Origin of the sequence: Rhodobacter calidifons (genome assembly GCF_011174775.1) — a bacterium.
GTDB classification, from domain to species: Bacteria; Pseudomonadota; Alphaproteobacteria; order Rhodobacterales; family Rhodobacteraceae; genus Tabrizicola; species Tabrizicola calidifons.
Window position 1 is genome coordinate 1 of the sequence record NZ_JAANHS010000009.1, and the last position, 111,303, is coordinate 111,303.

Consider the following 111,303-nt stretch of genomic DNA (forward strand, 5'->3'; position numbering starts at 1 on the left):
GCGTCAGAGGCCGGGGCGCCGGCTTCCGCCGGGGGCGCCGAAACGGCAGCGGCCGCCCGGGCGGCGGCCGTTGCGACCTCGCTGCGCGACGGCGGCACTAGCGGCGGCTTGCCCGCGATCAGGAACACCCCGTCCGGGCTGAGAATCCCCTCTGGCGTCGGCTTCAGCAGGCCGGCGGCATCGAACTGATAGACCGTGCCCGGCGCCGGCGGTGGCATGATCGGGTCGGGCAGGCTGTCGCGCAGCTCGGCCAGGGGCGGCAGGGCCAGCGCGTCCAGCGCCGGGGGCGGTGCGTCCATGGCCGACAGGAAGATCTCGTCCTGATCCTCGACCGGGGCGGCGGCCGTGGCGACCTCGGTGGTCACGGCGGTCGCCGGAGCGGGTTCGGGTGCGGGTGCCGCAGCGGCGCGGGTCTCGGGGGCGGGTTCGGGGGCAGGTTCGGCGACATCGGCCGACAGGGTGGCCAGATCGACCGGATCACCGGCAGCATCACCGGCAGCATCACCGGCAGCCGCCGTTTCGACATCGGCGGCCAGATCGGCCGCGGCGTCGGAGCCGGCCGGCACGGTCTCGGTCGCCAGCGCGTCGAGGTCGGCGGACCGCGCCATGTCCCCGGCTTCTGGCAGCGGGTCGGTCAGCCCCTCGGGATCCTGCAAGTCGGCCAGCATCTCGTCGCTGGCATCGGGGATGGTCTCGATGGCGGTGGCGGATTGCAGAGCCGCCTCGCGCGAGCCCATGAAATACGAGGCCCAGGCGGCCACCAGCGCCAGGAACAGGAGCAGCAGCCCCACCATGACCATGAACACGGTGCCGCTGCGCCGTTTCGCCGGCTGCGCGCTGCCGAAGGTGCCGCCGGGGCGCGCGGGCGATTTCACCGTGGTCGGGCCGAGCGAGGGGCGCGGAACGTCGCCGCCCTTGACCTTGACCTTGGCGCGGGTGCCGGGGATCGAGGGGGCGGTCACGAGTCCGGAAAAGCCCTTCGCCGTTGCCGGACGGGCGACCGCAGGCTTGGCCGCGCCGGTGGCAGGCGCCGTGGGGCGGGTCACGCCGTTGACCGGGCGGGCCAGCGCATCGCCGCCAGCGGCGCGCCGGCTGGCGAAAGCCAGCAGGGCCGCCGAAGAGGGCGCGGGCGGAATCTCGTCGTCCGTCCGGTCGGCGGCGGCCAGCGTCGGCCGCGCCGTGTCGCGCCCGGATCCGGCGGGATCCTTGCGGAGCGGCGGCGGCTCGGCTTCGTCCTCGGGGAAGGCCGAGGTGTCGGTGACATGCGCGAAGGGGGCTTCCTCGGGCTCGGCCTCGGGCGCGGGCTTCCGGCCCGGGGCCTCGGCCAGGCTGGGGGCAGGGGCGGCAGCGTCGGCCGCGATCGGGGGGGCAGCCGGTGCGGCCTCATCCTCTGCCTCCGGGTCGAGCGCCTCTGCCAGATCTGCCGGCGGCGCGTCCGCCTTGGCGTCACCCAGCGATAGGTCGCCAGGCAGCGAAGGGTCGGCCGGCGGTGCGTCCGGCAGACCGGGCTCGGGCAGGTCGGCGTTCAGGGCCTCTTCCAGGCCGGGAAGCGGCTCGTCATCCTCGACCGGGGCCTCGGGGTCAGGCGTCGGTTCGCGGGCGGGGCTGGCCTCGGCCGCAGGGGCTGGCGCAGCGGCTTCGGGCTCGGCCCTGGGCAGTTCCCGATGCAGGATCGAGACCGGCTCGCGGTCGCGTTCGACCGTCTCGTCCTCGGCCAGGATGCTGGCGGCGGCGGCGGTCGGGCCGAACCAGGGCTCGCCGACGAAGGTGCCCTCTTCGGGGATGGCGACGAAGGAGACCGGGTTCAGCCGGTGCTCGACGGCGAAGGCCTCGGCCTCCTCCAGGGTTTCCCGGGCCACCACCGCCACCTTGACCTTGGCGCCCTTGCCCGACCAGTCGAAGACAAGGTCCTCGACCGCATAGGGCGTCCGGCCTTCCAGCGCGGCGGCGATCTGGCGGCGCTTCTCGTCGCGGCTGGGGCCCGGGGCGTGGATTTCGGTGTAGAGGATCTGGCTGTTCGGCAGGATCAGCTTGGTGGCCACCCCCAGCGGCGACAGGCCAAGCGCGGTCTTGCGCAGGTAATCCAGGGCCTCGGCCAGGTCGGGGGCGTCGAAGGCGACCTCGCCGATCGAGAGCCAGCCCTTGGGCGTCCGGTGCAGAAGACCGATGGTCTCGCGCGTCAGGTCAAGTGCAAATGTCGGTTTCATGTCGCGGGTCTAGCACGGATCTTGGAGGTGCTGGAACGTGCCCCAGCCGGTTGCAGCCTTAGTAAAGCAGCTTTTCGCCGAAGGGAAGGAAAACGGCCAAGGAAGCGGTTGCGCCGCGCGTCACAGTCCCGAATTGTCGCGCAAAACGAAGGAGACCCCGATGCGTGCCCTGAATGCCCTGTTCCTGTCCGCGGCCCTTGTCCTGCCGCTGGCCGACCCCGTCCTGGCCGACGACCGCCCGACGCGCACGATCAGCGTCACCGGCACCGGCACGGTCGAGGCCGCGCCCGACATGGCGACGCTGATGATCGGCGTCACCACCCAGGGCGACACGGCGGCTGCGGCGCTGGCCGCCAACACCGCCGCGACCGACGCGGTGATCGCGCGCCTGACCGCCTCGGGGATCGAGGCGCGGGACATGCAGACCTCGAACCTGTCGATCAACCCGAACTGGACCGGCTATGACAGCAGCGCGCCCCGGATTTCGGGCTATGTGGCGTCCAACATGCTGACCGTGCGGGTGCGCAAGCTGGACACGACCGGAGCGGTGCTGGATGCGGCGGTGGCGGACGGGGCCAACACGCTGAACGGGCTGACCTTCGGCCTGGCCGACCCCGAACCCGCCTATGCCGAAGCCCGCAAGGAGGCCGTGGCCGATGCCCGCGCCAAGGCGGAACTGCTGGCCGGGGCGGCGGGCGTCAGCCTGGGCGCGGTCCTGTCCATCGCCGATGGCGGCGCGATGACCGACCCGGCGCCGATGTACCGCGAGGCGGTCTCGGCCGCGCCGGTCCCGGTGGTCGGGGGCGAGCTGGGCCTTGTCGCCACGGTGACGCTGACCTTCGCCATCGCCGACTGACACTGCGCGCAAAGCCGGACAAGCGGCGGAATTCGCAGCGATTCCGGCGCTTTCCTTTTGCGCCGCGTCATCTTTTGGCCAAAGTCGCCGGGCAGAACCCCGCCAAGAGGACAGAGCAGGAGCAGCCCCGATGATCCGCGGACCGATCAGCCTTTTGATCGTCGGCTCGATCGCCTTGGTCATGTTCCTTCTGGTCGCGTTCGGCCCGCGCGCCTTCCGGGACTATCTGCCCGAATCCGCCCTTGCCCTTCTGGAAGGCCAGAGCCTGCAATCCGCCTTCGGTTCCGCAGGCGGCGGGGCGGGGGGGCGGACGGCCGCCGACCTGCTGGACGACGGCGCGGACGGGCTTGAGGCGAGGGGGCCGGTCGCGGCCCTGGCCGGCAACCGGCCGGTCTTCATCTCGCAGGTGCTGAAAGGCCACAGGACGCGCATCGCAAAGGACATCCCGGCCGAAATTACCACGATCCGGCCGATCTCCGGCTGCAAGCCGACCCCCCCGTCCGAAGCGGCGCTGGTGGGCCATGCGACCGCAGGGCACAGCGGGCTGGAGCTTGCGCTGATGACTTACGACGACAGGGTCCTGGCCGAGGCGGTGCAGGTCTTCGTGAACAGCTACCGCAAGACGGGCACCGGCCTTGCCTCGGCCGGGACCGAACTGGCCTATGAAGCCTACGATGTCGCGGTCACCGAAACCGCTCGCCCGGTCTATCTCGTGTTGCTGAACCTTCACGGCCACCGGATCTGGAACATCCACCTTGCCGAGGGCGCCCGGATCGAAAGGGTCGTGCTGCTGGGCGGCAGACAGGCCGGCGTGGCCAATCTGGACCCGGTGGTTCCCGTCGAGGTCATTTCGGGCGAGGGCCTTGCCGCCTGCGGCCTGGCCCCGGCCTATCCGCTGAACCCCGGGCACCGCTTCTTCCAGGTGCTGGCCTCGGGCTCCGGGACCTATCGTCAGGAGGCAGAGGTCAAGCTTGCCGCCATGGACGAGGCGATCCGGGCCTGGAACATCTGGTTCCGCGACACGTTCGGCGTCTCGGCCGAGGCGACCCGCGCCGGGTTCGACAGGGGGATGGTCTCGGTCGTTGGTCCCGAACCGGGCGAGGCCGGGCCGCTGGCCGTCTATGCGCCGATCCAGGGCGCGCGCATCCGGGCGACGCAGGACAGCTATTTCGAGATCCGCGGTCAGGGCGAGGCCGCCAGCAGCTTTGCCGGGCGGGTCAGGGCCATCGCGACCAGCTTTGCCTTCGGCGATCTGACCTATCTGCGCCAGGGGGTGTCCTTCTGATGCTGCGGCTTCTGATCGGAACCGGGGTGCTGCTGATGGCGATCGGCTTCGGCGCAGCGGGCTGGCAATACTGGCAGAGCCTGCCCGGGGCCGAAGTCGCCGTGACGGAAGGCCCGGCCCCTGCCACAGCGCCGCCCGCCCCTGCAAGTGGGACGGCCGCTTCTGCCGTGCCGGTGCAACGGCAGGGCTGGCTGATCTCGGCCTCTGGCGGGCTGGTGCCGCAAGAGGACGTGCGGGCCTATCTTGCGCAAGAGCGTTTTGCCGAAACCCGGATGGTCACGGTGACGCGTCAGGCGCGTCTGTCCGAGCTTCTGGTGGAGGGCGAGACGCTGCCGCAGCCGGAATACCTTCAGGTCCTGGCCGACATCCGGGCGCCTAAGGTGGCCGACGGGCTTTGCGCCGTTCTGGTCCAGTCCTTTGCCACCCATTGCGCGGTCAACAGGGCCCGGGTTGTCGAAGGCAGCGTGGACCCTGTCGCGGGGACGGCACGGTTCCGGCTGGAACTGGCCTATCGCCTGCCGGACAGGGCCGCGCTGCCCGACCTTGCGGCGCATGTGCTGCGCAGCGACACGGCCGCGCTGATGCTGGAGCCCGGCGCCGAAGGCACCGCCAGCGCCGAGGCGGCGCTGGCCGTCGCCCTGGATCTGGGGGCCGAGGCCTGCGCGGCGCGGGCCGAGGCGCTGCTTTGCCGCGTGGTGCAGGTCGCGCTGGACTGGGCGCCGGACCGCCCGGTGCAGGCCCGGGCGAGGATCGCCTGGCTGGCCCCCTTGCCGAAGGGCATGTTCACCGCCCCGCCGCTGACCCCGGCGACCGGAGGCTAGCCAGCGGGGCGTGCCGGGCCTTCGGTCAGGCCGTGGCCTTGGCCAGCGCCTGATCCAGATCGGCGATGATGTCGCGCACGTCCTCGATCCCGATCGAGACCCGCACCACGTCCGGCGCGGCGCCCGCCTTGATCTGGGCTTCCTCGGACAATTGCCGGTGGGTGGTCGAGGCCGAATGGATGATGAGAGACCGCGTGTCGCCGAGGTTGGCGACATGGGAAAAGAGCTTCACGTTGTCGATGAGCTTGACGCAGGCCTCATAGCCACCCTTGACGCTGAAGGTGAAGAGCGCCCCCGGCCCCTTCGGCGTGATCTTCTGCGCCAGGTGATGATAGGGCGAGGATTTCAGGCCCGGCCAGGTGACCTTGCCGATCCGGGGATCCTGCTCCAGCCATTCGGCCACGATCTTCGCGTTCTGGACATGACGCTCCATCCGCAGGGCGAGCGTCTCGATCCCCATCAGGGTGTAGTGCGCGCCTTGCGGGTTCATGGTCATGCCAAGGTCGCGCAGGCCGATGGCGATGGAGTGGAAGGTGAAGGCCATGTTGCCGAGCGTGGGGTGGAAGACGAGGCCGTGATAGGCGGGCTCGGGCTGGGAGAGGGAGGGGAACTTGTCGTCCCTGGACCAGTCGAATTTGCCGCTGTCCACTACTATCCCGCCGGTGACGGTGCCGTTGCCGGTGAGATATTTGGTGGCCGAATGGACGACGAGCGTCGCGCCGTGCTCGATCGGGCGGCAGAGGTAGGGGCTGGCCGTGGTGTTGTCCACGATCAGCGGGATATGGGCCTGTTCGGCCACGCGGGCGATGGCGGGGAGGTCGGAGAGGGCGCCGCCGGGGTTGCAGATCGTCTCGCAGAAGAGCGCGCGGGTGTCGGGGTCGATGGCCTTTTCGATCTCTTTGGGGTCGTCGAAATCGACGAACTTCGCCGACCAGCCGAACTTGCGGATGGTGTTCGAGAACTGCTGGATCGTGCCGCCGTAGAGTTTGGTGGAGGCCACGATGTTGCGCCCCGGCGCCATGAGCGGGAAAAGCGCCATGATCTGCGCCGCGTGGCCCGAGGAGCAGGCGATGGCCCCCGCCCCGCCCTCCAGCGCCGCAACCCGGTTGGCCAGCGCGGACACGGTGGGGTTCGTGAGGCGGGAGTAGATGTAGCCGACCTCTTGCAGGTTGAAGAGCTTGGCGGCGTGGTCGGCGTCGCGGAAGACGTAGGCGGTGGTCTGGTAGATCGGGACCTGCCGCGCGCCGGTCGCGGGGTCGGGGGCGGTGCCGGCGTGGATGGCAAGCGTCTCGAAGCCGAGGGGTCTGTCGGTCATGTTGTCCTCCCATGTCTGGAGGCGAGGGTAGGGGGGAACGGGGCGCGAGGCAACGGGGACCGCGCCGCGCGCGGCGCCTTTGGCCAAGATAGGGAAATCAATGGCTTGAGCGCGGGCGTTTACGGAATTTTCATCCTTGCCCGCAGGTTTCGGGAGAAGGATCGTTGCGGCTGCGGGGGGTCCGTGCTTGGATTGTCCCGTCCTGTCGCGGAGCCAAATGCCGATGCTGACCCCCTTCCATCTGGCCTATCACGTCACCAGCCTTGATGAGGCGCGCGCCTTCTATGGGGGCGTGCTGGGCTGCCGGGAGGGGACCTGGGTCGATTTCGACTTCTTCGGGCACCAGATCAGCCTGCATCTGGGCGAGCCGTTCAGGACGACGAACACCGGGAAGGTGGGGGACCACATGGTGCCGATGCCGCATCTGGGGCTGGTGCTGCATCTGCCGGAGTGGCGGGCTCTGGCCGACCGGCTGTCGGCGGCGGGGGTGGCGTTCGTCCTGCCGCCGCAGGTGCCGTTCCAGGGTCAGCCGGGCGAGCAGTGGACGATGTTCTTCCGCGATCCGTCGGGCAATCCGATCGAGGTGAAGGGGTTTGCGCGGATGGAGGGGGTGTTTCAGGGGTGAGTGGTGGTTAGGTCGTTGAAAAGACGCCCTGCATTTTCAGAAGCTCTTGCGCAATTTTGGCGGACTCATCTATCCGACGTGTCAACTCATCAAGGGAAATGATCTCGCCAGCTTTCGTATGGTCCTTGGGAGTGAAGCTGATGATCCCATGTATGTCGAACGTCCCATCTTCTCGCTTAGTCAAAACTAATGGGCAATGAGCGATGATATTTCGGAAGCCGCAGAGCTTGAGCGCAACTGCAAAGACCTTCGTTGCCTGCGCGTGGCGCTCTGCTGCGTTTCTCGGATAGCGCTTCCTCAAGTAGCCAATGCGGGCAGCAAGATCGTCAGAGAAGATTGCATCCTGATCTGATCCCGTGATTTCAACGATCAGGAGACGGGTGGCGCTCTCTACTACGCCCATGTTCATAATGAAGCGGCCAACCGCCCATACCCAAGGGTCGTCGTCAGGATTAAGGAGTGCCTGGATCATTGGTGCGGTCCGCCTTTCCATCCGCACATTGTTTAATCTGCTCATTTGGTCGACGCCAATCCTGAAACGTCCGGTGCGCTGTAGCGCACCCTACGATGCGTTTCCGGTTGCGCTTGGCGCCTGAGCGGCCAAAGCTGGCCCACCGGCAGAGGAGCATCGCATGGCAACGGAATCGGCGGGCGTTGATCTGGTCTCGGTCGTGACGCTGCTGGGTGCGGCGGTCGTTGCCGTGCCGGTGTTCAAGCGGATCGGGCTGGGGTCGGTGCTGGGATACCTTGCCGCAGGGCTGGCGATCGGGCCCTTCGGGCTGGGGGTCTTTTCGGACCCGATGGCGATCCTGCATGTGGCCGAGCTGGGCGTGGTGATGTTCCTGTTCATCATCGGGCTGGAGATGGAGCCGTCCAAGCTCTGGGCGATGCGGCGGGATATCTTCGGGCTGGGGCTGGCGCAGGTGCTGGTCTGCGTCGCGGTGCTGAGCCTGGTGGGCTTTGCGCTGGGCTATCCATACGCGGGCTCGCTGATCGCGGGGGCGGGGTTCACGCTGACCTCCACCGCCATCGTGATGCAGATGTTGCAGGAGAGGGGCGACATCGCCGCCCCCAAGGGGCAGCGGATCGTGTCGGTCCTGCTGCTGGAGGACCTCGCCATCGTGCCCCTGCTGGCTCTGGTCGCGTTTCTGGCCCCGGGGGGCGAGGAGGTGACGCTGGCGGACCGGCTGCTGGGCGTGGGGATCGGGCTGGGGGCCATTGCGGCGCTGGTCGTGGCGGGGATCTACCTGTTGAACCCGATGTTCCGGCTGCTGGCGGCGTCCCGGGCGCGCGAGGTGATGACGGCGGCGGCCTTGCTGGTGGTGCTGGGCTCGGCCCTGTGGTTGCAGCTGGGGGGCCTGTCGGCGGCGATGGGGGCGTTTCTCGCGGGGGTGCTGCTGTCGGAATCGACCTTCCGCCACCAGCTTGAGGCGGATGTGGAGCCGTTCCGGGGCATCCTGCTGGGCCTGTTCTTCCTGGCCGTGGGCATGGCGCTGGACCTGTCGGTGATCGCGGACAACTGGGGGTTGGTCGCGGTCAGCGTGGCGGCCTTCATGGTGCTGAAATCGGCGGTCATCTATGGCGTGGCGCGGTTGATGGGCGCGCCGCACCCCGAGGCGCTGGAGCGCATGGTGCTGATGGCGCAGGGCGGAGAGTTCGCCTTCGTGCTGTATTCGGCGGCGCTGGCGGTAGGGCTGTTGAGCCTGGACGAGAACGCGATCCTGAACGCGATCATCATCGTGTCGATGGCGCTGACACCGGTGATGGTGATGCTGCATGACCGGTTCAAACCGGCGGCTGTGGTGTCGCTGGACGGCATGGAGGCGCCGGACGGGCAGACGGCAAGCGTTCTGATCATCGGCTTCGGGCGGTTCGGGCAGATCGCCAGCCAGCCTCTGCTGGCGCGGAAATGTCCGATCACCATCATCGACGACGATCCCGAGATGATCCGCGCGGCCGAGACCTTCGGCTTCAAGGTCTGGTTCGGCGACGGCACGCGGCTGGACATATTGCAGGCCGCCGGGGCGGGGTCAGCGCGGGCGGTGGTGATTGCCACCGACAGGCGCGAGGTGACGACGCGGATCGCGAAACTGGTACGCGACGCGTTTCCGAACGCCGCGATCCTGGCGCGGGCCTTCGACCGGGAACATGCGCTGGAGCTGATCCGCGAGGGCGTGGATCACCAGATGCGCGAGGTGTTCCATTCGGCGCTGGCGCTGGGGTCCGAGGTGCTGGAGGTGCTGGGGGTCGATCCCGACGAGATCGCCGAGATCGCCGAGGGGGTGCGCAGGCGCGATGCGGAGCGGCTGGCCTTGCAGATGACGGGCGACATCTATTCGGGCACGAGCCTCCTGCTGGGCAATGCCGAACACACGGCGCGGCCGGCCTCCTAGCCCGGCGCCGCCACGGCGCGGCGGTCGGCGGGGTCGGGCGGGGTCATCAGGCTTTCGAGTTTTGCCTTTACCTCGGCCGGCCAGGGCATCGAGGTGTGGGTGTCGAGCCAGGAGGCGGCGAGGACCTGTTCCACCGACCAGCGGTGTTCGTCGCCGCAGTGGATGGTGTGGTGGAGCCGGACCGAGGACTTGCCGACCTTCAGGATCGAGAGGCGGAAGGTCAGCCTGTCGCCGAAGAACGAGGGTTTGGAGAAGTCGCAGGAGAGGTGGACGGTGGGCGTGCCCCAGCGTTCCTTCCAGATGATCTCGTGCCAGGGCCAGCCGATATGGGCCCAGAATTCCTCGACCACGCCGTTCAGGAGGTTGAGATAGGCCGGGTAATAGGCGGTGCCCGAGATGTCGCAATCGCCGAAATGCAGCATCCGGTCGGTGGTGTAGCAGACGGTCATTCCTGTCCCCCTTTGGGCCGAAGGTGGGGGCAGGCGGGGTGCCAGGTCAAGCGCGGTCGTCCTTGGGGCTGCCCATCACGACGAAGGTGGTGATCGCGCGGACCTGGGGCAGGGTGCCGAGGATCTCGGTATGCCAGTGCTTGTAGGCTGGAAGGTCGGCGCATTCGACGCGCAGGAGGTATTCGACGCTGCCGGTGATGTTGTGGCATTCGCGCACTTCCGGCGCGCGGGCGACGGCGCGTTCGAAGGCCTCTTGCGCGGCCTTGCTATGGGTGCCGAGGCCGACGGTGACATAGGCGACGAAGCCGATCCCGAGTTTCGCGGGGTCGAGCACGGCGCGGTAGGAGCGGATGACGCCGGCCCGTTCCAGCGCCTGCACGCGGCGGAGGCAGGCCGAGGGGGAAAGCCCCACGCGCTCGGCCAGCGCGAGGTTGGGCTGGCGGGCGTCGCGAGAAAGTTCGCGCAATATCCGGTGGTCGATGTCGTCAAGTTTGGTCATTTGTTGCAAGAATAGTGCCAAGGATGCCATCTTTGCAACCCTGTGGCAGTCAGGTCGATGCAGGATTGCGCGCATGACTTATGACCTGATGATCGCCCTGCTGGGCTTTGCCTTCGTCACCTCGGTCACGCCGGGGCCGAACAACATGATGCTGCTGGCGTCCGGGGTGAACTTCGGCTTCCGCCGGACGCTGCCGCATATGCTGGGGATCAGCCTGGGCCATGCGCTGATGGTGTTCCTGGTCGCGCTGGGGCTGGCGGGGGTGTTCACGGCCTGGCCTCCGGCGCTGGTGGGGCTGAAGGCCGCCTCGGTGGCATACATGCTTTGGCTGGCCTGGAAGATCGCCCATGCCGGCGCCCCGGGGGAGGGGCGGGCAAAGCCGCAACCGATGAGCTTCCTTCAGGCGGCGGCGTTCCAGTGGGTGAACCCCAAGGCCTGGGCGATGGCGCTGGGGGCGGTGTCGGCCTATGTGAGCGAACCCTCGGTCGCGGCCTGTGCCCTGGTTGCGGGGGCCTTTGCGCTGGTCAACCTGCCCTCGGTGACGCTATGGGCGGCAGCGGGGCAGGGGCTGCGGCGCTGGTTGCAGGCTCCGGCCCGGCTGGCGGCGTTCAACTGGACGATGGCGGGGCTGCTGGTGCTGTCGCTGTGGCCGGTGGTGACGCTTGCGCCGTGAGGCCGCATCGCCCGGCGCTCAGCCGCGTTGCAGCTTGACCGGCTCGGACCGCGCCAGGCGGAGGAAATGCGCCATGTAGGGCTTGGCGGCATCCTCTGCCCGCGTCGCCGCATACATGCGTTTGGTCACGGGCTGCGGGCCAAGCGGGCGGGTGATGTAATCGGCATTGGTCCGGACCTCGCGCATCACCCAGTCGGGCAGCACCGCCACGCCCCGATTGGACCCCACCAGCATCAGGATTACCGCGGTCAGCTCCGCCGTCCGCTGCGCGCGCGGTTCCACCTTGGCGGGCGTCAGGATCTCGGTGAACACATCCAGCTTGTCGCGGCTGACGGGGTAGGTGATGAGCACCTGATCCCGGAAATCCTCGGCGGTGATGTAGTCCCTTGCCGCAAGCGGGTTCTGCGCCGAGGCGACGAAGGTCGGGTGATAGTCGAACAGGGGATTGAACACGATCCCCGGCGGCGGCTCGCGGTCGGACGAGATCACCAGATCCACATCCTGGCGGTTCAGCGCGTGCAGCGCCTCGAAGGCGAGGCCGGCGCGGATGTCCACGTCGATCTCGGGCCAGGCGTGGCGGAACAGTTCCAGCACCGGAAACAGCCAGTCGAAACAGGCATGGCACTCGATCGCGATGTGCAGCCGCCCGGTGCGACCGGCGCGAAGCGCGCGGAATTCCTCTTCCATCGCGTCGATCTCGGGCAGGATCCGCTCGGCCGCGCGCAGCATCCGCATCCCCGCCGCCGAGAGCCGCATCGGTTTCGACCGGCGCACGAACAGCTCCATCCCGGCCTGATCCTCCAACCCCTTCACCTGATGCGACAGCGCCGATTGCGTCATGTTCAGCATGTCCGCCGCGCGGGCAAGGCCGCCCGCCTGCTGGATGGCACGGATGGTGCGCAGGTGGCGCAGCTCGATATACATGAGCAAACCTCATCATGATGGTGAGAATTATGAATTTGTCTCACAAGCACCGATCTGCGACAAGGGGTGCAATGAAGGAGACGACCATGCCGACGCCCCGCATCAGCTTTGAATTCTTCCCGCCGCAGTCGCTGGACGCCGCGTTCCGGCTGTGGGAGACGGTGCAGGCGCTGGCGCCGATGCAGCCCGCCTTCGTCTCGGTCACCTATGGCGCGGGCGGGACGACGCGGACGCTGACGCATGAGGCGGTCACGACCATCCGCCGCAACTACGGGCTGAAGGTCGCGGCGCATCTGACCTGCGTCGATGCCACGCAGACCGAGACCCTGGCCATCGCCGAGGCCTATGCGGCGGCGGGTGTGACCGAGATCGTCGCGCTGCGCGGCGATGCCCCGAAGGGCGCACAGCGGTTCGTGCCGCATCCCCTGGGCTTTGCGAATTCGGTGGAGCTGGTGGAAAACCTGGCCCGGACGGGCAAGTTCAACATCCGCGTCGGCGCCTATCCCGAGCCGCATCCGGACGCCGCCGACAGCGCCGCCGACGTGACCTGGCTGAAGCGCAAGATCGACGCGGGCGCCTCCAGCGCGATCACCCAGTTCTTCTTCGAGGCCGACACCTTCTTCCGCTTCCGCGATGCCTGCGTGAAGGCGGGGATCACCGCGCCGATCATTCCGGGCATCCTGCCGATCACGAGCTGGGAGGGGGCGAAGAAGTTCGCCCGTCGCTGCGGCGCCTCGGTGCCGCGCAGGCTGGACGAGGCCTTCGCCACCGCCGCCCGGGACGGGCGCGAGGAGCTTCTGGCGCTGACCCAGTGCACGCAGCTTTGCGACCGGCTGATCCGGGGCGGGGTCGAGGATCTGCATTTCTACACGCTGAACCGGCCGCATCTGACGCGCGAGGTTGTCCGGGCGCTGGGCATCAAGCCCGAGGTGGTGCTGGAGAAGGTGGCCTGACTTCGGCCCGTCCGGGGCCGACCGTCGTCTCCCTGGGCGGCTTTCCGACCTGTCCCCAGCAGGGCCCGGAAAGCCGCCATCTTTTTGCCCGTTGCCGCCCGGTTTGCCCGTTGCCCGCCGGGGCATATCGGCTAATCTCGCGCCGAGCGATCCGATGGAATGTCCATGCCCAAGCTTGTCACCCTTCTGAACGGCCCGAACCTCAACCTTCTGGGCCTGCGGCAGCCCGAGATCTACGGGCGCGAGACGCTGGCGGATGTGGCGGCGAAGGTTTCGGAACTGGCCGAGGACCTGGGCCTGCGGATCCGCGCGCTGCAATCGAACCACGAGGGGCAGCTGGTGGACTGGATCCACGAGGCGCGGGGCACCTCGGCCGGGATCATCATCAATCCGGGCGCCTATTCGCACACTTCGGTCGCGATCCTGGACGCGCTGCATGCCTATGAGGGGCCGGTGATCGAGGTGCATATCTCGAACATCCACAAGCGCGAGGCCTTCCGGCACCATTCCTATGTCTCGGCCCGGGCCGACGGGGTGATCGCGGGCTGCGGCACCGAGGGCTATCTGCTGGCCTTGCGGCGGATCGCCTCGCTCCTGCACGGATGAGCGCGACCTTCGGCTGGCATCCGGCGGCGCGACTGTTCGATGCAGCGGGGAACGAGGTCGCATCGCCGGGACGTGGCGCCGGGACGGCGGCACGCGCGGTCTTTCCCGACAGTGCGGCGGGGCTTGCCGCCGCCATCGGCCATCCGGCCTTCCGGATCGGCGCGCCGGATCAGCCGCCGCCTGCGCCACATGAGGAGCCGGTGCTGGAAACGCTCACCTCCGGTTCCATGGGCCGGCCCCGCCGCATCCGGCGCACGCAGAGGTCCTGGATCGCCAGCTTCGCCGTCACCGCGGGCCTTGGCATCGGACCCGGCGCGCGTGTCGCCACGCTGGGCCATCTGATCCATTCCCTGTCGCTGTATGGCGCGGTGGAGGGCCTGCACCTGGGCGCCGAGGTGCATCTTCTGGCGGAGCTGCGCCCCGACCGCCAGCGCCGTGCCTTGCGCGATCGCCGCATCACCCATCTTTACGCCACGCCCGCCCAGCTGCGCCTGATCCTCGGGCCCGGCCAGCTGCCCGACCTGCGCCTCGTCCTCGTCGGCGGCGCGAAACTCGACCCGGCCCTGCGCGCCGTGCTTGCCGCGCTTGCGCCCGAGGCCGCGATCCGCGAGTTCTACGGCGCCGCCGAGACCAGCTTCGTCACCCTCGCCGACGCGACCACGCCCGCAGGCTCGGTCGGCCGCCCCTATCCCGGCGTCGAGCTTCGGCTCGACCCCGGCGGCGAGATCTGGGTCCGCAGCCCCTATCTCTGCCTGGGCCCTGCCTTTCAGCCCTGCCCGGACGTCCCTGCCGGGCGCACGAGCGGGCCGGTTGCGCGCGCAGAGGCGAGACCGGAGGCCAGCGCGCCGGCGCTCCTTGCGAACCCCCACGGCACCCGCTGGCGCGACGGCTGGCTGTCGGTGGGCGAGATCGGCGAGATGCGGGCGGGCCATCTTTATCTGAAAGGCCGCGCCGGGCGCATGGTCACGGTGGCCGACCAGAACGTCTTTCCCGAAGAGATCGAGACCTTCCTCCTGGGCCTTGCCGGCATCGCCAGGGCCGCTGTCCTGCCGGTCCCGGACGCCCGGCGCGGCCAGAGCCTGGTCGCGGTGCTGCAAGGCGACCCGGGGCAGGAGGCCGCGATCCTGAGGGCGCTGCGGGCCGAGCTTGGGCCGCTGAAGGCGCCGAAGGCGGTGATCTGGCGGCAGGACTGGCCGGTGCTGGCTTCGGGCAAGACCGACCTCAACGCGCTGGAGGCGGACCTGTGGCCCGGCTGATCGCCGCCCGGCGCACGGCCGTGGTGCCGCGCGGCGGGGCCTTTGCGCGCCTGTCGCTGGAGGACCTGGCGGCTCCGGTCCTTGCCGCCTGCCTGGCCGATGCCGGGATCGCGGGCGGGCAGGTGGACGAGGTGATCCTGTCCAACGCGCTGGGCGCGGGCGGCAATCCGGCGCGGCGGGCGGCGCTGGCGGCGGGCCTGCCGGACCGGGTGGCGGGCTTGACCATCGACCGGCAATGCGCGGGCGGCCTCGATGCGCTGCTGCTGGCCCGGGCGCTGGTCGCCTCGGGCGCAGCCGAGGTCGTGCTGGCCGGCGGCGTCGAAAGCTATTCCCGCCGCCCGCTGCGCCTGGCGACCGACCCGGACGGCGGCCCGCCCGTGGCTTACGACCAGGCCCCCTTCACCCCCTGGCCCGACCGCGACCCCGACATGGCCGAGGCGGCCGAGGCTCTGGCGCAGACGCTGGGCATCGAGCGCGACCGGCAGGAGACCTGGGCGGCGGCAAGCCATGCGAAGGCTCTGCGGGCCGACCTGTCCGCCGAGATTGTGCCCCTGCACGACGTGACCCGCGACTCATTCACCCGCGAGCTGAGTCCCCGGCTGCTGGCGCGCGCGCCGGTGGTCTGCGGCAGCATCACCGCGGCCACGGCGGCGGTGGCGGCCGATGCGGCGGCGGTCTGCCTGGTGGTCTCGGACCGGATCGCGCAGGGCAGGGGGCTGGCCATTCTGGCCGGTGCGACGATCGGCGGCACGCCGGAAGAGCCGGGCCTGGCCCCGGTCGCCGCGATCCGGCGCATCTGGGACGGCCGGCCCCTGGCCCAGGCCGAGATCATGGAGGCCTATGCCGTGCAGGCCCTGGCGGTGATCGAGGCGGCGGGGCTGGACCCGCTGACGGTCAACCCCGGCGGGGGCGGGCTGGCGCGAGGCCATCCCATCGGCGCCTCGGGGGCGATCCTGGCGGTCCGGCTGTTCCACGGCTTGCATGGCGGCAAGCGCGGCGGGCAAAGCGGGGGACAGAGCGGCGGGCTGGGCCTTGCGGCCATCGCCGCCGCTGGCGGGATCGGCACGGCGCTTCTGGTGGAAGCACCGTGACCTGCACCTTCCCGGGCGCGCGGCAGATCAGGCGCGCGACAGGAGAGAGGCCGGCCGCATCCGCGACAGGCTTTGCGTCACCAGCCCCGCGATGACGGCCTTGACCGCATCGCCGGGCAGGAAGGCGGCCGACAGGAAGGCGGCCTCGCCCAGGGTCTTGTCCAGCATGACCGACATGCCGATGATGCCAAAGACATACAGCACGCCGATCCCGCCGATGACCGAAGCCGCAGTGGCCGCGACCATGGGCGACAGCGAGGTGCGCTCCATCAGCCAGCCGGTCACGAAGGCCGCGACCGGGAAGCCGATGAGGAAGCCGACCGAGGGTCCGGCAAAGACGCCGATGCCGCCGCGCCCGCCCGACAGAAGTGGCAGGCCCGCCGCGACCAGCGCCAGGAACAGAAGCACCGCCAGAGCCCCGCGTTTCGCCCCCAGCACCGTGCCGCAGAGCATGATGCCCAGCGACTGCGCGGTGATCGGCACGCCGGCCGCGAGGTCGATCTTCGGGATCAGGCCCAGCACGGCGATCAGGGCGGCGAAGAGGGCGATGTGGGTGAGGTTGCGTTCCATGATGTCCCCGTGGTTGTGACTGGCGACCGTTTAGCCCGCCCCGCCGCGCGCGCGCAAGGCCTCGGCCACCCGGTCCGCATCGTCCAGCGCGGCCAGAACGCCCGGGACCAGCACCCGCCAGCGCGGCGGGCGGGGCGACCGGGCGCGCCAGCTGGCCTCGATCTGGGCCATGCGCTGGAGCATCACCGGGATGAAGCGGATCACCAGCGCGAAGGCCAGCGCCAGCCGACGCGGCGGCAGAAGCGGCGAGAGCGGCCGCGCCAGCCCTTGAAAGACCGCCAGCATGTCGGACAGGCGGGTGGTCATGGTGACGAAGTTCGCCAGCGCCACCGCCGTCAGCATCCGCAACAGGATGGCCGCCCCGCCGGTCAGGTCGGCGGTCCAGAGGTGCCAGAGGCCGACCACCAGCACGAAGGGCCAGAGCGGCCAGAGCAGCCGCGCCCCGGTGCGAGCGAAGCCTCTGCCTGCGGTCATGTAGAGCCCGGCCGTGGCCAGCGCCGCCCCGGCCAGCAGGACCGGCGCGGACAGAAGCAGAAGCCCCGTCGTCGCCAGGGCCAGCAGGGCCAGCTTCGGCCCGGCAGGCCAGCGGTGCGCCCAGGTCTCAACCGGCGAGGTCAGCGTCAGCATCCTGGGCTCCGATCCGGGCCATTTCGGCGGTGAAGGCGGGGATGACCGTCTGCGGGGGGCCGTCGGCCACGATCTGCCCGGCCTCGAGCCAGAGGAGGCGGTCGCAGGTCTGAAGGCTGGCGGGGTCGTGGGTGATCGTCACCAGGCGCTGCGGCAGGGCGGCAAAGCGCCGCGCGAGCCGCGCCTGTGTCGGCAGGTCAAGCCCGGCAAGCGGCTCGTCCAGGAGGATCGTGCGCGGTTCCATCAGCAGGACCGACAGAAGGCAGAGATAGTGCCGCTGGCCCTGGCTGAGCGTCGAGACCGGCGCGCTGGCCCAATGGGTGCGCCCCTCGGCCTGAAGGATCTCGCGGGCGCGGGCCAGCGCCCTGGCCTGGGGCAGGCCCTGCTGGGCGAGGCCGAAGGCCAGTTCCTCTTCGACGGTGGGAAAGAGGATCTGGTGGTCGGGGTTCTGGAACAGGATGCCAAGCGCCGCCACCGCGGCGCGGCGGTCGGCAAAGGGGTCGAAGCCGTCCACCCGCACCGTGCCGCTGTCCGGCGCGATCAGCCCGGCGATCAGGCGCAGAAGCGTGGTCTTGCCCGAGCCGTTCCGGCCCAGAACGCCGATCCGCCGTTCCGTCAGGCGCAGGTTCAGCCCCCGCAGGACGGCGCGGTCGCCCAGGCGGACGCTGGCCGAGGCGATCTCGATCCCGGAAGAGGGGTCAGGCATGGGCGGCCCTGCGGTGAACTGGCGGCCCTTCTAGCCGCAGTTCCGCGCCTGCGGAAGGGGGCGCTGCGGGCGAAGGGGTCGCTGCGGGCCATGACAAACCCCAGGCCGTTGCCGACCCGGGGCCCGCCATGGCCCGACCCGGAGACCGGGGCGCCGGATGGCTTAACGGCAGTCGGCGATGAAGCGGTTGCCGTACTGGTCGCGGTAATAGCACTTGCCGCGCTGCGGCGCCGGGCCGATCAGCTGCGAGGCGGCGACGCCGACAATCGCGCCGACCACGGCGCCCTTCTCGCGGTCCTTGTCCGAAGAGACGGCGGCCCCGACCGCCGCCCCGCCAAGGGCGCCGATGGCGGCGTTCTGTTCGGCGGGGGTGCGCGGCCAGCCCGGCCAGGAACAGGGGAAGGATCAGGAAGGAACGGGTCATTCTGTGGCTCCGATAGGTGAGTCTGCGGCGGGATGATAACGCCTTGGCGGGCCGATGGTTCCACTTTTCGTGCATCGCCCGCCACCTGGGCGGATTCCGACCGACCGGCTGTTGCCTCGGTCGGCGCGGCTCAGCCCGCGCGCGCGGCGGCGACGGAGGCCTCGAGGATCTCCATCGCCTCGGCGAAATGGGCGTCGGGGATGGTGATCGGGGCGAGGAAGCGGATCACGTTGCCATAGACGCCGCAGGTCAAGAGGATCAGGCCACGCTTCTGCGCCTCTGCCCGCACGCGGCCGGTGAAGCCCGCATCGGGTTCCTTCGTGCCCGGCTTGCCGAATTCGACCGCGACCATGAAGCCGGGGCCGCGGATGTCGATGATCTCGGGCGTGGTGGCGCGCAGGGCCTCGAGCCGCTGTTTCAGCCGGCTGCCAAGTTCGTTGGCGCGGGCGCAGAGGTCTTCCTCCTCGATCACGTCCAGCACGGCATTGGCGGCAGCGATCCCCAGGGGGTTGCCGGCATAGGTGCCGCCCAGGCCGCCGGGGTTGGCGGCATCCATCAGCTCCGCCCGGCCGGTAACGGCGGCCAGAGGCAGCCCGCCCGCCAGCCCCTTGGCCATGGTGGTCAGATCGGCCGCCACCCCGTGCATCTCCATCGCGAAGAGGTGGCCGGTGCGGGCAAAGCCGGTCTGCACCTCGTCGGCGATCATCACGATTCCGTGCTGGTCGCACAAGCTCCGGATCGCCTTCACGAGGTCGGTCGGTGCGGGGTAGAACCCGCCTTCGCCCTGCACGGGTTCGAAGATGATCGCGGCCACCCGGGCCGGGTCGAGGTCGGCCTTGAACAGCTTTTCGATCCCTGCCATCGCGTCCTTCGTCGAAATCCCGTGCGGCTCCATCGGGAAGGGGACGTGGAAGACATCCGGCATCATCGCGCCGAAACCCTTCTTGTAGGGCTCCACCTTGCCGGTCAGCGACATGCCCATGAAGGTCCGGCCGTGGAAGCCGCCGCCGAAGGCGATGACGGCGTTGCGGCCCGTGGCGATGCGGGCGATCTTGATCGCGTTCTCGCAGGCCTCGGCGCCGGTGGTCACGAAGATCGTCTTCTTCTTGAAGGTCCCCGGCACCTTCTCGTTCAGACGCTCGGCCAGCCGGATGTAGTTCTCGTAGGGCATCACCTGATGGCAGGTGTGGGTGAAGCGGCTCATCTGGTCGGCCACGGCGGCCATCACCTTCGGGTGGCAATGCCCGGTGTTCACCACCGCGATCCCGGCGGCGAAGTCGATGTAGCGGTTGCCCTCGATGTCCCAGACCTCGGCGTTCAGCGCCCGATCCGCGTAGATCTGCGTCATCATCCCCACCCCGCGCGAGATGGCATCGTCGCGGCGCTTGGCAACTTCGGCGTTCAGCATGGTCATCGCTCTCCAGAAGGCATGTCACCCGCAAAGACCGGACTCGGACCTCGGGGCCTTGCCGCCATTTGATCAAATATCCGCGCCAACTGCAATGCTTGTGACCGGAGATCCGGATCACGTTCAGCATTCCTTAACCTTCCCCGGCGCAGACTGGCCAGAGCGGACATGACGGAGATGCCGATGGCGGATGGTCAGCTTGCGAACCACTCTTGCGCCCTGACGGTCGAGGATCGGCGCGACCGGCTGCGGCTGGCGCGGTCGCGGCGCGTGGGGGCGGTGACCTGGCACCGGCTGATGGCCGAACACGGCTCGGCCCGGGCGGCGCTGGCGGCCCTGCCCGGAATCGCCGCCGCGGCCGGGGTCGAGGATTACGAGGTCTGCCCGATGGGCGTGGTGCTGGCCGAGGAACGCCAGGGGCTTGCTGCGGGCGCCCGGCTGCTGGTTCATGGCGAGGCCGACTATCCCCGCGCCCTTTCCGACATCCCCGATGCGCCGCCGGTCCTGTGGGTGAGGGGCGACGTTTCCCTGCTTCATCGCCCGGCCATCGGCATGGTCGGCGCGCGCAACGCCTCGTCGCTGGGGATGCGCATGGCGCGCAGGCTGGGGCAGGGCCTGTCCGAGGCCGGGTTCACGGTGGTCTCGGGTCTCGCCCGCGGCATCGACACCGCCGCGCATGAGGCTGCGCTGGAGGGCGAAGGGCGAACGGTCGCGGTGATGGCCGGCGGGATCGACGTGATCTACCCGGCGGAAAACGACGGCCTTGCCCGCCTGATCGACGAAAGGGGCTGCCGGATCAGCGAACACCCGCCGGGGCTGGAGCCTCAGGCCCGCCACTTCCCCCTGCGCAACCGCATCGTCGCGGGCCTGTCGCGTGCCGTTGTCGTGGTCGAGGCGGCGTCGAAATCCGGCAGTCTCATCACCGCGAAGGCGGCGCTCGACTATGGGCGCGAGGTGATGGCGGTGCCCGGCCACCCGTTCGATGCCCGCGCCTCGGGCTGCAACGGGCTCATCCGCGACGGGGCGCTTCTGGTGCGCGGTCCGCAGGACGTGCTGGAGGCGCTGGGCGCCCCGACCGATGCGCGGCCCGAACCGGTCATGCAGCTTGCGCCCCTGCCCGGGCCGGAGGCGCCGCAGCGCCCGCTGAAGGATGTGGCGCTGCTGCATTCCATGATCCTGAACCGGCTTGGCCCCAGCCCGCTGGCCGAGGATCAGCTGCTGCGCGATCTGAAGGTCACCTCGGCCCAGCTTGCGCCCGAACTGCTGAGCCTGGAACTCGAAGGCCGCATTGCCCGTCAGCCGGGCGGGCTGCTGGCGCGGGTGGACTGACCGCACCGCCAGGCGCCGCTCACCCCTCCCCTGCGGTCGATCTTCGCTCTGGCATCCGCCGGCGAGGAGCGACCGAACGGAAGCGACGAGCGTCCGTTTGCCCCCCCCCGGTTGACAAGTCTGCCGCGACACCCACATGGTGCCGCGCCGTCCGTGGGGCCTTGGAGCGTTGGGAAACACATGCCAGTCGTCGTCGTCGAATCCCCAGCCAAGGCCAAGACAATCAACAAATATCTCGGCCCCGACTTCACGGTTCTCGCCTCTTACGGCCATGTCCGTGACCTGCCGGCGAAGGATGGCTCGGTCGATCCCGAACATGGCTTCGACATGCTGTGGGAAGTCGCCCCCGAATCGAAGAAACACGTCCGCGCCATCGCCGAGGCGCTGAAGTCCGACGACACGCTGATCCTTGCGACCGACCCCGACCGCGAGGGCGAGGCGATCAGCTGGCACCTGAAGGAGGCCCTGCAAGGCAGCCTGAAGAAAGGCAAGAAGGTCGCCCGCGTCACCTTCAACGCCATCACCAAGGACGCCGTGACCAAGGCGATGAAGGAACCGCGCGACATCGACACACCGCTGGTCGAGGCCTATCTCGCCCGTCGCGCGCTGGACTATCTGGTGGGCTTCACCCTGTCGCCGGTCCTGTGGCGCAAGCTGCCGGGCGCGAAATCGGCGGGCCGGGTGCAATCGGTCTGCCTGCGGCTGATCGTCGAGCGCGAGATGGAGATCGAGGCCTTCAAGGCCCAGGAATACTGGACGGTGAAGGCCGTGTTCCGCACCCCGCGCGGGCAGGAGTTCGAGGCCGGGATGGTCACTCTGGGCGGCAGGAAGCTGACCAAGTTCGACATCCCGACCGCCACCGCTGCCGAACTGGCCGTCCAGGCCGCGAAATCGCGCGACTTCAAGGTTCTGGCGGTGGAATCGAAACCTGCCACCCGCAATCCCTGGCCGCCCTTCATGACCTCGACCCTGCAACAGGAGGCCAGCCGCAAATACGGCATGGGCGCCAAGCAGTGCATGAACGCGGCACAGCGGCTGTATGAGGCGGGCTATATCACCTACATGCGGACCGACGGGATCGACATGGCGCCCGAGGCGGTGATGGCCGCCCGCGACGAGATCAGGCGGCGGTTCGGCGAGGCCTATGTTCCGGAATCTCCCAGGATGTACAAGAACAAGGCCAAGAATGCTCAGGAAGCACATGAATGCATCCGGCCGACGGACATGGCCCTCGGTCCCGAGAAGATCCGGGTCGAGGAGGATCAGCGCAAGCTCTACGACCTGATCTGGAAGCGGACGATTGCCAGCCAGATGGCCGCCGCGCGGCTGGAGCGGACGGCGGTGGACGTGGCCTCGCCCGATGGTCAGGTGGGGTTCCGGGCCAATGGTCAGGTGGTGCTGTTCGATGGCTATCTCAAGGTCTATGACCAGGGCCGCGACGACCGGCAGGAGGGTGAGGAGGACGAAGAGGGCCGCCTGCCGCAGGTGATGCAGGGCGAGGCGCTGGACAAGGGCGCGGTGACGCCGGAGCAGCATTTCACCCAGCCCCCGCCGCGCTATACCGAGGCGACGCTGGTCAAGCGGATGGAAGAGTTGGGGATCGGGCGGCCGTCCACCTATGCCTCGATCCTGACCACGATCGTTGACCGGGAATATGTGCGGAAGGAGAAGAACCGTCTGATCCCCGAGGACAAGGGGCGTCTGGTGACGGCCTTCCTGGCGAATTTCTTCAAGCGCTATGTCGAGTATGATTTCACCGCCGATCTTGAGGCGCAGCTGGACGATGTCTCGGCCGGAGAGCGCGACTACAAGGACGTGCTGGCCCGCTTCTGGCGCGACTTTTCGGCGGCGGTGGCCGAGACGGCGGACCTGCGCATCGGCGAGGTGCTGGAGAAGCTGGACGAGTTCCTGGCCCCGCATCTTTACCCGCCGCGGGCGGATGGCGGCGATCCCCGGATCTGCCCGACCTGCGGGACGGGGCGGCTGCATCTGAAGACGGCGCGGTCGGGCGGGGCCTTCATCGGCTGCGGCAACTATCCGGAATGCCGCTACACGCGGCCTTTGGCGGGGGATGCCGAGAGCGTGGCCTCGGACGGGCGGGTGCTGGGGCTGGACGAGGCGGGCAACGAGATCAGCCTGCGGGCGGGGCGGTTCGGGCCCTACGTCCAGCGGGGCGAGGCCAGCGAGACCAATCCGAAACCGGACCGGGCGAGCCTGCCGAAGGGGTGGACTCCCGATGGGCTGACTTTGGAGCGGGCGCTGGCGCTGCTGTCGCTGCCGCGCGAGGTTGGCAGGCATCCCGAGGATGGCGTGCCGGTCGAGGCGGGGATCGGGCGGTTCGGGCCCTATGTGAAGCATGGCTCGGTCTATGCGAACCTGCCGGAGGTCGAGGAGGTCTTCACCATCGGGATGAACCGGGCGGTGGAAGTGCTGGCCCAGAAGGCGAGCCGGGGCCGGGGCAGGGCCGCCCCTGCGGGGCCGCTGAAGGTGCTGGGGGCGCATCCGGACGGCGGCGAGGTCCAGGTGATGCCGGGTCGCTACGGGCCCTATGTGAAGTGGGAGAAGGTCAACGCGACGCTGCCGAAGGGGGTGGAGCCGGAGGCGGTCACGCTGGAGGAGGCGCTGGCCCTGATCGCCGAGAAGGCGGGGAAGGCGGGGGGGAAGAAGAAGGCGGTCCCGAAGAAGGCGGCGGCCAAGCCTGCGGCGAAGAAGGCCCCAGCGAAGGCGGGGGTGAAGAAGGCGGCTCCGAAGAAGCAGGCGGCCAAGGCAGAGTAAGCGCCGCGCGCGGCGCCATTTTCCAGCCCAATGAAATCAAGAGGTTGGTTGCGGGCCTTTACCCGGGCTTAACCTTTTGGCACGGCATTTCGGGGCGGCTCGTCGCGCAGTTCGCGCTCTCCTCTCTGGGGTGGCGTACCGATGAGGACGCAGGGGTCCCTCCCGTTCGGCGGGCCAAGACTTTTCGAAAAGTCTTGGCAAAAGTTTTCGAAAACTTTTGCCCCCGGTGTCCGTCAGCCGCGCGGGTTGATGAGCTTGGCGATCAGCCCCGCCGTCCGAACCATCCCGAGGTTGCGGCCGTTTTCCGTCACCACCAGTTCGGCCACGCCCTGCGCCATCAGGTCCATGATGTCCTTCACAGGCGTTTCGGCATCCAGCGCGCGGGCATGGGCCGAGGCTTCACCGGCCTCCATCACGTCGCGGGCGGTGAGCACCCCGAGCGGGTTCATGTGCGCGACGAAATCGGCCACATAGTCCGAAACCGGGTTCGCGATGATCTCGCGCGCGGTGCCGCACTGGACGATCCGCCCGCCCTCCATCAGCGCGATGCGGTTGCCGATCTTGAAGGCCTCGTCGAGGTCGTGGCTGACGAAGACGATGGTGCGCTTCAGCTTCTGTTGCAGGTCCAGAAGCTCGTCCTGCAACTTCGACCGGATCAGCGGGTCAAGCGCGCTGAACGGTTCGTCCATCAGCAGGATCGGCGCTTCGGTCACGAAGGCGCGGGCCAGGCCCACACGCTGCTGCATCCCGCCCGAGAGGTCGCCCACCTTGCGGTCGGCCCATTGCGACAGGTTCACCAGCTCCAGCTGGGCATCGACGCGGGGGCGGCGCTGGGCGGGGGGGATGCCGGCAAGCTCCAGCCCCAGGCCCACGTTTTCGCGCACCGTGCGCCAGGGCAGCAGGCCGAACTGCTGGAACACCATGGCGACGCGCGTCGCGCGCAGGCGGCGGAGCGTCGCCGGGTCGGCCTTCGTCACCGAGACCATGCGGTCGCCGTCCAGCACCCGCACCTCGCCCCTGACCACGGGGTTCAGCGCATTGACCCCGCGCAGAAGCGTGGACTTGCCGCTGCCCGACAGCCCCATCAGCACCAGGATCTCGCCCTCGGCCACCGAGAGCGTGCAGTCGTGCACCCCCAGCACCTGGCCGGTGGCCTGCTGCACCTCGGCCCGCGACTTGCCCTGATCCATCAGCGGCAGGGCGGTGTCGGGCCGGTCGCCGAAGACGATGGAAACGCGGTCGAACTCGACGGCATTGGTCATTTGCGCGCCACCCTCAGCATGCGGTCCAGCATGATCGCCACCACGACGATCACCATGCCCGATTCGAACCCGAGCGCGGAATTGTTCTGCCCCAGCGCCCGCACCACGGGGATGCCCAGGCCGTTGGCGCCCACCATGGCGGCGATGACCACCATCGACAGCGACAGCATGATGGTCTGCGTCAGCCCCGCCATGATCTGCGGCAGGGCATAGGGCAGTTCCACCTTCCACAGCTTCTGTCGGGGCGTGGCGCCAAAGGCGGTTGCGGCCTCGATCAGCGCCGTGGGCGTGGCCGAGATGCCAAGGTAGGTGAGCCGGATCGGCGCGGGGACGACGAAGATCACCGTGGCCAGCAGGCCCGGCACCATGCCAAGGCCGAAGAAGACCACGGCGGGGATCAGATAGACGAAGGTGGGCAGGGTCTGCATCAGGTCGAGGATCGGCGACATCGCGGCGTAAAGCCGGGGCCGGTGCGCGGCGGCGATGCCGATGGGCACCCCGATCGCCATGCAGATCAGGCAGGAATAGAACAGCAGGACGAGGCTTTCCGTGGTGGCCTTCCAGTAGCCCTGGTTCAGGATGTAGAGGAAACCCAGAAGCACCAGAAGGCAGGTTTTCCAGGACCTTTGCAGCACCCAGGTCAGCGCGACGAACAGCGCCACGACGATCAGCGGATGCGGCCACTGGATCAGCGACAGCGTGGCGTTGATGAGCCAGCCGAAGGCATCGCTGATCCCGTCGAACAGCGGGCGCGCATTGGCTTTCAGCCAGTCCACGGCCTGTTTGGCCGCCCAGCCCACCGGAATCTTCTGGAAAAGCCACGGAAAGGTGGTTTGCAGCCAGTCCACGTCGGTCCCCCCCGTTCAGCCGGGTCGAAAGCGGCGGCCGGGTTGAGCCCCGGCCTGCCGAAGCCTATTGCAGCGCCGCCGCGACGGCCGCCTTGGCGTCGCCGCCGTCCCTCGTGGTCACGCCGTCCAGCCAGGCCTCCCAGGTCGCCGGATTGGCCGCGAGCCAGGCCTTGGCGGCCTCGCGCGGGTCGGTGCCGTCGTTCAGGATCGCGCCCATGATCTCATTCTCCATCTGGAGCGAGAAGCTGAGGTTTTGCAGGAACTTGCCGGTATTGGGGCATTCGGCGACATAGCCCTTGCGGGTGTTCGTCGCCACGATGGCGCCGCCGAAGTCGGGGCCGAACACCTCGTCGCCGCCCGACAGGTAGGTCAGCTTGAAGTTCGCGTTCATCGGGTGCGGTTCCCAGCCGAGGAAGACGATGGGCTTGCCCGCGCTGGTCTTGCGCTCCACCTCGGCGAGCATGCCCTGTTCGCTGCTTTCGACCAGCTCGAAGCTGCCGAGGCCGAACTGGTCGGCGGCGATCATGTCAAGGATCAGCCGGTTGCCGTCATTGCCGGCCTCGATCCCGTAGATGCGGTTTTCCAGCGCCGCTGCATGGTCCTTGATGTTGGCGAAATCGCTGATCCCCAGCGCCGCGCCGTGTTCGTTGGTGGCCAGCGTGTATTTCGCGCCTTCCAGGTTGGTGCGGACGGTCTCGACCGTGCCGGCCTCGCGGTAGGAGGCGATGTCGCCCTCCATCGTCGGCATCCAGTTGCCGAGGAACACGTCGATGTCGCCCTCGGCCAGACCCGCGTAGGTCACGGGGACGGAGAGGATTTTGGTCTCGGTCTGGTAGCCGAGTGCCTCGAGCACCAGCGTCGTCGCGGCGGTGGTGGCGGTGATGTCGGTCCAGCCGACGTCCGAGAAGACGATCTTGTCGCAGCCCTCGGCGAAGGCGGACCCGGCCAGCGCAAAGGTCACGGCACCGGTCAGGAGGGTGGAACGGATGGACATGGGAGCTCCCTGACGTTTTTTGTTGATTGACGAGTCAATAAACTTCGCCCTTATTCGGTTTGGCAAGAGTTTTCTGGGGCCGCACCGACATGCCGAAGCTTGGAATGGAGCCTATCCGCAAGGAAGCCTTGGTGAAAGCCACCATTGTCGAGATCGGCAGGGTGGGATCGCTGGACGTGACGGTCAGCCAGATCGCCAAGCGGGCGGGGATGTCGAGCGCGCTGGCGCATCATTACTTCGGGTCGAAGGAAGAGATGTTCCTGGCCGCGATGCGCCATATCCTGACGCTGTATGGCGCGGAGGTGCGTGGTGCGCTGGCGGCGGCGCAGGGGCCGGAGGGGCGGATCCGGGCGATTCTGAGCGCCTCGTTCAGCCCCGGCAACTTCCGGCGCGAGGCGGTGAGCGCCTGGCTGAACTTCTGGGTCCTGGCGCAGTCCGTGCCCGATGCCAAGCGGCTCTTGGCGGTCTATCAGGGGCGGCTCAGGTCGAATCTGGTGGCGGCGCTGCGGCCGCTGGCAGGTGACCGGGCGCCGGCCATCGCCGAATCGCTGGGGGCGCTGATCGACGGGCTTTACCTGCGCGAGGTGCTGAAATCGGGGCCGCCGGACGGGGCGGCGGCGGTGGCGCTGGCCTTGCGTCACCTTGAGGCGGAACTGATGCGGGGTGCGGAATGATGCAGGCGGAATACGTGATCGTGGGGGCCGGGTCGGCGGGCTGTGCGATGGCCTATCGGCTGGCCGAGGCGGGCAAGCGGGTGACGGTGATCGAGCATGGCGGGTCGGACGCGGGGCCCTTCATCCAGATGCCGGGCGCGCTGAGCTATCCGATGAACATGGGCATCTACGACTGGGGATTCGCCACGGAGCCCGAGCCGCATCTGGGCGGGCGGGTGCTGGCGACGCCGCGGGGGAAGGTGATCGGGGGGTCGTCCTCGATCAACGGGATGGTCTATGTCCGGGGCCACGCGCGCGATTTCGACACCTGGGCCGAGATGGGGGCGGACGGCTGGTCCTATGCCGACGTGCTGCCCTATTTCAAACGGATGGAAACCGCGCACGGCGGGTCGGGGCCGGAGTTCCGGGGCACGGACGGGCCGCTGCATGTCACCCGCGGCAAGCGGGAAAACCCGCTGTTCGACGCCTTCATCGAGGCCGGGCGGCAGGCGGGATACCCCGTGACGGCGGATTACAACGGCCAGCAGCAGGAGGGCTTCGGCCCCTTCGAGGCGACGATCCACAAGGGGCGACGCTGGTCGGCGGCGAATGCCTATCTGAAGCCCGCACTGAAGACCGGCAAGGTGCAGGTCCTACGCGGCCTCGCGCGCCGCGTGGTGATGGAGGGCCGCCGCGCAGTGGGGGTCGAGGTCGATACCCGCGCCGGGCGTCAGGTGGTGCGGGCGGGGCGCGAGGTCATCCTGGCGGCCTCGTCGATCAACAGCCCGAAGCTTCTGATGCTGTCGGGGATCGGCCCGGCCGCGCATCTGAAGGAACACGGGATCGAGGTCGTCGCCGACCGCCCGGGCGTGGGGGCCAATCTTCAGGACCATCTGGAAATCTACATGCAGTTCTCGGCCAGCCAGCCGATAACCCTTTACAAATACTGGAATCTCTGGGGCAAGGCCTGGGTGGGCGCGCAATGGCTTCTCAGCCGGTCGGGGCCGGGTGCCTCGAACCAGTTCGAGGCCTGCGCCTTCATCCGGTCGAAGGCCGGGGTGGAATACCCCGACATCCAGTATCACTTCCTGCCCATCGCCGTGCGCTATGACGGCAAGGCGGTGGCCGAGGGCCACGGCTTTCAGGCCCATGTCGGGCCGATGCGGTCGAAGTCGCGCGGCTCGGTCACGCTGCGGTCGGGCAATCCCGCGGACGCGCCGGTGATCCGGTTCAACTACATGTCCCATCCCGACGACTGGGAGGACTTCCGCACCTGCATCCGCCTCACGCGCGAGATCTTCGGGCAGGAGGCGTTCAAGCCCTATCTGAAAGCCGAGTTGCAGCCCGGACCCAGGGTGCAGAACGACATCGAACTGGACGACTTCCTGCGCGAGCATGTCGAAAGCGCCTATCACCCCTGCGGCACCTGCCGGATGGGGCGGGCGTCCGACCCGATGGCGGTGGTCGATCCCGAATGCCGGGTCATCGGGGTCGAAGGGCTGCGGGTGGCCGATTCGTCGATCTTCCCGCAGATCACCAACGGCAACCTGAACGCGCCATCGATCATGACCGGCGAGAAGGCGGCAGATCATATCCTGGGGCGGACGCCCTTGCCGGCCTCGAACCTGGAGCCCTGGATCAACCCGAACTGGCGGGTGTCGCAGCGCTAGCTTGATCCCGGTCAAGGCGGCGGGGTGCGGGGTGTTCCAGACTGGCAGGGACAGTCAAGAAGGAGAAACCGATGTCGAACACCCCGCACAGGCTGCACGAGGAATTTCCGGGCGATGCGCAGAAGATCAGTGCGTTGAAAGCAACGGACGCGCATTTCGCCAATCTGTTGATCGAATATGACGTGGTCAACGACAAGGTGCACCGGGCGGAAACGCGGCTGGACCTGCTGACCGAGGAGGAGGAAGAGACGCTGCGCAAGGTGCGGTCGCGGCTGAAGGACCAGATCGCGGCGGCGTTGCGGAAGTAGCGCACCGTCGGATGGTGCGCTGTAGCGCACCCTACGCTGCGACGCGGGCAGCGCTCAGCCGATCTCGTAGGGCAACACGTCGCGGGCGTTGGGGTTGATCTTCAACCGGCCTTCCAGTGGCGGGACGCTGCGCTGGTGGCAGTTGATCCGCTCGCAGATGCGGCAGGAAATTCCGATGGGCTCGAACCGGCCTTTCAGGTCGAGCCCGTCGGAATAGACAAGCTGCGGCGCGTGCTGCACTTCGCAGCCGAGGCCGATGGCATAGCGGCGCACGGGGGCGAGGAAGGCGCCGGCGGGTTTCGACACATCGCGGGCAAGGCAGAGATAGCGCACGCCGTCCGGTGTTTCCGCCAGTTGCCGCAGGAATTGTCCCGGCGTTTCAAAGGCCTGGTGGACGTTCCACAGGGGGCAGGCGCCGCCGAAGCGGGCGAATTGCAGGCGGGTCGAGGAGTGGCGCTTGGTGATCGTGCCCGCCTGATCGACGCGGACGAAGAAGAAGGGGATGCCCTTGGCGCCGGGGCGCTGCATCGTGGAGAGGCGGTGGCCGACCTGTTCGATCGAGGCGCCGAAGATGTCGGCGAGCCGTTCGAGGTCGTGGCGCACCTCTTGCGCGGCGGTGAGGAAAGCCCGGTAGGGCAGGAGTGCCGCCCCGGCGAAGTAGTTGGCAAGGCCGATCTTGGCGATGTCGCGGGCCTCCGCCGTGGAAAACCTTGCGAGGTCGAGGGTTGCCTCCAGAAGCTCGTTCTGCGTCAGAAGCGCGACCTGATGCAGGAGCTGGAAGCGCTGCGAGGGGCCGGAGGCGCGGGCGGAGATGTCGAGGCGTTTCGCCTGCGGGTCGTAATGGCGCAGGGGCGCGGTGTTCGAATAGTGCAGGCTGATCCCGGCGCGCCTCAGCAGGTCCTGCGCCAGTGTTTCGATGGATTTTCCGTTGCTTGCCGAGGTCGCGAAATGCTCTGCCGCACGGTCGATGGCATCGAGGTAATTGTCGCAATAGTGAAAGAAATCGCGCACCTCTTCCCAGGCGGAGGGGCGGAGGTCGGCGTCCTCGCGGCCCAGGGCTTCGTCGAGGGAGGCGAGGCGTTCGTGGGTCTGGCGGTATGCGCGGTGCAGATCGAGGAAGGCGCGGGCCAGCGCCGGGGCGTTGGAGGCCGCGAGGCGGAGGTCGGCAAGCGGCGGGGTGGCGGTGGTGAAGACGGGATCGGCCAGCGCCTCGCGCATGTCGGTGACGAGACGTTCGGACTCGCCGACCGTCAGTTCGGTCACGTCAAGGCCGAATTCCTGCGCCAGCGCCAGCACCACGGCGGCCGAGACGGGCCGGTGGTTGTTCTCCATCTGGTTCAGATAGGGCAGCGAGACCTTCAGCTTGTCGGCGAAGGCCTTCTGGGTCAGGCCGAGACGGGCGCGGATCTCGCGCAGCTTGACGCCGGCATAGAGTTTCTGGGTGGCCATCGGAACCTCTTTGCAAAGCTATGCGGCGCTTTGCAAAGCTGCGTCAAGGGTCAGGCGAGGCCGATCTGCCGGGCGCGGCGGAGGACGAAGAGGATGGCCAGGACCGAGGCTGCGGAGGAAGCCAGCATCAGGAGGATGAGCGGCATTTCCGAAGAGCCGGGGCCGAGGAGGACGCCCGCAAAGGCGGCAAGGGCGGCGCCGCCGCCGATCAGGATGGCTCCACCGAGGCCCGAGGCAGTTCCGGCGAGGTCGGGACGGACCGACAGCATCCCGGCGTTGGCGTTGGGCAGGCAGATGCCGTTGCCGAGGCCCATCAAGACCGTGAGGCCGAAGAACATGGTGGGGCCGGAGTGGCCGAGGGCGGTGAGAAGGGCGAGGATCGCCATGCCGGCCGTGGTCACGAGGCAGCCGAGAAGGATCATCCGGTTCATGCCGATGCGGACGGAGTAGCGGCCCGCGAAGAAGTTGCCTGCGGCGTAACCGATGGCCGTCAGGGCGAAAAGCGCGCCGACATGGGTGGAGGAGAGGCCATAGACCTTGTCGCCGACATAGGGCGCCCCGCCGAGATAGGCGAAGAAGCAGCCCGAGGCGAAGGCGGCGGAAAGGGTGTAGCCCCAGAACCTTTGCGAAGCGAAAAGCGCGGGGTAGCTGCGGATCTGGTCCATCAGCGAGACGCGGCGCAGAGTGGCGGTCTCGCCCAGGTCGGCCCAGACGAGGGCGAGGGTGCCGAGGCCGAGGATCAGGAGAAGGGCGAAGTTCGCCTTCCAGCCGTAGAGGTCGTCGAGGGCGCCGCCGATCACCGGGCCGATCATGGGGACAAGGCTCATGCCCATGGTGACATAGCCGATCATGCTGGCGGCGCGTTCGTCGGCCACCATGTCGCGGACGACGGCGCGAGAGAGGACCATGCCCGAGGCGATGACGGCCTGGGCCATGCGGAAGATCAGGAACCAGGTGGCGGTGGGGGCAAGCAGCGTCCCGACGGTGGCAAGGAGGAACAGGACCAGCGACCAGATCAGAACGGCGCGGCGGCCATAGCGGTCGGAGATCGGGCCGATGACGATCTGGAGAAGGGCGGAGAGCAGGAGGTAGAGCGCCACGGACTGCTGCATCACGCCGTAGGGGACGCCGAACCAGGTCGCCATTCCGGGCAGCGAGGGCAGCATGATGTTCATCGTCAGGGCCGACAGCCCCGCCAGAAGGATCAGCGTGACGATCCTCGGCGGGGTCGTCCGGTCAAGGAATAGGGGCTCTTGCATGGGGGAACGGGCTACGCCTGCGGGTCCGGATTGTCCACAGGCGGCCGGGTGGGGAAACCCGGCGTCACGCCCATTTGTGGAAGATGAAGAACGCCCCTGCCGCGATGAACGCGAAACCGACGAGGTGGTTCCAGGACAGCGGCTCTTTCAGGTAGAGGACCGAGAAGACGGCGAAAACCGACAGGGTGATGACCTCCTGGATCGTCTTCAGCTCGGCGGCGGAGAAATGGCCGTGGCCGATGCGGTTGGCGGGGACCTGGAGGACATATTCGAAGAAGGCGATCCCCCAGGAGACCAGGATCACGGTGACAAGCGCGCTTTCCTTGAACTTCAGGTGGCCATACCAGGCGAAGGTCATGAAGATGTTCGAGGCGAGAAGCAGGCCGATGGTCACGACGGGGATGGGCAGGTTGGGCATGATGTCCTCGGGATGGCGATCCGGGAGGGCATAGCGCGGCTGCGGGCAAGGTCCAATGCTTTGCGATTTCGCAATTTGAAGCAGAGCATTTCAAACTGGTTTGCAAATTTTCTCATTGCCGCTTCTCGCACCCGCAGCGTTGCCGTAAGGTGCAGCGGACATCAGCCGGGGGAGGGCGCGATGAAGGATATTCTGGCAGAGCTTGAAGCCCGGCGTGAGGCCGCGCGGGCCGGAGGCGGGGAGCGTCGGGTCCAGGCGCAGCACGCCAAGGGAAAGCTGACGGCGCGGGAGCGGATCGAGCTGCTGCTCGACGAGGGCAGCTTCGAGGAATTCGACATGTTCGTCGCGCACCGCTGCACCGATTTCGGGATGGAGAAGGACCGCCCGGCAGGCGATGGCGTCGTCACCGGCTGGGGCACGATCAACGGGCGGCAGGTCTATGTGTTCAGCCAGGACTTCACGGTCATGGGCGGCTCGGTCAGCGAGACCCACGCCGGAAAGATCTGCAAGATCATGGACATGGCGATGCAGAACGGCGCGCCGGTGATCGGGATCAACGATTCTGGCGGGGCGCGGATTCAGGAGGGCGTCGCCAGCCTTGCGGCCTATGGCGAGGTGTTCCAGCGGAATATCGAGGCCAGCGGAGTGGTGCCGCAGATCAGCCTGATCATGGGGCCCTGCGCGGGGGGCGCCGTCTATTCACCGGCGATGACCGACTTCATCTTCATGGTGAAGGATTCCAGCTACATGTTCGTCACCGGCCCCGATGTGGTCAAGACCGTGACGAACGAGGTGGTGACGGCCGAGGAACTGGGCGGGGCATCCACCCATACCCGCAAGTCCAGCGTTGCCGACGGGGCGTTTGAAAACGATGTCGAGGCGCTGGCGGAGATCCGGCGGCTGTTCGACTTCCTGCCCTTGAACAACCGGCAGAAGGCGCCGGTGCGGCCGTTCTTCGATGCGCCGGACCGGATCGAGCCCAGCCTCGACACGCTGGTCCCCGACAACCCGAACCAGCCCTATGACATGAAGGAACTGATCCTGAAGGTCGCGGACGAGGGCGATTTCTTCGAGATCCAGAAGGACTTCGCCGCCAACATCATCATCGGCTTCATCCGGCTGGAGGGCCAGACCGTGGGCGTGGTGGCGAACCAGCCGATGGTGCTGGCGGGCTGTCTGGATATCGACGCATCCCGCAAGGCCGCGCGCTTCGTGCGGTTCTGCGATGCCTTCGAGATTCCGATCCTGACCTTCGTAGATGTGCCGGGCTTTCTGCCGGGGACGGGGCAGGAATACGGCGGTGTCATCAAGCACGGGGCGAAGCTCTTGTTCGCCTATGGCGAGGCGACGGTGCCCAAGGTCACGGTCCTGACCCGCAAGACCTATGGCGGGGCCTATGTGGTGATGGCCTCCAAGCACCTGAAAGCCGATTTCAACTATGCCTGGCCCACGGCGGAGGTCGCGGTGATGGGGGCGAAGGGCGCGGTCGAGATCCTGTATCGGTCCGAACTGGGCGAGCCGGAGAAGATCGCCGCGCGGGTGAAGGATTACGAGGACCGTTTTGCCAACCCCTTCGTGGCAGCCGAGAAGGGCTTTATCGACGAGGTCATCATGCCCCATTCCACGCGTCGCAGGGTGGCGCGGGCCTTTGCTGCGCTGCGCAGCAAGAAGGCGCTGATGCCCTGGAAGAAGCACGACAACATCCCGCTGTGACGATGCGTCGCACCTCCGCCCGCGCTGCCCCGAGCCTGCTTGCCCTGATGGCGCTGGCCGGCTGTCAGGAAGAGGCGCCGGCCGGCGAGGCCGTCAGCGTGCCCTCGGGGCGCAAGCTGTCGCTGATCGAGGTGATCACCGATGTCCGCGGTCCCGCCGGGGCGACGGTGCGGTTCCGCTTTCTGGCTCCGGGTCTGGTCCCGGCCGAGGCCGAGACCGCCGCCGAGGACATGCAGGCCCTGTGCGATGGCTTTGCAATCAAGAGGATCGACGGCATGGTGCCCGCCCCGCAGCAGATCGTGATCTCTTTCGCCAGCGAGGTCGTGCCCTTCGGTCAGGCGGCACCCGATGTGGTGCAGTTCTTTGAATCCTATCGCCTGGAAAACGGCCGCTGCGTCTGGGAGATTTTCTGATGCAGGGGCCAGATATCGTTTTTCCGGCTGGCCATGCACCATTGGCTGATGTAGGAACGCCACAGGTCGTCAACTTGGTCCTGTCGCCATACCAATCCGGAATCCTTTCGGATAAGGTAGCGGAAGGCCGGGCCAAATCGGCCGTCAACAGCGAACAGGTGCCGGATTCCCTGGCGGATTCCGAAGCGCCCCAAAAAGGATGGAGTAGAGGATGTCGAAGAGCGCACGTCTCGTTCTGGTTCTGGCCATGGTGTCGGCTTTCGCCGCTTGCGCCAAGCAAGAGCCGGTCCGGGTTGCCGAGCCGGTCTCGGTCGAGCCGACCTACACGGGCAAGTTCAAGTAATCTTGCGGAGCGGGCCTGCCGGCATGCGCCGGGCGGGCCCGCGCCAACCCACCGCCTCCCGCAGCAAGCTGCGGTCGAGGCGCCGAGCCTTCTGATCGCATTGTCTTTTTCCGCCCGCGCCCACTGGGCGAGCGCCGGCGTTTCGCCTATCCCTGCCGCCCGTTGCACGGACAGGGGGCAGGACCGATGCTGAAACACCGTGGCTTTCCGGGGCGGATGCCGGGGACCGATTTCCAGTTCACCATTCGGCGCGCCAATGTGAGAGACGGCGCGACGAAACTGATCCGGCGCGAGCGGTTCAAGGACCGCAAGCATCTGGACCGGCTGGCCGATCAGGCCTTCATGGCGGCGCTCTGGCAGTATTTCGGGGAAGAGCCGTTCGAACGCGGCAACCTGGATGCGGGGCGGCTGTCCTGGCTGTTCGGGCGCGAGGTGGTCCCGGCCGAAGACCCGTTCGATCCCTGTTCCTACGAGGCGCTGCTGCGGATCGACGTGAAGCGCGCGCAAGTGGCCTTTCCCGAGGTCTTCGCCCCCGACGCACCCGATGCGCTGCATCAGGATCGGGACTGGGAGGAGGACTAGGCATGTTTCCGCCGACCCGGGAAAGCTTTTGGCACGGTTTTGCTCAGGATCGGGCAGGCGTTTTCAACGGGTTTGCAATGGATGCCACTGGGCGGCATTGTTTCCGTGCGGGTCTGTGGCAGCCCAGCCCTGACGTGCGCAGTCTACGATGCGACCCTTCCCCTTCCTCTCGGTCCGGCCCGTTCCAGGCCGGACCGAGCCTTGCTGTGGGTCAAGGGCCTGCCGATTGCGCGCGGCGGGACAGAAACTGCTTTCAAATCCGTGACATTGCGGTAGAATCGGCTGCAATAACAACAAACGCACGAGGCAGTTTCCCATGCAGAAGTCGCTTATCGCCTTCGCTCTTCTTGTCCTTCCCCTTGCCGGCTGCATGCAGGATCCGGCATCGCGCGGCATGGCCGGTGCGGCTGCGGGCGCGCTGGTCGCCGATGCGCTGGACGAAAACATGCTGGCCGGAGCCGCGCTGGGCGGGCTTGCCGGTCTCGCGACCTGCGGTATCGAGCTGGGCCTGCCGCCCTGCCGCTCGCGCTACTGATCGACTGAACTTTCGGCCCGCCTTCGGGCGGGATCGCACGACCAAAGGGGACCATCCGGGCCGCGCGCCCGGGTGGTCCTTTGCATTTGCCTGATGGGGGGAGCCGATGTTTGACAAGATCCTGATCGCCAACCGGGGCGAGATCGCCTGCCGGGTCATCAAGACCGCGCGCAGGATGGGGATCAGGACGGTGGCGGTCTATTCCGACGCCGACCGCAATGCGCTGCATGTGCAGATGGCGGACGAGGCGGTGCATATCGGCCCGCCGCCGGCCGCGCAAAGCTATATCGTGATCGACAGGATCATGGAGGCCATTCGCAAGACCGGCGCGCAAGCCGTGCATCCCGGCTATGGCTTCCTGTCCGAGAACCGCAACTTCGCCGCGGCGCTGGAGGCGGAAGGGGTGGTGTTCATCGGGCCTCCGTCCGCAGCGATCGAGGCGATGGGGGACAAGATCACCTCGAAGAAGATCGCGCAGGAGGCGGGGGTTTCGACGGTTCCGGGCTACATGGGCCTGATCGCGGATGCGGACGAGGCGGTGAAGATCAGCCGCGAGATCGGCTATCCGGTGATGATCAAGGCCAGCGCGGGCGGGGGCGGCAAGGGGATGCGGATCGCCTGGACCGATGCCGAGGCGGCGGAGGGCTTCCAGTCGTCGAAGAACGAGGCGGCGGCCAGTTTCGGCGACGACCGCATCTTCATCGAGAAGTTCGTGACCCAACCGCGCCACATCGAGATCCAGGTGCTGGCCGACAAGCACGGGAACTGCGTCTATCTGCACGAGCGGGAGTGCAGCATCCAGCGGCGGAACCAGAAGGTGATCGAGGAGGCGCCTTCGCCGTTCCTGGACGAGGCGACGCGGAAGGCGATGGGCGAACAGGCCTGCGCCCTGGCGAAGGCGGTGGATTACACCAGCGCCGGGACGGTGGAGTTCATCGTCGATGGCAACCGCAACTTCTATTTCCTGGAAATGAATACGCGTTTGCAGGTCGAACATCCGGTGACGGAGCTGATCACCGGGGTCGATCTGGTCGAACAGATGATCCGCGTGGCGGATGGTCAGCCGCTGCCGTTCCGGCAGGAGGACCTGAAGATCCACGGCTGGGCGATGGAAAGCCGGCTTTATGCCGAGGACCCTTACCGGAACTTCCTGCCCTCCATCGGGCGGCTGACGCGCTATCGGCCGCCGGTCGAGGGCAAGACGGCCCGGGGCGGGATCGTGCGCAACGATACCGGCGTCTATGAGGGCGGCGAGATCAGCATGTTCTACGACCCGATGATCGCCAAGCTCTGCACCTGGGGCCCGACGCGGGCCGATGCGATCGAGGAGATGCGGCTGGCGCTGGATACCTTCGAGGTGGAGGGCATCGGGCACAACCTGCCCTTCTGTTCGGCCGTGATGGATCATCCCCGCTTCGTCCGCGGCGACATCACCACCGCCTTCATCGCCGAGGAATACGAGGGCGGGTTCACCGGGGCCACGCTGGATGCAGGCCTGTTGCGGCGCGTGGCGGCGGCGGCGGCGGCGATGAACCGGGTGGCCGAAATCCGGCGGACGCGGATTTCCGGGACGATGGACAACCATACGCGGCGGGTGGGCGATGACTGGGTTGTCACGCTGCAAGGCGAAAGCTGGCCGGTGACGGTGAAGGCCGACCACGAGGGCTCGACCGTGGTCTTCGAGGATGGGACCGACCTGCGGGTGGAAAGCGACTGGACGCCGGGCCAGCCTCTGGCGCGGCTGACGGTGGGCGGCGAGCCCCTGGTCATCAAGACGGCGAAGATCCCGATGGGCTTCCGGATGCGGCTGCGCGGCGCGGACCTGAAGGTCCATGTGCAATCGCCCCGCCAGAAGGCGCTGGCAGGGTTGATGCTGGAGAAGGCGCCGCCGGATACGTCGAAATACCTGCTTTGCCCGATGCCGGGGCTGGTGGTGAAGATCGCCGTGTCGGAGGGCGAGGAGGTGCAGGAGGGTCAGGCGCTGGCGACCGTCGAGGCGATGAAGATGGAGAACATCCTGAAGGCGGAACGCAAGGGCGTCGTGAAGAAGATCAGGGCCCATGCGGGGGCCAGCCTGAAGGTCGATGACGTGATCATGGAGTTCGAATGAGCGCGCACGGGTCGGGCCGGGGGCGATTTCCTCAAGGAAATCGCACCGGAGCCTTTCCAGGCTCCGGTCCGGAATTTTCAGAAATTCCGGGGATTTACCGACCGGCGGGGTTCTTCTCCAGTGCCTCGCTGCGGGCGATGGGCATCTTGTCGATGGAGTTGATGATCTCGCGTCCGTCCCAGGGCAGGGGCTTGCGGATCGAGGGTTTCCAGTCCTTGTCCATCAGCACCAGCGAAAAGCCCCGGGGCCGCAGTTTCCGGCGCAGTTCGGAGGGGTTCGCAGGGTCGGTGTCGATGATGAGGATGACGTCGCGGGCCTCGAACTGCGGGTAGTAGCGGGTCAGAAGCTCCATCTGCCGCAGGAAGGCGGGGTCGGCCGGGCTGTCGGCAAACACGATGACCGGGCGGCGGCGGAAGATGAGGTCGGCCTCGACCACTTCGGTGGCAGGGACCGGGGCGAAGGTCGGGGGCTCCTCGACCGGATCGGCAAGGGCCGGGGCCTCGTCGGCCCGGGCGGAAAGGGTAAGTGCCGGTATGGCAAGGGCCAGGACGGCAAGGAACGGACGACGGGCGACGGCTTTCATGGCCTTGATATAGGCGGCTTTCGGCAAAAGCCCAAGCGTCAGATCGGCACGGAACGGAGAGAGAGATGGCAGAGCTGAAGCAGTGGGAGGCGCTGGCCTCGAAGGAGCTGAAGGGCAGGGACCCTTCGAGCCTCAACTGGCAGACGCTGGAGGGGATCACGGTCAAGCCGCTGTACACGGCGGCCGATGTCGAAGGCCTGCCGCAGATGGACGAGTTGCCGGGCGTGGCGCCGTTCACACGGGGCGTGCGGGCGACGATGTATGCCGGGCGGCCCTGGACGATCCGGCAATATGCGGGGTTTTCCACCGCCGAGGCGTCGAATGCCTTCTACCGCAAGGCGCTGGCGGGCGGGCAGCAGGGGGTCTCGGTGGCCTTCGATCTGGCGACGCACCGGGGCTATGACAGCGATCACCCGCGTGTGGTGGGGGATGTGGGCAAGGCCGGGGTGGCGATCGACAGCGTCGAGGACATGAAGATCCTCTTCGACGGCATCCCGCTGGAGAAGATCAGCGTTTCCATGACGATGAACGGGGCGGTGATCCCGATCCTGGCGAATTTCATCGTGGCGGGGGAAGAGCAGGGGGTGGCCCGCAAGGATCTGTCGGGGACGATCCAGAACGACATCCTGAAGGAATTCATGGTGCGGAACACCTATATCTATCCGCCCGAGCCTTCGATGCGGATCATCGCGGACATCATCGAATACACCAGCCGCGAGATGCCGAAGTTCAACTCGATCTCGATTTCCGGCTACCACATGCAGGAGGCAGGCGCGAACCTGGTGCAGGAGCTGGCCTTCACGCTGGCGGACGGGAAGGAATATGTGCGCACCGCCGTCGCGCGGGGGATGGATGTGGACGATTTCGCCGGGCGGCTGTCGTTCTTCTTCGCCATCGGCATGAACTTCTTCATGGAGGTGGCCAAGCTGCGGGCCGCGCGGATGCTGTGGCACCGGATCATGTCCGGGTTCGGGGCGAAGAAGCCCTCCAGCCTGATGCTGCGGACGCATTGCCAGACCTCGGGCGTCAGCTTGCAGGAGCAGGACCCCTACAACAACGTGATCCGCACCGCCTATGAGGCGATGGCGGCGGTGCTGGGCGGCACGCAGTCGCTGCACACCAATGCGCTGGACGAGGCGATCGCCCTGCCGACCGAATTCAGCGCCCGGATCGCGCGCAACACGCAGCTGGTCTTGCAGGAGGAGACGGGGATCACCCATGTCGTCGATCCTCTGGCCGGGTCCTACTATGTGGAAAGCCTGACCGCGCAGCTGGCCGAGGAAGCCTGGAAGCTGATCGAGGAAGTCGAGGCGATGGGGGGCATGACCAGGGCGGTGGCCAGCGGCATGCCGAAGCTGCGGATCGAGGAGACGGCGGCGCGGCGGCAGGCGATGATCGACCGGGGCGAGGAGGTGATCGTCGGGGTCAACAAGTATCGCAAGGACAAGGAAGACCCGATCGACATCCTGGACATCGACAACATGGCGGTGCGCGAGGCTCAGGTCGCGCGGCTGAAGGCGGTGCGGGCAAGCCGCGACGAGGCGCGCTGTCAGGCGGCGCTGGCAGAACTGACGCGGCGGGCGGCCGAGGGGGGCAACCTTCTGGAGGCGGCGGTGGAGGCGGCCCGGGCACGGGCTTCGGTCGGGGAGATTTCGGACGCGATGGAAAAGGTGTTCGGGCGGCATCGGGCCGAGGTGAAGACGCTGGCGGGGGTTTATGGTGCGGCCTATGAGGGCGACGCGGGGTTCGAGGCGATCCAGCGGGATGTGGAGGCCTTTGCCGAAGCGGAAGGGCGACGGCCGCGGATGCTGGTCGTCAAGATGGGACAGGACGGGCACGACCGGGGGGCGAAGGTGATCGCCACGGCCTTTGCCGACATCGGGTTCGACGTGGATGTGGGCCCCCTGTTCCAGACGCCGGAAGAGGCGGCGCAGGATGCCATCGACAATGATGTGCATGTCATCGGGATTTCCAGCCAGGCGGCGGGGCACAAGACGCTGGCGCCGAAGCTGATCGAGGTGCTGAAGGCGCGGGGGGCAGAGGACATCCTTGTCATCTGCGGGGGGGTGATTCCGCAGCAGGACTACGACTTCCTGAAGGGGGCCGGGGTGAAGGCGATCTTCGGGCCGGGGACCAATATTCCGGCGGCGGCGAAGGAGATCCTGGACCTGATCCGCGCCGCGCGGGCCTGAGCGGGTGCGTTCTGCCGACCGGTCCGCGCGCCAGCCCTGCCTCCGGAAGCAGGGTTTCGGACAGGCGGGTCAGGTTGTGGGCACGGGGGGCGAGACCCGGTCCGCACAGGCGTCCGCAGAGGCGCCGCGGTCGCCGAAGCCGGGCACGCGCCGGCTGCGGCAGGTGGCGGTCCGGCCGGACCGGCATGCCGGGCAGTCGCCGCAGGCAAGGGTCTTGCGCCCCTGGCGTGAAGGGCGGCGGCGCATCAGGTTCCCTTGTAGTGGTTCAGGCAGAAGACCCGGATCGCCGAGGCGAGCCCTTCGTCCCCGCGCCGGGCGGCGTCGATTTCCGCGGCCAGCGCATTGAGGGGGGTGTTCCTTGCGGCGGCGATGGCGCGGAAGGCGTCCCAGAATTCGGGCTCCAGTGAGACCGACGTGCGGTGGCCGCGGAGGGTGAGGGAGTGCTTGGCGGGGCGCGTGGTCATGGGGCGACCGTAGCGCAACGGCTGGGCGGGGACAAAATCCTTCGAAGGATTTTGCAAAACTTTTCGAAAAGATTTGCGGCCCGGACGCGCCGTCAGTTCAGGACATAGACCGGCTCTCGGTTGCAGAAGATGATGAACTGGCCGGCGTTTTCGACCACGCGGAAGCCGCGGCGGCGGACTTCATGCAGGAAGCGGTCGCGACCGATCAGGCGTTCTACGTCGGCCACCTTGCGGCGGACGGTTCCGCCTTCTGCAACGCTTTTGGCGGAGAACAGGTGGACGATCCATTTCTCGGGGGAAATCACGTCAGGCAGTTGGGTCATCGGCGCACCTCCTGCCGCAACTCTGCCAAGGCAGGGTTAACGGCGGGTTACTCCGTCTCGCGCCTGTGGGCGTCGAGGTCGCGGGCGGCCTTTTCGGCGCGGGCCTTGTCGAGGTCGCGCTCGGCCCTTGTGCGGCCGTGCTTCGCGGCATTCGCATCTGCCTGTGAGCGGGCGGCCTTGCGGGCCGCCTGCTTTTTCACGGTGCGGAGGTTGACGATCTCGGCCATCAGCCTTTCGGGCCGATCATGTCCTCGGGACGCACGATGCGGTCGAAGGTCTCGCCATCGACAAAACCCAAAGCGATCGCCTCTTCGCGCAGCGTCGTGCCGTTCTTGTGCGCGGTCTTGGCGACCTTGGTCGCGTTGTCGTAGCCGATGGTCGGCGCAAGTGCCGTCACCAGCATCAGCGATTCCTTCATCAGCTTCTCGATGCGCGGAATGTTGGCCTGGGTGCCCACCACCATGTTGTCGGTGAAGCTGGAGGCCGCATCGCCCAGAAGCTGGATCGATTGCAGCACGTTGTAGGCCATCATCGGGTTGTAGACGTTCAGCTCGAAATGGCCCTGGCTGCCGGCAAAGCCCACGGCGGCGTCGTTGCCCATCACATGGGCGCAGACCATGGTCAGCGCCTCGGCCTGGGTCGGGTTGACCTTGCCCGGCATGATCGAGGAGCCGGGTTCGTTTTCCGGCAGGATCAGCTCGCCCAGACCCGAGCGGGGGCCGGAGCCCAGAAGCCGCAGGTCGTTGGCGATCTTGAACAGGCTGGCGGCCACCGTCTTCAGCGCGCCCGAGAACATCACCATCGCATCATGGGCGGCGAGCGCCTCGAACTTGTTCGGGGCGGTGACGAAGGGCAGGCCGGTGATCTTCGCGATCTCGGCCGCCACGCGCACATCGAAGCCCTTGCGGGTGTTCAGCCCCGTGCCAACGGCGGTGCCCCCCTGGGCCAGTTCGTAGATGTGCGGCAGGCACAGCTTCACCCGCTCGATCCCGCGATCGACCTGGGTCGCGTAGCCCGAGAACTCCTGGCCCAGCGTCAGGGGCGTGGCGTCCTGGGTATGGGTGCGGCCGATCTTGATGATGTCCTTGAACTCGTTGGACTTCGCCCAGAGCGCCCTGGACAGCTTCTCCAGCCCCGGCAAGAGCACATCGCGGCTGTGCATCCCGATGGCGACATGCATCGCGGTGGGGAACGTGTCGTTCGAGGACTGGCCCATGTTCACATGGTCGTTCGGGTGGACCGGCTTCTTGGACCCTTTCACCCCGCCCAGCATCTCGATGGCGCGGTTCGAGATCACCTCGTTCGCGTTCATGTTCGACTGGGTGCCGGACCCGGTCTGCCAGACGACCAGCGGGAAGTTGTCGTCGAACTTGCCTTCGATCACCTCTTGCGCGGCGGCGACGATGGCATTGCCAAGCTCGGCCGAAAGGTCACCCTGCGCCATGTTCACCACGGCGCAGGCGCGCTTGATGACGCCAAGCGCGCGGATGATCGGGACGGGCTGGCGTTCCCAGCCGATGGGGAAGTTGATGATCGACCGCTGGGTCTGCGCGCCCCAGTACTTGTCGGCGGGCACCTCAAGGGGGCCGAAGCTGTCGGTTTCGGTACGGGTCGCGGTCATGGGGGGCTCCTCGCAGGCTCTCGCGCGTCCCATAGCGCCGGGAGCGCGGAAAATCAATCCGGCATGCAATGGTATACCGAAATCTCAGGCGCGGCGGAAGCGGTAGACCGTCGCGGGCGGCAGGTTGGCCCAGACCTTGTGGCCCTTGTTCACCTTGAGGCGCAGGGCCTCGATGGTTTCCGGCGGCAAGGGCGGGCGGGGGCCATAGGTGAACTGCACATAGTGGCCGCGCGGGGCGAGGATGGCGAAGGCGGCACTGACAATGCCTTCGCGCACATCGGGCGGCATCGACAGGAGCGGCAGGCCCGAGATCACCGTGCCGACCCCGGGCTCGACCAGCCGGGCGGCCTCTTGCGCGGGCCGCTGATGCACGGTCACGCCGGGGAACTTCTTGCGCAGGTGGTCAACGAATTCCTCGTCCAGCTCGAAGAGCGTGAGGTTTTCGGGGGGCACGCCGCGCGCGAGGATCGCCTCGGTGAAGCGGCCGGTGCCGGGGCCGAATTCCACCACCGGGCCGCTGTTCGGGCCAAGCCCCAGTGTCATCGCCCGCGCCAGGGTGCGGGACGAGGGCGCAATCGCCGACACCTGCCGGGGGTTCTTCAGCAGCCGCCGGCGGAACAGCGCAAGGTCGGACATCAGTGCTTGCGGAACTGATCGAGCGAGACGATCTCGGCATCGTGGCGTTCGGGTTCGGCCTCGACCTCGATGTCGGCTTCGGCCTCTTCCTCGTCGTCCTCGTCCTGTTCCTGCGTCTCGAAGCGCAGCCCGAATTCCACCGACGGATCGACGAAGGTGCGCAGCGCGTCGAAGGGAATCACGATGGGTTCGGGATTGTTGCCGAAGTTCAGCGTGACGCTGAAGCCTTCGTCGGTGACGGTCAGGTTCTCGAACCAGTGTTGCAGGACCACGGTCATTTCCGTGGGATAGCGTTCCCGCAGCCAGTCGGCCATCTGCACGTCGGGATGCGTGGTGTCGAAGGTGATGAAGAAATGGTGCGCGCCGGGCAGACCATGCGCGGCGACATCGGTCAGCACCGACTGGATCAGCCCCCGCATCGCACGGTGCATCAGGTTGCCGTAGTCGATACTGCGTGCCATCGGCGCCGTCCTTTCCCGGTTGGGTTGCAGCATAGGGGATTCGGAGGCCAAGGGAAGGGGTGGCCGCGCGGTCGGTGACGCAGAGGTCAAAGAACCGCCGCCGTGGCGGAGGCAACGGCCGACAGACCCAGCACGATCCCGAGGTTCCAGCGCCGCAGCAGAAGCGCCCAGGCGGCAAAGGCCGCGACAAGCGCGGGCAGGGGCCGCAGGCTGGTCGGGTCGGGCCAGGTCAGGTGCAGCGGCCCGCGGCTGGCCTGAGGAACGCTGGCAAACAGGACATGCAGCGCGAACCAGAGCGAGAGGTTGGCGATGACGCCCACCACCGCGGCGGTGATCGCGGCCGTAGCGCCCGAGAGCCGCGGCATGTGGGTCAGCCGGTCGATGAAGGGGGCGCCGGCGAAGATGAACAGGAACGAGGGAATGAAGGTCATCCACAGCGCGACGGCCGCCCCCGCCAGCCCCAGCGGCCAGCCGCCGGTCTGGTGCGCGGCAAGATAGCCCACGAATTCGTTGACCAGGATCAGCGGACCGGGGGTCGTCTCGGCCAGGCCCAGGCCGTCGATCATCTGCCTTGGGGTCAGCCAGGCCTTTTCCTCCACCACCTCCTGCGCCATCCAGGCCAGCACCGCATAGGCCCCGCCGAAGGTCAGGACCGCGAGTTTCGCGAAGAAGATGCCGATCTCGGCCAGCCGTTGCGGAGCGGCAAGGACGAGGAGGGCGAGGGGAACCAGCCAGATCGCGCCCCAGACGAGCCCGGCCCGGATCGAGCGGGCAAGTGCGGCCGGCGGTGCCGGGGCCGGGGTGCTGCTGCCTGCCGTGCGGAAAAAGCCCCAGAGCCCGGCGGTCAGGATGATCAGCGGGAAGGGCAGGTCCAGCGCGAAGAGGCCCAGGAAGGCGGCCAGCGCGATGAGGGAGGCCTCGCGCGATTTCAGGGCCCGTTTCGAGACGCGCATCAGGGCCTCGATCACGATGGCGATCACGGCCGCCTGGACGCCGGTGAACAGCGCGGCCACGAGGGCGACCTGTCCCAGGGCCGCGTAGATCAGCGACAGCAGAAGGACCACGATCGCCCCGGGCAGGACGAAGAGCCCTCCGGCGATGAGGCCCCCGGTCACGCGATGCAGCCGCCAGCCGATCCAGGTGGCAAGCTGCATCGCCTCTGGCCCGGGCAGCAGCATGCAGAAGGACAGGGCGCGCAGGTAGTCGGGTTCCGGGACCCAGTTCTTCTCGTCCAGCACGACGCGGTGCATCAGCGCGATCTGCGCCGCCGGGCCGCCGAAGGACAGGCAGCCGATCCGGGCGAAGGTGCGGGTCAGGTCGGCAAGGCTTGGGGCGGTCATGATCAGTCCGGAGTGCGGCGGTCGTGGCGTCGCAGGGCAGGGAAACAGAACGGCGGGACGCAGCTAGGGGTGGATATGCACCAGACCGCCGGTCTCGCCTTCCAGGGGTCCGTGCTCGGCCGAGGTCGGCTTCTGCAAGGCGGCGAGGAGGACGGGGACCGGGGTCCAATAGGGCACATACCATTCCTGATCCACCTCAAGCACCAGCGCGCGGTCGGTGGCGGCGTCATAGGCGCCGATCAGGCTGACATGCGGGCCGTCCCAGTCGCCGGTGACGACGCCCTGGTTGAAGTCGATCATGACCACATCGGCGGCGCTTTCCTCGTTCCGGGCCAGCACCGCGCGCAGGGCCTCTACACTGTCGGGGCGGATCGCGGTGGCGGTCTGGCTCATGCCGCGCGCCTTCAGGGCGGCGGCGGTGAAGTCCAGCAGTTGCTGGAAGGTCACCCCGTCGCCGCCTTCGGCCGAAAGGGCGGCCCATTCGGCATTGCCCACCAGGTCAAGGAGGGCGGGTTGGGTCATCACCGGGTCCTCCGCCGCCGCCGGCAGGCCCTGAAGCCCGTTCAGCGCGGCGGTGACTGCGGCGATGGAACAGGCCGAACTGGTGAACTGCGGTTTCACGAAGGGCGCGAAGGCCCAGTAGTCGGGTGCGGGGCTGGTGCGCAGATAGGCGTAATCGACCGTCACGGCCACGGCATCGGGCCCGAGTTTCGGCTGCGCAGGCTCGGCCAGGGCAGGTGCGGCGAGCAGGGCGACGAGCAGGACGGCGCGGCAGGGATGCATCGGGGAACCTTCGGGCGGGGCGGTTGCGGGGCGATGCGCAGAAGGCTAGGGACAGGTCCCCGGGCGGTCAAGCGATCTGGAGTCAGCCGATGGGCTTCGTCAGTTCGCGCAAGAGCTTGCGCCGCAGCGTGACGGCATGGTCCCCAAGGCCCCGCGCGGTGACGACAAAGCCGTCGGGCGTGACGATCCGGCGCCGGTAGTGGGGGTGATCGGGATGGCCTGGCCGGCCTAGTCGATGGCGATGGCATTGATCGAGATGCCCGCGGCGATCGCCTCGTCCCGGGCGCGGGCGTCGATGAAGCCCGGCTTCTCCTGACCGTCACCGGACCTGTCGATGACGCGGCGGGGGCGGTCAGGCAGAGAAGGAGGGCCGCGCGCAGCATTTGGCCGGATGGGGCGGCCGGCGGTCTGTGGCAAGCTGCTCGTCGGGAACGGCGTCCCTCCTTGCTGTCGGTCGCAACGAGGAGACGACGTCGAACGAGGAGCCGTCGAACGAGGAGCCGTCGGGGAAGGTGCAGGTTTCTGTTGCCAGGTACCTGCGAACCCCGCCTTGCGGGGCTAACCGCAAGGACTTGGTTTTGGTCTTGCGAGCCGCTTACGCGGCCAGCGCCACCGGAGCACGGTTGTCGTTGGCAACTGTGATCATGGACCGATAACGGTGGTACCTCACCGAGCGAAAGCTGGCCTCTTTGGTCGTTCGTCGATCCTATTTCGGCCCCTTGCCCCCGCAACGAACGGGTGTCTGGTGGAGCCGCCGGGTACCGCCCCCGGGTCCGAGCCGATTATTACAGGTGCGTTTATCGCCATAGTCGGGTTGCCCCGACAGCAGTCAATATAGGCGGCAGCGGCGGGGGACGCAAGGGCGGGGGGCGCTTGCAGAAAGCTTGCGCGAGGCGGGAAATCAAGGGGATGGCCGAGGATGGGCAAGCACGGCACGCGCGGAACGGCAGGGCCTTCCACCCTGACCTAGCCGGATCGGGACTGGACGACCGACACGTCCTTCCGCCCGGCCTCGACCGCCCGGCTGGCCTGATCGGCCAGACCGATCCCGGCCTGGGTCATCGTCTGGTAGATATGCGTCGCCCCGGCGGACCTGAGCCGCTGGACGTGATCCTCGTAAAGCGCATGCGAGACGATCGGGCCGGAAAAGCCCTTCTGCCGCAGGGCACGCGCGGCGCTTTCCTTGGCCTCGACACTGTCCATCGCCAGGATGACGCACTCCACCGCCGCCATGCGCAAGCCGCGCCAGAACCCGGCATCCTCGACATCGGCAAAGAGCACGTTGCGGCCCGCGGCGACATGGCCGGCGACGCGGTAGGTATCGGCGTCGATCCCCACGATCCGGGCGGGGCCGCCGTCGAGCCGGTCGTAGGCGGCGGTTCCGGTGCGCCCCATGCCGAGGATCAGCACGCTGGCCGTGCCGAGATCGGTCGGCAGCTCGTCGCGGTGGACGCGCCGGGGCTCGAACCGGCCGAGCCAGGGCTCGATCCGCTGAAACAGGCGCTGGGACAGCCGGTCGAGCTGTGCGGCGAAGAGGAAGGACAGGCTGACGGTCAGCGCCAGAGGCACCAGCCAGTCGGGCAGCACCCCGGCGGCGACGATCAGGCTGAACTCGGAATAGGAGGTCAGGTTGACAGCGGCAAGGAAGGCGGTGCGGGCGCGCAGCCGGGACATGAGGAGAAGCGCAAAGAACAGCGCCCCCTTCAGCGGCAAGAGCAGCACAAGCAGCACCGCGATCAGCAGGTCGCCCGGCCCGGGCAGCCCCGACATGCCGATCTGAAGAAAGAAGCCGACGAGGAACAGCTCCTTCAGGCTCCAGAGCGCATCCGACAGTTCCTTGGCGCGCGGGTGGGTGGACAGAAGGATGCCCATCGCGAGCGCGCCGATTTCCGACCCCAGTCCGACCGCATCGAAGACGGCGCCGCCAAGGACCAGCGACAGCAGCATGCCCACCAGCACCAGAAGCTCGTCATGGCCGGAAATGTCGAGCAGCCAGTGCAGCACCGGGCGCAAGAGCGGCAGGGCGGCAAGCAGGGGGATGGCCCAAGGCGAAGGGGTCTGGCCGCTGAAGATGGCCAGCACGGCCAGCGCGATGATGTCCTGCACGATCAGGATGCCGATGGCGGTGCGGCCGTAGAAGGCGCGGATGTCGCGCCTGGCTTCCAGCACCTTGGCCGAGAAGACGGTGGAGGAGAAGGACAGGACCACGCCCAGCAGCAGCGCCGTCCGCCCGTCGAGGGCAAGGAAGAGCGTCAGCCCGAGGCTGAGGACCGCGGTGGTGACCGCGCTCTGGACCAGCGCGCCGGTCAGGACCTGCGGCTGCGCCAGCTGGCCGAGCCGAAGCTTCAGTCCGACCCCGAACAGCAGCAGCAGCACCCCGAAATGCGCGACATGGTCGAGGACGGGGCTGGCATAGTCGGGAAGGCCCAGCGGCGGTCCGGCGGCATGGATGGCGAAGCCCGCCAGCAGGAAACCCACCAGCGGCGGCAGGCCGACCTGGCGGACGGCCAGCCCGAAGACGAAGGCGAAGCTGAGGCAGAGGGTTTCGAACATGGCAGACGGGCCTCGGTTCAGTCCGGATTACCGGCCGGATCGGGCGCGCGCAACCGGAATGGTCGGTCGGGCCGGCTGGCGCGGCGTCAGGCCCTTGCCCGTCGCGCTGCCGGTTCCGCCGCAGGTCATCGGCAGAGACCCTGCCCCGGGGAAGCCCGCCACGAGAGACGTTCCCCTGCGCCGATCGGCAGGCGGCAGACGCAAGGCGCCCGGGGGAGATCCCCCGGGCGCCCGGTTCCCGGTCGGGTCGTGTCAGGCCGGATGCCTGATCAGAACCCCGACTTGATCATCTCGAATTCCTCGATCATGCGGTCGCGCATCGCGGTCGAGGGCGGGTCCTGGACGAAAAGCGGCGTGTCGATCGGATCGACGAAGGCGGCCTTCAGCGCCTCGGGCGGGATCTCGGCCATGGCCGCATCGTTGGCCAGCGCATAGCCGATCGCGTCCAGCAGGGGCTGGGCCGAGGAATGGGCGAGCAGCGAGTTCATCAGGTCATAGGCCTTGTCCTCGGACCCCGGGCCGTTCTTCATGTTGACGAAGCCGCAGAACCAGGTCGCCGCCCCCTCGGCCGGGGCGCGGTTGAAGCCCACGGGGAAGTTCTCGGCCTGAAGGATGGCGACGGGGTCGTTCCAGGACCAGGCCACCTGCACCTCGCCCGAGGCCATGAGCTGCGACAGTTCCGAAGGGTCGGCCCAGTAGGCGCGGACGTTGGGATGCACCTTGCGCAGCCAGTCGGCTGCGGCCTGGAACTGTTCGTCGGTCACGTTGTCCCACGAGGTCACGCCGGTTGCCATGAAGGCCAGCGACCAGACGTCGTCGGTGTTGTCGGGCAGCGCGATGCGGCGGGCGTACTTCGGGTCGGCGAAGACCTGGACCGTCGCCACATCCTCGACCGGGACGGTTTCGGTGTTGTAGGCGATGGCGGTGTAGGCATAGTCGGTCGGGATGAACCACACGCCCTGGTCGTCCTTGAAGGCATCGGCCATGCGCGCGGGGATATTGGCGAATTCGGGGATGCGCGAGACATCCCAGGGCTCGATCAGGCCGGCCTCCATGTAGCGGGGCACGGCGGCGGCGCAGGGGTGGACGACATCGGTGCGGAAGCCCGAGGAGACCTTCTGGAAAGCCTCGTCGTCGTCGGCGAAGAAGATGTAGGTCGGCTTCTGGCCGTGCTTTTCGACATAGGGTTGCAGCATGCCGTCGATCTCCCAGCCGGCCCAGTCGAGCACGGTCAGCTCCGGATCGGCGGCACGGGCGGCGACGGACAGCGACAGCACCGAGGCTGCGCCAAGAAGGGCGATGGATCTGCGGCTCATTTGGGCTCCTCTGCATGGCATGCCGGCGGCAGCGAAGGTCGCCGGTCGTTTGGTGTTCGCGGACGGAAACGGGGGCCCCCTCGGCGCCCGTCGATGCGGTCAAGTTGGTCAAGCGGCCGCAAAAGGACAAGGGGAAAGTGCAGGATTTCGCGGCCTGCGCCGCAGGAAGCTGCGCAAATTCGGGTGACCGGGCGTCAGGCTGCCCGATCGCGGGGCGATCGACCTTCGGGCATCCGGGTTTGGCGGGGGGGCGGCAGGAGCAGCCCCCGGGGTTGCGCGCGGGCGGCGGGCTTGCTAGGTCTGGCCGCGAGGTCGGGGCTGCCCGGCCTCTGGCGCGCGGCGAGACATCCGCGCGTCCGGCTGGAAGACCTGCCGCAGACGGGACCGTCCCGCACTGCGTGCGGCCGCCCGGCCTGCGGCCCCAGAAGGGAGTCGCGCCGTGGCGCTTGATCTTGATTTCGTCCGTTCGCAGTTTCCGGCCTTTGCCTCGCCGGTCCTGTCCTCCCATGCCTTCTTCGAGAACGCCGGCGGAAGCTACCCCTGCGTGCAGGTGGTGGACCGGCTGACCCGCTTCTACCGCGACCGCAAGGTGCAACCCTACGGGCCCTATCCGGGGGCGCAGGCGGGCGGGGCCGAGATGGACGAGGCGCGCGACCGGCTGGCGGCGATGATGGGGGTGGCGCGCGAGGAAGTGTCCTTCGGGCCTTCGACCAGCGCCAACACCTATGTGCTGGCGCAGGCGGTGCGGACCTGGCTGTCCGGGACGGGCGGCGCGGTGGTGGTCACGAACCAGGATCACGAGGCAAACTCCGGCGTCTGGCGGCGGCTGGCCGAGGCGGGGATCGAGGTGCGGGAGTGGAAACTGGACCCGGCGACCGGGTCGCTGGATCCCCAGGCGCTGGCGGCGCTGCTGGCGGATGGCAAGGTGCGGCTGGTGTGCTTTCCGCACTGTTCCAACGTGATCGCCGAGATCAACGACGTCGCGGCGATCTGTGCGATGGCCAAGGCTGCCGGGGCGCGGACCGTGGTGGACGGGGTGAGTTACGCGCCGCACGGTTTCCCGGATATCCCGGCGCTGGGCTGTGACGTCTATCTGTTCTCGGCCTACAAGACCTATGGGCCGCATCAGGGGATCATGGTGCTGCGTGAGGCCTTCGGGATGGAACTGCCGGGGCAGGGGCATTTCTTCAACCATGGGGTGCTTTACAAGCGGCATACGCCCGCCGGGCCGGATCACGCCCAGATCGCGGCCTGCGCGGGGATGGCCGATTACATCGACGCCCTGGCCGAGCGGCACGGGATCACCGGCGATGCGGCCGCGCGCAACCGCGGGGTGCATGACCTGATGCGCCGCCAGGAAATGGCGGTGATCCAGCCCTTGCTGGACTATCTGGGCGGTCGGAACGACCTGCGGCTGCTCGGGCCGCGCGACGCGGGGCGGCGGGCGCCGACGGTGGCGGTCGAACTGGACCGTCCGGCGGAACCTGTCAGCGAAGAGCTCGGCCGCGCGGGCATCGCCTGCTGGGCGGGCGATTTCTATGCGGTGCGGCCTCTGGAGGCCCTGGGCATCCCGCGCGAGAAGGGGGTGCTGCGGATGTCGGCGGTGCACTATACCAGCGCCGAAGAGGTCTTGCGCCTGATCACCGCGCTGGACCGGCTGCTTTAGGCCGTGCCAACCGGCGCGCTGGCGCGCAAGCCCTTGCGGCCTTCGCTTGCGCATGAAGCCCCGCAAGGGAAGGTGTCGGGGGGCTTCGCGCTCCGCCCCCCCCCCCCCCCCCCCCGCCGCATGGATATTTTTGCAGGGTTGAAAGGGGTTAGGGTGATCTGTCCCGCCGGGGCGGTCGTAATGTCGGCTGTGTGAAGGGCTGGGGAATGACTGACGCGCCGTTGATCCTGTGGTTCCGCCGCGACCTGCGGCTGGGCGACCAGCCGATGCTGGCGGCGGCGGCGGCCCTGGGGCGTCCGCTGCTGCCGCTGTTCATCCTGGATCCGGAAACCGAAGCCCAGGGCGCGGCGCCGAAGTGGCGGCTGGGGCTTGCGGTCGCGGCCTTTGCCGAGGCGCTGGAGGCAAGGGGCCTGCGCCTCGTGCTGCGTCGGGGGCCGGCGCTGGAGGTCCTGCGCGGGCTGGTGGCCGAGACGGGTGCGGCCGGGGTCTGGTGGTCGCGGCTCTATGATCCGCCAAGCGTTGCACGCGACACCGCGGTCAAGACGGCGCTGAAGGGCGCAGGGCTGGAGGCGCGCAGTTTCGCCGGCCACCTCCTGCACGAGCCCTGGGAGGTCGAGACCGGGCAGGGCGGGTTCTACCGGGTGTTCACGCCGTTCTGGAAGGCCGTGCGGGACCGGCCGGTGCCGCCTCCGGCGCCGGCGCCGGACCGGCTGCGGGGCCTCGACAGCTGGCCGATGTCGGACCGGCTTGCCGACTGGCGACTCGGCGCGGCGATGCACCGGGGGGCCGAGATCGTCGCGCGGTATCAGGCGGTGGGCGAGGCGGCGGCGCGGGCGAAGCTGGCGGCCTTCCTCGCCGGACCCGTGGCGCGCTACGGCGAGTTGCGGGATGTCCCGGCGGTGGCGGGAACCTCGCGACTGTCCGAGAACCTGACCTATGGCGAGATCGGGATCCGCGAGGTCTGGCACGCGGCGCTGCGGCGGCGCGAGGAGGGGGCCGCCGGGGGGGCGGAGAGCTTCCTGCGCGAGCTTGCCTGGCGCAATTTCAGCTATCACCTGATGCATCACACGCCGCAGATCACCCGCAGCAACTGGAAACCCGAATGGGACGCCTTCCCCTGGCGCGGCGACAGCGCCGAGGCCGAACGCTGGCGGCGGGGCATGACGGGAGAGCCCTTCGTCGATGCGGGCCTGCGCGAGATGTATGTCACGGGAACGATGCACAACCGGGTGCGGATGGTCGTGGCAAGCTATCTGACCAAGCATCTTCTGACGCATTGGCGGCTGGGCCTGGACTGGTTCGCCGACTGCCTGACCGACTGGGACCCGGCGGCGAATGCGATGGGGTGGCAATGGGTTGCGGGGTCCGGACCGGACGCCGCGCCCTATTTCCGCGTGTTCAACCCCGCGGGGCAGGCAGAGAAATTCGATGCCGGAGGCGCCTATCGGCGGCGGTTCCTGGCCGAGCTGTCGCCCGACCCCGGAGCCGAGGCGCTGGCCTATTTCGACGCGGTGCCGCGGTCCTGGGCGCTGCGGCCCGATCAGCCCTATCCCGCGCCGGTGGTGGACCTCGCCGAGGGGCGCGCGCGTGCCCTTGCGGCATATGGAGCACGAAATGCTTGAGCAAAGCCGCGCCTTTGGCGAAACTGGCGGCGAAAAGACCCTGTGGGGGGGGACATGGACGTACTGACGACGGTCGAGGGCCAGCGCAACCTGCCGCGCTACTTCGCGCGCGCCTTCGAAGTGGCCAGGCGCCTGGGCGAAGGCCGGCTGGACTTTGTGCTGCCCGACGGACGGCGCTTTCGCATCGAGGGCCGGGCTCCGGGCATCGCGGCCGAGCTGCGGGTGGTGAACCCCGATCTGTTCGCGCGTCTGGTGCGCGAGGGGGATCTGGGCTTCTGCGATGCCTATCTGGACGGCTGGTGGACGACGCCCGATCTTCAGGCATTCCTGGACCTGATCCAGCGCCCGGCCAACAATGCGGTGGGCGACAGCTATCCGGGCATGGCCCTGGTGCGGGCCTACGAACGGCTGCGGTTCTGGTTGCAGTCGAACTCCAGACGGCAGGCGCGGAAGAACATCCAGTACCATTACGACCTGGGCAACGACTTCTACCGGCTGTGGCTGGACGACACGATGACCTATTCCTCGGCGATCTTCGAGAATCCGCAGGAAAGCCTGGAGACGGCGCAGCGCCGGAAATATGCCAGCATGATCGACCAGATGGGTGCGCGGCCCGGCGAGCATGTGCTGGAGATCGGCTGCGGCTGGGGCGGCTTTGCCGAATATGCCGCGAAGGAACGGGGCCTGCGCGTGACCGGCCTGACGATCAGCAAGGCGCAGCACGATTATGCGGTCGAGCGGATCGCCAGGGCCGGCCTGTCGGACCGGGTGGAGATCAAGTTGCAGGACTATCGCGACGAGCGCGGATCCTACGACGGGATCGCCTCGATCGAGATGTTCGAGGCGGTGGGCGAGAAATACTGGCCGGTCTATTTCAACACCCTGCGCGATCGTCTGAAACCCGGGCGCAACGCCACGCTTCAGATCATCACCATCGCCGATGCGCGCTGGCACCTCTATCGCCGGGGCGTGGACTTCATCCAGAAATACATCTTCCCCGGCGGGATGCTGCCCGCGCCCTCGGTGCTGCGCGCCGAGGTGGAGAAGGCGGGACTGCGGGTCAAGGGCTCGATCGAGTTCGGGCAAAGCTACAGCCTGACGCTGCGCCGCTGGCATGAGACCTTCGCCGAGCGCTGGGGCGAGGTGAAGAAGCTGGGCTTCGACGACCGCTTCAAGCGGATGTGGGACTTCTACCTCGCCTCTTGCGCGGGCGCCTTCCAGGGTGGAAACTGCGACGTGACGCAGATCACGGTGACGCGTCCGAACTGAGGACAGCTGCGAATGGCATCCGCCCTGCCGACCGCCTCGAAACTCATGGCCGCCATCAGCTTTGCGGTCGTGGGCTGGATCATGGCCAATTATTACGCGATGAACATGCCCGATGCCTCGTCCGCCGGACCGATCCGGGAAGGCGCGGCGGTGCTGGGGCTGTTCGTGGGCTGGATGGTGATGGGGCCTTCGGTCGGCAAGGGCTATGTCGAGGCGGCCGGCGCCGGGATCAAGACCGCGGTGGTGCTGGCGGTGGTGGCGCTGTTCATGCTGGCCCTGCGCGAGATGCTGCAAAACTCGGTGCGGATGCGCTATGACGGCGCGCTGGAGGCGATCCTGGATGTGTTCCATACGATGGCGCAGCGGTCGCAGGCGGTGCTGTCGCTGGGCGTGTTCGGGTCGGTCTTCCTGGGCGGGATGATCGCCGGCCTGGTCAGCGAGAACGCGGGTCGCCGCTGGAAGTGACGTGACCGGGATCCCGCAGGACTGGCCTCCGGCGCTGCGGTCGCTGGTGCAGGGCGCCGGACCGGCCCAGACGGCCGCGCGGGCGGAATATCTGAGGGCGGTGCTGGGGCCGGGCGGTCCGCCTGACGGGGCGGAAGGGCTGGCACTTGCAGCGCTGGTGCTGCGGGGGGTCGGACACCTGCCGGTCGAGCTGGCGATCCGGCGTCTGCCCGGCCTGAGGGTCGAGGCGGCAAGCCGGGTGCGGGCGGCTGCGGCTGCCGGGCGCGGGCTGCGCGAGGGGGCGGGAGAGGTCGAGGCCGGGGCGGTCGAGCCGTCCCATGCCGGGTTCTTCGCGGTGGATGTCCACCGTCTGCGCCACCGACGCTTTGACGGCAGCCTCAGTGCGGAACTCGTGCGCGAGGTCTTTGTCGCCGGCGATGCGGTCACGGTCCTGCCCTATGATCCGGTGCGCGACCGGGTTCTGCTGATCGAGCAGTTCCGCATGGGGCCTTTCGGTCGCGGCGATCCCTTGCCCTGGCAGCTGGAGGCGATCGCCGGTCGGATCGACCCCGGCGAGACGCCGGAAGCCGCCGCCCGGCGCGAGGCGATGGAAGAGGCCGGGCTGGTGCTGGGCCGGCTGGAGAAGGTGGCGGAATACTACCCGACGCCCGGCGCGGTGACCGAGTATCTGTATTCCTACGTCGCGTTGTGCGACCTGCCGGACGGCGTGGCGGGTCTGTTCGGGGCCGCGGATGAGGGCGAGGACATCAAGGGGCATCTGATCAGCTTCGATCGGCTGGTCGAGGTCATGGCCTCGGGCGAGATCGGCAATGCGCCGCTGCTGCTGACCGTGCTGTGGTTGCAGCGCGAACGGGCACGGTTGCGCGGGTAGGGAAGGTGGGCGGATCGCCCGCCCTGCGTGTGGACAGTCTTTCCGCGTCAGCCCCCTGGCCGGCCCCCGGAGGGTTTCACACCCTCCGGACCTCCCGTGGAGTATTTTCCCATGGGCAAGAGCTAGAGGTTCAGGCTGACCCAGGCGCCGTTGCGGGCGGAGGACCTGACGCAGGCATCGACGAAGGCGACGCCTTCGAGGCCTTCCTTGAGGCCGGGGAAGGTTGTACCTTCGGGGACGGGGGTGCCCGCCTTTGCGGCGCGGATGGCGCGGGCGGCCTCGGTGTAGATGTTGGCGAAGCCTTCGAGATAGCCCTCGGGGTGGCCCGGCGGGATGCGGGAGACGCGGGCGGCCTCGGGGCCCGATCCGGCGCCGCCACGGGTGATCAGTCGTTTCGGCTGGCCGAAGGGGGTGAACCAGAGGTAGTTCGGGTCCTCCTGCGCCCATTCCAGGCCCCCCTTGGTGCCATAGACGCGCAGGCGCAAGCCGTTCTCGTTGCCGGGTGCCACCTGGCTGCACCAGAGCATGCCCTTCGCGCCCCCCTTGTAGCGCATGAGCACATGGCCGTTGTCATCGACCCTTCGGCCGGGGACGAAGGCGGTGAGGTCGGCGGCGAGCGTGTCGAGCGTGAGGCCGGTGACGAAACTTGCCAGGTTGAACGCGTGTGTGCCGATGTCGCCGGTCGATCCCCCCGCGCCGGACCGCGCCGGATCGGTGCGCCAGTCGGCCTGCTTGTTGTCCACCGGCTCTGTCAACCAGTCCTGGACATACTCGACGTTCACCAGCCGCAGCTCGCCCAGCTCTCCGGCGGCGATCATCGCCTTCGCCTGCCGGATCATCGGATAGCCCGTGTAGTTGTGGGTCAGGGCGAAGACCACGCCCGAAGCCTCGGCCGCCTTGGCCAGTTTCTTCGCCTCGGCCAGCGTGGCGGTCAGCGGCTTGTCGCAGATGACATGGATCCCACGCTTGAGGAACTGCATCGCCACCGGGGCGTGCATGTGGTTCGGGGTCACGATGGCCACCACGTCGATGCCGTCCTTGCGCCGCGCCTCTTTCGCGGCCATCTCGGCAAAGCTGGTATAGGCGCGCGGGACGCCGAGGTCGTTGGCGGAGGCCAGCGCCTTCTCGGGGTTCGAGGAGAAGGCCCCGGCGACCAGCTCGTACTGGTCGTCGATCCGCGCGGCGATGCGGTGGACCGCGCCGATGAAGGCGTCGCGCCCGCCCCCGACCATGCCAAGGCGCAGGCGTTCGGGGCGGGCGGTATGGGCGGCGTCGATGGGCATGGCTTACCTCGTCTCGTCTTTCATCTGTCTGCAAATATCCCACGGGGGTGCGGGGGTGTGAAACCCCCGCTTCCGCGCTCAGTCACCAAGCCCCAGCATCCGCCGGTTGGCGGCGCGGTCGGTGCCGGCATCGGCGAAATCGTCGAAGGCCTTCTCGGTCACGCGGATGATATGGGCACGCACGAAGTCCGCCCCCTCGCGCGCCCCGTCCTCGGGGTGCTTCAGGCAGCATTCCCATTCCACCACCGCCCAGCCGTCGTAGCCGTACTGGGTGAGCTTCGAGAAGATGCCGCCGAAATCGACCTGCCCGTCGCCGGGGGACCGGAACCGGCCCGCGCGGTTGACCCAGGACTGGAACCCGCCATAGACGCCCTGGCGGCCTGTGGGGTTCAGTTCCGCGTCCTTGACGTGGAACATCTTGATCCGCTCGTGGTAGATGTCGATATTGGAAAGGTAATCAAGGTGTTGCAGGACATAGTGGCTGGGGTCGTAGAGCATGTTCGCGCGGGCATGCCCCTTCACCCGGTCGAGGAACATCTCGAAGGTGACGCCATCGTGCAGGTCCTCGCCGGGGTGGATCTCGTAACAGACGTCGACGCCGCAATCCTCGGCATGGTTCAGGATCGGGAGCCAGCGGCGGGCAAGCTCGTCGAAGGCTTCCTCCACCAGCCCCGCCGGGCGCTGCGGCCAGGGGTAGAGATAGGGCCAGGCGAGCGCACCCGAGAAGGTGGCGTGGGCGGTCAGCCCGAGGTTCCTTGACGCGGTCAGCGCCTTCTTCACCTGATCCACCGCCCAGGTGGCCCGCGCCTTCGGGTTGCCGCGGACGGACGGGGCGGCAAAGCCGTCGAACTGGGTGTCATAGGCCGGATGCACCGCGACCAGCTGGCCCTGAAGGTGGGTGGAAAGTTCCGTCACCTGAAGCCCCGCCTCAGCCGCCACTCCCTTCACCTCGTCGCAATAGTCCTTCGAGGCCGCCGCCTTCTCCAGATCGAAGAGCCGCCCGTCCCAGGAGGGCACCTGCACCCCCACATAGCCGCAATCCGCCGCCCACTTCGTGATCGACCCCCAGGAATTGAACGGCGCCGCATCCCCCGCAAACTGCGCCAGAAACAGCGCTGGTCCCTTGATCGTCTTCATCAGCTTCCTCCTATCTCCGGCCTATCGGCCGCATTCCACCTTGACCGGAACCTCCAGCCCCTGCCGGTCGGTCCAGTCGCGTTTGTCGATCTCGGCCACCAGCGCGCGGGCGAGGAATTCGCCGGCACGGCCCACATCCTCGCGCACGATCAGGATGTCTCGGCGGAAGCGGCGCAGGATCGGGATGGCCTCCTTGGCCACGGCATCGAAGTCGCGTCCCAGCACGAGGCCCGATCGCTCTGCCCCCGCAATCGCGGCCATCGCGGCCGTGGTCGAACCCAGCAGCAGCCCGTCCGGTGGGTTCGGCTGCGCGAAGCGGGCGGCAACGGCGGTCTCGACCGCGTCGCCAGCCGAATCCGAGGTGACGTCGGACGCCACCTCGAACGGCAGGCCGAGCAGCGCGGATTCGTCCGAAAAGCCGACGGTCATGTGCCGTGCATACATGTGGGACCGCGGCGGGGCGATAAGCAAGAGCCGCCTGCGACCGCGTTCAGCCAGCGCGCGGGCGCCGAGGCGGCCGTAGGCTTCATTGTCGAAGTCGAAATAGGGATGGTCGATGCCCATGTCGCTGCGGCCGTGCGCCGCGAAGGGGAAGCCGTGGTCGTGCAGATAGCGGATGCGCGGGTCGTCTTCCTTGGTCTGGTTCAGGATGATGCCGTCGGCGCTTTCGGTTTCCACGATGTAGCGGATCGGGTCCATCGGGTCCTGGTCGGGGAAGAAGGGGGTCACGATCAGGTGGTAGGCGGTGCCGCGCAGCGCATTGGCGATGGAATAGATCAGGCGCGAGGTGTGGTTCATCACATCGGTCTCGGTCGAAAGCACCAGCGCGATGACATTGGTCTTGCCTGTGCGCAGGCGCACACCGGCACGGTTCGGCCGGTAGCCGAGCAGGGCGGCGGTCTCGCGCACGCGGCGCTTGGTGTCCTCGCCGATGTCGGGGGCATCCTTCAGCGCGCGGGATACGGTGGCGATGGCAAGCCCGGTCGCGGCGGCGATGGTCTTGAGCGTGGGCCGGACCTCCGAATCAGGGGCTGGAGGATCAGTCAGCGTTGCCATGGCGCCTCCCGGAAGTTTCCTGCCCGGCCGGCGCCACATGCCGAATCCCGTCTGATGATTCGCCGGTGCCTCCTGCCTTTGCATGCGCAGCAAGGGCGGGCCGCGCCGGGCGGAAAATGCCCCATCCGGCAAGCAGTTTGCGATGGTTTCGGCGGTGCGGCATTGGCCCGATTCTTCACTGGAGTGCCGGACGGTTCGGCACCGGTCATCCCCTCATGAAAACTACTGCGGCGGGGCGCGACAAGCGAAAAGATCAGTTGCCTGGCAAAACTATAACGTTATAGGCTGCGTCTATAACGTTTTAGAAACCGGGAGGAACGGATGAGAGTTTCGAAACTGACGGCGGTGCTTTGCGCCTCTGTGGCCATGCCGGCCATGGCGACCGAGCTTGAGGTCACCCACTGGTGGACCTCGGGCGGCGAGGCCGCAGCGGTCGCCGAGCTGGCCAAGGCCTTCGACGCGAGCGGAGACAAGTGGGTCGATGGCGCGATCGCGGGCGGCGGCGGCACTGCGCGTCCGATCATGATCAGCCGGATCACCGGCGGCGACCCGATGGGGGCCACCCAGTTCAACCACGGCCAGCAGGCGCTGGAACTGGTCGAGGCGGGCCTCATGCTGGACCTGACCGATGTGGCCGAGGCCAACAACTGGAAGGAGATCATCAATCCGCCGTCGCTTCTGGAGGCCTGCACCGTCGATGGCCGCATCTACTGCGCGCCCGTGAACATCCACTCGCCGGAATGGCTGTGGCTGTCGAACAAGGTCTATGAGGATCTGGGCCTGCCGGTGCCGAAGGACTGGAACGAATTCGTCGCCTCGGCGCCGAAGGTGCGCGAAGCGGGCAAGCTGCCGCTGGCGCTGGGCGACCAGCCCTGGCAGTCGAACCTCGCCTTCGGTGCGATGCAGATCGCGGTGGCGGGCCTGGACGCCTGGAAGGCCGTGAACGTGGACAAGAACATGGACGTGGCCGCCGGGCCGGAATACGCCAAGGTCTTCCAGGCCGCGGCCGAGGCGCGCGAGTTGGCCAAGGGTTCGAACGTGCAGGACTGGAACCAGGCCACCAACCTGGTCATCACCGACCAGGCGGCCGGCCAGATCATGGGCGACTGGGCGCAGGGCGAATTCCAGGTGGCGGGCAAGGTTGCCGGGACGGATTACACCTGTCTGCCGGGCCTGGGCCTGAACGAATACATCTCGACCGGCGGCGACGCCTTCTACTTCCCGAAGCTGAATGATCCCGAGAAGGAAGCCGCGCAGAAGCGCCTTGCCGCGCTGCTTGTCAGCCCGGAGGTCCAGGTTGCCTTCAACCTCAAGAAGGGCTCGCTGCCGATCCGCGGCGACATCGACCTCAGCGCCGCCAACGACTGCATGAAGAAGGGTCTGAAGATCCTGGCCGGTGGCAACATCGTTCCCTCGGGCGACATGAACTGGTCGCCGGATGTGCAGAAGCAGGCCGAGGACCTGATGGTCGAGTTCTGGAAGTCGGACATGGCCCCGGAAGTCGCCCACCAGAAGTGGGTGGAAATCCTTAAGTCGGGTCTCTGATCCCGTCCTGACGACCGGGGGCCGTCCGTCGAGCGGGCGGCCCCCATTCTCACCGACGGTTGGGAGGGAACCGATGGCATCTACCACCGAGGCGGCGACTGGCCGCCAGGGGACGGAGGCGCGTCCGAGAGCGCGCTGGACCCGCAACATCAGCGCAAAGATCGCGGCGATCCCGATGATCGCAACGGCGCTGGTGGTCTTCGTCGGCGGGACGATCTGGACCGTCGTCTATTCCTTCACCGATTCCAAGCTGTTGCCGCGGCTGCGCTGGGTCGGCTTCGATCAGTACGAAAGGCTGTGGTCGCAGAACCGCTGGCTGATCTCGATCGAGAACCTGATGTTCTACGGGGTGATGTCGCTGGTCTTCACCGTGACGATGGGCTTCATCCTGGCGGTGCTGATGGACCAGAAGATCCGCTTCGAGGATACGTTCCGGACCATCATGCTGTATCCCTTTGCCCTGTCCTTCATCGTGACGGGGCTGGTCTGGCAGTGGATCCTGAACCCGCAGTTCGGCATCCAGGGCGTCGTGCGCGACATGGGCTGGACGAGTTTCAGCTTCGATCCGCTGAACAATCCGCAGACGGTGCTGTACGGCCTTTTGATCGCGGGCCTGTGGCAGGGCACGGGGTTCGTGATGTGCCTGATGCTGGCGGGCCTGCGCGGCATCGACGAGGACATCTGGAAGGCCGCGCGGGTGGACGGGATCCCCACCTGGAAGACCTATGTCATGGTCATCATCCCGATGATGCGGCCCGTGTTCATCACCACGCTGGTCATCGTGGCATCCGGCATCATCCGGCTTTACGACCTGGTGGTCGCCATGACGAGCGGCGGGCCGGGCGGCAACGCGTCCCAGGTGCCCGCGATGTATGTCTATGACTACATGTTCCAGGCGCAGAACCTGGGTCAGGGCTTTGCGGCATCCACCATGATGCTTCTGTCCGTGCTGATCGTGCTGATCCCCTGGGCCTATCTGGAATTCGGAGGCAAGAAGCATGGCTGACCTGTCCATGAGTTCCGCCATGACCGGCCCGCGCGGGGCCAGGCCGAAGCGCGCGCTGAGCCCCCGCAACATCATGCTTTACGGCATCCTGATCGTGGTCTGCCTGTATTACCTGCTGCCCTTGTGGGTGATGGTGATGACCAGCCTGAAGGGGATGCCCGAGGTGCGGATGGGCAACATCTTCGCGCCCCCCGTGGAAATCACCTTCCAGCCCTGGGTCAAGGCCTGGGCCGAGGCCTGCACCGGGCTGAACTGCGACGGGCTGAGCCGGGGTTTCTGGAACAGCGTCATCATCACCGTGCCTTCGGTGATCCTGTCGATCGCCATCGCATCGGTGAACGGCTATGCGCTGATCAACTGGAAGTTCAAGGGATCGGACATCTTCTTCACCATCCTGATCTTCGGGTCCTTCATCCCCTATCAGATCATGCTCTATCCCATCGTGATCCTGCTGCGCGAGATGGGGCTTTACGGCTCGCTCTGGGGTCTGGTTCTGGTGCATTCGGTGTTCGGCATGCCGATCCTGACGCTTCTGTTCCGCAACTACTTCAGTTCCATCCCGGAAGAGCTGTTCAAGGCCGCGCGCGTCGATGGTGCGGGGTTCTGGGGCATCTACTTCCGCATCATGCTGCCGATGAGCCTGCCGATCTTCGTGGTGGCCCTCATCCTTCAGGTGACGGGGATCTGGAACGACTTCCTGTTCGGGGTCGTCTACACCAAGCCCGCCTATTACCCGATGACGGTGCAGCTGAACAACATCGTCAACTCGGTCCAGGGGGTGAAGGAATACAACGTCAACATGGCCGCGACGCTGCTGACCGGCCTTGTGCCGCTGGTGGTCTACTTCGTCTCGGGCAAACTTTTCGTACGCGGTATCGCCGCTGGTGCCGTGAAAGGCTGACACATGGGAAATTCGATTGAAGTCAAGGACCTGACGCTGAACTTCGGTTCGGTTTCGGTTCTGAAGAACATGAACCTCGACGTGGCCGAGGGGGAGTTCGTCGTGCTTCTGGGGCCTTCGGGCTGCGGGAAATCGACGCTGCTGAACTGTCTGGCGGGCTTGTTGGACATCACCGACGGGCAGATCTGGATCAAGGGGAAGAACGTCACCTGGGCCGAGCCTTCGGACCGGGGGATCGGGATGGTGTTCCAGTCCTATGCGCTCTATCCGCAGATGACGGTGCGCGGGAACCTGTCCTTCGGGCTGAAGAACGCGCGCGTGCCTCAAGGAGAGATCGACAAGCGGATCGCCCGGGCGGCAGAGATCCTGCAGATCCAGCCGCTTCTGGACCGGAAACCGGCGGCGCTTTCGGGCGGGCAGCGGCAGCGGGTGGCCATCGGCCGGGCGCTGGTGCGGGATGTGGACGTGTTCCTGTTCGACGAGCCCCTGTCCAACCTCGACGCCAAGCTGCGCAGCGAATTGCGGGTGGAGATCAAGCGCCTGCACAACCAGCTGGGCAACACGATGGTCTATGTCACGCACGACCAGATCGAGGCGCTGACGCTGGCCGATCGCATCGCGGTGATGAAGGGGGGCGTGATCCAGCAGCTGGCGGCACCGCTGGAGATCTACAACCGCCCCGCGAACCTGTTCGTCGCGGGCTTTCTCGGCAGCCCGTCGATGAACTTCCTGAAGGGGCGCACGGTGGACGGGGGACGGGCGTTCCAGTTCGGGTCCACGAAGATCGACCTTGCCGGATATGAGGGCGGCGCGGTGCTGGAGCGGGACGACGCGATCCTGGGGGTCCGGCCGGAGCATATCACCGTCTCGACGGTGCCCTTGTCCGGCCCCTCGATCCCGGCCGAGGTGGAGATCGACGAGAACCTGGGTGCCGACAGCCTTTTGTGGCTGAAGGCCGAAGGGACCAACATGAGCGTGCGGGTGCCGGTCGAGGGCCGGGTCCCGGCGGGGACGAAGGTGCATCTGGGGCTGGATATCCCCAAGGCTTCGCTCTTCGACGCGAAGACGGAACAGAGGATCTGACAATGCTCGATCTGGCGGGCGTCTGGACGCTTTCGGATGAAAGCGGCGCCCATGTCGTGCCGTTCGACCTGCCGGGCGACGGGGTTTCGGCCCTGGCCCGCGCAGGGGTGATACCCGATCCGTATTGGGGCCGGAACGAATACGACTGCCGGTGGGTTTCCGAGCGGGATTGGGTGGCGCGACGCAGTTTCGTGCATGATGGGAGCGCTGCGGAACTGGTGGTCGAGGGGCTGGATACCGTGGCCGAGGTGCGGCTGAACGGTCATCTGGTCCTGTCGGCGGCCAACGTGCATCGGCGCTGGCGGGTGGATGTGTCCTCGGCACTGAAGGCGGGCGAGAACGCGGTGGAGATCCTCTTCCGCTCTCCGGTTCGCGAGGCGCAGGCACGGGCGGCGCGGATGCCGTTTCCGATCCCCTATCAGCAGGTGAACGGTCCCATCCCCCATGCCAACATGCTGCGCAAGCAGCAGTGCGATTTCGGCTGGGACTGGAACATTGCGCTTGGGATTTTCGGGGTGTCGGGGTGTATCCGGCTGGAGCCCGTGGGGCCGAGGATCGGCGATGTGCTGGTGGAGCAGGTGCATTCCCCCGGCCAGGTCGAGGTCCGGCTGACGGTTCATGCGACGTGTGAGGAGGTGACGGCAAGCCTTTGTGATGTCACACAAACCGCGCCAGTCATGGAGGGCGAGGCGAGGCTGGTGCTGATGATCCGCGACCCGGTGCTGTGGTGGCCCGCCGGCCAGGGCGCGCAGGTTCTGCACGAGCTTGTGCTGACGGGCGGCGGCGCGAAGGCGGTCAGACGGATCGGGTTGCGGGACATGCGGCTGGTCTCGGAGCCCGATGCCGCAGGACGGTCCTTCGGCCTGCGGGTCAACGGGCGCGCGGTCTTTGCCAGGGGTGCGAACTGGATTCCGGCGGATGCCCTGTTCGGGCGGATCATACGCGACGCGGTGCGGGGCCTTTTGCAATCGGCGGTCGATGCGAACATGAACATGATCCGCATCTGGGGCGGCGGGCGGTACGAGCCGGACTGGTTCTACGACCTTTGCGACGAATTGGGCCTGATGGTCTGGCAGGATTTCATGTTCGCCTGCCATCTTTATCCCTCGACCCCCGAGTTCCTGGCCGAGGTCGATGCCGAGGTGCGCGATGTGGTCTCCCGGATCAGCCACCACGCCTGTATCGCCCTTTGGTGTGGCGACAACGAGCTGATCGGGGCGCTGACCTGGTTCCCGGAAAGCCGCAAGGACCGCGACCGCTATCTTGTGAATTATGACCGGCTGAACCGGACGGTCGAGGCCGCGCTGCATTCGGTGCTGCCGGGGGCGAACTGGTGGCCGTCCTCGCCGTCGCCGGGGCCTCTGGCCTTTGGCGACGCCTGGCACGACGATTCCAGCGGCGACATGCATTTCTGGAGCGTGTGGCACGAGGGGCGCGACTTCGATCATTACCGCGACGTAAGCCCCCGGTTCTGTTCGGAATTCGGCTTCCAGTCCTATCCCTCGCTGTCGGTGATCCGGCAGTTTGCCGACGAGGCGGACTGGAACATCGCGAGCCCCGTGATGGAGAGCCACCAGAAGAACCCCGGCGGGAATGCGCGGATCGCGGAAACGATGTTCCGCTATTTCCGCTTTCCGGTGGATTTCCCGAACTTCGTCTATGTGAGCCAGGTTCAGCAGGCGCTGGCGATAAAGACGGCGGTGACGCATTGGCGGAGCCTGAAGCCGCATTGTCAGGGCACGCTTTACTGGCAGCTGAACGACACCTGGCCGGTCTGTTCCTGGTCCAGTCTGGATCACGGCGGGAACTGGAAGCTTCTGCACCACATGGCCGCGCGGTTCTATGCGCCGGTCATGGTGACGGCGGTGCCGAAGGACGGCGGGATCGTCCTGCGCGCAGTGAATGACCGGCCCGAGGCGGTGACGATCACGGTCACGGCCAATGCCGCGGCGATGGATGGGTCAACGCGCAAGCTGGGGGAGGCGACGGTCATCGTCTCTCCTGATGCGGCGGTCGAGGTCATGGCGCTGGCCGCGGATACGCTGCGGGCGGACGAGGTTCTGGCCTTCATCTGGTCGGGCGATGCTGAGGGCGGGGACGTTCATGCGCCGAAGCCGTGGAAGGCTTATGACCTTTTGCCCTCGGGTCTGACCGCGGATGTCCGTAAGGGCGGGGCGGAATGGAAATTGACGTTGCAGGTCAAGGCACTCGCCCCGTTTGTTGCAGTGGAGTCTGAAGTTCCGGGGCGCTTTTCCACCAACGCCGTGACCCTGTTCCCCGGCCATCCGGCCACCATCACCTTCACCCCCGAGGATCCCTCGGCGGTGCCCGCCTTCACCTTCCGAGATCTCCATTCCGCCACCTGTGGCGGCTGATGAAAGGACGCTTCATGTTCAGCTATCAACTCTATTCCTCGCGCAACTTCCCGCCGATGTCGCGCACCTTCGAGATGGTCTCGAAGGCGGGCTACACGGCTGTGGAAGGCTATGGCGCGCTTTATGCCGACGATGCGGCGGTGGCGGCGACAGCGGAGGGACTGGCCGCCACGGGGCTGACCATGCCGACGGGGCATTTCGGCCTTCAGCAACTGGAAATGGATGTCGAGAAGGTGCTGGGCATTGCCAAGGCGCTTAAGATGGAGCGGCTGTATTGCCCCTATGTCATGCCGGAAGACCGCCCGACCGATGCGGCGGGCTGGGTGGCGTTCGGGCAGCGGTTGCAGAAGGCGGGGGCGCCCTACAAGGCGGCCGGATACGGGTTCGGCTGGCACAACCACGATTTCGAGTTCAAGGCGCTGGCCGACGGGTCCATGCCGCAGGACCGCATCTTCGAGGGCGGGCCGGACCTGGAATGGGAGATGGACGTGGCCTGGGTGATCCGGGGCGGCGCGGACCCGCTGGCCTGGATCGAGAGATACAAGGACCGGATCACCGCGGCGCATGTGAAGGACATCGCGCCGGCTGGCGAGAACAGGGACGAGGACGGCTGGGCGGATGTGGGCCACGGGACCGTGGACTGGAAGACGATCATGGCCGCGCTGCGGGGGATCGGGGTCCGGCACTTCGTCATGGAACACGACAACCCGAAGGATGACGCGCGGTTCGCCTCGCGGTCCATCGCTTCGGCCAAAGCCTTCTGAGGAATGGGAAAAATGGCAAATCTTGGGATCGGGATCATCGGGTGCGGCAACATCTCCAGCGCCTATCTGCGGCTGGCGCCTCTGTTCAAGGGGCTGGAGGTGCGCGCCGTCGCCGATGTGAACATGGAGGCCGCCAAGGCGCGGGCCGAAGAGTTCAACGTGAAGGCGCAAGGCGTCGATGACCTTCTGGCCAACAAGGACGTGGATGTGGTCATCAACCTGACCATCCCCGAGGCGCATTATCCGGTGACGAAGCGGATCCTCGAGGCGGGCAAGCATGCCTATTCGGAAAAGCCGCTGGTGCTGACGCTGGAGGAAGGGAAGACCCTGCGGGATCTGGCCGCCTCGAAAGGGCTCGCGGTGGGCTGCGCGCCCGACACCTTCCTGGGCGGCGCGCATCAGCAGGCCCGTGCCCTGGTCGACGAGGGGCGGGTGGGCGAGATCACCACGGCGGTCGCCTGCGTGCAGAACCACGGGCCCGAGGGCTGGCATCCGAACCCGGAGTTCTTCTTCCTGCCCGGCGCGGGGCCGATGCTGGACCTGGGGCCCTATTATGTGGCGAACCTCATCAACCTTCTGGGCCCGGTGAAACGGGTGGGGGCGATGACCTCGTCGCAGACCCCGACGCGGACCATCGGCTCGGGCGCGCGGGCGGGGCAACAGATCCCCGTCAAGACGCCGACGAACATCCATGCCCTGCTGGAGTTCCATTCGGGCGCGGTGGTGAACCTGACCACGAGCTGGGACGTCTGGCACCACAAGCGCAATCATTTCGAGTTCTACGGGACGGAGGGAACGCTTTACGTCCCCGATCCGAACTTCTTCGGCGGCACGGTCGAGGTGGCGGACAAGGAGGGCACGCTGACCGAGGTCGCGCCCTGGGATCACCCGTTCGGCGTGCCGAACCAGGAGCATCCGCAACGCGGGCCTCTGGCGAACTACCGCACCGCAGGCCTGGCCGACATGGTGGCGGCGCTGCAAGGGGGCCGGGATGTTCGGTGTTCGCTTGAGCGGACGCTGCATGGGGTGGACGTGATGACCGCCTGCCTGAAATCGGGCGAGACGGGCGAGTTCATCACGCTGAGCACCACCTGCACCCGGCCGGCCGCCCTGTCGCCGGACGAGGCGCGGGCGCTGTTGCGCTGAGACCGGCCCGATGCCCGGCACCTCCCTGCCGGGCGGGCCGTCACGGGCGGGGGGATTGAGGGGTCCCTCCGCCCGTATCCATGACAAAGGGCTGACAATGCTGGAAAATCCCGTGATCCGCGGCTTCAACGCCGACCCGTCGTTCTGCCGTGTGGGCGAGGATTACTATATCGCCACCTCGACCTTCGAGTGGTATCCGGGGGTGCAGATCCACCACAGCCGCGATCTGGTGAACTGGCGGCTGGTGGCGCGGCCCCTGCGGCGCGCGAGCCAGCTGGACATGCGGGGGAACCCCGACAGCTGCGGCATCTGGGCGCCCTGTCTGTCCTACGCGGACGGGAAGTTCTGGCTGGTCTATACCGATGTGAAGCGGCTGGATGGCGCGTTCAAGGACGCGCACAACTACATCGTCACCTGCGAGACGGTGGAGGGGGACTGGTCGGACCCGACCTACGTCAATTCCTCGGGGTTCGACCCGTCCTTGTTCCACGACCGGGACGGGCGGAAGTGGTTCGTCAACATGCGCTGGAACCATCGCGGCAAGGGGACGGGGCTGAACCCGGCGCATGACGCCTTCGACGGGATCGAGTTGCAGGAATGGCATCCCGAGAAGGGGCTTCTGGGCGAGGTGACGACGATCTTCACCGGCAGCGACCTTGGCCTGACCGAAGCGCCGCATCTGTTCTGGCATGACGGGTATTACTACCTGACGACGGCGGAGGGGGGCACGGGCTATGACCACGCGGTGACGCTGGCGCGGTCGCGGGACATCCGGGGGCCCTATGAGACGCATCCGCAGAAGCATCTTCTGACCGCGCGGTTCAACCCGGAGAACCCGATCCAGCGCGTGGGGCACGGGCAGTATGTCGAGGGGCATGACGGGCGATGCTGGCATTCCTTCCTCTGCGGGCGGCCGCAGCAGGGGCCGCGCGGATCGTTCTGCGCCATGGGGCGCGAGACCGGGCTGGCCGAGGTCGTCTGGCGCGACGGCTGGCTGTGGCTGAAGGACGGGGGGATGCTGCCTCCGACGACCATCGAACTGCCGGTCGAGCGGATCGTGCCGGTGCCGGTGGAGCATGACTTCCGGGGGCCGGACCTGCCGATGGATTTCCAGTGGCTGCGGACGCCACAGCCGGAGCGGATCTTCCGCATGACCGGGAGTGCCTTGCGGCTGATCGGGCGGGAAAGTCTGGGGTCCTGGTTCGAGCAAAGCCTTGTGGCGCGGCGGCAGGACGAGCCCGCCTATGAGGCCGAGTGCGACCTTTTGGCCGAGCCGCCCAACTGGCAGCGGGCGGCGGGCCTCATCACCTATTACAACCGGCACAAGTTCCATGCGGCTTTGGTGACGCGGGAAGGGGGCGAACGGGTGGTGACGCTGGTGTCCTGCCTTGGCGACTGGCCGGGCGAGGCGCTGACCTTCCACGGGCGCTTCCCGGTGGCCGAGGGCAAGGTCACCCTGGGCGTGAAGGTCGACCGGGCGGTGCAGCGGTTCAGCGTCAATGGCGTGGCGGTGGGGCCGGAGCTGGATGCCTCGGTCGTGTCGGACGAGGGCGGGCGCGGGGAACATTCCAGCTTTACCGGGGCCTTTGTCGGGGTTGTCGCGCATGACCTGACGGGGCAGGGCTGGACGGCGGATGTGACCCGGTTCCGCTATGCGCCCAAAGCGGATTGAGGATTTGCGCGCGCGGGATTTGATCAACTCTTGATTGCCGGGCAGATGCCGTCATAAAGGGCCTCAGTCGAAGGGAGCCCCGATGGACAGCGACGCCCGCAAGATCCCGAGCCACGAGGTCACCTACGCGCGTCTGCGCGACATGATCCTGTTCGGGCATCTGGCGCCGGGGGCGCCAGTGACGATCCAGGGGCTGATCGCGGAACTGGATGCGGGCATGACCCCGGTGCGCGAGGCGATCCGGCGGCTGACCGCCGAGGGGGCGCTGTTGCCGCAGGGCAACCGGCGGGTGGCGGTGCCGGAACTGTCGGCGGACCTTCTGGAGCAGGTGGCCTTCGCGCGGCTGGCGATCGAGCCGCGGCTGGCGGAACTGGCGGCTCCGCGTCTGACCGGTGTGCAGATCGACCGGCTGGAGGCCATCGACGGGGCGGTCAACCGGGCCATCGAGGCCGGAAAGCTGCCGGATTATCTGGCGGCGAACCATGCCTTCCACTTCGCGCTGTACGAGGCGGCAGAGGCGCCGGTGCTGCTGGACCTCGCGCGGTCGCTGTGGCTGCGGGCGGGGCCGTCCTTGCGGGCGGTGATCGACCGTTACGGGCGCGAGGCGGCGCCCGACCTGCATCGCGCGGCACTGGAGGCGATGCGGGCGGGGGATGCAAAGGCGCTTGCGCGCGCCATCGAGGCGGACATCCAGCAGGGCGTGGACCACATCCGGCAGGCGCTGGCCGAGGGGCACTGACGGGTTTCGAATTGAGCGCTGACGCGCGAGGCTTTTGTCTCGTCGTCGGGCTTCGCCTCCTCCTCGGGTGATGGGGGCGCTGCCCCCAAACCCCCGGAGTATTTGAAACATGGGCAAGAGCCATGCCGGGTCGAAAAATTTGATCAAATTTCTTGAACCGGACTGCGTTTGATCATATCCTGCGGCGAAGACGGGGCATCCGGCCCTGCCGATTCCCGCGAGGTCAGCCCATGAACATGATCACCAACCACATGCCGACGGCCGAGTTGCAGCGTCTGGATGCCGCGCATCATTTCCATCCCTTCACCGACAAGGCGGGGCTGGCGGCCAAGGGCGCGCGGGTCATCACCCGGGGCGAGGGGGTCTGGCTGACCGACAGCGAGGGCCACCGGATCATCGACGGCATGGCGGGGCTGTGGTGCGTGAACATCGGCTATGGCCGCAAGGAACTGGCCCAGGTCGCGGCGCGGCAGATGGAGGAGCTGGCCTATTACAACACCTTCTTCCAGACCACCCATGTGCCGGCCATCGCTCTGGCGGCGGAGATCGCCAAGCTCGCGCCCGGCAATCTGAACCATGTGTTCTTCGCGGGCTCGGGGTCCGAGGCGAACGATACCAATATCCGGCTGGTGCGCCGCTATTGGGATGTGATGGGCAAACCCTGGCGCAAGACGATCATCGCGCGCTGGAACGGCTATCACGGATCGACGATGGGCGGGGGGTCGCTGGGAGGCATGAAGCCGATCCATGCCCATGGCGGCAAGATCGACGGGATCGAACATATCGACCAGCCCTACTGGTGGGGCGAGGGCGGGGACATGTCGGAGGAGGAGTTCGGCCTTGCCCGCGCGCAGGAGCTGGAGAAGAAGATCCTGGAAGTCGGGCCCGACAATGTGGCGGCCTTCATCGGCGAGCCGGTGCAGGGTGCGGGTGGGGTCATCATCCCGCCGGCGACCTACTGGCCGGAGATCCAGCGCATCTGCGACAAATACGGCATCCTGCTGATCGCCGACGAGGTCATCACCGGCTTCGGCCGCACCGGCAACTGGTTCGGCAGCCAGACCTTCGGCATCCGCCCGCATATCATGACCATCGCCAAGGGCTTGTCCTCGGGCTATGCGCCGATCGGCGGGTCGATCGTCTGCGACGAGGTGGCCGATGTCGTCGGCGGCGCGGGGGAGTTCTTCCACGGCTATACCTACAGCGGTCATCCGGTCGCCTGTGCCGTGGCGCTGGAGAACCTGCGGATCATGCAGGACGAGAAGATCGTCGAGCATGTCCGCGACGTGGCCCATCCCTATCTGAAGGAACGCTGGGAGGCGCTGACCGACCATCCGATGGTGGGCGAGGCGAAGCTGGTGGGGCTGATGGGGTCCATCGCGCTGACCCCGAACAAGGCCAAACGGGCGAAATTCGCCAGCGAGGCCGGGACCGTGGGCTACAAGACGCGCGAGCGCTGCTTTGCCAACAACCTGATCATGCGCCACGTCGGCGACCGGATGATCATCGCCCCGCCGCTGGTGATCAAGCCCGAGGAGATCGACGTGCTGATCGAGCGCGCGCGGAAGTCTCTGGACGAGGCCTACAGGATCGTCCGGGACGAGGGTCTCTGGGCCGAGGCCTGATTTCCCGGACCCGGCCCGACCCCGCCAAGGGCGCGGCTGGTCGCCGGCCAAGGGCGCTGCCAGCCCGCGCCCCTTGGGGCCGATTGCGCGGGCGTGCCGGGTCGGGGCGCCGTCAGGACCTTTCCGGGTGCCGTTCCGCCAAGCTCCGGCGGCAGGCGGCGAAGCGGGCAACCTGGCCAGGCGCGGATGCGGCCAGCGCCACGAGCACACGGGGGTCATCCACACGGCGGTCATCGATGCCGGCCGGGCTGACGGCGACGAAACCCGGCGGCAGGTTCGTCGCCGCGCCCGTCTCGTCCTGCCCGTCGATTGCGAAGCCGAACCCAATCAGGACGCGGCAGGGCGCGTTTGTGCATCCGCCGGGGCCGCCCTGCCGCTCCCTTTCGCGGTCGGGATCACGGCCTGACGATCGGGAAGCCCTCCGCTCGGGATGCGGGGCGGCCATGCCCGTGATCCAGGATGGCCGGACCATCGCAACTTTCGCCGTCTTCCCTGCCGGACTGGTCGTGACGGGCTTAGGCTGGATGTCACGCGGGCGGTGAACTTTGCCAGGTTTGCGCAGCACCACCGGCGCTGGTGAGGCGTCATGAAATCTTCATTGGACGCCGCGATACATTTCCCGTATTCGGGAATTATGGAAATGAGCCGCGCCTCGGATGCCTTCGCGACACTGGGTCACCCCGGTCGCCTCGCGGTTTTCCGGCTGTTGATGCGCTTTGTCCCGCAGGGCGCGCGTCCGACCGAAATCGCCGCAGCGCTTGGCCTGAAGCCGAACACCCTGTCCCATCACCTGGCCGACCTGACCGCTGCGGGGCTGGTCAGCGCCCGCCGCCAGGGCCGGTCGCTGTTCTACTCCGTCGATCTGGACGCCGCCGAGGGGCTGATCGGCTATCTCGCCCTCGATGTCGCTCGCGCCCGGCCCGATCTTCTCGCCCCGCTCCTCTCTGCGCACAAGGATGCCTCTCCGATGACCGCCCAGCACCCCGATACCGACTTCGACGTCCTGTTCATCTGCTCGGGCAACTCGGCCCGCTCGATCTTTGCCGAGGTGCTCTTGCGCGATCTCGGCAAGGGCAAGTTCCAGGCCTTTTCCGCCGGAACCCGACCGGGCACCGAGCTGAACCCCTTCGCGCTCGACGTCCTGTGCCGCAACGGCCATGACGTGACCGGCCTGCGCTCCAAGCACATCTCCGAATTCCAGCAGCCCGACAGCATCGTGATGGATTTCGTCTTCACCGTCTGCGACACGGCCGCGGCCGAGGAATGCCCGCCCTGGCCCGGCCAGCCGATCACCGGCCACTGGGGCCTGCCCGACCCGGTGAAGGCTACCGGCACCGATGCCGAAAAGGCTTTGGTCTTCGCCCAGACCTATGCAGCGCTGCGTCGCCGGATCGCCGCCTTCGTCGAACTGCCCTTCGAAAGCCTGAACCGGCTGTCCCTGCAATCCCGCGTCGATGCCCTCAGCGCCGACGCCGACGCAAAGGCCTGACCCGGATGCCTCGCATTGCCCTGAACGGCCTTGGCCGCATCGGAAAGCTTGTCCTGCGCGACCTGATCGACACGGGCGCGGAAGGCGAGATCGTCCTGCTGAACGACCCCGTCGGCGACGCGGAACAGCATGCGCTCCTGCTGGAATTCGACAGTGTGCACGGCCGCTGGTCCACGCCGGTCGGCGCAGCCGAAGGCGCGCTGGTCCTGAACGGCCGGAGGATCCGGCTGACCCACGAGAAGACCATCGAGGCGCTGCCCCTGGCGGATCTGGGCGTCGATCTGGTCATCGACTGCACCGGCGTGTTCAAGACTGCCGCAAAGGTGGCGCCCTATCATGCAGCCGGGGTGAAGAAGGTGGTCGTCTCGGCCCCGGTGAAGGACGGGGGCGCGCTGAACCTGGTCTATGGCGTGAACCATCACCTCTACGACGGCAGCCAGGCGCTGGTCACGGCGGCCTCCTGCACCACCAACTGCCTGGCCCCGGTGGTCAAGGTGATCCACGAGGCGCTGGGCATCCGGCACGGTTCCATCACCACGATCCATGACGTGACCAACACGCAGACCATCGTGGACCGACCGGCCAAGGACATGCGCCGGGCGCGGTCGGCCCTGATGAACCTGATCCCGACCACGACCGGCAGCGCCACCGCGATCACGCTGATCTACCCCGAACTCAAGGGCCGCCTGAACGGCCACGCCGTCCGCGTGCCGCTTCTGAACGCCTCGCTGACCGACTGCGTGTTCGAGGTCGAACGGCCGACCACGGTCGAAGAGGTCAACACGCTCTTCGCCGCCGCAGCGGAAGGCCCGCTGAAGGGCATCCTCGGCTACGAGACCCGGCCCCTTGTCAGTTGCGACTTCACCAACGACCCGCGGTCCTCGATCATTGACGGCCCGTCCACCATGGTGATCAACGGGACCCAGGTGAAGATCTACGCCTGGTATGACAATGAATGGGGCTATGCCTGCCGGCTGGCCGACATCGCCCGCATGGTCGCCCGAAGCCTCTGATCTTCGATCCTTATCAAGGTATCCTCTGGCGGACCGGGGGCAAGGCGCCCCCGGTCCGCCGCCAGCGAAAGGCGCTGCCGATGACCACCGCGAACCCGCTGCGCGCCTATGCCGCCGTCACGGCGGCCTACTGGGCCTTCATGCTGTCGGACGGCGCGCTGCGGATGCTGGTGCTCTTGCACTTCAACAGCCTTGGCTTCACCCCGGTGCAACTGGCCTGGCTGTTCCTGCTGTATGAAATCGCGGGCATCGTCACCAACCTGGCTGCGGGCTGGCTTGCCGCCCGCTTCGGCCTCGCCGCGACGCTTTACGGTGGCCTCGCGCTCCAGATCGGCGCGCTGGCGGCGCTGGCGCAGCTGGATCCGACCTGGGGCGTTGCGGCCTCGGTCGCCTTCGTGATGGCGGTGCAGGGCGTCTCGGGTGTGGCGAAGGACCTTGCCAAGATGTCCTCGAAATCTGCGGTGAAGCTGCTGGCACCCCAGGAGGACGGCGGGCTCTTCCGCTGGGTCGCGGCGCTGACCGGGTCGAAGAACGCGGTGAAGGGCCTGGGCTTCTTCCTGGGCGCGGCGCTTCTGGCACTTGCGGGCTTCGAGGCGGCGGTCTGGGGCATGGCCGGAGTTCTGGCGGCGATCCTGATCGCGGTCGTCCTGTTCCTGCCCGCGGGCCTTCCGGGCCGGATGAAATCCGAAGAGGCCTGGGGCGGCTGGCGGTCGAAGGACCCAAGGGTGAACCGGCTGAGCCTTGCGCGCCTGTTCCTGTTCGGCGCGCGCGACGTCTGGTTCGTGGTGGGCATCCCGGTCTATTTCCAGTCGGTCCTGTCCGATGGCAGCGCCGAGGGCCGGCGCGAGGCCTTCTTCCTTATCGGCGGCTTCCTTGCGCTGTGGATCATCGCCTATGGCGCGGTGCAGGCCATGGCGCCCCGCCTTCTGGGCAGCAGAGCCCAGGCCGAGGCCGAGACGACCCGCAAGGCCATTCTCTGGGCCGGGCTTCTGGTGCCGATCCCCTTCCTTCTGGCCGCAGCCGCCTGGGCGGCAGCGCCGCCCGCGCCCTGGCTGACCGCCACGCTGATCGGCGGGCTTCTGGTGTTCGGCTTTGTCTTTGCGGTGAATTCCTCGGTCCATTCCTATCTGATCCTCGCCTACGGATCGGCCGAGCGGATCACGCGGGACGTGGGCTTCTACTACATGGCCAATGCCGCCGGTCGTCTGATCGGCACGCTTCTGTCCGGCCTCAGCTACCAGATCGGTGGACTGCCGCTCTGCCTTGCCACCGCGGGGCTGATGGCGCTTGCCAGCTGGCTTGCCGCCCGACGGCTTCGGGACGTCTGACGGCATCCCTTCCTTCTGGCCTTCCGCGCACTCCGTGTGCGGCCTTCGCCATCGGGCCGCAGTCCCGGCACCTCCGTCTGCGCAGGCCCGCGCCCTCCTGCATCACAACCCGAGACACTGCCCCGGCAAACACGAAGCGGTTGCTTTTGTGAAGAATTCACCGAACCGACACGGTCATGAGGTCCAGAGAATATCGGCCCTGAGAGACCGCTTCCGGGCCACCTGTCAGCAGGGCCAGTGCTCGGACACACCCGCATAACCCTTGAAAACCACGGAACAATCCGACCAGCCCTGGATAGGGGAACGCTTTCGCAGGGTGAAGTGGCGGCGAGGTTTGGCCTGACATCCGACCTTCGCTGCCGGTTTGCGGCTCAGAACCACAGTCCCGAGCGGTGAAAGCGCGGCGGGGAGGGCGGCGCCGAAGCCGGTGGCAGGTGCAGGGTCAAAGGGTCCGCTGCGACGCGGTGCGGCACCTGCCTCAGGGCGCGCAGGCGGGCGATGCGCTCTTCGGTCGGCGGGTGGGTGCGCAGAAGCGAGGGCTCGGGAATGCGCCGTCCGGGAAGGAACATCTCTTCCCAGAAGCGCCCGGTGCGGCGCTCGAGTTTGGCCAGCGCCGAGGCAAGGCCGGCCGGATCGCCGGTCAGTTCGGCGGCCGCCCGGTCGGCGTCGTATTCGCGCTGGCGCGACAGGGCCAGTTGCAGCAGCGCCATGATCGTGGGCGAGAAGGCCAGGACAAGCGGCAGGGTCCAGGGAATGGTCGCGACGCCCGCGATCAGCAGCGGCAGGTTCACCAGAAGCAGCATCTGCCCCAGCCAGCTGGCCAGCGAAACGGCACGCGACATCGCATCGGCCAGCCCCATCAGCCACAGGTCGCGGTTGGCGACATGGGCGATCTCATGCGCCAGCACCCCGGCCATCTCGCGCGGGGACAGAAGCCGGATCAGCCCGTCGGTCACGCAGATCACGCTGTCCTCCGGCCGACCCATGGCAAAGGCATTGGGGATCCGGCTGGGCACATACCACAGTTCCGGCGCGCGCGGCAGACCGGCGCGGGCCACCAGATCGCGCAGCAGGGCATGGCCCGCGGGCCAGTCCTGCGGGCGCAACGGCCGCGCCCGGTAGCCGCGCAGGAGCAGCCCTCGCGAGACCGAGGGCGCCAGCAACAGTCCGGCGAGCGTCGAGGCGACGAGGATCAGGGTCAGGTCGGGTCCGGCGACAAGCCCCACCACCGCCCAGGCGATGCCTGCCATTCCGGCAAGGATCAGCACGGTCTGGGCAAGGTTGGTCAGGCGGTGGGCAAGATTGGGGGTCATCATGGGACTCGGATTCGCAAGGGGCAGCAAGCCCCGTCCCGCAGCGAAGGCAAGGCACCCGTCGCGCGTCACCGCAGCGACAGGTGCCGTCGGCTTGCCGCTCAGCGCGGCAGGACGACGAAGACCTCGCGCCCGTCGCGCCAGACCAGCAGTCCCACGGCATTGCCGGAGGCGGCTTCAAGCGCCGCGGCCAGATCCTCGGGGCGGGTGACCGGGCGGCGGTTGACGGCCAGGATCACGTCGCCGGGTTGCAGCCCGGCCTGTGCCGCAGGGCTGCGCGGGGCGACGGCCACGACCGACAGCCCCTCGACCGTGCCATAGCCGGGCATCCCCGGCGCCAGCGGTTGCAGCGTCAGGCCCGCCAGTTCGGCCGGAGCGGCAGAGGTGGCCGCCGCGTCAAGCCTGTCGAGCGTCACGTCGATGCCCTGCCGTTCCCCGTCGCGCCAGATGTCCAGCTTCACCGTGTCGCCGGGCCGCCGCATGCCGACACGACCGCGCAGATCGGCCGAGCCGCGCAGCGCGTGGCCGTCGATGGCCAGGATCGCATCGCCCGCCCGCAGGCCCGCCCGGTCGGCGGCGCTGCCCGGATCGACCGAGCCCACCACCGCGCCGCCTGCGGCCTCGATCCCCATGGCCTCGGCCAGATCCGGGGTCAGATCCTGGATCGCCACGCCCAGCCGGCCCCGCGCCACCGTGCCGTGTTCGACCAGCTGTTCCATCACCGCCAGCGCCATGTTCACCGGCACGGCAAAGCCGATGCCCACGTTGCCGCCACCGTTCGGCGCGATGATCGCGCTGTTGATCCCGACCAGCTTCCCGTCCAGCGTGATCAGCGCGCCGCCCGAGTTGCCGGGATTGATCGAGGCATCGGTCTGGATGAAATCCTCATAGCCCTGAGGGTTGATCCCCGACCGCCCCAGCGCCGAGACGATGCCCAAAGTCACCGTCTGGCCCAGGCCGAAAGGGTTGCCGATGGCCACGACGTAATCGCCCACCATCAGCGCATCGGAATTGCCGGTCTCGACGGCGGTCAGCCCCTCGGCGGGGATCTTCAGCACGGCAATGTCGGTCGCGGGATCGGTGCCCACCAGTTCCGCCTTGACGCTGCGCCCGTCGCGCAAGGAGACGCGGATCTCGGTCGCGTCCTGGATGACGTGGTTGTTGGTCAGCACATGGCCGCGCTTGGCATCGACGATCACGCCGGAGCCTGCGCTCATCTGCCGCTCGACCGGGCCTTCGGGGGGCATGGGCGGCAGGAAGGGGGCGAAGAAGGGGTCGCGGTAGAGCGGCGACATCTGCGCCGGGCGCTCCGAGACCACCGAGATGTTGACCACCGCATCCGAGACACGCTCGACCACAGGGGCGAGGGTCGGAATGCCGCGGTCGTCGGCAAGCGCAGGGGCCGCGGTTTCGGCAAGGGCCGGGCCGGCAGGCAGCAGGACGGGGCCGGCGACCAGCGACAGCGCCAGCACACTGGCGCAGGTGGACAGGATCAGATGCTTCATGAAAGCCTCCAAAGGAAGGGGGGTGCCGGGCGGCACCCCCGGATGCGGCCTCAACCGGCCTTGACCTCGATATGCTTGACGCGGGCCTGGGCCTCGGGCGTCTGCGGCAGGCGCACGGTCAGCACGCCGTTCTTGAAGCTGGCCTCGGCCTTTTCGCCATCGACGCCGGGCGGCAGCGGGATGGTGCGCCAGATCGCGCCATAGCTGCGTTCGGACAGGTAATAGCCCTTCTTCTCCTCCTGGCGCTCGACCTTCTTCTCGCCCTTCACCGTCAGCATGTCGTCGGTGACGCTGACCTCGATGTCGTCCATCGTCATGCCGGGCAGCTCGATCGAGATTTCCACGGCGTTGTCGGTCTGGACCACGTCGGATTTGGCCTCGGAATGGCCCCAGGGCCAGTCAAGGTCGCCAAGGCCCTTGCCGAAACGGTTCCAGAAACCTTCGAACACCTGGTTCATCTCGCGTTGCAGGGTGGCGATGGGGTTCTCGCGGTCGGGATGGGCGGCGTCATCCTTGCGCGCCCAGGGGATCAGATCCTTGATCTTCATGGTCGTTCTCCTTTCCTGTCTTAGGCAGCCTTGACCTTGATGGTCTTGGGCTGCGACGCTTCGGCACGCGGCAGGTGCAGGGTCAGCACGCCATTCTTCAGCTGGGCCTCGATCTTTTCGGCATCGAAATCATCCGAGAGGGTGAAGGCGCGCTCGTAATCGCCCGCCTCGTATTCGGCGTGGACCAGCCGCAGCTTGTCGGGCGAGGCGACCGAGGATTTCGCGCGGATCGTCAGCACGCGCTTTTCCAGCGCCACGTCCACATCCTCGGCGGCGACACCGGGCAGTTCCAGCATCAGCGTCACGCCCTCTTTCGTCTCGACGATATCGGCCAGCGGGCGCCAGATCCGGCGGGCGCGGGCCGGTTCGGCCTGGGTTTCGGCCGGGGTCTGTTCGGGGGCCTTGGTCACTTCGGTGCTCATGGGTCTCTCCTCCTTCTTTCAGGCGGCCTTGATGGCAATGCGGCGCGGCTTGTCCTCGTCGGGGCGGCCCACGGCAATGCGCAGCACGCCGTCGGCAAAGCGGGCCTCGACCTTCTCGGGATCGACGCGGAACGGCAGGCGGATGGCGCGGGTGAAGCGGCCGAAGGCACGCTCGCGGCGGTGCCAGGTGGCGCCTTCCGGCAGGTCGGGGGCCTTGCGCTCGCCCGAGAGCGTCAGGACATTGTCCTTGACCTGGATGTCGATGTCGGAAGGCTCGACGCCGGGAAGTTCGGCGGTGATCGCCGCGGCCTCGTCATTCTGCCAGACATTCAGCGCGGGGAAGGATCGGCTGGCGCCGAAGGCGAGGCTGTCCAGATCCTCGGACAGACGCCGCATCAGCGCGAAGGGATCGGCGGGGTAGAGAGCAGTGCGGTAAAGCATGGGTCACCTCCTTCGGTTGGCGCCCGCACCGGGCCACGAAGGACGGGACGGCTGCGCAGCAACGCGCACCGCAGGAAAGCAACTGGACGTCACCGACCGGACCCTTGCGGCGCCCTTCGGTGGCCTGCCATTGCGGCCAGACCCGTCATCTTTCGTGAACCCCGTTCGGGCGTTCCCTGCTGATAAAGGAAGCGGGGAACGGCATTTCAAGACCCGGCAGAGGAAGAAATAATCGCTTTCTTCCATAGGCTTGCCGGTCAAGCCTATTGGGGCGGCCCCGACTGGCGCCGCCCCTCGATGCTGGTCCGCTGACAGGGTCACTCTGCCTCGGGTGCGGCGGCCCCGGCCTTCTCTGCCTTGGCTTCGGGTTCGATCCGCACCTGTTCGGCGGTCGCGTTCCAGCCGATGCGCACGGTGTCGCCCTGGGCCACCTCGCCGCCCAGCATGGCGCGGGCAAGCCGCGTCTCGACCAGGCTGCGGATCTGGCGCTTCAGCTCGCGCGCGCCGTATTCGGGGCGATAGCCCTCGGCGGCGAGCATGTCGATCAGGCTGTCCTCGAAGACGATGGTCACGCCCTGCGTCGCGGCCGTGCGCTTCACCCGTTCCAGTTGCAGCAGCACGATCTGGCGGATTTCGGCCTTGGTCAGGCTGTGGAAGACGATGATCTCGTCCAGCCGGTTCAGGAACTCGGGCCGGAAGTGGCCGCGCAGCACGTCCATCAGCTCGGTCTTCAGCGTCTCGGGCTTCTCTGCCGGAGTGCCACGCAGAAGCATCCGCTTCTGGATCCGGTCGGCGCCGAGGTTCGAGGTGGCGATGAGGATGGCATTGGTGAAGTCCACCACCCGGCCCTTGCCGTCGGTCAGCCGCCCGTCGTCGAAGACCTGCAACAGCACGTTGTACACATCCGGGTGCGCCTTCTCGATCTCGTCGAGCAGGATCACCGAATAGGGCTTGCGGCGCACCTTCTCGGTCAGCTGCCCACCCTCGTCGTAGCCGACATAGCCGGGCGGCGCGCCGATCAGCCGGGCGACCGTGTGCTTTTCCATGTATTCCGACATGTCGATGCGCAGAAGCGCGTCCTCGTCGCCATAGACGACCTCGGCCAGCGCCTTGGCAAGTTCCGTCTTGCCCACGCCCGTCGGCCCGAGGAAGAGGAAGGTCGCCACCGGCTTCGAGCCCTCGCGCAGGCCCGCGCGCGCAAGGCGCACGGCGTCCGACACCGCCTTGATCGCCTCTTCCTGGCCGATCACCCGCTGGTGCAGCCGCTCCTCCATCTTCAAAAGCTTCGCGCGTTCCTCCTCGGTCAGCTCATCGACCGGAATGCCCGTCAGCTTCGAGACGATCTGCGCCACATGGGTCGCCCGCACCTCGGCCGAGCCGGTGGCACGCGCCTTTTCCCAGGCTTCGGTCAGTTCCTTGAGCCTGGCCTCCTTGTCGGCGATCTGGTGGCCGATCTCGGCCGCCTTGTCGAAGTTCTTGCGCGCCGCCGCATAGTCCTGCTCGCGCCGCAGCGTGTGCAGTTCGGCTTCCAGTTCCTGCACCTCGACGGGCCGGGCGGTGGCCGACAGCTTGACCCGCGCCGCCGCCTGGTCGATCAGGTCGATCGCCTTGTCGGGCAGGAAGCGGCCCTGGATGTAGCGGTCCGACAGTTCCGCCGCCGCGACGATGGCCTCGTCGGTGATCGTGACCTTGTGGTGCGCCTCGAACGTGTCGCGCAGGCCGCGCAGGATCATCATCGCCTGGGCCACGGTGGGCTCGGGCACCATCACCGGCTGGAAGCGGCGTTCAAGGGCCGCGTCCTTCTCGATGTGCTTCTGGTATTCGTTCAGCGTCGTGGCCCCGATCAGGTTCAGCTCTCCCCGCGCCAGCATGGGCTTGAGCACGTTGGCGACATCGAGGCCGCCCTCGCCGCCGCCCTGGCCCGCGCCGACGATGGTGTGCAGCTCGTCGATGAACAGGATCATCTCGCCCTGATGCTCGGTGATCTCCTTGAGGATCTTCTGCACCCGCTCCTCGAACTCGCCGCGATACTTGGACCCTGCGACCATCGAGTTGATGTTCAGCTCGACCAGCCGCTTGCCGCGGATCGCCTCGGGCACCTCGCCATCGACGATGCGCTGCGCCAGCCCCTCGACGATGGCGGTCTTGCCCACGCCGGGTTCGCCGATCAGGACGGGATTGTTCTTCTTGCGGCGGGCGAGGATCTCGATCGTGGTCTCGATCTCGGCCGCGCGGCCGATCACCGGGTCAAGCTTGCCGTCCCGCGCCATCTTCGTCAGGTCGCGGGAATACTTGTCCAGTTCCGGCGTGTTGGTCGGCGCCTCTGCCGTGCCGTCCTCGGCCCCCTTGCCGACGACGCGCGCCACCTGCTGGCGCAGCGCCTGCGGGGTCAGGCCCAGCTTCTTCAGCATGTTGGCTGCCAGCCCCTCGCCCTCTTCGGCAAGGCCGATCAGCAGGTGTTCGGGGCCGACGTAGGAATGGCCCATGTCGGTCGAGGCGCCGAAGGCGCGGCTGAGCGCATCCTTCACCCGCGGGCTGACGCCGATCTCGCCCTCGTGGGGCTTCTCGCCCCGCTTGGCCTCGGCCTCGATCTGGCCCTTCAGCTGATCGACCGAGATCTTGAACTGGTCGAGGACGGTCTTCACCACCTCGGAGCCGGTCAGAGCAAGCAGCAGGTGTTCGGTGTCCACCTCGGCCCGGCCCATGCCGGCGGCGTGCTGCGCGGCCTCCTGCAACAGCCTTTCGGCCTGTTCGCTGACCTTGCTGGCGAAGCCGCCGCCCTGCCGGCGGGCCGAACGGGCGCGGGGCGCCTCGTCGCCGAAGGTGGCATCCACCACTTCGTCCTCGCCGCCGGCGTCACCGGCGCCGATGCCCTGCGGCAGGTCGAAGCCTGCGTCGGACATCAGGCTGCGGAAGGGCTGGTCGCCGAAGAACTCCTCGAACAACCCGCCGCGTCGCCCGAACAGCGATTCAAGCGGCGAGGCCGTGCGCCCCTGACGGCGCAGCACCTCGCGGTAGTGCTCGTCGCACAGCTCCATGTTCTGCACGCGCCCGTTGACCGAGGCGCGTACGCGCACCGTGGCCGGTTTTCCGCAGATGTCGCATTTGCCTTGCATGGAGTTCCCTTTCCAATGGCTTATGTTCGTCTATCGTCGGATCGGGCCGCCGACCTTGATCCCGGTCAATCCCGATCGGCGACGCGCCTGCCCTGAACGATGGCTTCCCTGTCCTGCCGCCGGATGATCCAGTAGATGCCCCCCAGCGCCAGCGTGGCGAAGGCCAACGCGGCGATGGTGGCGGCGTCGGTCTTGTCCAGATCGAGGATGATGAACTTGCGCAACATCGCCAGCAGCGCCACCAGCACCACGGTGCGCACATGGAACACGGTGTCATGCGTCTCGACCGAGACCACGATCGAGCGCTTGAACTCCAGCGCGATGATGACGGTGAAGATCGCGCCGAACACCGCCTGGAAAACCGCGTGGTCGGTAGGGTCCAGCGCGCCTTCGATCACCAGCCCCACCATGACGCGCAGGAACAGGTTCCACATCGCCGCAAGAACCACCACGATCAGCAGGGCCGAGAGCACAAGCGTCACGAGCTGCTCGAAGCGCTGGTAGAAGGTCAGCACCTTCCAGCGGTCGATGAAATCCTTCCAGTCCGAACGCATCGACATCGGGCTACTCCGCCGCCTGGGCCACGGGCTTGAGCGCGGGAAAGTCGTCGGGCGTGATCGTTTCGCGCTCGAGCAGCAGGCGCGTGCCGGCCTCCAGATCGGCGCGGCGGTCGGTCAGCACCTGTTTCGCCCGCGCATAGGCGGCGTCGATCAGGGCGCGCACGGCCAGATCCACCTCGCGCGCGGTCGCCTCGGAGTAGTCGCGCGGGCTCAGCCCCGGCGCGCCGTCGCCGAGGAAGCTCTGCCGCTCGGGCTCCAGCACGGCCTGGCCCAGATCGGGGTGCATCCCGAAGCGGGTGACGATCTGGCGGGCGATGTCGGTGACGCGCGCCAGGTCGTCAGCCGCCCCGGTCGAGATCTCGCCCAGCACCAGATCCTCGGCCGCCCGGCCCGCCAGCAGCACCACCATGCGGTTTTCCAGATCCGCCCGGGTGATGAGGAAGCGGTCCTCGGTGGGCCGCGTCATGGTGTAGCCGAGCGCGCCGATCGAGCGCGGGATGATCGAGACCTTGTGCACCGGATCCGCCCCCGGCAGGCTGGCGGCGGCCAGCGCATGGCCCATCTCGTGCCAGGCCACCGCCTCGCGTTCCTTCGGGTTCAGCAGCCGGCCCTTGCGCTCGAGCCCGGCGACGATGCGCTCGATGGCCGCCGTGACATCGGCCATGGTCACCGCCTCGGCGCCCCTCCGGGTGGCCTGGATCGCGGCCTCGTTGACCAGGTTCGCCAGTTCCGCCCCCGAGAACCCCGGCGTCAGCGCGGCGATCTGGTCCACGTCCAGCCCCTCGTGCGTCACCTTCTTCAGATGCACCCGCAGGATCGCGGCGCGCCCGCCCTTGTCGGGGCGGTCCACCACCACCTGCCGGTCGAAGCGGCCTGCGCGCAGAAGCGCGGGGTCGAGGATCTCGGGCCGGTTGGTCGCGGCCAGAAGCACGATCCCCTCGCGCGGGTCGAAGCCGTCAAGCTCGGTCAGAAGCTGGTTCAGCGTCTGCTCCTTCTCGTCATGCCCGCCGCCGAAGGCGCCAACGCCGCGCTTCTTGCCGAGCGCGTCCAGCTCGTCGATGAAGATGATGCAGGGCGCGGCCTTGCGGGCCTGCTCGAACAGGTCGCGCACCCGCGCGGCGCCGACGCCTACGAACATTTCCACGAATTCCGAGCCGGAGATGGAGAAGAACGGCACCCCGGCCTCGCCCGCCACGGCGCGGGCGACCAGCGTCTTGCCGGTGCCGGGGGGGCCCACCAGCAGGATGCCCTTGGGGATGCGCGCGCCAAGCCGGCCGTATTTCTGCGGCTCCTTCAGGAAGCTGACGATCTCCTGCAACTCGGCCTTGGCCTCGTCGATCCCGGCCACGTCGGCGAAGGTGACGCCGGTGTCCTTCTCGACATAGACCTTGGCCTTCGACTTGCCGACCGTCATCATGCCGCCGAAGCCCTGCTTCTCGGCGATCTTGCGGAACACCAGCATCCAGAGGCCGAAGAAGACCAGCACCGGCAGCACCCAGGACAGAAGCTGCGACAGGAAGGTGTTGGTCACCGTGCCGTCGTATTCGGCGCTCGACTGCTCCAGCCGCCGGGTCAGGTCCTCGGGGACGATGTTGGTGATGAAATACTCCGCGCCGTCGCGGGGTTCGCGGTAGCGACCGATCACCCGTTCGGTCTGCACCTGCACCTCGGCGATCTGGTCCTTCTCAAGCAGTTCGATGAAGCGCGAATAGGGGATGCGCTCGGTGACAGAGGCCCCCTGCCACCAGGACTGGAACAGCATCAGCAGAAGGAAGGCCGCGATCCAGTACCAGATGTTGATCTGCTGTTCCCTGTTCATGCTTGGCCTCTCTTCTTCTGCCCTCTTGCGCCAAAGTCCGGTCAAGCCCACTGCGCGGTCAGCGCCCCCTGTGGTGGCGCAGCCCACGACCAACCATGCCCGCCGGTCCGCACCACCACGGGGCAGGCCGGGCCTTTCTCTGCTCTTGAACGGAAACGCGCCAAACCTCAGATGCTTACTATGTCGAAAGAAAGCGGAAACTCAACCCGCAAGGGAGATGTCCGGATCTGCCAATCTGATCTTTCGAAAGACAGGAGCAATCGCGATGGATCATGGCCGCAATCGACCCTTGTCCGCACCACGCATCCCGGGGACTGACATGCGCAGTCCCGATGTGCCGCTGGCGATCATCCGCCGGCCCGCACGGTCGGCGACGCAATCGGGACCGCGTCCGCGACACTGGGTTCTGGAGTTCGAGCCCTCCCGCGCGCCGGAGCTTGACCCGCTGATGGGCTGGACCACAGGCGACGATCCCTGTCGGACCATCCGGCTTCAGTTTCCCGATGCCGCAAGCGCGATCCGCCATGCCGAGAGTCAGGACTGGCGCTACATCGTTCTTGCGGAGCCTCGTGCTGCGCAGGCGCCCGCAAAGTCGTAGCGTAGCGCGACCGATGATGCGAGGCACCGGCTGTTCAGGGGGGTGGATGTGCCGGGTGCCCGGCGCTTGACCTATCCCGCCATCGCCTTGCCGAGCCAGCTGGCCCAGCCTGGGGATCGCCGGTCGGCCACCGAGTCCGCGACGGCGGCCGGGGTCGGTGCCTACAGCAGTCCCCGCCTTGCCAGGTTCGCCATCAGGGCCCGTATCCCGAAGGTCCATTCCGGGCACTGGGTGGAAAGGTTCACGCTGTTGCACAGGGCGCCAAGGCCCGGTGCGGAGATGATGACCTTGTCTCCGATCTTGTGTGTGAACCCGCCACCGGGTTCGTCGCGGTCCTGAGTCGGGGCAAAGAGCGTTCCCAGAAACAGCATCAGGCCGTCGGGATACTGATGATGACGGCCGATCGTCTGCGAGACCAGATCGGCCGGATCGCGGCTGATCTGCGACATCGAGGATGTTCCGTCCAGAACAAAGCCGTCCGGCCCCTCGACACGGAGCGTCAGTTCGGCGCGGCGCACGTCATCCAGCCCGAAGTCCGCATCGAACAGGCGCAGGAACGGCCCGATGGCGCAGGAGGCATTGTTGTCCTTGGCCTTGGCAAGCAGAAGCGCCGAACGCCCCTCGACATCGCGCAGGTTCACGTCGTTGCCAAGCGTCGCCCCCACGATCCGGCCCTTCGAGGAGACGGCCAGCACCACCTCCGGCTCGGGGTTGTTCCATCTGGAGACGGGGTGCAGGCCGATGTCGGCCCCGTGCCCCACGGCCGACAGGACCTGCGCCTTCGAGAAGACCTCGGCATCCGGGCCGATTCCGACCTCCAGATACTGGCTCCACAAGCCCTCGGCCTGAAGCGCGGCCTTGGCGGCCATCGCCTCGGGCGAACCGGGACGGATGTTGCGCAGCGAATTCCCGATTGCCGCGCCGACGCGCCGGCGGATCTCTTCCGCGCGGGCAGGATCGCCGCCCGCGCGTTCCTCGATCACGCGCTCCACCATCGAGCCCGCGAAGGTCACGCCGCAGGCCTTGATCGCGTGCAGATCGCAAGGCGCCAGCAGATGCGGCACCGACAGGTCGCCGACCTTCGCCGCGAGCAGCGCGTCGAGTGCCGCGACCCTGCGGCCCGCCGCCGCACGGACATATCCGGCGGGATCATCCATCTCGCAAATATCGCGCACGAGCGGGGCCTCGCACGAGGTGATGTCCCAGACCACCCCGTCCCGCAGCGTCACGACCGATGGGCCCTGAACCTCGGGGGTCCAGATACGGCCGACAAGCGTGGCATCACGCGGAAGGGTCTGCATTCACGGATCTCCAGGTCAGGGTCATGCCGAAGGCCATCGTTTCACCCGGCCGAAGAAACCGCAGGCCGGGCTGGCCGGCAAGGGCATGTGCATCCACCGGATGCGAGACGGGTTCAAGGCAGAAGAAATCGGCGGCACGTCCCGGCGAATAAAGCAGCAGGGTCGAAAGGCCCGTTGCCTCCAGCGTGCAGGACATGGCCTCCGGCCCCTGCCGGATCAGGGCCGAACCGGTCCAGCCGTCGAAGCCTGCATTGATCCAGCCCTCGGGAAGCAGCCGAAGCCCCCGGTAATCCAGCGCATCGGGTATCGGCTCCGGCGCTTGCGTCCGGGGCAGGTGCCGGGCGTTCTCCGGCCACCAGCCATTTGCCTGAAAGGCAATCCGCGTGAGTTCGGACCGTGGAAACCACGGATGGAAACCGCCGCCGAAGGGCAGGGGGCCATCCGCCCTGTTGCGCAGCACCAGCGAGGCATCAAGGCTGTCCGGGCAAAGGCGATAGGTCAGCCGCGCCGCATGGCGCAGGGGTCCGAAGGCCCCGTCCGGCAGGTCGAGGCAGACCGTGTCGGGGGCATGTCCTTGCACCTGCCAGGGCCTCTGGAAGGCATCGCCATGGATCGGGAAGGGTTCTCCGGCAAGGTTCGGCGTCAGACGAACAGGTTTCCCGTCCACCAGAACGGGAACCGAAACACGGTTCGAGAACGGGGCGAGGATGTTCATGGCCCAGGCGAAGGGGTCCGCCTCGCATCCCGCCCGCAACGGGCGCAGGACCGGCTGCCCCGCGACGTCCAGCGCCGCCAGAGCCGCCCCGTGCCGGGCTCCGACCAGAGCCCTTGCCGCCCCAGCGCGCAGTTCGATCACCGCGGCGCCCTCACCACCCGCCGTCGACGGCGATGTTCTGACCCGAGATCATGCGCGCCGCGTCCGAACACAGGAACAGCGCAAGATCGGCCACGTCCTCGGGCCGGATGCGCGACTTGATGCACTGCCGTTCCAGCACCCAGGCGTTGTATTGCTCCAGCCGGTCGGCAAAGACGCGGTTCTCGGCCTCGGACACGACAGCACCCGGCGAGATGGCATTGACCGTGATCCCCTTCGGCCCCAGTTCGCGGGCAAAGCCCTTGGTCAGGCCCAGCGTCGCGCCCTTGGAGGCGACGTAAGGCACATAGCCGTCCCATTGCCCGTTCAGCGTGATCGAGGTCAGGTTCACGATCCGGCCCCAGCCCTTCGCCGCCATGCCGGGCGCCACCGTGCGGCAAAGGACGAAGGCCGCCGAGGAATTGACCCGGATCTGATCCTCGTATTCCGCCAGACTGAAGGCGTCATGCGGCTTGTTGATGATGAGGGCGGCGTTGTTGATCAGCACATCGACGGGGTCGCCCGCAACCAGATCGGCCACGCCCGCCTCTGTTGCTGCCAGATCGTTCAGGTCGACGCCCAGCCAGCCCATCCCTTCGGGCGCCTGCCCCCCGGGCCGGTCCAGCACCGTCACGCGGTGGCCTGCCGTTGCAAAGGCCGAGGCCATGGCGCGCCCTATCGTGCCAAGCCCGCCGGTGATGAGAGCATGTCTGCGTGTTTCTGCCATGCCGGACTCCCTACAGAACCTCGTGAACTTCCTCGATCGAGGTCTCCCCGATCCTCCTGTCCAGCACCACGCGCCCCTGCGCCATCGCCACGACGCGGTCGCAGCAGGCAAAGACATGGTGCATGTTGTGGCTGATGAAGATGCCCGTGACCTTCTGGGCGGCCAGAGACTTGACGAAGCCGATGACCTTGTTGGTCTCCTTGACCGACAGGTGATTGGTCGGCTCGTCCAGGATCAGCACCTTGGACTTGAAATGCATCGCGCGGGCGATGGCCACGCCCTGACGCTGCCCACCGGAAAGCTCGCCCACCATCGCATCGGGCGAGCGCAGGTGCAGGTCCACATCCGCAATCGCCGCCACGCTTTCGGCGCGCATCCGCGCCTCGTCCAGGATGCCCAGCCCGAGGAACGAGGCTTTCAGCGGCTCGCGCCCGATGAACAGGTTGCGCGCGATCGACATGCTGGGGACCATCGAGTTGTACTGGTAGATCGTCTCGATCCCCTGATCCATCGCGTCGCGGGGGCCCTTCATCCGTACGGGGCGTCCGTCGACCAGCACCTCGCCCTCGTCGGGCGCGTGCAGGCCGGAGAGGATCGAGATCAGCGTGGACTTGCCCGCGCCGTTGTCGCCGACAAGGCCCACCGCCTCGTTGCGTTCGAAATCGAGGCTGACCCCCCGCAGGGCATGGACGCCCGAATACCACTTGTGCAGGTTGCGGACCGAGATCACCGGATCCTTGGCCTTGCGGAATGCGTCCGTCATCTCAGCCCTCCACCTTCATCGCGCGGCCGCGCTTGCGCAGCCATGCGTTGCCCACCACGGCAAGGATGGTCAGCGCGCCGATGGCGAACTTGAACCAGTTGGAATCCACCCGGCTCAGCACCAGTCCGTTGTCTATGACGCGGATCAGGACGGCGCCGATGATGCCGCCCAGGATCGAGCCGATGCCGCCGGTCAGAACCGTGCCGCCGATCACGGCCGCCGCGACGGCGGCGAGTTCCATGCCCTCGCCCATCGACGGCAGGGGGGAACCCACACGCAGCACCTGGATCATCCCGGCAAAGCCCGCGAGCAGCGAGCAGATCATGAAACAGGCGATCTTGACCCGCGCGGTCGGGATGCCCATCGCATTGGCTGCGGGCAGGAAGCCGCCCGTCGCCCGCACCCAGTTGCCGAAGTTCGTGCGCGACAGCAGCAGGCTGACGACAAGGGCAAGGCCGAGGAACCACAGGAACGACGCACGGATCAGCTCGCCCGGGCCGACGAAGGCAACGAAGAGATGTTCGGGGATCCGCTCCAGGTCCAGCCGCGGCGGAAAGCCGCCCGAGATCACCACGGTCAGCGACCGCGCCATGAAGAGCATGCCAAGGGTCGTGATGAAGGACGGAATGGCAAAGCGGATCGTCAGCCAGCCATTCGCAAAGCCGATCGCCGCGCAGAGCATCAGGCCGACCAGAACCGAGGGCAGGAAGGGCCAGCCCTGCGCCATGAGCACGGCCATGCTCATCGGCATCAGGGCAAAGACCGAGCCGACCGACAGGTCGAACTCGCCGCAGATCATCAGCAGGGTCACGCCGACCGCGACCAGTGCCATTTCCGGCAGCAGACCCAGAACGCCACGCAGATTGGCGGCAGAAAGGAATATGCCGTTCGAGAGCACCTGGAACAGCACGATCAGAAGCACCAGCAGCAGCACCGCGGCAAGCTCTGGCTTCTGAAGGAATGTCTTGACCAGAAGTCGCATCCGGCATGTCCTTGTATCGACTGACTTCCGGGCCCATGCGGGCCCGGAAGCAAGGGGGGGATCAGCGCAGGCCCTGCGCCGAAAGTTCCATGATGGCATCGGCATCGGCGGGCGTGACGATGCCCTGACCGGTATCGACATCGGCCGGTGCCAGGCCGACGGTCTCGTTCAGATAGACCATCATCACCGGCATGAAGCCCTGCATGTAGGGCTGCTGGTCCACTTCGACCTGGACATAGCCCTTCTGCATCTGCTCGACCACTTCGGGCACCAGGTCGAAACCGCCGAGGAGAACCTTGCCCGGCTCGATGCCCCGGTCAGCCAGCACGCGCGCCACTGCGGCATGCCAGAATCCGGTGTCGAAATAGGCCGTGGTGTCGGGATTTGCAGCGAGATAAGCCCCGACCCGGTCCGCCGTCACTGCAAGATCGGTGCCACTGTCGATCTTCTCCCAGGTGATGTCGCGGCCCGAGCTTGCCTTGTATTCCTCGAGGAAGTTGATCACCCCCTGGCCGCGCTGTTCCGACCAGTTCTGCCCCGGCGCAGAGATGCCGACCAGAACCTTGATCGGTCCTTCGGCCGGGAAATTGGCCGATTGCGCCTTGCCCAGCGAATAGCCCGCCGCAAGGAAACCCTGGCCGACGAAGGCCTGCCGCGGATTGCCTGCCGCCCCCTAGGTGTCGTCCACGTTCACGCCGATCACCGTGATCCCGGCGTCGCGGGCGCGCTGCAACACCTCGTCCAGCGCCTGGTTGTCCACGATCGAGGTCAGGATCGCATCGGGCTTCTGCGCGATGGCCGCCTCGATATTGGCAAGCTGCTCCTGGACCGAGCCCTCGGTCTGGGTGAACAGCATCTGGCAATTGGCGCTGACTCTGGCGCAGGCGTCGTCATAGCCCTTCTTCACCGCCTGCCAGAAGGTGTTCGATGCCGAAGAGTGATGGGCAAAGACGATGTCCAGCCCATCCTGCGCCCGCACCGGCAGGGCAGCCGTCATCAGCAAGGCGGCCGTGGCGGCCGCCAGTCCTGCGGTCTTTCTCATGGTTTCCTCCCTTGAATGTCCGTTTCAGATCGTCGTCGCGTCCGACCTCCTGCGCGACAGGGTGAAGGCCCGGCCGATGTCGGGATGCAGTTCCATCCCGAGGCCCGGTCCGGGCGGCACCGTGATCATGCCGTCCTTCACCTCGGGAAGGGCGGTCACGAGGTCACGATACCAGGTGCGATAAAAGGCGCGGACGCTTTCCTGCACGAGGGCATTGGGCGCGTTCAGCGAAAGATGGGTCGAGGCGCAGAGCACCACGGGCCCGGTGCAGTCGTGCGGCGCGACGGGCAGGTGCCAGGCCTCGGCCATGGCCGCGATCTTGCGCGCCTCCGACAGGCCGCCGCACCAGCTGAGATCCAGCATGACCACCCCGGCCGCGCCGGTTTCCAGCAGGTCGCGGAAGGCCCAGCGAGAGCCGAGCGTTTCAGAGGCCGAAATGGGGGCGGGACTTGCCGCGACATAGCGCTTCAGGCTCGACAGGCTGTCCATCCGGATCGGATCCTCGTGCCAGAAGGTGCCGAACGGGGCCAGCGCCCTTGCGATCTGGATGGCGGGCAGCAGCTGCCACATCGAATGGAATTCCACCATGATGTCCATCCGGTCGCCCACGGCGGCGCGGATCTTCTCGAAGGGCCTCAGCGCCGCCTTCAGATCGGGAACCGAGATGTATTGCCCGCGCGACCGTTCCGCGGCCATGTCGAAGGGCCATATCTTCATCGCGGTGATCCCTTCCTCCAGAAGGGAATGGGCCAGTTCGTCGGCCCGGTGGAGGAAGCCGTTAAGGTCGTCGTAATCCCTGCTGCCGCCGGACAGGGCGTAGTTCGCGGTCGTCTGGCCGGTGGCCCTCTTGATGTAGTCCGTTCCGGCGCAGGTGTTGTAGGTGCGGATCCTGTCGCGCGTGAACCCGCCCAGGACCTGCGCGACGGGCTGGCCCACGGCCTTGCCGAAGATGTCCCACAGCGCGATGTCGAAGGCGGAATTGCCCCGCACTTCGGCCCCTGACGAGCGGAAGCCGAGGTAGCCGACCAGATCGGCGGACAAACGGTCGATCTGCAGGGGATCGCGCCCGATCACACGCGGGGCGATCCATTCGTGGACATGCGCCTCGACAGTGGCCGCGCCGAAGAAGGTTTCGCCGAGCCCGGTGATGCCTTCGTCGGTGCCGACCTCGACCCACAGAAGGTTCGGCCTTTCGGCGATGCGGATCGTGTCGATGGAAGTGATCTTCATGGCATCCTCAGGTCAGTCCGGCCGAGATCAGCGCGCGCACGCTTTCGTCGAAATGCAGCGCCATCGCGGCAACCGCCCGCTCGGGGTCGCCTTCCGCGATGGCGGCGGCGATCCTCTCGTGATTGACGATCATCGCCTCGCGCGCCTCGGTCGTGGTGCGGCTGCGCCAGCCGATCGGCCAGGTCTGCGAGGTGATGCCCTGGAAGGCGCCCACGATCAGGCCGAAGACCGGGTTCTTCGAAGCGCGGGCCAGGGCCATGTGAAAGGCAAGGTCGTGACGCATCAGCACTTCGGGCCGGGTGAGGCTGGCCCGCATGGCAGCCGCCTCATCCGTGATGATACGGGCCTCGTCCTCGGTTCGGCGCAGGGCGGCCAGCGTGACGATCCGCGTCTCGATCGTGCGGCGCACATCATAGATCTGCTGGATGCTGATCTGATCCGTATGCACCCCGTGCTCGATGATCAGCGACATCGCCCCATGATCGATCGGTGCCACGGTTGCCCGCCTGCCCGTGGACAGTTCGATGATCCGCATGGCGGCCAGCGAGCGGAACGCCTCGCGCACCACGGTCCGAGACACCTGGAGGTCCCGGGCCAGGGTTGCCTCGGACGGCAGCCTGTCACCAGGCATCAGGTCCTGTTCGCGGATCAGCCGCGTGATCGCGCCGACCGTGCTGGACACCAGTCCGCCGCCCTGCTCCGCCGCCTGCTCCATTCGGGTACTCCAAAGCTGTAATACAGGTTGGCATTCAAAAGTTCTTAAATGTGACTTAACCTGCCTGTCAATAGCATTGGAGCCTGCCTGATGACACCGCGTCTGATCTTCCCTGCCGCCGATATCGTGGGTGAAAGCCTGGTCTGGGACGACCGGCGCGGCTGCCTCGTCTGGGTGGATATCATCGGACGGCGCATGCACCGGCTGAAACCCGAGACCGGCGCACACGACTCGTGGCAGACCCCCGGTCGCGTCCCCTCTGTCGGTCTGCGCAAGGACGGTGGCGCCATCGTCGGACTGGAACGGCATGTCGCGCTCTGGGACTGGGGCGATGATTTCCGCATCCTCTGCGAGGTGGAACCCGACCTGCCGGGCAACCGTCTGAACGAAGGCGTCGTCGGACCGGACGGTGCCTTCTGGATCGGCACGATGCAGAACAACATCGGGCCCGACGATGAACCGGTCCCGATCAAGGGCGCGCAGGGCGCGATCTACCGCCTGTCGCCGGATCTTGCGCTGGCCCGCGTCTGCGACGACAGGTTCGGGATCGCCAACACCTTCGTCTGGCCCGCCCCGGACCGTTTCGTCACCGCCGACACGCTGGAGAATGCGCTGTTTTCCTACCGGATCAGCGACGGCCGCCTGCACGACCGTGCGCTGTTCCAGACGGGTTTCGGGCGCGGGCTGCCGGACGGGTCCTGTCTTGATGCCGAAGGATGCATCTGGACGGCCCGCGTTGCCGGCGGCGCCTGCGTCACGCGGACCGATCCGCAAGGCCAGGTCGTGACGGTCATCGATCTGCCCTGCACATGGCCCACAAGCTGCGCCTTCGGCGGCCCGGATCTCGGAACCCTCTACGTCGCCTCGGCCCGGTTCACCATGTCGACCGCGCACCTTGCGGAGCACCCCGAGGAGGGCGGGCTATTTGCCGTGAAGCCGGGTGTGATCGGCAGGCCGAGCGCGCGCTTCGGCTGACCGTCGGTCCCCAGGGGTGGGGCCTGACGCCCGCATCCGCTGGTGAATTTCGACGCGATCCGCTGCATCATGTACGAACCGCAAGGCGGCAACCTTGCTGTGAAATCTCAGGCGGTTGTTCACCCGGAACACGGTCAGGCTGCAATCCGCCAAACTCCGGCCGGGGACCCGCAAGGACGAACAACCTCCTGAGTTTTCACGCCCGGACCATCCCCGATGTGGCCGCCTTGGGCCGCCGCCTGCCCTCGGCCGTCAAGCGCGAGGGCGGATAGCACCTGCGGCAGCATGGGCTGGGCCTGCCGGTCGGTGCCTGCGCGTGCGGAGCCTAGGGCGACCCGCGCAGCTGCTGGCGCATTCTCTCCAGAAGATCGACCCCCATCTGCCGGAAGACGTGCAGAAGGTCGATCGGCACCCAATTCTCGCGGATCAGGCCTTCGTGGTGCAGGTAGAAGTCCATCACCCGCATGAAGACCGGCTTGCCTGTCGCAGGCATTCCGCAGAAACCGTCCCCGGCATGAATGCCATAGACGGAGGGCCAGCCACCGGTCACCGAATAGGGGCCGTCGCCGATGCGGATGTAATGGCCGGCCCCGTGGCGGGCGCGTTCGGCCATCACCTCCTCGAAGCTGCCCTGCGGGCGGTGAAAGGCGATGCGGAACGGCAGCTGGTGCCCATCGACAAAGCCGTCAAGCCCTCGGGTCGTCCCGATGCCCGCCGGGCCGTACCACATCATCTTCGGATGCCAGTGGTCACGCTGCGGCATGTCGATCAGCGCCTGACGTGACAGGGCGGACCTGTCGTCGAACTCGGCCAGCGTCTTGTGCATCCGCAGAGTCTGCTCGATGCTGTCGCGGCTTGTCGCGGGGTCGGACGGATCTAGCCGCAAGCCGTCGGCGGTGAGCGGGCCGGGCCACATCCCCTCGACCCCTCGCGAGGGGCCGAGCGGCCATACCCGGCCTGGCGCATCACGTCCAGGATGTCCCAGATCACACTGGCCTGAACCGCGCGGCAGTCCGGACCGATCTGCCAGACTTCGCCATAGCGCAGAAAGACGGTCTTGCCGGTTGCCGGAATGCCCAGCCAGTCTTGCTTCATCGTGCCGCAATAGTGGCCGATCGCCGCTACCAGGGTCTCTTGCCGGTAGCGGCCAGCCACAAGGATGCTGTCGCGGCGCTCGATATCGGGGAAGGCAGCCTGCAGGGGCCCCCAGATGCGCGCTGCGGCGGCAGCGTTGCCGGTCATTTCATTCATCGGATGCGAGGCGCGCCACTGGCAATCGGGCGATGCCAGCCCCGACAGCGCGCGCTCAAGCCCTGCCGGCGTGGATTCGGCCAGATGCAACAGCCGTTCCAGCACCGCCGCCCTCAGACCCGCGTCAGGGCTTGCCTCTGCATCGAAGCCTTCGCTCAGCATATCTTCACCTTCCGACCGATCACCTCCGGAAAGCTTAGAACATGAATCTGCATACGAATGCAATTTTCGCTAGCCTGCCCGGCACCGCAGCGAAAGCGGTGATTCCCGCCGTCAGTGCGGGTCTGAACAGGGAGAACGGAATGAGACTGATGACAGTGTCGATCAGGGGTCTGGCGCTCTCGACCCTTCTTGGCGCCACGACGCTTGCCGGGGCTGCCCATGCCGATTGCGGAATCACGGCTGGTCGGGTGTCGATCGTCGGCAACGAATTTCCGGCGATCAAGAGCGTGGCTGCCAGGGCTGCGGAATGCGCGACCGACGCGGTGAGCGTGAAGGCCAACCTGACAGCCGACCACCAGAAGATCAATGTCCCGGGAATGCAGGGCAACCCGGCGGAATACACCTCGGCGATCGTGGCGACCTCGTCGATCGTCGCGCTGATGAACGAGGATGTCATCCGCCCGCTGGACGACCTGATCGCCGCCCATGGCACCGACATCCCTGCCAGCCAGCTGATCACCATCGACGGCAAGGTGATGGCTGTGGCCTTCATGGCCAACGCGCAGCACCTGGTCTATCGCAAGGACGTGCTGGAGAAGGTCGGCGTCGAACCGCCGAAGACCTATTAGGACTTGCTCGCAGCCGCCGAAAAGATCCGCGCCGCCGGAATCATGGAACACCCGGTCGGGGGCGCCTATCAGGCCGGCTGGAATCTCGCGCAGGAATTCGTGAACATGTACACGGGCATGGGCGGCGAATTCTTCGAGGCCGGAACTCCGAAGGTCTCGATCAACAACGACAAGGGCGTGGCCGCGCTCGAGATGATGAAGGCGCTGACCGCCTACATGAATCCCGACTACCTGACCCACGATTCCAACGCCACTTCCGCCGAATGGGAAGCGGGCAACGTCGCGCTGATGAACATGTGGGGGTCGCGCACCGGCGTGTTGTTGGATGCCGAAGGCTCGGCGCCGGAGGTCCATGAAAACACCATGGTGGGTGCGCCGATGACCGTTGGCGGCGGCACGATCCCGGCCACCACGCTGTGGTGGGATGGCTGGACCGTGGCCAAGAACATCTCGGACGCGGATGCCGTTGCGACCTTCCTCGCCCTCAAGCATGGCACCAGCCCGGCGCTACTGAACGACGAGACGATGGGTCAGGCCGTCTGGATGATCCCGGGTTACAAGCCGGCCCCGGTGAACGCGGGGGTGATGCAGGCCATGGCGATGGGGGCAAAACCCTATCCGATGCTGCCCTACATGGGTCTTCTGCACACCGCGCTTGGCGACAACATCGCCGATTTTCTGACCGGCAAGGAAGATGCGGCGACCACACTTGCCGACATCGAAGCCGCCTACACGGCGGCGGCGACCGAGAAGGGCTTCCTGCAATAGGGGCCTTCTTCGCCCGGCGGCGGCGCTCCACCGCCACCGGGCGCTTTCATGAGACACCTCCCGGCAAGATGCCTTTCCGGGTGCACGCTTCCCTGCCTCGGGGTCGGCCGATGAAACACCGCACCTTCTTCTGGTTCATCCTGCCATCGGCGACGGCGATGCTCTTGTTCATCGCCCTGCCCATCGTCTCGGTGCTGATCCAGTCGGTCCATGCGCCGCACCAGCAGGTGATCCGCGAAGTCGAGAACTGCAACGTCTTCGGCTGCACCACCACCACGGTCGTCGATCAGGAGGCGACCCGCCTCCTGCGCGAAGCCGCGCCCATGGGGCGCTTCGTCGGAACCGGGATCTACACCGACCGCAATCATCTGGCGATCTCCGAAGTCGGCGCGCTCTGGACGAAGTCGGAAGGGATGGGCGATTTCTTCGGTCAGCTTCTGAACCTGCCGTTCTACGGGGCACTGGCCTTCACGCTGACCTACACGGCCCTCGTTACCCCGCTGGCCATCCTGCTTGGCTTTGCCGTCGCCCTGGCCGTCAACGCCATCCCGCGCCTTTTCCGCGGCCCGGCCATCTTCGTCTCGCTTCTGCCGATGATCGTGACGCCGCTGGTGGGCGCGCTGATCCTGTTCTGGATGGTGGACGCTCGCGGCATCCTCGGTGCGGCAATCCAGTCGCTGGTGGGGGACCCCACCCTGTCGATCAAGGCCTCCACCCCGCTGATGTGGGCCATGCTGATCGTCTATGGCATCTGGTCCACCTCGCCCTTCGCCTTCGTCGTCTACTACGCGGGCCTTCAGACCGTGCCGCAGGACACGCTGGAATCGGCGATGATCGACGGCGCCACCCGCTGGCAGCGCATCCGCCACGTGATCTTCCCGCACCTGCTGCCCCTGACCACCTTCATGGCGCTGATCAAGATCATGGACAACTTCCGCGTCTTCGAGCCGATCGTCAGCTTCAACGCCGGCGCCCATGCCCAATCGCTGAGCTATTTCATCTACTCCGACCTCGGGGGCGAGACGCGCCTGCTGTCCTCGGCGGCGGCGACGTCGGTGCTGACCATCCTTGGCGTCGTGATCCTGCTTTCGCCGGTCCTCGTCCGCACCTGGCGCAGCTTCGGAAAGGAAACGGCATGAGCACCCGGCTGGCCGACCGCCGCCCCCCCGCAATGCAGGCCATCCTGATCGGGTTTCTCGCCCTCTGGCTGGTGATTGCGGCCTTTCCCTTCCTGTGGACGCTCTGGGGAAGTTTCAAGGTCGAGGGCGACTTCTTCTCCAAGGCGGACTGGGCCAATGCCCTGCGCGGCCCCCTGACCCGCGCCGAGACCGGCGGAGCCTTCACCGGCGCGGGCTATCATGGCGCCTGGATCCAGGAGTCATTCTGGCGCGCCGCGATCAACACCCTGATCGTCGTGGTCAGCGTGGTGACGATCTCGCTGACCTTCGGCACGCTCGGAGGCTACGCGCTCAGCCGCTCGCCCTACCGGTATGCCTTCTGGCTGCTGATCGTCGCGCTGGTGTTCCGCGCCATGCCGCCGATCGCGCTGATCTCGGGCTATCTGTTGCCGTTCTACCAGTGGAACCTCTGGGGCCACCTGCCCACCGCGATCATCGTGCTGGTGGCGATCAACCAGCCCTTCACGCTGTGGATGCTGACCTCGTTCTTCCGCAACATCCCCAAGGATCTGGACGAAAGCGCCATGGTCGATGGCTGTTCGCGGTTCCAGGCCTTCCGCCACGTCATCATCCCGGTGATGTGGCCGGGGGTGATCACCACGGGGCTGTTCAGCTTCCTTCTGGCCTACAACGACTTTGCCGTGACGGCGATGCTGCTTGACAAGGAAAACCAGACGATGATCCCCAAGATCGCCTTCTTCCTGGGCACCACGCAGACCAAGGGCAACGTGATGTTCGCGGTCGCGGCCGTCGTCTCGGCCACCGCACCGCTCTTCCTGCTGGTGGTGTTCTTCCAGCGCCAGATCGTCAGCGGCCTGACCGCCGGCGCCGTGAAAGGATAGGTCATGGCCGATATCCAGTTGAAATCCCTCACGAAACGCTGGGGTGCCTTCGTCGGGCTGAAACCGATGGACCTGCATATCGGGGACGGCGAGTTTCTCGTCCTGCTCGGCCCCTCGGGCTGCGGCAAGACCACGACGATGCGCATGATCGCGGGGCTGGAGGATGCCAGCGGCGGCGACATCCTGATCGGCGGCAAACGGGTCAACGACCTGGAACCCAAGGACCGCGACATCGCCATGGTGTTCCAGTCCTATGGCCTTTACCCGACGATGACGGTCTACGAGAACATCCGCTTTCCGCTGAAGGTGCGCGGCATCCCCGAAGCCGAACACCACGACCGGGTGATGCGGGCGGCCAGGACGGTGGAGCTGACCGAGTTCCTCGACCGCAAGCCCGCGGCACTTTCGGGCGGGCAGCGGCAGCGGGTGGCGCTGGCCCGCGCGATCGTGCGCAAGCCCAAGGTCTTCCTGATGGACGAGCCCCTGTCGAACCTCGACGCGAAACTCCGCGTCTCGACGCGCGCGCAGATCAAGAACCTGCACCATGAACTCAGGACGACCACCATCTACGTCACCCATGACCAGATCGAGGCGATGACGCTGGCCGACCGCGTGGTGGTGATGAGCCGGGGCGAGGTGCAGCAGGTCGGCACGCCTCTGGAAATCTACGACCGGCCGGCGAACACCTTCGTTGCGGGCTTCATCGGCAGCCCGGCGATGAACCTGATGCAGGGCACGCTCAAGGGCGGCGTCTTCGAGGCCGAGCATGTCCGCATCCCCGGCCTTGCCGGCCCCGACGGCCCGGTGACGCTGGGCTTCCGCGCCGAGGATGCCAGCATCGCAGCGACGGGCGAAATCGCCGCGCCGATCTACGCGATGGAGCTTCTGGGCGATGCCTAGATGGCCACTGTCCAGGCGGGCGGCGCACTGGTGGCGGTGAAGGCCGCCAAGGATTTCCAGGGGCGGATCGGCCAGCCCATCGCCGCCCATGTGCCCGCCCGCATCTGCCACTTGTTCGACGCCAGGACCGGCGTTCGGCTGACCAGGACCTGAGGAGACCACGCATGGCTGTCCAGCACCTGAAATCCGGCAAGCCCGCCGAGGCCCGCGCCGAGGACGACGCAAAGGTCCGCGTCACGGTCGAAGGCATCCTGAAGGACATCGAGACCCGCGGCGATGCCGCCGTGCGCGAGCTTGCGCAGAAGTTCGACGGTTATTCAGCCCCCTCCTTCCGCCTGACGCTTTCGGAAATCGAGGCGGCGATGCAGAAGGTCAGCGCGCGGGACATGCAGGACATCCGCTTCGCGCAGGACCAGATCCGCCGGTTCGCGCAGGCGCAGCGGGCCAGCATGATCGATATCGAGGTGGAAACCCTGCCCGGCGTCTTTCTCGGCCACCGCAACATCCCGGTCCAGTCGGTCGGCTGCTATGTGCCGGGAGGCAAGTTCCCCATGGTCGCTTCGGCCCACATGTCCGTCCTGACGGCCAGCGTCGCGGGTGTGCCCCGCATCATCTCCAGCGCGCCCCCGGTGAAGGGCGCGCCGCACCCCGCCATCGTTGCCGCCATGCAGATGGGAGGGGCGCATGAGATCTACGTCCTCGGCGGCATCCAGGCCGTCGGCGCCATGGCGCTGGGGACCGAGACGATCCGGCCGGTGGACATGCTGGTCGGTCCCGGCAATGCCTTCGTCGCCGAAGCCAAGCGCCAGCTTTACGGCCGTGTGGGCATCGACCTGTTCGCCGGCCCCACCGAAACCATGGTGATCGCCGACGATACCGTGGGCGCCGAGATGGTGGCGACCGACCTTCTGGGTCAGGCCGAGCACGGCTACAACTCGCCCGCCTGCCTGATCACCAACTCGGCCCGGCTGGCCGAGGGCACCCTGGCCGAGATCGACCGGCTGCTGGCGATCCTGCCCACGCGCGACACGGCGGCGGTGTCGTGGCGCGACTATGGCGACGTGATCCTCTGCGACACGCATGACGAGATGCTCGCCGTCGCCAACGACATGGCCTACGAGCATGTGCAGGTGATGACCGACCGCGACGACTGGTATCTCGAAAACATGCACAGCTACGGGGCGCTGTTCCTTGGCCCCCGGACGAACGTGGCGAACGGCGACAAGGTGATCGGGACAAACCACACCCTGCCCACGAAGAAGGCCGGGCGCTACACGGGCGGGCTCTGGGTCGGCAAGTTCCTGAAAACCCACAGCTATCAGCGCATCACCACCGACGCGGCAGCGGCCCTGATCGGCGAATACGGCTCGCGGCTCTGCATGCTCGAGGGCTTTGTCGGCCATGCCGAGCAGTGCAACGTCCGCGTGCGCAGGTACGGGCACAGGAACGTGGGATACGGAATGGCCGCGGAATGACGGGCATGGACGCGACAGGCACCCAGCGGGCACGAAGCCTTGCCAGCCTCGCCGCCGTCCGGCGGATGGAGGATGCGCTGGGGCGCGGTGAAACCGACATGACGCCCTATTTCACGCCGGATTTCCTGTGGCGCGGAAACCGTGGCTGCGGCACCAAGAAGGGGATCGCGGAATTCCGCCGCAACTGGCCGCGCCCCTTGCGCGCGGCCTTCACCGATCGCGTCTATCTGACCGAACGGATGATCGCCGACGGCGACTGGGCCGCCTGCTTCGGCCATATCGAGGCCACGCATTCCGGCCCCTTCATGGGGATCGCGCCGACCGGCCAGCGGGTCCGCATCCCCTACATGGATTGCTGGCGGATCGAGGACGGTCGCATCGCCGACAATCCGGTCTTCGTCGATTTCGCCGAAGTGCTGTTCCAGCTTGGCCGCGACGTCTTCGGCGGCGAGGGATGGGAGTCCTTCGATGACGGTCGCCGCGAGCCCCCCGCGCCCGAAGGCACCTGACCCATGCGCCTGCCGCAAACTCCCTCCTTCCGCCTCGACGGCCGCCGCGCGCTGGTCACCGGCGCCTCCTCCGGCATCGGGCTCGGGGCGGCGGCGGCGCTGGCCGGGGCAGGGGCTGCGGTGACGCTGGTGGCCCGGCGCGCGGGCGAACTGGAGGCCCTGCGCGACGCGATCCGCGCTTCGGGCGGGCAGGCCGAGGCGCTGGCGCTGAACATCACCGATCTGGCCGCCACGGCCACCGCGCTGGCCGGACGCGGCCCCTTCGACGTGATGGTGAACAGCGCGGGCCTTGCCCGCCATGCCCCCGCGCTTGACACCACGCCCGCCGACTATGACGCCGCGATGGACCTGAACCTGCGAGCGGCCTATTTCCTGACGCGCGAGGTGGCGCGCGGCCTGATCGGTGCGGGCAAACCCGGCAGCCTGATCAATGTCTCTTCCCAGATGGGACATGTCGGCGGGCCGGACCGCGCGGTCTATTGCGCCAACAAGCACGCGCTGGAAGGCATGACCAAGGCGATGGCGCTGGAATGGGCGCCGCACGGCATCCGCGTGAACACGCTGTGCCCGACCTTCATCCGCACGCCTCTGGCCGAGCAGACGCTGGCGTTCCCCGAACGCCGGGCCTGGATCCTGTCGAAGATCAAGCTTGGCCGGGTGGGCGAAATCGAGGATCTGATGGGGCCGGTCGTGTTCCTCGCCTCGGACGCCTCGGCCCTGGTGACGGGGACACATCTGATCGTGGACGGAGGCTGGACCGCAGAATGACTGACCAACCCGCCAAGGTGACCGCCACCGATGTGGCCCGGCTGGCCGGGGTCAGCCAGTCGGCGGTCAGCCGCGTCTTCACCCCCGGCGCCTCGGCGTCGAAGGCGACCATCGAAAAGGTGCGCGCGGCCGCCGAGAAGCTGGGCTACCGCCCCGATCCGCTGGCCCGCGCGATGATCACCGGCCGGACGCGGATCATCGGGCTGGTCGTGGCCTATCTGGAGAACCAGTTCTACCCGGTCGCGATCGAACATCTCAGCCGGGTTCTGCAATCCAGGGGCTATCATGTCCTGGTGTTCATGGCCGAGAACTCGACCGAGAAGGTTCCGCAGGTGGTGCAGGAGCTTCTGGACTACCGGGTGGACGGCATCATCACCGCGTCTGTCGCCATGACCAACGACCTGACCGCGCGCTGCCGGGCCGCGGGCATTCCGGTGGTGATGTTCAACCGCGGCCAGGATGACGCGGGCCTCTCCGAAGTCACATCGGACAATGTGGCGGGCGGGCGCAGGGTCGCGGACCACCTGATTGCCACCGGGCACCGCCGCATCGCCCATATCATGGGCTGGCAGGGCTCTTCCACCGGGCGCGACCGCGCGCGCGGCTTCACCGAGGCGCTGCGCGAGGCGGGCCTTCAACCCTTCGCGATGATCGACGGCATGTATTCCCGCGACGAGGCGGCCAAGGCGACCCGTGCCTTGTTCTCGGGGCCTGACCGGCCTGACGCGATCTTCGTCGGCAACGACCACATGGCCTTTGCCGTGATGGACTGCCTGCGCTTCGAGCTTGGCCTGTCGGTGCCCGGCGATGTGTCGGTCATCGGCTATGACGACGTGCCGCTGGCGGCCTGGCCGTCCTACAACCTCACCACGCTTCGCCAGCCGGTGCGGCGCATGGTCGATGCGACGGTCGAAATCCTCCTGAACCAGATCGAGGGCGAAACCACCCCCTCGCGCATCCGCATCGAAGGCCCGCTGATCGAGCGCGGAACCGTGCGGGAAAGGACCGGAACATGAAGGGCTTCGCGAACCGCTGGAAGGATTTCCCCGACTACATCCTGGGCATCACCCGCGAGATCTGGGAAGGCCGCAACCTTGCCGGGCTGCACCACTGGTATGCGCCCGACATTCCGGTGCGCACGCCGATGGGGGTGGCGGTGGGCAATGCGGGCGTCATCGCCTCGACCTTGGCCACCCTGCACGAATTCCCCGACCGCCAGCTTCTGGGCGAGGACGTGATCTGGTGCGGCACGCCCGAGACGCATCTTCTGTCGTCGCACCGCATCCTGTCCACCGGCACCCATGGCGGTGACGGCTGGTTCGGTCCGGCGACCGGCCGGCGCTTTGCCGTGCGCGTCATCGCCGATTGCGCGGCGCGCAACGATGCCATCGACGACGAATGGCTGGTGCGCGACAATGGCGGGATCGTGCGGCAACTTGGCGGCGACCCGCGCGCCTTTGCGCGCGATCTCATCGCCCGCGAGGGGGGCCGGAAGCCGCCACCCGCCCTTTCAGGCCCGAGGTGGACCGGCCCGGCCCCTACCTGTCCCCCGGCAACGACCACGAGACCGGCGCCCGCTATGCCACCACGCTGACCCGCGCCATGCAGGGCGATCTTGCGCATCTGCTTTCCGAATACGACCGGGCCGCGCAGGCCGACCATGCCGGTGCGCGGCATCTGATCGGGGCGCAGGCGATCGCCGACAGCTGGCTGTCCCTGCGCGCGGCCTTCCCCATGGCCCGCTTCGCCATTCACCACACCATCGGCATGGACGGCGGCCTGATGCCCCCCCGTGCCGCGCTGCGCTGGTCGCTCGACGGCACGCATGACGGCTGGGGCGCCTTCGGTCCGCCGACGGGCGCGAGGGTGCACGTCATGGGGCTTGCCCATGCCGAATACGGCCCCTGGGGACTGCGCCGCGAATGCGCGCTGTGGGATGAAATCGCGATCTGGAAACAGATCCTTCTGCACAAAGGTGAGACATGACCCCCGATCAGATGGAAGCCCGCATCGTCCGCTATGGCGACCTGCGCCCCTGCAAGACCGCCTTCATCGATGCCCATACGCCGGGCAGCGACCGGAAGGAGAATTTCACCATCATCGGCGGCGGCGTCAGCGAGGCGGCCGATCAGCATGTGCACATCCGCGAGACGCCGGGCTTCAACATCGGCGCGGCCGGTCAGCCGCCGGGCTGCCGCAACTCGCTGCACAGCCACCGCACCGCCGAGGTGTTCTTCGTGCTCAAGGGCCGCTGGCGCTTCTTCTGGGGCCGCTGGGGCACGGCGGGCGAATTCATCGCCGAGGAAGGCGACATCTTCAACATCCCCACCGGCATCTTCCGCGCCTTCGAGAATGTCGGCACCGATTACGGGATGATCATGGCGATCCTGGGCGGCGACGATGCCGGGGGCGGGGTTATCTGGGCGCCGCAGGTCATCACCGATGCCAAGGACTACGGCCTGGTGCTGGGCGAGAACGGCCGACTTTACGACACCAAGAAGGGCCAGCATCTGCCCGACGGTGTGAAGCCCATGCCGCTTCTGACCGAGGAGGAGCTCAAGGCCTTCCCCGAACCGACCACCGCCGAGGTGATCCCGAACCATGTCGCCCGTTACTGGGATCTGATGGCGCTTTCCGACCGTCAGCCTTGCAAGGTGATCGGGGCGACCGGTGTCCTGCGCGATCGCCCCGGTTTCGAGGTGGAATTCCTGTCGCGAAACTCGATCCCCGACACGCCCTACAAGTTTGACCGCCACGAGGTGCTGATGCCCATGCGCGGCCACTGGCGGCTGACCTGGGCCAGCGGCAGGACGGTGCTGAACCCCGGCGACACCGCCGCGATCCCGCCCGGCCTCGATCATTCCCTCGCTCCCTCGATGACCGGCGAGTCCAGCCTCTACCGCGTGATTGCCACCGACGATCCGGCCGGACCGACGGGGAGGCTTCTGTGATGCTGGCCACCCATGTCGGCTCGCTGCCCCGCCCGCAGGCTGTGGTCGATTTCCTCTTCGCCCGCGAACGCGGAGACGACTACGACCCAGCCGCCTTCGATGCCTGCATGGCAGCGGCAGTCATGGAGAATGTCCGCCGCCAGAAAGAGGCGGGCATCGACATCGTCTCGGACGGCGAATGTTCGAAGATCAGCTATGCGACCTATGTGTAAGGACCGCTATACCGGCTTTTACGGCGACAGCCCGCGCAACGCGCCGGCCGACCTCAAGATGTTCCCGACCTTTCTCGAACGGCTGGCGAAGCAGGGCGGCACGCCGCAGTATGCCCGCCCGCAATGCACCGGCCCGGTGGAAAGCAAGGGGCAGGGCGAACTCCTCAAGGACATCGCCAACCTCAGGGCGGCGATGGCCGCCCATGGGCTCAGCCGCGGCTTCATGAACGCGGCCAGCCTCGGCGTCATCAGCCTGTTCCTGCAGAACGCCCATTACCCCGACCGGCAAGCCTATCTGACCGCGCTGGCCGATGCGATGGGCGAGGAATACCGCAGGATCCTCGACGCGGGCCTTGACCTGCAACTCGACTGCCCCGACCTCGCCCTCTCACGCCACATGCTCTTCACCCACCTGTCGGATCAGGAGTTCCTGCGCGTGGCCGCGACCCATGTCGAGGCGCTGGAACGCGCACTCGACGGCCTGCCGCGCGACCGGATCCGGCTGCACATCTGCTGGGGCAATTACGAAGGCCCGCATTGCTGCGACATCGACATGGCCCAGGTCTTTTCGCTGCTGATGTCCGTGCCCGCCCGCTATGTGCTGTTCGAAACCGCCAACCCCCGCCACGGGCACGAATGGACGGTGTTCCGCGACCGGGCAGACGAAATCCCGTCGGACAAGATCCTTGTCCCCGGCGCGGTGGACACGACGACGAACTTCATCGAACATCCCGACCTCGTGGCGCAAAGACTCCAACGCTTCGCCGATATCGTCGGCCGCGAGCGTGTGATCGCGGGCAGCGACTGCGGCTTCGGCACCTTCGCGGGCTTCGGCGCGGTTGATCCCGAAATCGCCTGGGCCAAGCTGGCCACGCTGAAGGAAGGGGCCCGGCGCGTCCGATGACCCCGCTGGTCCTCATCCCCGGCATGATGTGCGATGCGCGGATGTGGGGGCGCGTTCCCGCGGCCGTGTCTCCCCGGCCCGTCGCCCATGCCCTTCCGATCGGGGCCGAGACCATGGCCGCGCTGGCCCGGTCCGCCCTGGACGCTGCCCCGCCCCGCTTTGCCCTCGCCGGACTGTCGATGGGCGGGATCGTCGCTATGGAGGTCGTGCGGCAGGCCCCGGAGCGGGTCGAGCGGCTGGCGCTTCTGGACACGAACGCGCTTGCCGAGGCGCCCGAGGTCCGCACCCGCCGCATGGCCTATTACCGCGCCATGCACGATGCACCGAAACCCTCGGTCGCAGTGGTCGAGGATCTCGATTGGCCGCACTGCATCGGCGCCTTCTGGGGCGAAATCAACACCACGGTCCACAAGGGTTTTGGCATGTCGGGGGCCTTGACGAACGGGGTCGTGCGCGACCTTGGCGACCTGCCGCAAGGCTTTCCGGTGATCGCAGGCAGCATCGGACCAAGCCACGGTTTCGTCCATGTCCGCAGCCTCGGCCAGCCGGTCCGGGTGATGGGGCTTGAGGTGCGGCAGGGCGACCTGATCCACGCTGACCGCCACGGAGCCGTCGTCATTCCTCCCGAGGTGGCCGGTCGGCTTGGCGAGGCGATCGGCAGGTTGCGACAGATGGAACGGCTGATCCTTGACCCGGCCCGTCAGGCGGATTTCGATTTCGCTGCCTTCGAAATGGCTTGGAGCGCATTCGAAAAGGCGCGCACCTGACCGCCCCTTGTCCTCGTCATTCCGGTCAATCATCGTCCGACGGCGCTCGACCTCTCCACGAGACACCGCAGCGGCCCAGCCGAACGCGGCCATGCTGGCGGCGATCTTCCCCACCTGGTCCGGCCCGCGGGTCTTCGCGTTCTTGGCGTAGGACTGCAGGCGCGCAAGCGGCCAGGTCTCGAACCGACCGGGGGCGAAGCTGAGGGTCATGTCGTTCCTGTCGATGATGGGGCGGCTTCCGCCAGGGTGGATTCCGCGATGCGGGTATCCACCGGCTTCCGGCTGGACTCCGGCGTCCTGGGTGTCCACCCCGGAGTCCACCAGACAAGTGGTTGATTTATTGTGCTATTTCAGCGATTGTCAGGTGGGCACCACTCGGGGTGGCTTCCCGAAAATCCGGCCCTGTCGCTGGCGATGTGCCGCGCTTCGCCCGCCAGCATACGTTTCGGCCCGAAAAGGAACCGGAAAACAAAGGCTTGGCGGTCTGGACCCCGGCTGGACCCTGTGCTGGACCCCGGAAGCCGGCGCCGGCGGTACGTCCCGCGCGCCTCTCCCGAGTATATCCGGTTTGTAGCTCTCGGCCGGGGTGCGGTGAACCCTCTGCGATGTCTCTCCGAAAATTGTCTCACCGGACGATTCTTCTTGACAGCTGGTCGGCGTTTTCGACGACGAAGCGCCTCGACCGCTTCGCGGACGGCACGCGTCCGTTCAGCCGCCACGTGATGAGTGCGATGCCGTATTGCCAGTGGCGGTTGGCCGCGGGGCGGCTCAGGCCGACCTCCCAGCCGATCTTCTTCCACGGCTGCCGGTTGGCGCGCAGCCACACGATGCGGGCGTCGTCACGCTCCAACCAGCGCAGCCAGAGGAGAGTATCCTCGGCCTGAGTGATGTCACGCGGGCTTGGGCGTGGCCGTCGCATCCGAGGTTCCTGGCCGACCTGATCCGCGAAGGTGTGGAAATACTCGGGCCAGGCGTTGAAGTAGCCCTGCGGCTTCACCTCGGGCAGCGACCGGAACACGTCGGCGGCACGCTCGAGCCGGTCCTCGACCATGGCAGGCGTCCAGTCAGCCATTCGCGACCTCACGTTCGGTCAAGCGCGGCCCATAGATCTTCTCGCCGAGCTGGCGGACCAGTTCGCGCTCGGGCCAGGTGAGGCGGGGATCGTCCGCAGAAATCGCCAGCAGCCCCTGTTCCTGCCACCCCTCCCGCTTGACCTGCTCGGGATCCCTGCGTTGGCCGCCGTAGCCCCTCGGATGCCACCTCATCCCAGGCCTCCGTTCGTCTCGAGCGCCCAATGGAGGATCGCGATGGCGTCGGCCTCGTTGTCGTCGGCGGGCGAGAACCCTCGCGCTCGTGCCGCGGCGATCATCGCCTCCTTCGGCGCGTTGCCCTTGCCGGTGGCGTGGCGCTTGATGGTGCCGACCGGGACGCCTTGATAAGCAACCGAGTTCTGCTCGCACCACACTTCGAGAATTGCCAACCAGCCTCCGTAGAGATGGGAGGCGTCCGTCCCCGCATGCCGGCGAACCTGCTCGTAGATCAGCTGATCGAAGCCGCCGGAGAGCTGATGGACCTCGTCCAGCCACGCTCGGAAGCGCAGAAAGCGCATGCCGCCACCCTGCCACCGGTCCTGCTTGAATTCGACGACGCCGGTCGTGATTGCCCGATCACGCGTTAGAAGCGCCCATCCAGTCCGCGTACCAAGGTCCAAAGCCAAGATGCTCATCTTACGTGCTCCCAGCCAGGAACTGGCAAGCCGGGTCGCCGACCTCACGATGCGCAACCCGAACCAGCCGCGCAGCGTGGATCGCGACCACCTGATCGAGGTGTTCAAGGCGCGTGTCGACAGTGGCGGCATGATGCTGGTGGACAGCGACATCTATCCTGTCGAGCCGCTCAACACCCAGTATGCCGACATCGTATTGCCTGCCGCCGGATGGGGCGAAGAGGACTTCACCCGCTGCAACGCCGAACGCCGTCTGCGGCTCTACGCCAAGATCAACGACGCCCCCGCCGATGCAAAACCCGACTGGTATGCCGTCGGCCTTTTCGGCCAGAAGATGGGCTTTGCCGGCTTCGACTGGAAGGATTCCAACGCCATCTTCGAGGAAGCCTCGCGCTATTCTCGCGGCGGGGTGCTGAGCTATCACGTTCTGGCGCAGGAGGCCAAGAAAGAGGGCAAGCGGGCGCATGAAAAGCTGCGCGAACTCGGCACCACCGGCATCCAGACCCCGGTCCGTATGATTGACGGCCAGATGGTCGGCACTGGACGGTTGCATGATCCGGCGAACGACTGGGGTGAAATCGACGGCGCCACAGCGGACAGCAAATGGCTGTATGCCTTCGACACGCATACCGGCAAGGCCAACATGCTCAAGACGCCTTGGTCCAATGACAGCTG

General features: G+C 67.4%; 103 protein-coding genes, 1 other RNA gene and 6 pseudogenes (1 of these 110 only partly in view). 55 read left to right on the plus strand and 55 right to left on the minus strand.

Annotated features, from left to right (window positions below; all coding sequences use genetic code 11):
* The coding region (locus tag G8O29_RS12375) for a hypothetical protein (RefSeq protein ID WP_166403555.1) at positions 1 to 2,207 on the minus strand (2,207 nt) is incomplete at its 3' end.
* Between the two features lie 160 nt (positions 2,208 to 2,367).
* Here G8O29_RS12375 and G8O29_RS12380 point away from each other — a divergent pair.
* From G8O29_RS12380 to G8O29_RS12390, 3 genes are all read left to right on the plus strand, one after another.
* Complete coding sequence (locus G8O29_RS12380; protein ID WP_166403556.1) at positions 2,368 to 3,063, plus strand: SIMPL domain-containing protein; 696 nt, start codon at positions 2,368 to 2,370, stop codon at positions 3,061 to 3,063.
* Between the two features lie 130 nt (positions 3,064 to 3,193).
* Complete coding sequence (locus tag G8O29_RS12385; RefSeq protein ID WP_166403557.1) at positions 3,194 to 4,348, plus strand: hypothetical protein; 1,155 nt, start codon at positions 3,194 to 3,196, stop codon at positions 4,346 to 4,348.
* Positions 4,348 to 5,169: a hypothetical protein gene (locus G8O29_RS12390; RefSeq protein ID WP_166403558.1), complete on the plus strand. Its 822-nt coding sequence runs from the start codon at positions 4,348 to 4,350 to the stop codon at positions 5,167 to 5,169. Before G8O29_RS12385 ends, G8O29_RS12390 begins: the two co-directional genes overlap by 1 nt.
* 25 nt (positions 5,170 to 5,194) lie before the next feature.
* Here the strand turns inward: G8O29_RS12390 and G8O29_RS12395 are convergent, their stop codons facing one another.
* Positions 5,195 to 6,484: an O-acetylhomoserine aminocarboxypropyltransferase/cysteine synthase family protein gene (locus G8O29_RS12395; RefSeq protein WP_166403559.1), complete on the minus strand. Its 1,290-nt coding sequence runs from the start codon at positions 6,482 to 6,484 to the stop codon at positions 5,195 to 5,197.
* A gap of 223 nt (positions 6,485 to 6,707) precedes the next feature.
* Here G8O29_RS12395 and G8O29_RS12400 point away from each other — a divergent pair, with 223 nt between their 5' ends.
* Complete coding sequence (locus tag G8O29_RS12400; protein ID WP_166403560.1) at positions 6,708 to 7,109, plus strand: VOC family protein; 402 nt, start codon at positions 6,708 to 6,710, stop codon at positions 7,107 to 7,109.
* Between the two features lie 7 nt (positions 7,110 to 7,116).
* On the opposite strand, the gene G8O29_RS12405 is transcribed toward G8O29_RS12400, so the two are convergent.
* Positions 7,117 to 7,581 carry a hypothetical protein gene (locus G8O29_RS12405; RefSeq protein WP_166403561.1) on the minus strand — a complete coding sequence of 155 codons (465 nt, stop codon included), beginning with the start codon at positions 7,579 to 7,581 and terminating at the stop codon, positions 7,117 to 7,119.
* Positions 7,582 to 7,741: 160 nt separating this feature from the next.
* On the opposite strand from G8O29_RS12405, the gene G8O29_RS12410 reads away from it, so the two are divergent.
* Positions 7,742 to 9,502 carry a monovalent cation:proton antiporter-2 (CPA2) family protein gene (locus G8O29_RS12410; protein ID WP_166403562.1) on the plus strand — a complete coding sequence of 587 codons (1,761 nt, stop codon included), beginning with the start codon at positions 7,742 to 7,744 and terminating at the stop codon, positions 9,500 to 9,502.
* Here G8O29_RS12410 and G8O29_RS12415 read toward each other — a convergent pair.
* A complete protein-coding gene (locus G8O29_RS12415) occupies positions 9,499 to 9,951 on the minus strand; it encodes an acyl-CoA thioesterase (RefSeq protein ID WP_166403563.1) in 453 nt (150 codons plus the stop codon). The genes G8O29_RS12410 and G8O29_RS12415 overlap by 4 nt on opposite strands.
* Positions 9,952 to 9,997: 46 nt before the next feature.
* Positions 9,998 to 10,450, minus strand: coding sequence for an Lrp/AsnC family transcriptional regulator (locus G8O29_RS12420; RefSeq protein ID WP_166403564.1), 453 nt, complete (start codon positions 10,448 to 10,450; stop codon positions 9,998 to 10,000).
* 73 nt (positions 10,451 to 10,523) lie between these two features.
* On the opposite strand from G8O29_RS12420, the gene G8O29_RS12425 reads away from it, so the two are divergent.
* Complete coding sequence (locus tag G8O29_RS12425; protein WP_166403565.1) at positions 10,524 to 11,123, plus strand: LysE family translocator; 600 nt, start codon at positions 10,524 to 10,526, stop codon at positions 11,121 to 11,123.
* A gap of 18 nt (positions 11,124 to 11,141) precedes the next feature.
* Here G8O29_RS12425 and G8O29_RS12430 read toward each other — a convergent pair whose 3' ends face one another.
* Positions 11,142 to 12,047, minus strand: coding sequence for a LysR family transcriptional regulator (locus tag G8O29_RS12430; protein ID WP_166403566.1), 906 nt, complete (start codon positions 12,045 to 12,047; stop codon positions 11,142 to 11,144).
* An 86-nt stretch (positions 12,048 to 12,133) separates the two neighbouring features.
* Here G8O29_RS12430 and metF point away from each other — a divergent pair, with 86 nt between their 5' ends.
* The 4 genes from metF (at position 12,134) to G8O29_RS12450 (ending at position 15,953) form a co-directional block, all read left to right on the plus strand.
* Positions 12,134 to 13,000, plus strand: coding sequence for a methylenetetrahydrofolate reductase [NAD(P)H] (gene metF / locus G8O29_RS12435; RefSeq protein ID WP_166403567.1), 867 nt, complete (start codon positions 12,134 to 12,136; stop codon positions 12,998 to 13,000).
* A gap of 165 nt (positions 13,001 to 13,165) precedes the next feature.
* Positions 13,166 to 13,606 carry a type II 3-dehydroquinate dehydratase gene (aroQ, locus tag G8O29_RS12440; RefSeq protein WP_166403568.1) on the plus strand — a complete coding sequence of 147 codons (441 nt, stop codon included), beginning with the start codon at positions 13,166 to 13,168 and terminating at the stop codon, positions 13,604 to 13,606.
* Positions 13,603 to 14,862 carry an AMP-binding protein gene (locus G8O29_RS12445; RefSeq protein WP_166403569.1) on the plus strand — a complete coding sequence of 420 codons (1,260 nt, stop codon included), beginning with the start codon at positions 13,603 to 13,605 and terminating at the stop codon, positions 14,860 to 14,862. Before aroQ ends, G8O29_RS12445 begins: the two co-directional genes overlap by 4 nt.
* Positions 14,850 to 15,953 (plus strand): thiolase family protein, encoded by a 1,104-nt coding sequence (locus tag G8O29_RS12450; RefSeq protein WP_166403570.1) that lies wholly within the window; start codon positions 14,850 to 14,852, stop codon positions 15,951 to 15,953. Before G8O29_RS12445 ends, G8O29_RS12450 begins: the two co-directional genes overlap by 13 nt.
* Before the next feature lie 27 nt (positions 15,954 to 15,980).
* Here the strand turns inward: G8O29_RS12450 and G8O29_RS12455 are convergent, their stop codons facing one another.
* The 5 genes and pseudogenes from G8O29_RS12455 to G8O29_RS12475 all read right to left on the minus strand — a co-directional run bounded on the left by G8O29_RS12455 (position 15,981) and on the right by G8O29_RS12475 (position 19,688).
* Positions 15,981 to 16,523, minus strand: a complete 543-nt coding sequence (locus G8O29_RS12455; RefSeq protein WP_166403571.1) for a biotin transporter BioY — start codon at positions 16,521 to 16,523, stop codon at positions 15,981 to 15,983.
* A gap of 30 nt (positions 16,524 to 16,553) precedes the next feature.
* The gene (locus tag G8O29_RS12460) at positions 16,554 to 17,150 is read right to left on the minus strand and encodes an energy-coupling factor transporter transmembrane component T (RefSeq protein ID WP_166403572.1); all 597 of its coding nucleotides are present in this window, start codon (positions 17,148 to 17,150) and stop codon (positions 16,554 to 16,556) included.
* Positions 17,125 to 17,856: an energy-coupling factor ABC transporter ATP-binding protein gene (locus G8O29_RS12465; RefSeq protein WP_166403573.1), complete on the minus strand. Its 732-nt coding sequence runs from the start codon at positions 17,854 to 17,856 to the stop codon at positions 17,125 to 17,127. The genes G8O29_RS12460 and G8O29_RS12465 overlap by 26 nt, the downstream gene beginning before the upstream one ends.
* A gap of 162 nt (positions 17,857 to 18,018) precedes the next feature.
* Positions 18,019 to 18,213: pseudogene (locus G8O29_RS18885) on the minus strand (glycine zipper 2TM domain-containing protein); the annotation flags it as partial.
* 197 nt (positions 18,214 to 18,410) lie between these two features.
* The gene (locus G8O29_RS12475) at positions 18,411 to 19,688 is read right to left on the minus strand and encodes a 4-aminobutyrate--2-oxoglutarate transaminase (protein WP_166403664.1); all 1,278 of its coding nucleotides are present in this window, start codon (positions 19,686 to 19,688) and stop codon (positions 18,411 to 18,413) included.
* 177 nt (positions 19,689 to 19,865) lie between these two features.
* Here G8O29_RS12475 and dprA point away from each other — a divergent pair, with 177 nt between their 5' ends.
* Both dprA and topA read left to right on the plus strand, forming a co-directional pair.
* A complete protein-coding gene (gene dprA / locus G8O29_RS12480) occupies positions 19,866 to 21,017 on the plus strand; it encodes a DNA-processing protein DprA (protein WP_242679106.1) in 1,152 nt (383 codons plus the stop codon).
* A gap of 180 nt (positions 21,018 to 21,197) precedes the next feature.
* A complete protein-coding gene (gene topA, locus G8O29_RS12485; protein WP_166403574.1) occupies positions 21,198 to 23,792 on the plus strand; it encodes a type I DNA topoisomerase in 2,595 nt (864 codons plus the stop codon).
* A 233-nt stretch (positions 23,793 to 24,025) separates the two neighbouring features.
* On the opposite strand, the gene choV is transcribed toward topA, so the two are convergent.
* From choV to choX, 3 genes are all read right to left on the minus strand, one after another.
* The gene (choV, locus tag G8O29_RS12490; RefSeq protein ID WP_166403575.1) at positions 24,026 to 25,054 is read right to left on the minus strand and encodes a choline ABC transporter ATP-binding protein; all 1,029 of its coding nucleotides are present in this window, start codon (positions 25,052 to 25,054) and stop codon (positions 24,026 to 24,028) included.
* Entirely contained in the window at positions 25,051 to 25,902 is an 852-nt protein-coding gene (choW, locus tag G8O29_RS12495; RefSeq protein WP_367890174.1) for a choline ABC transporter permease subunit, read from the minus strand. Before choW ends, choV begins: the two co-directional genes overlap by 4 nt.
* Positions 25,903 to 25,966: 64 nt before the next feature.
* The gene (gene choX / locus G8O29_RS12500) at positions 25,967 to 26,896 is read right to left on the minus strand and encodes a choline ABC transporter substrate-binding protein (RefSeq protein ID WP_166403576.1); all 930 of its coding nucleotides are present in this window, start codon (positions 26,894 to 26,896) and stop codon (positions 25,967 to 25,969) included.
* Between the two features lie 89 nt (positions 26,897 to 26,985).
* On the opposite strand from choX, the gene betI reads away from it, so the two are divergent.
* The 3 genes from betI (at position 26,986) to G8O29_RS12515 (ending at position 29,527) form a co-directional block, all read left to right on the plus strand.
* The gene (gene betI, locus G8O29_RS12505) at positions 26,986 to 27,570 is read left to right on the plus strand and encodes a choline-binding transcriptional repressor BetI (RefSeq protein ID WP_207623805.1); all 585 of its coding nucleotides are present in this window, start codon (positions 26,986 to 26,988) and stop codon (positions 27,568 to 27,570) included.
* The gene (gene betA / locus G8O29_RS12510) at positions 27,570 to 29,219 is read left to right on the plus strand and encodes a choline dehydrogenase (RefSeq protein WP_166403668.1); all 1,650 of its coding nucleotides are present in this window, start codon (positions 27,570 to 27,572) and stop codon (positions 29,217 to 29,219) included. The genes betI and betA overlap by 1 nt, the downstream gene beginning before the upstream one ends.
* Positions 29,220 to 29,290: 71 nt before the next feature.
* Positions 29,291 to 29,527, plus strand: a complete 237-nt coding sequence (locus G8O29_RS12515; RefSeq protein WP_166403577.1) for an HP1242/YdcH family protein — start codon at positions 29,291 to 29,293, stop codon at positions 29,525 to 29,527.
* Positions 29,528 to 29,581: 54 nt separating this feature from the next.
* Here the strand turns inward: G8O29_RS12515 and G8O29_RS12520 are convergent, their stop codons facing one another.
* From G8O29_RS12520 to G8O29_RS12530, 3 genes are all read right to left on the minus strand, one after another.
* Positions 29,582 to 30,976, minus strand: coding sequence for a helix-turn-helix domain-containing protein (locus G8O29_RS12520; RefSeq protein ID WP_166403578.1), 1,395 nt, complete (start codon positions 30,974 to 30,976; stop codon positions 29,582 to 29,584).
* Positions 30,977 to 31,026: 50 nt separating this feature from the next.
* The gene (locus G8O29_RS12525) at positions 31,027 to 32,235 is read right to left on the minus strand and encodes a multidrug effflux MFS transporter (RefSeq protein WP_166403579.1); all 1,209 of its coding nucleotides are present in this window, start codon (positions 32,233 to 32,235) and stop codon (positions 31,027 to 31,029) included.
* A gap of 64 nt (positions 32,236 to 32,299) precedes the next feature.
* Positions 32,300 to 32,653: a DMT family protein gene (locus G8O29_RS12530; RefSeq protein ID WP_128515702.1), complete on the minus strand. Its 354-nt coding sequence runs from the start codon at positions 32,651 to 32,653 to the stop codon at positions 32,300 to 32,302.
* A gap of 180 nt (positions 32,654 to 32,833) precedes the next feature.
* Here G8O29_RS12530 and G8O29_RS12535 point away from each other — a divergent pair, with 180 nt between their 5' ends.
* The 6 genes from G8O29_RS12535 (at position 32,834) to G8O29_RS12555 (ending at position 38,349) form a co-directional block, all read left to right on the plus strand.
* Positions 32,834 to 34,366, plus strand: a complete 1,533-nt coding sequence (locus G8O29_RS12535; protein ID WP_166403580.1) for an acyl-CoA carboxylase subunit beta — start codon at positions 32,834 to 32,836, stop codon at positions 34,364 to 34,366.
* Positions 34,367 to 34,368: 2 nt separating this feature from the next.
* Positions 34,369 to 34,779 (plus strand): DUF6497 family protein, encoded by a 411-nt coding sequence (locus G8O29_RS12540; RefSeq protein ID WP_166403581.1) that lies wholly within the window; start codon positions 34,369 to 34,371, stop codon positions 34,777 to 34,779.
* Positions 34,780 to 34,990: 211 nt separating this feature from the next.
* On the plus strand, positions 34,991 to 35,122 hold the full coding sequence (locus tag G8O29_RS18720; protein WP_302848582.1) for a hypothetical protein: 132 nt from the start codon (positions 34,991 to 34,993) through the stop codon (positions 35,120 to 35,122).
* Between the two features lie 186 nt (positions 35,123 to 35,308).
* The gene (locus G8O29_RS12545) at positions 35,309 to 35,704 is read left to right on the plus strand and encodes a hypothetical protein (protein ID WP_166403582.1); all 396 of its coding nucleotides are present in this window, start codon (positions 35,309 to 35,311) and stop codon (positions 35,702 to 35,704) included.
* A 316-nt stretch (positions 35,705 to 36,020) separates the two neighbouring features.
* Complete coding sequence (locus G8O29_RS12550) at positions 36,021 to 36,239, plus strand: hypothetical protein (protein ID WP_166403583.1); 219 nt, start codon at positions 36,021 to 36,023, stop codon at positions 36,237 to 36,239.
* 106 nt (positions 36,240 to 36,345) lie between these two features.
* The gene (locus G8O29_RS12555; protein WP_166403584.1) at positions 36,346 to 38,349 is read left to right on the plus strand and encodes an acetyl-CoA carboxylase biotin carboxylase subunit; all 2,004 of its coding nucleotides are present in this window, start codon (positions 36,346 to 36,348) and stop codon (positions 38,347 to 38,349) included.
* Between the two features lie 94 nt (positions 38,350 to 38,443).
* Here the strand turns inward: G8O29_RS12555 and G8O29_RS12560 are convergent, their stop codons facing one another.
* Positions 38,444 to 38,932, minus strand: a complete 489-nt coding sequence (locus G8O29_RS12560; RefSeq protein WP_166403585.1) for a DUF4174 domain-containing protein — start codon at positions 38,930 to 38,932, stop codon at positions 38,444 to 38,446.
* Between the two features lie 65 nt (positions 38,933 to 38,997).
* Between G8O29_RS12560 and scpA the strand changes: the two genes are divergently transcribed.
* Entirely contained in the window at positions 38,998 to 41,124 is a 2,127-nt protein-coding gene (gene scpA / locus G8O29_RS12565) for a methylmalonyl-CoA mutase (RefSeq protein ID WP_166403586.1), read from the plus strand.
* Between the two features lie 245 nt (positions 41,125 to 41,369).
* Here scpA and G8O29_RS12570 read toward each other — a convergent pair whose 3' ends face one another.
* The 12 genes from G8O29_RS12570 to G8O29_RS12625 form a co-directional block, all read right to left on the minus strand.
* The gene (locus G8O29_RS12570) at positions 41,370 to 41,588 is read right to left on the minus strand and encodes a ribbon-helix-helix domain-containing protein (protein WP_166403587.1); all 219 of its coding nucleotides are present in this window, start codon (positions 41,586 to 41,588) and stop codon (positions 41,370 to 41,372) included.
* A gap of 92 nt (positions 41,589 to 41,680) precedes the next feature.
* On the minus strand, positions 41,681 to 41,911 hold the full coding sequence (locus G8O29_RS12575) for an N-(5'-phosphoribosyl)anthranilate isomerase (RefSeq protein ID WP_166403588.1): 231 nt from the start codon (positions 41,909 to 41,911) through the stop codon (positions 41,681 to 41,683).
* A 47-nt stretch (positions 41,912 to 41,958) separates the two neighbouring features.
* Positions 41,959 to 42,138 (minus strand): DUF4169 family protein, encoded by a 180-nt coding sequence (locus G8O29_RS12580; protein ID WP_166403589.1) that lies wholly within the window; start codon positions 42,136 to 42,138, stop codon positions 41,959 to 41,961.
* Complete coding sequence (gene fumC / locus G8O29_RS12585) at positions 42,138 to 43,532, minus strand: class II fumarate hydratase (RefSeq protein WP_166403590.1); 1,395 nt, start codon at positions 43,530 to 43,532, stop codon at positions 42,138 to 42,140. The genes G8O29_RS12580 and fumC overlap by 1 nt, the downstream gene beginning before the upstream one ends.
* A gap of 84 nt (positions 43,533 to 43,616) precedes the next feature.
* Positions 43,617 to 44,168, minus strand: a complete 552-nt coding sequence (locus G8O29_RS12590) for a class I SAM-dependent methyltransferase (protein ID WP_128513719.1) — start codon at positions 44,166 to 44,168, stop codon at positions 43,617 to 43,619.
* Positions 44,168 to 44,629 carry an SspB family protein gene (locus G8O29_RS12595; protein ID WP_166403591.1) on the minus strand — a complete coding sequence of 154 codons (462 nt, stop codon included), beginning with the start codon at positions 44,627 to 44,629 and terminating at the stop codon, positions 44,168 to 44,170. Before G8O29_RS12595 ends, G8O29_RS12590 begins: the two co-directional genes overlap by 1 nt.
* 86 nt (positions 44,630 to 44,715) lie before the next feature.
* Entirely contained in the window at positions 44,716 to 45,969 is a 1,254-nt protein-coding gene (gene chrA / locus G8O29_RS12600; protein ID WP_166403592.1) for a chromate efflux transporter, read from the minus strand.
* A 63-nt stretch (positions 45,970 to 46,032) separates the two neighbouring features.
* Complete coding sequence (locus G8O29_RS12605) at positions 46,033 to 46,752, minus strand: phytochelatin synthase family protein (protein ID WP_166403593.1); 720 nt, start codon at positions 46,750 to 46,752, stop codon at positions 46,033 to 46,035.
* 228 nt (positions 46,753 to 46,980) lie between these two features.
* Entirely contained in the window at positions 46,981 to 47,169 is a 189-nt protein-coding gene (locus G8O29_RS12610; protein ID WP_166403594.1) for a DUF1194 domain-containing protein, read from the minus strand.
* Between the two features lie 94 nt (positions 47,170 to 47,263).
* Positions 47,264 to 47,616, minus strand: a transfer-messenger RNA (tmRNA) gene (gene ssrA / locus G8O29_RS12615).
* 102 nt (positions 47,617 to 47,718) lie between these two features.
* The gene (locus G8O29_RS12620) at positions 47,719 to 49,305 is read right to left on the minus strand and encodes a cation:proton antiporter domain-containing protein (protein ID WP_166403595.1); all 1,587 of its coding nucleotides are present in this window, start codon (positions 49,303 to 49,305) and stop codon (positions 47,719 to 47,721) included.
* A 269-nt stretch (positions 49,306 to 49,574) separates the two neighbouring features.
* Positions 49,575 to 50,621, minus strand: a complete 1,047-nt coding sequence (locus G8O29_RS12625; RefSeq protein ID WP_166403596.1) for an ABC transporter substrate-binding protein — start codon at positions 50,619 to 50,621, stop codon at positions 49,575 to 49,577.
* A 439-nt stretch (positions 50,622 to 51,060) separates the two neighbouring features.
* On the opposite strand from G8O29_RS12625, the gene G8O29_RS12630 reads away from it, so the two are divergent.
* From G8O29_RS12630 to G8O29_RS12650, 5 genes are all read left to right on the plus strand, one after another.
* Positions 51,061 to 52,287 carry an aminotransferase class V-fold PLP-dependent enzyme gene (locus G8O29_RS12630; RefSeq protein WP_166403597.1) on the plus strand — a complete coding sequence of 409 codons (1,227 nt, stop codon included), beginning with the start codon at positions 51,061 to 51,063 and terminating at the stop codon, positions 52,285 to 52,287.
* A gap of 206 nt (positions 52,288 to 52,493) precedes the next feature.
* The gene (locus G8O29_RS12635) at positions 52,494 to 53,909 is read left to right on the plus strand and encodes a cryptochrome/photolyase family protein (RefSeq protein ID WP_166403598.1); all 1,416 of its coding nucleotides are present in this window, start codon (positions 52,494 to 52,496) and stop codon (positions 53,907 to 53,909) included.
* A 54-nt stretch (positions 53,910 to 53,963) separates the two neighbouring features.
* Positions 53,964 to 55,178, plus strand: a complete 1,215-nt coding sequence (locus G8O29_RS12640; RefSeq protein WP_166403599.1) for an SAM-dependent methyltransferase — start codon at positions 53,964 to 53,966, stop codon at positions 55,176 to 55,178.
* A 12-nt stretch (positions 55,179 to 55,190) separates the two neighbouring features.
* Positions 55,191 to 55,643 (plus strand): TrgA family protein, encoded by a 453-nt coding sequence (locus G8O29_RS12645; RefSeq protein ID WP_166403600.1) that lies wholly within the window; start codon positions 55,191 to 55,193, stop codon positions 55,641 to 55,643.
* A gap of 1 nt (position 55,644) precedes the next feature.
* The gene (locus G8O29_RS12650) at positions 55,645 to 56,514 is read left to right on the plus strand and encodes an NUDIX domain-containing protein (protein WP_367890175.1); all 870 of its coding nucleotides are present in this window, start codon (positions 55,645 to 55,647) and stop codon (positions 56,512 to 56,514) included.
* Between the two features lie 122 nt (positions 56,515 to 56,636).
* Here G8O29_RS12650 and G8O29_RS12655 read toward each other — a convergent pair whose 3' ends face one another.
* The 3 genes from G8O29_RS12655 to G8O29_RS12665 all read right to left on the minus strand — a co-directional run bounded on the left by G8O29_RS12655 (position 56,637) and on the right by G8O29_RS12665 (position 59,990).
* Positions 56,637 to 57,797 carry a Gfo/Idh/MocA family protein gene (locus tag G8O29_RS12655; protein WP_242679103.1) on the minus strand — a complete coding sequence of 387 codons (1,161 nt, stop codon included), beginning with the start codon at positions 57,795 to 57,797 and terminating at the stop codon, positions 56,637 to 56,639.
* Between the two features lie 78 nt (positions 57,798 to 57,875).
* Positions 57,876 to 58,934, minus strand: a complete 1,059-nt coding sequence (locus tag G8O29_RS12660) for a sugar phosphate isomerase/epimerase family protein (RefSeq protein WP_166403601.1) — start codon at positions 58,932 to 58,934, stop codon at positions 57,876 to 57,878.
* 21 nt (positions 58,935 to 58,955) lie between these two features.
* The gene (locus G8O29_RS12665; protein WP_166403602.1) at positions 58,956 to 59,990 is read right to left on the minus strand and encodes a LacI family transcriptional regulator; all 1,035 of its coding nucleotides are present in this window, start codon (positions 59,988 to 59,990) and stop codon (positions 58,956 to 58,958) included.
* A gap of 321 nt (positions 59,991 to 60,311) precedes the next feature.
* Here G8O29_RS12665 and G8O29_RS12670 point away from each other — a divergent pair, with 321 nt between their 5' ends.
* From G8O29_RS12670 to G8O29_RS12715, 10 genes are all read left to right on the plus strand, one after another.
* Positions 60,312 to 61,535, plus strand: coding sequence for an ABC transporter substrate-binding protein (locus G8O29_RS12670; protein ID WP_166403603.1), 1,224 nt, complete (start codon positions 60,312 to 60,314; stop codon positions 61,533 to 61,535).
* A gap of 73 nt (positions 61,536 to 61,608) precedes the next feature.
* Complete coding sequence (locus G8O29_RS12675; RefSeq protein WP_166403604.1) at positions 61,609 to 62,541, plus strand: carbohydrate ABC transporter permease; 933 nt, start codon at positions 61,609 to 61,611, stop codon at positions 62,539 to 62,541.
* Positions 62,534 to 63,442: a carbohydrate ABC transporter permease gene (locus tag G8O29_RS12680; protein ID WP_166403605.1), complete on the plus strand. Its 909-nt coding sequence runs from the start codon at positions 62,534 to 62,536 to the stop codon at positions 63,440 to 63,442. The genes G8O29_RS12675 and G8O29_RS12680 overlap by 8 nt, the downstream gene beginning before the upstream one ends.
* Positions 63,443 to 63,445: 3 nt before the next feature.
* A complete protein-coding gene (locus G8O29_RS12685) occupies positions 63,446 to 64,525 on the plus strand; it encodes an ABC transporter ATP-binding protein (RefSeq protein ID WP_166403606.1) in 1,080 nt (359 codons plus the stop codon).
* A gap of 2 nt (positions 64,526 to 64,527) precedes the next feature.
* Positions 64,528 to 66,900, plus strand: a complete 2,373-nt coding sequence (locus G8O29_RS12690) for a beta-mannosidase (RefSeq protein ID WP_166403607.1) — start codon at positions 64,528 to 64,530, stop codon at positions 66,898 to 66,900.
* A gap of 14 nt (positions 66,901 to 66,914) precedes the next feature.
* The gene (locus G8O29_RS12695) at positions 66,915 to 67,664 is read left to right on the plus strand and encodes a sugar phosphate isomerase/epimerase family protein (RefSeq protein ID WP_166403671.1); all 750 of its coding nucleotides are present in this window, start codon (positions 66,915 to 66,917) and stop codon (positions 67,662 to 67,664) included.
* A gap of 12 nt (positions 67,665 to 67,676) precedes the next feature.
* Positions 67,677 to 68,810, plus strand: coding sequence for a Gfo/Idh/MocA family protein (locus G8O29_RS12700; protein ID WP_166403608.1), 1,134 nt, complete (start codon positions 67,677 to 67,679; stop codon positions 68,808 to 68,810).
* 97 nt (positions 68,811 to 68,907) lie between these two features.
* Entirely contained in the window at positions 68,908 to 70,482 is a 1,575-nt protein-coding gene (locus tag G8O29_RS12705) for a glycoside hydrolase family 43 protein (protein ID WP_166403609.1), read from the plus strand.
* An 82-nt stretch (positions 70,483 to 70,564) separates the two neighbouring features.
* Complete coding sequence (locus G8O29_RS12710; protein ID WP_166403610.1) at positions 70,565 to 71,221, plus strand: GntR family transcriptional regulator; 657 nt, start codon at positions 70,565 to 70,567, stop codon at positions 71,219 to 71,221.
* A 230-nt stretch (positions 71,222 to 71,451) separates the two neighbouring features.
* Complete coding sequence (locus G8O29_RS12715) at positions 71,452 to 72,846, plus strand: aspartate aminotransferase family protein (RefSeq protein ID WP_166403611.1); 1,395 nt, start codon at positions 71,452 to 71,454, stop codon at positions 72,844 to 72,846.
* A 112-nt stretch (positions 72,847 to 72,958) separates the two neighbouring features.
* On the opposite strand, the gene G8O29_RS12720 is transcribed toward G8O29_RS12715, so the two are convergent.
* Complete coding sequence (locus tag G8O29_RS12720; RefSeq protein WP_166403612.1) at positions 72,959 to 73,291, minus strand: hypothetical protein; 333 nt, start codon at positions 73,289 to 73,291, stop codon at positions 72,959 to 72,961.
* A 189-nt stretch (positions 73,292 to 73,480) separates the two neighbouring features.
* On the opposite strand from G8O29_RS12720, the gene G8O29_RS12725 reads away from it, so the two are divergent.
* From G8O29_RS12725 to arsJ, 3 genes are all read left to right on the plus strand, one after another.
* On the plus strand, positions 73,481 to 74,335 hold the full coding sequence (locus G8O29_RS12725; protein WP_166403613.1) for a metalloregulator ArsR/SmtB family transcription factor: 855 nt from the start codon (positions 73,481 to 73,483) through the stop codon (positions 74,333 to 74,335).
* A 5-nt stretch (positions 74,336 to 74,340) separates the two neighbouring features.
* Positions 74,341 to 75,348 (plus strand): ArsJ-associated glyceraldehyde-3-phosphate dehydrogenase, encoded by a 1,008-nt coding sequence (locus G8O29_RS12730; RefSeq protein ID WP_166403614.1) that lies wholly within the window; start codon positions 74,341 to 74,343, stop codon positions 75,346 to 75,348.
* Between the two features lie 80 nt (positions 75,349 to 75,428).
* On the plus strand, positions 75,429 to 76,676 hold the full coding sequence (arsJ, locus tag G8O29_RS12735; protein WP_166403615.1) for an organoarsenical effux MFS transporter ArsJ: 1,248 nt from the start codon (positions 75,429 to 75,431) through the stop codon (positions 76,674 to 76,676).
* Positions 76,677 to 77,047: 371 nt separating this feature from the next.
* Here the strand turns inward: arsJ and G8O29_RS12740 are convergent, their stop codons facing one another.
* The 8 genes from G8O29_RS12740 to ftsH all read right to left on the minus strand — a co-directional run bounded on the left by G8O29_RS12740 (position 77,048) and on the right by ftsH (position 86,400).
* Positions 77,048 to 77,989 (minus strand): zinc metalloprotease HtpX, encoded by a 942-nt coding sequence (locus tag G8O29_RS12740; protein WP_166403616.1) that lies wholly within the window; start codon positions 77,987 to 77,989, stop codon positions 77,048 to 77,050.
* Positions 77,990 to 78,090: 101 nt separating this feature from the next.
* Positions 78,091 to 79,494 carry a Do family serine endopeptidase gene (locus G8O29_RS12745; protein WP_166403617.1) on the minus strand — a complete coding sequence of 468 codons (1,404 nt, stop codon included), beginning with the start codon at positions 79,492 to 79,494 and terminating at the stop codon, positions 78,091 to 78,093.
* 50 nt (positions 79,495 to 79,544) lie between these two features.
* The gene (locus tag G8O29_RS12750; RefSeq protein ID WP_166403618.1) at positions 79,545 to 80,042 is read right to left on the minus strand and encodes an Hsp20/alpha crystallin family protein; all 498 of its coding nucleotides are present in this window, start codon (positions 80,040 to 80,042) and stop codon (positions 79,545 to 79,547) included.
* 20 nt (positions 80,043 to 80,062) lie between these two features.
* Positions 80,063 to 80,464, minus strand: a complete 402-nt coding sequence (locus G8O29_RS12755) for an Hsp20/alpha crystallin family protein (protein ID WP_166403619.1) — start codon at positions 80,462 to 80,464, stop codon at positions 80,063 to 80,065.
* An 18-nt stretch (positions 80,465 to 80,482) separates the two neighbouring features.
* A complete protein-coding gene (locus tag G8O29_RS12760; RefSeq protein ID WP_149076248.1) occupies positions 80,483 to 80,905 on the minus strand; it encodes an Hsp20/alpha crystallin family protein in 423 nt (140 codons plus the stop codon).
* Between the two features lie 317 nt (positions 80,906 to 81,222).
* Positions 81,223 to 84,021 (minus strand): ATP-dependent Clp protease ATP-binding subunit, encoded by a 2,799-nt coding sequence (locus tag G8O29_RS12765; RefSeq protein WP_166403620.1) that lies wholly within the window; start codon positions 84,019 to 84,021, stop codon positions 81,223 to 81,225.
* 65 nt (positions 84,022 to 84,086) lie between these two features.
* Positions 84,087 to 84,581 (minus strand): phosphate-starvation-inducible PsiE family protein, encoded by a 495-nt coding sequence (locus G8O29_RS12770; protein WP_166403621.1) that lies wholly within the window; start codon positions 84,579 to 84,581, stop codon positions 84,087 to 84,089.
* Positions 84,582 to 84,585: 4 nt separating this feature from the next.
* Positions 84,586 to 86,400, minus strand: coding sequence for an ATP-dependent zinc metalloprotease FtsH (gene ftsH, locus G8O29_RS12775; protein WP_166403622.1), 1,815 nt, complete (start codon positions 86,398 to 86,400; stop codon positions 84,586 to 84,588).
* 319 nt (positions 86,401 to 86,719) lie between these two features.
* Between ftsH and G8O29_RS12780 the strand changes: the two genes are divergently transcribed.
* Positions 86,720 to 86,998 carry an NADH dehydrogenase ubiquinone Fe-S protein 4 gene (locus G8O29_RS12780; RefSeq protein WP_242679104.1) on the plus strand — a complete coding sequence of 93 codons (279 nt, stop codon included), beginning with the start codon at positions 86,720 to 86,722 and terminating at the stop codon, positions 86,996 to 86,998.
* 161 nt (positions 86,999 to 87,159) lie between these two features.
* On the opposite strand, the gene G8O29_RS12785 is transcribed toward G8O29_RS12780, so the two are convergent.
* The 8 genes and pseudogenes from G8O29_RS12785 to G8O29_RS12820 form a co-directional block, all read right to left on the minus strand.
* Complete coding sequence (locus G8O29_RS12785) at positions 87,160 to 88,299, minus strand: fumarylacetoacetate hydrolase family protein (RefSeq protein WP_166403624.1); 1,140 nt, start codon at positions 88,297 to 88,299, stop codon at positions 87,160 to 87,162.
* Positions 88,280 to 89,155, minus strand: a complete 876-nt coding sequence (locus tag G8O29_RS12790; protein ID WP_166403625.1) for an aldose 1-epimerase — start codon at positions 89,153 to 89,155, stop codon at positions 88,280 to 88,282. Before G8O29_RS12790 ends, G8O29_RS12785 begins: the two co-directional genes overlap by 20 nt.
* 10 nt (positions 89,156 to 89,165) lie before the next feature.
* Complete coding sequence (locus G8O29_RS12795) at positions 89,166 to 89,879, minus strand: SDR family oxidoreductase (RefSeq protein ID WP_166403626.1); 714 nt, start codon at positions 89,877 to 89,879, stop codon at positions 89,166 to 89,168.
* A gap of 10 nt (positions 89,880 to 89,889) precedes the next feature.
* Positions 89,890 to 90,642, minus strand: a complete 753-nt coding sequence (locus G8O29_RS12800) for an ATP-binding cassette domain-containing protein (protein WP_166403627.1) — start codon at positions 90,640 to 90,642, stop codon at positions 89,890 to 89,892.
* A 1-nt stretch (position 90,643) separates the two neighbouring features.
* Complete coding sequence (locus tag G8O29_RS12805; RefSeq protein ID WP_166403628.1) at positions 90,644 to 91,624, minus strand: ABC transporter permease; 981 nt, start codon at positions 91,622 to 91,624, stop codon at positions 90,644 to 90,646.
* Between the two features lie 61 nt (positions 91,625 to 91,685).
* Positions 91,686 to 92,666: pseudogene (locus tag G8O29_RS18505) on the minus strand (sugar ABC transporter substrate-binding protein).
* A gap of 24 nt (positions 92,667 to 92,690) precedes the next feature.
* Positions 92,691 to 93,896 (minus strand): mandelate racemase/muconate lactonizing enzyme family protein, encoded by a 1,206-nt coding sequence (locus G8O29_RS12815; RefSeq protein ID WP_166403629.1) that lies wholly within the window; start codon positions 93,894 to 93,896, stop codon positions 92,691 to 92,693.
* Between the two features lie 7 nt (positions 93,897 to 93,903).
* Positions 93,904 to 94,611 carry a FadR/GntR family transcriptional regulator gene (locus G8O29_RS12820; RefSeq protein ID WP_166403630.1) on the minus strand — a complete coding sequence of 236 codons (708 nt, stop codon included), beginning with the start codon at positions 94,609 to 94,611 and terminating at the stop codon, positions 93,904 to 93,906.
* A gap of 90 nt (positions 94,612 to 94,701) precedes the next feature.
* Between G8O29_RS12820 and G8O29_RS12825 the strand changes: the two genes are divergently transcribed.
* The gene (locus G8O29_RS12825) at positions 94,702 to 95,586 is read left to right on the plus strand and encodes an SMP-30/gluconolactonase/LRE family protein (RefSeq protein WP_166403631.1); all 885 of its coding nucleotides are present in this window, start codon (positions 94,702 to 94,704) and stop codon (positions 95,584 to 95,586) included.
* A gap of 325 nt (positions 95,587 to 95,911) precedes the next feature.
* On the opposite strand, the gene G8O29_RS18300 is transcribed toward G8O29_RS12825, so the two are convergent.
* Positions 95,912 to 96,502, minus strand: a complete 591-nt coding sequence (locus tag G8O29_RS18300) for an ester cyclase (protein WP_207623808.1) — start codon at positions 96,500 to 96,502, stop codon at positions 95,912 to 95,914.
* On the minus strand, positions 96,463 to 96,942 hold the full coding sequence (locus tag G8O29_RS18305) for a nuclear transport factor 2 family protein (RefSeq protein WP_207623809.1): 480 nt from the start codon (positions 96,940 to 96,942) through the stop codon (positions 96,463 to 96,465). Before G8O29_RS18305 ends, G8O29_RS18300 begins: the two co-directional genes overlap by 40 nt.
* Positions 96,943 to 97,148: 206 nt before the next feature.
* Between G8O29_RS18305 and G8O29_RS12835 the strand changes: the two are divergent.
* From G8O29_RS12835 to G8O29_RS12895, 12 genes and pseudogenes are all read left to right on the plus strand, one after another.
* Positions 97,149 to 98,396: pseudogene (locus tag G8O29_RS12835) on the plus strand (ABC transporter substrate-binding protein).
* Between the two features lie 110 nt (positions 98,397 to 98,506).
* Positions 98,507 to 99,535 (plus strand): carbohydrate ABC transporter permease, encoded by a 1,029-nt coding sequence (locus tag G8O29_RS12840; protein ID WP_166403632.1) that lies wholly within the window; start codon positions 98,507 to 98,509, stop codon positions 99,533 to 99,535.
* Between the two features lie 32 nt (positions 99,536 to 99,567).
* The gene (locus tag G8O29_RS12845; RefSeq protein WP_437440810.1) at positions 99,568 to 100,416 is read left to right on the plus strand and encodes a carbohydrate ABC transporter permease; all 849 of its coding nucleotides are present in this window, start codon (positions 99,568 to 99,570) and stop codon (positions 100,414 to 100,416) included.
* Positions 100,417 to 100,419: 3 nt separating this feature from the next.
* Positions 100,420 to 101,469: pseudogene (locus tag G8O29_RS12850) on the plus strand (ABC transporter ATP-binding protein).
* An 11-nt stretch (positions 101,470 to 101,480) separates the two neighbouring features.
* Entirely contained in the window at positions 101,481 to 102,791 is a 1,311-nt protein-coding gene (gene hisD / locus G8O29_RS12860; protein ID WP_166403636.1) for a histidinol dehydrogenase, read from the plus strand.
* Positions 102,788 to 103,300: an ester cyclase gene (locus G8O29_RS12865; protein ID WP_437440808.1), complete on the plus strand. Its 513-nt coding sequence runs from the start codon at positions 102,788 to 102,790 to the stop codon at positions 103,298 to 103,300. The genes hisD and G8O29_RS12865 overlap by 4 nt, the downstream gene beginning before the upstream one ends.
* 3 nt (positions 103,301 to 103,303) lie before the next feature.
* Positions 103,304 to 104,068 carry an SDR family NAD(P)-dependent oxidoreductase gene (locus G8O29_RS12870; RefSeq protein WP_166403638.1) on the plus strand — a complete coding sequence of 255 codons (765 nt, stop codon included), beginning with the start codon at positions 103,304 to 103,306 and terminating at the stop codon, positions 104,066 to 104,068.
* Complete coding sequence (locus tag G8O29_RS12875; protein ID WP_166403639.1) at positions 104,065 to 105,084, plus strand: LacI family DNA-binding transcriptional regulator; 1,020 nt, start codon at positions 104,065 to 104,067, stop codon at positions 105,082 to 105,084. Before G8O29_RS12870 ends, G8O29_RS12875 begins: the two co-directional genes overlap by 4 nt.
* Positions 105,081 to 106,054, plus strand: a pseudogene (locus G8O29_RS12880) (nuclear transport factor 2 family protein). Before G8O29_RS12875 ends, G8O29_RS12880 begins: the two are co-directional and overlap by 4 nt.
* On the plus strand, positions 106,051 to 107,019 hold the full coding sequence (locus tag G8O29_RS12885) for a cupin domain-containing protein (protein WP_166403640.1): 969 nt from the start codon (positions 106,051 to 106,053) through the stop codon (positions 107,017 to 107,019). Before G8O29_RS12880 ends, G8O29_RS12885 begins: the two are co-directional and overlap by 4 nt.
* A pseudogene (locus tag G8O29_RS12890) lies at positions 107,019 to 108,135 on the plus strand (cobalamin-independent methionine synthase II family protein). The gene G8O29_RS12885 and the pseudogene G8O29_RS12890 overlap by 1 nt, the downstream one beginning before the upstream one ends.
* Positions 108,132 to 108,902, plus strand: coding sequence for an RraA family protein (locus G8O29_RS12895; RefSeq protein ID WP_166403641.1), 771 nt, complete (start codon positions 108,132 to 108,134; stop codon positions 108,900 to 108,902). The pseudogene G8O29_RS12890 and the gene G8O29_RS12895 overlap by 4 nt, the downstream one beginning before the upstream one ends.
* Positions 108,903 to 109,527: 625 nt before the next feature.
* Here G8O29_RS12895 and G8O29_RS12905 read toward each other — a convergent pair.
* Genes G8O29_RS12905 through G8O29_RS12915 form a run of 3 tightly spaced genes read right to left on the minus strand, consistent with a single transcriptional unit; the run spans position 109,528 to position 110,628 of the window.
* Complete coding sequence (locus tag G8O29_RS12905) at positions 109,528 to 109,974, minus strand: DUF6362 family protein (RefSeq protein ID WP_166403642.1); 447 nt, start codon at positions 109,972 to 109,974, stop codon at positions 109,528 to 109,530.
* Positions 109,967 to 110,167 carry a hypothetical protein gene (locus G8O29_RS12910; protein ID WP_166403643.1) on the minus strand — a complete coding sequence of 67 codons (201 nt, stop codon included), beginning with the start codon at positions 110,165 to 110,167 and terminating at the stop codon, positions 109,967 to 109,969. Before G8O29_RS12910 ends, G8O29_RS12905 begins: the two co-directional genes overlap by 8 nt.
* Positions 110,164 to 110,628, minus strand: a complete 465-nt coding sequence (locus tag G8O29_RS12915) for a RuvC family protein (protein WP_166403644.1) — start codon at positions 110,626 to 110,628, stop codon at positions 110,164 to 110,166. The genes G8O29_RS12910 and G8O29_RS12915 overlap by 4 nt, the downstream gene beginning before the upstream one ends.
* Before the next feature lie 49 nt (positions 110,629 to 110,677).
* Here G8O29_RS12915 and G8O29_RS12920 point away from each other — a divergent pair, with 49 nt between their 5' ends.
* Positions 110,678 to 111,303, plus strand: the 5' portion of a protein-coding gene (locus tag G8O29_RS12920) for a molybdopterin dinucleotide binding domain-containing protein (protein WP_166403645.1). 541 nt of this gene lie beyond the right edge of the window; only the first 626 of its 1,167 coding nucleotides appear in the window; it begins with the start codon at positions 110,678 to 110,680; its stop codon lies off the right edge, out of view.

Excerpts from the sequence above, each read along its gene's own strand:
- G8O29_RS12705 (WP_166403609.1), top strand. The coding sequence starts at position 68,908 with ATGCTGGAAAATCCCGTGATCCGCGGCTTCAACGCCGACCCGTCGTTC.
- metF (WP_166403567.1), top strand. The coding sequence starts at position 12,134 with ATGCCGACGCCCCGCATCAGCTTTGAATTCTTCCCGCCGCAGTCGCTG.
- G8O29_RS12635 (WP_166403598.1), top strand. The coding sequence starts at position 52,494 with ATGACTGACGCGCCGTTGATCCTGTGGTTCCGCCGCGACCTGCGGCTG.
- G8O29_RS12725 (WP_166403613.1), top strand. The coding sequence starts at position 73,481 with ATGGAAATGAGCCGCGCCTCGGATGCCTTCGCGACACTGGGTCACCCC.
- fumC (WP_166403590.1), bottom strand. The coding sequence starts at position 43,532 with ATGACCGCGACCCGTACCGAAACCGACAGCTTCGGCCCCCTTGAGGTG.
- G8O29_RS12710 (WP_166403610.1), top strand. The coding sequence starts at position 70,565 with ATGGACAGCGACGCCCGCAAGATCCCGAGCCACGAGGTCACCTACGCG.
- aroQ (WP_166403568.1), top strand. The coding sequence starts at position 13,166 with ATGCCCAAGCTTGTCACCCTTCTGAACGGCCCGAACCTCAACCTTCTG.
- G8O29_RS12555 (WP_166403584.1), top strand. The coding sequence starts at position 36,346 with ATGTTTGACAAGATCCTGATCGCCAACCGGGGCGAGATCGCCTGCCGG.
- G8O29_RS12520 (WP_166403578.1), bottom strand. The coding sequence starts at position 30,976 with ATGGCCACCCAGAAACTCTATGCCGGCGTCAAGCTGCGCGAGATCCGC.
- G8O29_RS12550 (WP_166403583.1), top strand. The coding sequence starts at position 36,021 with ATGCAGAAGTCGCTTATCGCCTTCGCTCTTCTTGTCCTTCCCCTTGCC.
- G8O29_RS12560 (WP_166403585.1), bottom strand. The coding sequence starts at position 38,932 with ATGAAAGCCGTCGCCCGTCGTCCGTTCCTTGCCGTCCTGGCCCTTGCC.
- G8O29_RS12865 (WP_437440808.1), top strand. The coding sequence starts at position 102,788 with ATGACGGGCATGGACGCGACAGGCACCCAGCGGGCACGAAGCCTTGCC.
- choV (WP_166403575.1), bottom strand. The coding sequence starts at position 25,054 with ATGACCAATGCCGTCGAGTTCGACCGCGTTTCCATCGTCTTCGGCGAC.
- G8O29_RS12380 (WP_166403556.1), top strand. The coding sequence starts at position 2,368 with ATGCGTGCCCTGAATGCCCTGTTCCTGTCCGCGGCCCTTGTCCTGCCG.
- G8O29_RS12780 (WP_242679104.1), top strand. The coding sequence starts at position 86,720 with ATGCGCAGTCCCGATGTGCCGCTGGCGATCATCCGCCGGCCCGCACGG.
- G8O29_RS12845 (WP_437440810.1), top strand. The coding sequence starts at position 99,568 with ATGCAGGCCATCCTGATCGGGTTTCTCGCCCTCTGGCTGGTGATTGCG.
- G8O29_RS12455 (WP_166403571.1), bottom strand. The coding sequence starts at position 16,523 with ATGGAACGCAACCTCACCCACATCGCCCTCTTCGCCGCCCTGATCGCC.
- G8O29_RS12825 (WP_166403631.1), top strand. The coding sequence starts at position 94,702 with ATGACACCGCGTCTGATCTTCCCTGCCGCCGATATCGTGGGTGAAAGC.
- G8O29_RS12515 (WP_166403577.1), top strand. The coding sequence starts at position 29,291 with ATGTCGAACACCCCGCACAGGCTGCACGAGGAATTTCCGGGCGATGCG.
- G8O29_RS12395 (WP_166403559.1), bottom strand. The coding sequence starts at position 6,484 with ATGACCGACAGACCCCTCGGCTTCGAGACGCTTGCCATCCACGCCGGC.
- G8O29_RS12785 (WP_166403624.1), bottom strand. The coding sequence starts at position 88,299 with ATGCAGACCCTTCCGCGTGATGCCACGCTTGTCGGCCGTATCTGGACC.
- G8O29_RS12875 (WP_166403639.1), top strand. The coding sequence starts at position 104,065 with ATGACTGACCAACCCGCCAAGGTGACCGCCACCGATGTGGCCCGGCTG.
- G8O29_RS12815 (WP_166403629.1), bottom strand. The coding sequence starts at position 93,896 with ATGAAGATCACTTCCATCGACACGATCCGCATCGCCGAAAGGCCGAAC.
- G8O29_RS12720 (WP_166403612.1), bottom strand. The coding sequence starts at position 73,291 with ATGGCCGCCCCGCATCCCGAGCGGAGGGCTTCCCGATCGTCAGGCCGT.
- ftsH (WP_166403622.1), bottom strand. The coding sequence starts at position 86,400 with ATGAACAGGGAACAGCAGATCAACATCTGGTACTGGATCGCGGCCTTC.
- G8O29_RS12405 (WP_166403561.1), bottom strand. The coding sequence starts at position 7,581 with ATGATCCAGGCACTCCTTAATCCTGACGACGACCCTTGGGTATGGGCG.
- G8O29_RS12530 (WP_128515702.1), bottom strand. The coding sequence starts at position 32,653 with ATGCCCAACCTGCCCATCCCCGTCGTGACCATCGGCCTGCTTCTCGCC.
- G8O29_RS12680 (WP_166403605.1), top strand. The coding sequence starts at position 62,534 with ATGGCTGACCTGTCCATGAGTTCCGCCATGACCGGCCCGCGCGGGGCC.
- hisD (WP_166403636.1), top strand. The coding sequence starts at position 101,481 with ATGGCTGTCCAGCACCTGAAATCCGGCAAGCCCGCCGAGGCCCGCGCC.
- G8O29_RS12765 (WP_166403620.1), bottom strand. The coding sequence starts at position 84,021 with ATGCAAGGCAAATGCGACATCTGCGGAAAACCGGCCACGGTGCGCGTA.
- G8O29_RS12715 (WP_166403611.1), top strand. The coding sequence starts at position 71,452 with ATGAACATGATCACCAACCACATGCCGACGGCCGAGTTGCAGCGTCTG.
- G8O29_RS12445 (WP_166403569.1), top strand. The coding sequence starts at position 13,603 with ATGAGCGCGACCTTCGGCTGGCATCCGGCGGCGCGACTGTTCGATGCA.
- G8O29_RS12580 (WP_166403589.1), bottom strand. The coding sequence starts at position 42,138 with ATGGCCGAGATCGTCAACCTCCGCACCGTGAAAAAGCAGGCGGCCCGC.
- G8O29_RS12465 (WP_166403573.1), bottom strand. The coding sequence starts at position 17,856 with ATGCCTGACCCCTCTTCCGGGATCGAGATCGCCTCGGCCAGCGTCCGC.
- G8O29_RS12475 (WP_166403664.1), bottom strand. The coding sequence starts at position 19,688 with ATGCTGAACGCCGAAGTTGCCAAGCGCCGCGACGATGCCATCTCGCGC.
- G8O29_RS18300 (WP_207623808.1), bottom strand. The coding sequence starts at position 96,502 with ATGTGGCCCGGCCCGCTCACCGCCGACGGCTTGCGGCTAGATCCGTCC.
- G8O29_RS12675 (WP_166403604.1), top strand. The coding sequence starts at position 61,609 with ATGGCATCTACCACCGAGGCGGCGACTGGCCGCCAGGGGACGGAGGCG.
- G8O29_RS12740 (WP_166403616.1), bottom strand. The coding sequence starts at position 77,989 with ATGACCCCCAATCTTGCCCACCGCCTGACCAACCTTGCCCAGACCGTG.
- G8O29_RS12690 (WP_166403607.1), top strand. The coding sequence starts at position 64,528 with ATGCTCGATCTGGCGGGCGTCTGGACGCTTTCGGATGAAAGCGGCGCC.
- G8O29_RS12390 (WP_166403558.1), top strand. The coding sequence starts at position 4,348 with ATGCTGCGGCTTCTGATCGGAACCGGGGTGCTGCTGATGGCGATCGGC.
- G8O29_RS12430 (WP_166403566.1), bottom strand. The coding sequence starts at position 12,047 with ATGTATATCGAGCTGCGCCACCTGCGCACCATCCGTGCCATCCAGCAG.
- G8O29_RS12800 (WP_166403627.1), bottom strand. The coding sequence starts at position 90,642 with ATGACGGACGCATTCCGCAAGGCCAAGGATCCGGTGATCTCGGTCCGC.
- G8O29_RS12730 (WP_166403614.1), top strand. The coding sequence starts at position 74,341 with ATGCCTCGCATTGCCCTGAACGGCCTTGGCCGCATCGGAAAGCTTGTC.
- G8O29_RS12700 (WP_166403608.1), top strand. The coding sequence starts at position 67,677 with ATGGCAAATCTTGGGATCGGGATCATCGGGTGCGGCAACATCTCCAGC.
- G8O29_RS12695 (WP_166403671.1), top strand. The coding sequence starts at position 66,915 with ATGTTCAGCTATCAACTCTATTCCTCGCGCAACTTCCCGCCGATGTCG.
- G8O29_RS18720 (WP_302848582.1), top strand. The coding sequence starts at position 34,991 with ATGTCGAAGAGCGCACGTCTCGTTCTGGTTCTGGCCATGGTGTCGGCT.
- G8O29_RS12595 (WP_166403591.1), bottom strand. The coding sequence starts at position 44,629 with ATGGCACGCAGTATCGACTACGGCAACCTGATGCACCGTGCGATGCGG.
- G8O29_RS12545 (WP_166403582.1), top strand. The coding sequence starts at position 35,309 with ATGCTGAAACACCGTGGCTTTCCGGGGCGGATGCCGGGGACCGATTTC.
- G8O29_RS12670 (WP_166403603.1), top strand. The coding sequence starts at position 60,312 with ATGAGAGTTTCGAAACTGACGGCGGTGCTTTGCGCCTCTGTGGCCATG.
- betI (WP_207623805.1), top strand. The coding sequence starts at position 26,986 with ATGCCGAAGCTTGGAATGGAGCCTATCCGCAAGGAAGCCTTGGTGAAA.
- G8O29_RS12460 (WP_166403572.1), bottom strand. The coding sequence starts at position 17,150 with ATGCTGACGCTGACCTCGCCGGTTGAGACCTGGGCGCACCGCTGGCCT.
- G8O29_RS12895 (WP_166403641.1), top strand. The coding sequence starts at position 108,132 with ATGACCCCGCTGGTCCTCATCCCCGGCATGATGTGCGATGCGCGGATG.
- arsJ (WP_166403615.1), top strand. The coding sequence starts at position 75,429 with ATGACCACCGCGAACCCGCTGCGCGCCTATGCCGCCGTCACGGCGGCC.
- G8O29_RS12645 (WP_166403600.1), top strand. The coding sequence starts at position 55,191 with ATGGCATCCGCCCTGCCGACCGCCTCGAAACTCATGGCCGCCATCAGC.
- dprA (WP_242679106.1), top strand. The coding sequence starts at position 19,866 with ATGCCGATGGCGGATGGTCAGCTTGCGAACCACTCTTGCGCCCTGACG.
- G8O29_RS12665 (WP_166403602.1), bottom strand. The coding sequence starts at position 59,990 with ATGGCAACGCTGACTGATCCTCCAGCCCCTGATTCGGAGGTCCGGCCC.
- G8O29_RS12885 (WP_166403640.1), top strand. The coding sequence starts at position 106,051 with ATGACCCCCGATCAGATGGAAGCCCGCATCGTCCGCTATGGCGACCTG.
- topA (WP_166403574.1), top strand. The coding sequence starts at position 21,198 with ATGCCAGTCGTCGTCGTCGAATCCCCAGCCAAGGCCAAGACAATCAAC.
- betA (WP_166403668.1), top strand. The coding sequence starts at position 27,570 with ATGCAGGCGGAATACGTGATCGTGGGGGCCGGGTCGGCGGGCTGTGCG.
- G8O29_RS12770 (WP_166403621.1), bottom strand. The coding sequence starts at position 84,581 with ATGTCGATGCGTTCGGACTGGAAGGATTTCATCGACCGCTGGAAGGTG.
- G8O29_RS12385 (WP_166403557.1), top strand. The coding sequence starts at position 3,194 with ATGATCCGCGGACCGATCAGCCTTTTGATCGTCGGCTCGATCGCCTTG.
- G8O29_RS12575 (WP_166403588.1), bottom strand. The coding sequence starts at position 41,911 with ATGACCCAACTGCCTGACGTGATTTCCCCCGAGAAATGGATCGTCCAC.
- G8O29_RS12840 (WP_166403632.1), top strand. The coding sequence starts at position 98,507 with ATGAAACACCGCACCTTCTTCTGGTTCATCCTGCCATCGGCGACGGCG.
- G8O29_RS12915 (WP_166403644.1), bottom strand. The coding sequence starts at position 110,628 with ATGAGCATCTTGGCTTTGGACCTTGGTACGCGGACTGGATGGGCGCTT.
- G8O29_RS12540 (WP_166403581.1), top strand. The coding sequence starts at position 34,369 with ATGCGTCGCACCTCCGCCCGCGCTGCCCCGAGCCTGCTTGCCCTGATG.
- G8O29_RS12750 (WP_166403618.1), bottom strand. The coding sequence starts at position 80,042 with ATGAAGATCAAGGATCTGATCCCCTGGGCGCGCAAGGATGACGCCGCC.
- G8O29_RS12685 (WP_166403606.1), top strand. The coding sequence starts at position 63,446 with ATGGGAAATTCGATTGAAGTCAAGGACCTGACGCTGAACTTCGGTTCG.
- G8O29_RS12905 (WP_166403642.1), bottom strand. The coding sequence starts at position 109,974 with ATGGCTGACTGGACGCCTGCCATGGTCGAGGACCGGCTCGAGCGTGCC.
- G8O29_RS12655 (WP_242679103.1), bottom strand. The coding sequence starts at position 57,797 with ATGCCCATCGACGCCGCCCATACCGCCCGCCCCGAACGCCTGCGCCTT.
- G8O29_RS12625 (WP_166403596.1), bottom strand. The coding sequence starts at position 50,621 with ATGAGCCGCAGATCCATCGCCCTTCTTGGCGCAGCCTCGGTGCTGTCG.
- G8O29_RS12805 (WP_166403628.1), bottom strand. The coding sequence starts at position 91,624 with ATGCGACTTCTGGTCAAGACATTCCTTCAGAAGCCAGAGCTTGCCGCG.
- scpA (WP_166403586.1), top strand. The coding sequence starts at position 38,998 with ATGGCAGAGCTGAAGCAGTGGGAGGCGCTGGCCTCGAAGGAGCTGAAG.
- G8O29_RS12400 (WP_166403560.1), top strand. The coding sequence starts at position 6,708 with ATGCTGACCCCCTTCCATCTGGCCTATCACGTCACCAGCCTTGATGAG.
- G8O29_RS12755 (WP_166403619.1), bottom strand. The coding sequence starts at position 80,464 with ATGAGCACCGAAGTGACCAAGGCCCCCGAACAGACCCCGGCCGAAACC.
- G8O29_RS12410 (WP_166403562.1), top strand. The coding sequence starts at position 7,742 with ATGGCAACGGAATCGGCGGGCGTTGATCTGGTCTCGGTCGTGACGCTG.
- G8O29_RS12420 (WP_166403564.1), bottom strand. The coding sequence starts at position 10,450 with ATGACCAAACTTGACGACATCGACCACCGGATATTGCGCGAACTTTCT.
- G8O29_RS12620 (WP_166403595.1), bottom strand. The coding sequence starts at position 49,305 with ATGTTCGAAACCCTCTGCCTCAGCTTCGCCTTCGTCTTCGGGCTGGCC.
- G8O29_RS12590 (WP_128513719.1), bottom strand. The coding sequence starts at position 44,168 with ATGTCCGACCTTGCGCTGTTCCGCCGGCGGCTGCTGAAGAACCCCCGG.
- G8O29_RS12870 (WP_166403638.1), top strand. The coding sequence starts at position 103,304 with ATGCGCCTGCCGCAAACTCCCTCCTTCCGCCTCGACGGCCGCCGCGCG.
- G8O29_RS12795 (WP_166403626.1), bottom strand. The coding sequence starts at position 89,879 with ATGGCAGAAACACGCAGACATGCTCTCATCACCGGCGGGCTTGGCACG.
- G8O29_RS12570 (WP_166403587.1), bottom strand. The coding sequence starts at position 41,588 with ATGACCACGCGCCCCGCCAAGCACTCCCTCACCCTCCGCGGCCACCGC.
- G8O29_RS12525 (WP_166403579.1), bottom strand. The coding sequence starts at position 32,235 with ATGCAAGAGCCCCTATTCCTTGACCGGACGACCCCGCCGAGGATCGTC.
- chrA (WP_166403592.1), bottom strand. The coding sequence starts at position 45,969 with ATGACCGCCCCAAGCCTTGCCGACCTGACCCGCACCTTCGCCCGGATC.
- choX (WP_166403576.1), bottom strand. The coding sequence starts at position 26,896 with ATGTCCATCCGTTCCACCCTCCTGACCGGTGCCGTGACCTTTGCGCTG.
- G8O29_RS12415 (WP_166403563.1), bottom strand. The coding sequence starts at position 9,951 with ATGACCGTCTGCTACACCACCGACCGGATGCTGCATTTCGGCGATTGC.
- G8O29_RS12640 (WP_166403599.1), top strand. The coding sequence starts at position 53,964 with ATGGACGTACTGACGACGGTCGAGGGCCAGCGCAACCTGCCGCGCTAC.
- G8O29_RS12660 (WP_166403601.1), bottom strand. The coding sequence starts at position 58,934 with ATGAAGACGATCAAGGGACCAGCGCTGTTTCTGGCGCAGTTTGCGGGG.
- G8O29_RS12760 (WP_149076248.1), bottom strand. The coding sequence starts at position 80,905 with ATGCTTTACCGCACTGCTCTCTACCCCGCCGATCCCTTCGCGCTGATG.
- G8O29_RS12535 (WP_166403580.1), top strand. The coding sequence starts at position 32,834 with ATGAAGGATATTCTGGCAGAGCTTGAAGCCCGGCGTGAGGCCGCGCGG.
- G8O29_RS12820 (WP_166403630.1), bottom strand. The coding sequence starts at position 94,611 with ATGGAGCAGGCGGCGGAGCAGGGCGGCGGACTGGTGTCCAGCACGGTC.
- G8O29_RS12605 (WP_166403593.1), bottom strand. The coding sequence starts at position 46,752 with ATGCATCCCTGCCGCGCCGTCCTGCTCGTCGCCCTGCTCGCCGCACCT.
- G8O29_RS12425 (WP_166403565.1), top strand. The coding sequence starts at position 10,524 with ATGACTTATGACCTGATGATCGCCCTGCTGGGCTTTGCCTTCGTCACC.
- G8O29_RS12910 (WP_166403643.1), bottom strand. The coding sequence starts at position 110,167 with ATGAGGTGGCATCCGAGGGGCTACGGCGGCCAACGCAGGGATCCCGAG.
- G8O29_RS12745 (WP_166403617.1), bottom strand. The coding sequence starts at position 79,494 with ATGAAGCATCTGATCCTGTCCACCTGCGCCAGTGTGCTGGCGCTGTCG.